The 114,526-nt window shown below is 73.5% G+C and carries 98 protein-coding genes, 1 tRNA gene and 1 pseudogene; 63 read left to right on the top strand and 37 right to left on the bottom strand.

Going from position 1 to position 114,526, the window contains the following annotated elements; all coding sequences use genetic code 11:
• Positions 1-252: 252 nt before the first annotated feature.
• The 4 genes from ACIRPH_RS24185 to ligD all read left to right on the top strand — a co-directional run bounded on the left by ACIRPH_RS24185 (position 253) and on the right by ligD (position 5,879).
• Positions 253-2,592, top strand: a complete 2,340-nt coding sequence (locus tag ACIRPH_RS24185; protein WP_402918189.1) for a protein kinase — start codon at positions 253-255, stop codon at positions 2,590-2,592.
• A gap of 408 nt (positions 2,593-3,000) precedes the next feature.
• The gene (locus ACIRPH_RS24180) at positions 3,001-3,780 is read left to right on the top strand and encodes an electron transfer flavoprotein subunit beta/FixA family protein (RefSeq protein ID WP_402918186.1); all 780 of its coding nucleotides are present in this window, start codon (positions 3,001-3,003) and stop codon (positions 3,778-3,780) included.
• A 33-nt stretch (positions 3,781-3,813) separates the two neighbouring features.
• Complete coding sequence (locus tag ACIRPH_RS24175) at positions 3,814-4,758, top strand: electron transfer flavoprotein subunit alpha/FixB family protein (protein WP_402918183.1); 945 nt, start codon at positions 3,814-3,816, stop codon at positions 4,756-4,758.
• Positions 4,759-4,985: 227 nt separating this feature from the next.
• Positions 4,986-5,879 carry a non-homologous end-joining DNA ligase gene (gene ligD, locus ACIRPH_RS24170; protein ID WP_402918180.1) on the top strand — a complete coding sequence of 298 codons (894 nt, stop codon included), beginning with the start codon at positions 4,986-4,988 and terminating at the stop codon, positions 5,877-5,879.
• A 4-nt stretch (positions 5,880-5,883) separates the two neighbouring features.
• Here ligD and ACIRPH_RS24165 read toward each other — a convergent pair whose 3' ends face one another.
• The 3 genes from ACIRPH_RS24165 to ACIRPH_RS24155 all read right to left on the bottom strand — a co-directional run bounded on the left by ACIRPH_RS24165 (position 5,884) and on the right by ACIRPH_RS24155 (position 8,426).
• The gene (locus tag ACIRPH_RS24165) at positions 5,884-6,285 is read right to left on the bottom strand and encodes a hypothetical protein (RefSeq protein WP_402918177.1); all 402 of its coding nucleotides are present in this window, start codon (positions 6,283-6,285) and stop codon (positions 5,884-5,886) included.
• A gap of 115 nt (positions 6,286-6,400) precedes the next feature.
• Positions 6,401-8,065, bottom strand: coding sequence for an alpha/beta hydrolase (locus tag ACIRPH_RS24160; protein WP_402918174.1), 1,665 nt, complete (start codon positions 8,063-8,065; stop codon positions 6,401-6,403).
• A 34-nt stretch (positions 8,066-8,099) separates the two neighbouring features.
• Positions 8,100-8,426 (bottom strand): hypothetical protein, encoded by a 327-nt coding sequence (locus ACIRPH_RS24155; protein ID WP_402918171.1) that lies wholly within the window; start codon positions 8,424-8,426, stop codon positions 8,100-8,102.
• A gap of 302 nt (positions 8,427-8,728) precedes the next feature.
• Between ACIRPH_RS24155 and ACIRPH_RS24150 the strand changes: the two genes are divergently transcribed.
• Positions 8,729-9,994, top strand: a complete 1,266-nt coding sequence (locus ACIRPH_RS24150) for a hemolysin family protein (RefSeq protein ID WP_402918169.1) — start codon at positions 8,729-8,731, stop codon at positions 9,992-9,994.
• 157 nt (positions 9,995-10,151) lie between these two features.
• Entirely contained in the window at positions 10,152-11,642 is a 1,491-nt protein-coding gene (locus ACIRPH_RS24145) for an aldehyde dehydrogenase family protein (protein WP_402918166.1), read from the top strand.
• 18 nt (positions 11,643-11,660) lie between these two features.
• Here ACIRPH_RS24145 and ACIRPH_RS24140 read toward each other — a convergent pair whose 3' ends face one another.
• Positions 11,661-12,419, bottom strand: a complete 759-nt coding sequence (locus ACIRPH_RS24140; protein WP_402918163.1) for a methyltransferase domain-containing protein — start codon at positions 12,417-12,419, stop codon at positions 11,661-11,663.
• Positions 12,416-13,210 carry a class I SAM-dependent methyltransferase gene (locus ACIRPH_RS24135; RefSeq protein WP_402918160.1) on the bottom strand — a complete coding sequence of 265 codons (795 nt, stop codon included), beginning with the start codon at positions 13,208-13,210 and terminating at the stop codon, positions 12,416-12,418. Before ACIRPH_RS24135 ends, ACIRPH_RS24140 begins: the two co-directional genes overlap by 4 nt.
• A gap of 133 nt (positions 13,211-13,343) precedes the next feature.
• Here ACIRPH_RS24135 and ACIRPH_RS24130 point away from each other — a divergent pair, with 133 nt between their 5' ends.
• Positions 13,344-15,410, top strand: coding sequence for a hypothetical protein (locus ACIRPH_RS24130; protein ID WP_402918157.1), 2,067 nt, complete (start codon positions 13,344-13,346; stop codon positions 15,408-15,410).
• A 69-nt stretch (positions 15,411-15,479) separates the two neighbouring features.
• Here the strand turns inward: ACIRPH_RS24130 and ACIRPH_RS24125 are convergent, their stop codons facing one another.
• A complete protein-coding gene (locus ACIRPH_RS24125; RefSeq protein ID WP_402918155.1) occupies positions 15,480-16,856 on the bottom strand; it encodes an acyltransferase family protein in 1,377 nt (458 codons plus the stop codon).
• A gap of 171 nt (positions 16,857-17,027) precedes the next feature.
• On the opposite strand from ACIRPH_RS24125, the gene ACIRPH_RS24120 reads away from it, so the two are divergent.
• From ACIRPH_RS24120 to ACIRPH_RS24105, 4 genes are all read left to right on the top strand, one after another.
• Entirely contained in the window at positions 17,028-17,951 is a 924-nt protein-coding gene (locus tag ACIRPH_RS24120; protein WP_402918153.1) for a DUF3068 domain-containing protein, read from the top strand.
• Between the two features lie 84 nt (positions 17,952-18,035).
• Positions 18,036-19,001, top strand: coding sequence for a decaprenyl-phosphate phosphoribosyltransferase (locus ACIRPH_RS24115; protein WP_402918150.1), 966 nt, complete (start codon positions 18,036-18,038; stop codon positions 18,999-19,001).
• Positions 18,998-20,395 (top strand): FAD-binding protein, encoded by a 1,398-nt coding sequence (locus tag ACIRPH_RS24110; RefSeq protein WP_402918147.1) that lies wholly within the window; start codon positions 18,998-19,000, stop codon positions 20,393-20,395. Before ACIRPH_RS24115 ends, ACIRPH_RS24110 begins: the two co-directional genes overlap by 4 nt.
• A 92-nt stretch (positions 20,396-20,487) precedes the next feature.
• A complete protein-coding gene (locus ACIRPH_RS24105) occupies positions 20,488-21,240 on the top strand; it encodes an SDR family NAD(P)-dependent oxidoreductase (RefSeq protein WP_402918144.1) in 753 nt (250 codons plus the stop codon).
• A gap of 48 nt (positions 21,241-21,288) precedes the next feature.
• On the opposite strand, the gene ACIRPH_RS24100 is transcribed toward ACIRPH_RS24105, so the two are convergent.
• From ACIRPH_RS24100 to ACIRPH_RS24070, 7 genes are all read right to left on the bottom strand, one after another.
• The gene (locus ACIRPH_RS24100) at positions 21,289-22,695 is read right to left on the bottom strand and encodes an MFS transporter (RefSeq protein WP_402918141.1); all 1,407 of its coding nucleotides are present in this window, start codon (positions 22,693-22,695) and stop codon (positions 21,289-21,291) included.
• Positions 22,692-23,672: an oxygenase MpaB family protein gene (locus tag ACIRPH_RS24095; RefSeq protein ID WP_402918138.1), complete on the bottom strand. Its 981-nt coding sequence runs from the start codon at positions 23,670-23,672 to the stop codon at positions 22,692-22,694. Before ACIRPH_RS24095 ends, ACIRPH_RS24100 begins: the two co-directional genes overlap by 4 nt.
• 90 nt (positions 23,673-23,762) lie before the next feature.
• On the bottom strand, positions 23,763-24,776 hold the full coding sequence (locus ACIRPH_RS24090; protein WP_402918135.1) for an oxygenase MpaB family protein: 1,014 nt from the start codon (positions 24,774-24,776) through the stop codon (positions 23,763-23,765).
• Between the two features lie 254 nt (positions 24,777-25,030).
• Entirely contained in the window at positions 25,031-25,612 is a 582-nt protein-coding gene (locus tag ACIRPH_RS24085) for a GTP-binding protein (RefSeq protein WP_402918133.1), read from the bottom strand.
• Positions 25,593-26,078, bottom strand: a complete 486-nt coding sequence (locus tag ACIRPH_RS24080) for a DUF742 domain-containing protein (RefSeq protein WP_402918130.1) — start codon at positions 26,076-26,078, stop codon at positions 25,593-25,595. The genes ACIRPH_RS24085 and ACIRPH_RS24080 overlap by 20 nt, the downstream gene beginning before the upstream one ends.
• Positions 26,079-26,088: 10 nt before the next feature.
• Positions 26,089-26,544, bottom strand: a complete 456-nt coding sequence (locus ACIRPH_RS24075) for a roadblock/LC7 domain-containing protein (RefSeq protein WP_267946403.1) — start codon at positions 26,542-26,544, stop codon at positions 26,089-26,091.
• Between the two features lie 2 nt (positions 26,545-26,546).
• Positions 26,547-29,108 (bottom strand): nitrate- and nitrite sensing domain-containing protein, encoded by a 2,562-nt coding sequence (locus ACIRPH_RS24070; protein ID WP_402918127.1) that lies wholly within the window; start codon positions 29,106-29,108, stop codon positions 26,547-26,549.
• 561 nt (positions 29,109-29,669) lie between these two features.
• Here ACIRPH_RS24070 and ACIRPH_RS24065 point away from each other — a divergent pair.
• Positions 29,670-30,830: an antibiotic resistance protein VanZ gene (locus ACIRPH_RS24065; RefSeq protein ID WP_402918124.1), complete on the top strand. Its 1,161-nt coding sequence runs from the start codon at positions 29,670-29,672 to the stop codon at positions 30,828-30,830.
• 159 nt (positions 30,831-30,989) lie between these two features.
• Here ACIRPH_RS24065 and ACIRPH_RS24060 read toward each other — a convergent pair whose 3' ends face one another.
• Genes ACIRPH_RS24060 through ACIRPH_RS24045 form a run of 4 tightly spaced genes read right to left on the bottom strand, consistent with a single transcriptional unit; the run spans position 30,990 to position 34,959 of the window.
• Positions 30,990-31,385: a DUF3592 domain-containing protein gene (locus tag ACIRPH_RS24060; RefSeq protein ID WP_402918121.1), complete on the bottom strand. Its 396-nt coding sequence runs from the start codon at positions 31,383-31,385 to the stop codon at positions 30,990-30,992.
• Positions 31,386-31,398: 13 nt separating this feature from the next.
• Positions 31,399-32,034, bottom strand: a complete 636-nt coding sequence (locus ACIRPH_RS24055; protein ID WP_402918118.1) for a TetR/AcrR family transcriptional regulator — start codon at positions 32,032-32,034, stop codon at positions 31,399-31,401.
• A 47-nt stretch (positions 32,035-32,081) separates the two neighbouring features.
• Positions 32,082-34,124, bottom strand: a complete 2,043-nt coding sequence (locus ACIRPH_RS24050; protein ID WP_402918603.1) for a YhgE/Pip family protein — start codon at positions 34,122-34,124, stop codon at positions 32,082-32,084.
• Positions 34,125-34,179: 55 nt separating this feature from the next.
• The gene (locus ACIRPH_RS24045; RefSeq protein WP_402918115.1) at positions 34,180-34,959 is read right to left on the bottom strand and encodes an ATP-binding cassette domain-containing protein; all 780 of its coding nucleotides are present in this window, start codon (positions 34,957-34,959) and stop codon (positions 34,180-34,182) included.
• A gap of 226 nt (positions 34,960-35,185) precedes the next feature.
• Between ACIRPH_RS24045 and ACIRPH_RS24040 the strand changes: the two genes are divergently transcribed.
• Complete coding sequence (locus ACIRPH_RS24040; RefSeq protein ID WP_402918112.1) at positions 35,186-35,995, top strand: M23 family metallopeptidase; 810 nt, start codon at positions 35,186-35,188, stop codon at positions 35,993-35,995.
• Positions 35,996-36,089: 94 nt separating this feature from the next.
• Complete coding sequence (locus tag ACIRPH_RS24035; RefSeq protein WP_402918110.1) at positions 36,090-36,854, top strand: endonuclease V; 765 nt, start codon at positions 36,090-36,092, stop codon at positions 36,852-36,854.
• Between the two features lie 97 nt (positions 36,855-36,951).
• Here ACIRPH_RS24035 and ACIRPH_RS24030 read toward each other — a convergent pair whose 3' ends face one another.
• A complete protein-coding gene (locus ACIRPH_RS24030; protein ID WP_402918107.1) occupies positions 36,952-38,391 on the bottom strand; it encodes a GuaB1 family IMP dehydrogenase-related protein in 1,440 nt (479 codons plus the stop codon).
• A 240-nt stretch (positions 38,392-38,631) separates the two neighbouring features.
• Between ACIRPH_RS24030 and ACIRPH_RS24025 the strand changes: the two genes are divergently transcribed.
• The gene (locus ACIRPH_RS24025) at positions 38,632-39,576 is read left to right on the top strand and encodes a CDP-alcohol phosphatidyltransferase family protein (RefSeq protein ID WP_402918104.1); all 945 of its coding nucleotides are present in this window, start codon (positions 38,632-38,634) and stop codon (positions 39,574-39,576) included.
• A 168-nt stretch (positions 39,577-39,744) separates the two neighbouring features.
• On the opposite strand, the gene ACIRPH_RS24020 is transcribed toward ACIRPH_RS24025, so the two are convergent.
• A complete protein-coding gene (locus ACIRPH_RS24020; protein ID WP_402918601.1) occupies positions 39,745-40,896 on the bottom strand; it encodes an acyltransferase family protein in 1,152 nt (383 codons plus the stop codon).
• 448 nt (positions 40,897-41,344) lie between these two features.
• Here ACIRPH_RS24020 and ACIRPH_RS24015 point away from each other — a divergent pair, with 448 nt between their 5' ends.
• Positions 41,345-43,240, top strand: a complete 1,896-nt coding sequence (locus tag ACIRPH_RS24015) for an amidohydrolase (protein ID WP_402918101.1) — start codon at positions 41,345-41,347, stop codon at positions 43,238-43,240.
• A 6-nt stretch (positions 43,241-43,246) separates the two neighbouring features.
• Positions 43,247-44,050, top strand: coding sequence for a M48 family metallopeptidase (locus ACIRPH_RS24010; RefSeq protein ID WP_402918098.1), 804 nt, complete (start codon positions 43,247-43,249; stop codon positions 44,048-44,050).
• Between the two features lie 118 nt (positions 44,051-44,168).
• Here the strand turns inward: ACIRPH_RS24010 and ACIRPH_RS24005 are convergent, their stop codons facing one another.
• A complete protein-coding gene (locus ACIRPH_RS24005; RefSeq protein ID WP_402918095.1) occupies positions 44,169-46,346 on the bottom strand; it encodes an elongation factor G-like protein EF-G2 in 2,178 nt (725 codons plus the stop codon).
• 181 nt (positions 46,347-46,527) lie between these two features.
• On the opposite strand from ACIRPH_RS24005, the gene ACIRPH_RS24000 reads away from it, so the two are divergent.
• The 3 genes from ACIRPH_RS24000 to ACIRPH_RS23990 all read left to right on the top strand — a co-directional run bounded on the left by ACIRPH_RS24000 (position 46,528) and on the right by ACIRPH_RS23990 (position 50,776).
• A complete protein-coding gene (locus tag ACIRPH_RS24000) occupies positions 46,528-48,570 on the top strand; it encodes a type II CAAX prenyl endopeptidase Rce1 family protein (RefSeq protein WP_402918093.1) in 2,043 nt (680 codons plus the stop codon).
• A 17-nt stretch (positions 48,571-48,587) separates the two neighbouring features.
• Positions 48,588-49,376, top strand: coding sequence for an alpha/beta hydrolase (locus ACIRPH_RS23995; protein ID WP_402918090.1), 789 nt, complete (start codon positions 48,588-48,590; stop codon positions 49,374-49,376).
• An 80-nt stretch (positions 49,377-49,456) separates the two neighbouring features.
• A complete protein-coding gene (locus ACIRPH_RS23990; RefSeq protein ID WP_402918087.1) occupies positions 49,457-50,776 on the top strand; it encodes an MFS transporter in 1,320 nt (439 codons plus the stop codon).
• An 82-nt stretch (positions 50,777-50,858) separates the two neighbouring features.
• Here ACIRPH_RS23990 and ACIRPH_RS23985 read toward each other — a convergent pair whose 3' ends face one another.
• The 3 genes from ACIRPH_RS23985 to ACIRPH_RS23975 all read right to left on the bottom strand — a co-directional run bounded on the left by ACIRPH_RS23985 (position 50,859) and on the right by ACIRPH_RS23975 (position 53,501).
• The gene (locus ACIRPH_RS23985; protein WP_402918084.1) at positions 50,859-51,821 is read right to left on the bottom strand and encodes a coiled-coil domain-containing protein; all 963 of its coding nucleotides are present in this window, start codon (positions 51,819-51,821) and stop codon (positions 50,859-50,861) included.
• 226 nt (positions 51,822-52,047) lie between these two features.
• A complete protein-coding gene (gene def, locus ACIRPH_RS23980; protein WP_402918081.1) occupies positions 52,048-52,611 on the bottom strand; it encodes a peptide deformylase in 564 nt (187 codons plus the stop codon).
• A 77-nt stretch (positions 52,612-52,688) separates the two neighbouring features.
• Complete coding sequence (locus ACIRPH_RS23975) at positions 52,689-53,501, bottom strand: aminoglycoside adenylyltransferase domain-containing protein (protein WP_402918078.1); 813 nt, start codon at positions 53,499-53,501, stop codon at positions 52,689-52,691.
• 801 nt (positions 53,502-54,302) lie between these two features.
• On the opposite strand from ACIRPH_RS23975, the gene ACIRPH_RS23970 reads away from it, so the two are divergent.
• Positions 54,303-54,980, top strand: a complete 678-nt coding sequence (locus tag ACIRPH_RS23970; protein ID WP_402918075.1) for a sirohydrochlorin chelatase — start codon at positions 54,303-54,305, stop codon at positions 54,978-54,980.
• A 355-nt stretch (positions 54,981-55,335) separates the two neighbouring features.
• Positions 55,336-56,265, top strand: coding sequence for an aminoglycoside phosphotransferase family protein (locus ACIRPH_RS23965; protein ID WP_402918072.1), 930 nt, complete (start codon positions 55,336-55,338; stop codon positions 56,263-56,265).
• Positions 56,266-56,286: 21 nt separating this feature from the next.
• Here ACIRPH_RS23965 and ACIRPH_RS23960 read toward each other — a convergent pair whose 3' ends face one another.
• On the bottom strand, positions 56,287-56,964 hold the full coding sequence (locus ACIRPH_RS23960) for a response regulator (protein ID WP_267946382.1): 678 nt from the start codon (positions 56,962-56,964) through the stop codon (positions 56,287-56,289).
• Positions 56,945-59,497, bottom strand: a complete 2,553-nt coding sequence (locus ACIRPH_RS23955; RefSeq protein ID WP_402918069.1) for an ATP-binding protein — start codon at positions 59,495-59,497, stop codon at positions 56,945-56,947. The genes ACIRPH_RS23960 and ACIRPH_RS23955 overlap by 20 nt, the downstream gene beginning before the upstream one ends.
• Positions 59,498-59,985: 488 nt before the next feature.
• Here ACIRPH_RS23955 and ACIRPH_RS23950 point away from each other — a divergent pair, with 488 nt between their 5' ends.
• Positions 59,986-60,612: a hypothetical protein gene (locus tag ACIRPH_RS23950; protein ID WP_402918066.1), complete on the top strand. Its 627-nt coding sequence runs from the start codon at positions 59,986-59,988 to the stop codon at positions 60,610-60,612.
• A gap of 63 nt (positions 60,613-60,675) precedes the next feature.
• On the opposite strand, the gene ACIRPH_RS23945 is transcribed toward ACIRPH_RS23950, so the two are convergent.
• Complete coding sequence (locus ACIRPH_RS23945; protein ID WP_402918599.1) at positions 60,676-62,253, bottom strand: FAD-binding oxidoreductase; 1,578 nt, start codon at positions 62,251-62,253, stop codon at positions 60,676-60,678.
• A gap of 104 nt (positions 62,254-62,357) precedes the next feature.
• On the opposite strand from ACIRPH_RS23945, the gene ACIRPH_RS23940 reads away from it, so the two are divergent.
• From ACIRPH_RS23940 to ACIRPH_RS23925, 4 genes are all read left to right on the top strand, one after another.
• The gene (locus ACIRPH_RS23940) at positions 62,358-62,945 is read left to right on the top strand and encodes a TetR/AcrR family transcriptional regulator (protein WP_402918064.1); all 588 of its coding nucleotides are present in this window, start codon (positions 62,358-62,360) and stop codon (positions 62,943-62,945) included.
• A gap of 79 nt (positions 62,946-63,024) precedes the next feature.
• Positions 63,025-64,560 (top strand): glycerol-3-phosphate dehydrogenase/oxidase, encoded by a 1,536-nt coding sequence (locus ACIRPH_RS23935; protein WP_402918061.1) that lies wholly within the window; start codon positions 63,025-63,027, stop codon positions 64,558-64,560.
• A 224-nt stretch (positions 64,561-64,784) separates the two neighbouring features.
• Positions 64,785-65,339, top strand: coding sequence for an ATP-binding protein (locus ACIRPH_RS23930; protein WP_402918058.1), 555 nt, complete (start codon positions 64,785-64,787; stop codon positions 65,337-65,339).
• A gap of 294 nt (positions 65,340-65,633) precedes the next feature.
• On the top strand, positions 65,634-66,521 hold the full coding sequence (locus ACIRPH_RS23925; RefSeq protein WP_402918055.1) for a bile acid:sodium symporter family protein: 888 nt from the start codon (positions 65,634-65,636) through the stop codon (positions 66,519-66,521).
• A 27-nt stretch (positions 66,522-66,548) separates the two neighbouring features.
• Here the strand turns inward: ACIRPH_RS23925 and ACIRPH_RS23920 are convergent, their stop codons facing one another.
• Entirely contained in the window at positions 66,549-67,193 is a 645-nt protein-coding gene (locus ACIRPH_RS23920) for a LuxR C-terminal-related transcriptional regulator (protein WP_402918052.1), read from the bottom strand.
• Positions 67,181-68,401, bottom strand: coding sequence for a sensor histidine kinase (locus ACIRPH_RS23915; protein WP_402918050.1), 1,221 nt, complete (start codon positions 68,399-68,401; stop codon positions 67,181-67,183). Before ACIRPH_RS23915 ends, ACIRPH_RS23920 begins: the two co-directional genes overlap by 13 nt.
• A gap of 240 nt (positions 68,402-68,641) precedes the next feature.
• Here ACIRPH_RS23915 and ACIRPH_RS23910 point away from each other — a divergent pair, with 240 nt between their 5' ends.
• Complete coding sequence (locus ACIRPH_RS23910) at positions 68,642-69,109, top strand: hypothetical protein (RefSeq protein WP_402918048.1); 468 nt, start codon at positions 68,642-68,644, stop codon at positions 69,107-69,109.
• Between the two features lie 57 nt (positions 69,110-69,166).
• Here the strand turns inward: ACIRPH_RS23910 and ACIRPH_RS23905 are convergent, their stop codons facing one another.
• The 5 genes from ACIRPH_RS23905 to ACIRPH_RS23885 form a co-directional block, all read right to left on the bottom strand.
• Positions 69,167-69,682 carry an LURP-one-related/scramblase family protein gene (locus ACIRPH_RS23905; protein ID WP_402918046.1) on the bottom strand — a complete coding sequence of 172 codons (516 nt, stop codon included), beginning with the start codon at positions 69,680-69,682 and terminating at the stop codon, positions 69,167-69,169.
• A gap of 167 nt (positions 69,683-69,849) precedes the next feature.
• The gene (locus tag ACIRPH_RS23900; protein ID WP_402918043.1) at positions 69,850-71,484 is read right to left on the bottom strand and encodes a glycerol-3-phosphate dehydrogenase/oxidase; all 1,635 of its coding nucleotides are present in this window, start codon (positions 71,482-71,484) and stop codon (positions 69,850-69,852) included.
• The gene (locus ACIRPH_RS23895; protein ID WP_402918041.1) at positions 71,474-72,997 is read right to left on the bottom strand and encodes an FGGY family carbohydrate kinase; all 1,524 of its coding nucleotides are present in this window, start codon (positions 72,995-72,997) and stop codon (positions 71,474-71,476) included. The genes ACIRPH_RS23900 and ACIRPH_RS23895 overlap by 11 nt, the downstream gene beginning before the upstream one ends.
• A 276-nt stretch (positions 72,998-73,273) precedes the next feature.
• Positions 73,274-74,011 (bottom strand): HAD family hydrolase, encoded by a 738-nt coding sequence (locus tag ACIRPH_RS23890; RefSeq protein WP_402918038.1) that lies wholly within the window; start codon positions 74,009-74,011, stop codon positions 73,274-73,276.
• The gene (locus ACIRPH_RS23885) at positions 74,001-74,825 is read right to left on the bottom strand and encodes a DeoR/GlpR family DNA-binding transcription regulator (protein ID WP_402918036.1); all 825 of its coding nucleotides are present in this window, start codon (positions 74,823-74,825) and stop codon (positions 74,001-74,003) included. The genes ACIRPH_RS23890 and ACIRPH_RS23885 overlap by 11 nt, the downstream gene beginning before the upstream one ends.
• A gap of 280 nt (positions 74,826-75,105) precedes the next feature.
• Here ACIRPH_RS23885 and ACIRPH_RS23880 point away from each other — a divergent pair, with 280 nt between their 5' ends.
• From ACIRPH_RS23880 to ACIRPH_RS23840, 9 genes are all read left to right on the top strand, one after another.
• Positions 75,106-76,611 carry an FGGY-family carbohydrate kinase gene (locus ACIRPH_RS23880; RefSeq protein ID WP_402918033.1) on the top strand — a complete coding sequence of 502 codons (1,506 nt, stop codon included), beginning with the start codon at positions 75,106-75,108 and terminating at the stop codon, positions 76,609-76,611.
• Entirely contained in the window at positions 76,608-77,372 is a 765-nt protein-coding gene (locus tag ACIRPH_RS23875; protein WP_402918030.1) for a histidine phosphatase family protein, read from the top strand. The genes ACIRPH_RS23880 and ACIRPH_RS23875 overlap by 4 nt, the downstream gene beginning before the upstream one ends.
• Before the next feature lie 66 nt (positions 77,373-77,438).
• The gene (locus ACIRPH_RS23870; RefSeq protein WP_402918027.1) at positions 77,439-78,923 is read left to right on the top strand and encodes an extracellular solute-binding protein; all 1,485 of its coding nucleotides are present in this window, start codon (positions 77,439-77,441) and stop codon (positions 78,921-78,923) included.
• A 13-nt stretch (positions 78,924-78,936) separates the two neighbouring features.
• Positions 78,937-79,884 (top strand): carbohydrate ABC transporter permease, encoded by a 948-nt coding sequence (locus ACIRPH_RS23865; RefSeq protein ID WP_402918024.1) that lies wholly within the window; start codon positions 78,937-78,939, stop codon positions 79,882-79,884.
• Between the two features lie 3 nt (positions 79,885-79,887).
• The gene (locus tag ACIRPH_RS23860) at positions 79,888-80,754 is read left to right on the top strand and encodes a carbohydrate ABC transporter permease (RefSeq protein ID WP_402918021.1); all 867 of its coding nucleotides are present in this window, start codon (positions 79,888-79,890) and stop codon (positions 80,752-80,754) included.
• Positions 80,751-81,887: an ABC transporter ATP-binding protein gene (locus ACIRPH_RS23855; protein ID WP_402918018.1), complete on the top strand. Its 1,137-nt coding sequence runs from the start codon at positions 80,751-80,753 to the stop codon at positions 81,885-81,887. The genes ACIRPH_RS23860 and ACIRPH_RS23855 overlap by 4 nt, the downstream gene beginning before the upstream one ends.
• Entirely contained in the window at positions 81,884-83,032 is a 1,149-nt protein-coding gene (locus ACIRPH_RS23850; RefSeq protein ID WP_402918015.1) for an ABC transporter ATP-binding protein, read from the top strand. Before ACIRPH_RS23855 ends, ACIRPH_RS23850 begins: the two co-directional genes overlap by 4 nt.
• Complete coding sequence (locus ACIRPH_RS23845) at positions 83,029-84,078, top strand: NAD(P)-dependent oxidoreductase (RefSeq protein WP_402918012.1); 1,050 nt, start codon at positions 83,029-83,031, stop codon at positions 84,076-84,078. Before ACIRPH_RS23850 ends, ACIRPH_RS23845 begins: the two co-directional genes overlap by 4 nt.
• 378 nt (positions 84,079-84,456) lie before the next feature.
• The gene (locus tag ACIRPH_RS23840) at positions 84,457-85,158 is read left to right on the top strand and encodes an exonuclease domain-containing protein (protein WP_402918009.1); all 702 of its coding nucleotides are present in this window, start codon (positions 84,457-84,459) and stop codon (positions 85,156-85,158) included.
• Positions 85,159-85,529: 371 nt separating this feature from the next.
• Here the strand turns inward: ACIRPH_RS23840 and ACIRPH_RS23835 are convergent, their stop codons facing one another.
• The 3 genes from ACIRPH_RS23835 to ACIRPH_RS23825 form a co-directional block, all read right to left on the bottom strand.
• A complete protein-coding gene (locus ACIRPH_RS23835; RefSeq protein WP_402918006.1) occupies positions 85,530-86,291 on the bottom strand; it encodes a glycosyltransferase family 2 protein in 762 nt (253 codons plus the stop codon).
• A 2-nt stretch (positions 86,292-86,293) separates the two neighbouring features.
• Entirely contained in the window at positions 86,294-87,088 is a 795-nt protein-coding gene (locus tag ACIRPH_RS23830) for a GntR family transcriptional regulator (RefSeq protein WP_402918003.1), read from the bottom strand.
• Positions 87,089-87,524: 436 nt separating this feature from the next.
• Positions 87,525-87,596: transfer RNA gene (locus ACIRPH_RS23825), tRNA-Arg, on the bottom strand.
• A gap of 131 nt (positions 87,597-87,727) precedes the next feature.
• On the opposite strand from ACIRPH_RS23825, the gene ACIRPH_RS23820 reads away from it, so the two are divergent.
• The 26 genes and pseudogenes from ACIRPH_RS23820 (at position 87,728) to ACIRPH_RS23695 (ending at position 113,398) form a co-directional block, all read left to right on the top strand.
• A complete protein-coding gene (locus ACIRPH_RS23820) occupies positions 87,728-88,120 on the top strand; it encodes a response regulator (protein ID WP_267946352.1) in 393 nt (130 codons plus the stop codon).
• A complete protein-coding gene (locus ACIRPH_RS23815) occupies positions 88,117-89,229 on the top strand; it encodes a DALR anticodon-binding domain-containing protein (protein WP_402917998.1) in 1,113 nt (370 codons plus the stop codon). Before ACIRPH_RS23820 ends, ACIRPH_RS23815 begins: the two co-directional genes overlap by 4 nt.
• 131 nt (positions 89,230-89,360) lie before the next feature.
• Positions 89,361-90,746, top strand: coding sequence for a diaminopimelate decarboxylase (gene lysA / locus ACIRPH_RS23810; RefSeq protein ID WP_402917994.1), 1,386 nt, complete (start codon positions 89,361-89,363; stop codon positions 90,744-90,746).
• A gap of 67 nt (positions 90,747-90,813) precedes the next feature.
• Positions 90,814-92,100: a homoserine dehydrogenase gene (locus tag ACIRPH_RS23805; RefSeq protein WP_402917991.1), complete on the top strand. Its 1,287-nt coding sequence runs from the start codon at positions 90,814-90,816 to the stop codon at positions 92,098-92,100.
• 258 nt (positions 92,101-92,358) lie between these two features.
• Positions 92,359-93,417, top strand: a complete 1,059-nt coding sequence (gene thrC, locus ACIRPH_RS23800; protein ID WP_402918597.1) for a threonine synthase — start codon at positions 92,359-92,361, stop codon at positions 93,415-93,417.
• 98 nt (positions 93,418-93,515) lie between these two features.
• A pseudogene (gene thrB / locus ACIRPH_RS23795) lies at positions 93,516-94,453 on the top strand (homoserine kinase).
• A 440-nt stretch (positions 94,454-94,893) separates the two neighbouring features.
• On the top strand, positions 94,894-96,933 hold the full coding sequence (rho, locus tag ACIRPH_RS23790) for a transcription termination factor Rho (RefSeq protein ID WP_402917988.1): 2,040 nt from the start codon (positions 94,894-94,896) through the stop codon (positions 96,931-96,933).
• Between the two features lie 247 nt (positions 96,934-97,180).
• A complete protein-coding gene (locus ACIRPH_RS23785) occupies positions 97,181-99,010 on the top strand; it encodes an L-lactate permease (protein ID WP_402917985.1) in 1,830 nt (609 codons plus the stop codon).
• A 198-nt stretch (positions 99,011-99,208) separates the two neighbouring features.
• Complete coding sequence (gene rpmE, locus ACIRPH_RS23780) at positions 99,209-99,418, top strand: 50S ribosomal protein L31 (protein WP_402917982.1); 210 nt, start codon at positions 99,209-99,211, stop codon at positions 99,416-99,418.
• A gap of 97 nt (positions 99,419-99,515) precedes the next feature.
• Positions 99,516-100,586 (top strand): peptide chain release factor 1, encoded by a 1,071-nt coding sequence (gene prfA / locus ACIRPH_RS23775; RefSeq protein ID WP_402918595.1) that lies wholly within the window; start codon positions 99,516-99,518, stop codon positions 100,584-100,586.
• Positions 100,583-101,446 carry a peptide chain release factor N(5)-glutamine methyltransferase gene (gene prmC / locus ACIRPH_RS23770; protein WP_402917979.1) on the top strand — a complete coding sequence of 288 codons (864 nt, stop codon included), beginning with the start codon at positions 100,583-100,585 and terminating at the stop codon, positions 101,444-101,446. Before prfA ends, prmC begins: the two co-directional genes overlap by 4 nt.
• Before the next feature lie 77 nt (positions 101,447-101,523).
• A complete protein-coding gene (locus ACIRPH_RS23765) occupies positions 101,524-102,483 on the top strand; it encodes an L-threonylcarbamoyladenylate synthase (RefSeq protein ID WP_402917976.1) in 960 nt (319 codons plus the stop codon).
• Between the two features lie 12 nt (positions 102,484-102,495).
• Positions 102,496-103,662: an MraY family glycosyltransferase gene (locus ACIRPH_RS23760; protein WP_402917973.1), complete on the top strand. Its 1,167-nt coding sequence runs from the start codon at positions 102,496-102,498 to the stop codon at positions 103,660-103,662.
• A gap of 225 nt (positions 103,663-103,887) precedes the next feature.
• Complete coding sequence (locus ACIRPH_RS23755) at positions 103,888-104,310, top strand: hypothetical protein (protein ID WP_402917970.1); 423 nt, start codon at positions 103,888-103,890, stop codon at positions 104,308-104,310.
• 105 nt (positions 104,311-104,415) lie between these two features.
• Positions 104,416-104,646: a hypothetical protein gene (locus ACIRPH_RS23750; protein WP_402917967.1), complete on the top strand. Its 231-nt coding sequence runs from the start codon at positions 104,416-104,418 to the stop codon at positions 104,644-104,646.
• Positions 104,647-104,751: 105 nt separating this feature from the next.
• Positions 104,752-105,582: a F0F1 ATP synthase subunit A gene (gene atpB / locus ACIRPH_RS23745; protein WP_402918593.1), complete on the top strand. Its 831-nt coding sequence runs from the start codon at positions 104,752-104,754 to the stop codon at positions 105,580-105,582.
• A 123-nt stretch (positions 105,583-105,705) separates the two neighbouring features.
• Positions 105,706-105,933, top strand: coding sequence for an ATP synthase F0 subunit C (gene atpE / locus ACIRPH_RS23740; protein ID WP_267946340.1), 228 nt, complete (start codon positions 105,706-105,708; stop codon positions 105,931-105,933).
• Positions 105,934-105,988: 55 nt separating this feature from the next.
• A complete protein-coding gene (locus ACIRPH_RS23735) occupies positions 105,989-106,531 on the top strand; it encodes a F0F1 ATP synthase subunit B (protein ID WP_267950496.1) in 543 nt (180 codons plus the stop codon).
• The gene (locus ACIRPH_RS23730; protein WP_402917962.1) at positions 106,531-107,355 is read left to right on the top strand and encodes a F0F1 ATP synthase subunit delta; all 825 of its coding nucleotides are present in this window, start codon (positions 106,531-106,533) and stop codon (positions 107,353-107,355) included. Before ACIRPH_RS23735 ends, ACIRPH_RS23730 begins: the two co-directional genes overlap by 1 nt.
• A 65-nt stretch (positions 107,356-107,420) precedes the next feature.
• Complete coding sequence (gene atpA / locus ACIRPH_RS23725) at positions 107,421-109,061, top strand: F0F1 ATP synthase subunit alpha (protein WP_402917959.1); 1,641 nt, start codon at positions 107,421-107,423, stop codon at positions 109,059-109,061.
• A gap of 3 nt (positions 109,062-109,064) precedes the next feature.
• The gene (locus ACIRPH_RS23720) at positions 109,065-109,985 is read left to right on the top strand and encodes a F0F1 ATP synthase subunit gamma (protein WP_402917956.1); all 921 of its coding nucleotides are present in this window, start codon (positions 109,065-109,067) and stop codon (positions 109,983-109,985) included.
• Between the two features lie 5 nt (positions 109,986-109,990).
• The gene (atpD, locus tag ACIRPH_RS23715; protein ID WP_267946336.1) at positions 109,991-111,433 is read left to right on the top strand and encodes a F0F1 ATP synthase subunit beta; all 1,443 of its coding nucleotides are present in this window, start codon (positions 109,991-109,993) and stop codon (positions 111,431-111,433) included.
• Between the two features lie 134 nt (positions 111,434-111,567).
• Entirely contained in the window at positions 111,568-111,957 is a 390-nt protein-coding gene (locus ACIRPH_RS23710; protein ID WP_267946335.1) for a F0F1 ATP synthase subunit epsilon, read from the top strand.
• A gap of 29 nt (positions 111,958-111,986) precedes the next feature.
• On the top strand, positions 111,987-112,487 hold the full coding sequence (locus ACIRPH_RS23705; protein WP_402917952.1) for a DUF2550 domain-containing protein: 501 nt from the start codon (positions 111,987-111,989) through the stop codon (positions 112,485-112,487).
• A gap of 47 nt (positions 112,488-112,534) precedes the next feature.
• Positions 112,535-112,831, top strand: a complete 297-nt coding sequence (locus ACIRPH_RS23700) for an MTH1187 family thiamine-binding protein (RefSeq protein ID WP_402917949.1) — start codon at positions 112,535-112,537, stop codon at positions 112,829-112,831.
• Positions 112,832-112,882: 51 nt separating this feature from the next.
• Entirely contained in the window at positions 112,883-113,398 is a 516-nt protein-coding gene (locus ACIRPH_RS23695) for a hypothetical protein (protein WP_402917946.1), read from the top strand.
• 16 nt (positions 113,399-113,414) lie between these two features.
• Here the strand turns inward: ACIRPH_RS23695 and ACIRPH_RS23690 are convergent, their stop codons facing one another.
• Positions 113,415-114,011: a cob(I)yrinic acid a,c-diamide adenosyltransferase gene (locus ACIRPH_RS23690; RefSeq protein WP_402917943.1), complete on the bottom strand. Its 597-nt coding sequence runs from the start codon at positions 114,009-114,011 to the stop codon at positions 113,415-113,417.
• Positions 114,012-114,526: the final 515 nt, after the last annotated feature.

The raw sequence follows: 114,526 nt of genomic DNA, 5'->3' as shown, positions 1-114,526 counted from the left end.
ATACAGGACCTGCTCCGGTCGTCCGGATCCGGCCAGTCGAGACGAGCGGGTCGGAACCGCCCACGTCAGTTTTCCGTCATACTCGGTGGTGGTCGTCCGAGGGCGGACGGGCCGCCGGACCCCCATGACCCTCCGGCGGTCCCGAACAGACCACACCGGTCCGAGACGGGCCACACAAGCCAATGTTGACCCATCCCCCGGCCGATAAGCTGGACGTGGTGGTATGCGGTCTTTTGAGGGGATGAGTTCTCGATGGCAATGTCGGCAGGTTTCCCCACGGGTGAGGAGCTGCCGGAGCGCATCGGCCACTACGTGATCCGCCGCCGTATCGGGCAGGGCGGAATGGGCGTGGTGTACCAGGCCGAGGATCCCCGGACCGACCAGTTCGTCGCGCTGAAGGTCCTCAAGCCGGAGGTCGCGGGCGACCACATCGCGCGGGCCCGGCTGGCCCGCGAGGTCGAGACCATGCGACGGGTGCAGAGCCCCAACGTGGCGGAGGTCATCGACGCCGACACCCAGGCCGAGCTCCCGTGGGTGGTCACCGAGTACATCCCCGGGCCCACGCTGGACGCGACCGTCACCGACCACGGCCCGCTCCGGGGCCGCGCGCTCACGCGCTTCATCACCGGGCTCGCCCGTGCGATCCAGGACATCCACGCGGTGGAGGTGATCCACCGCGACCTCAAGCCGGGCAACGTGATCATCTCCAACGGCGAGCCGATCGTCATCGACTTCGGCATCGCGCACGCCGTGGACGGCGCCAAGCTGACGCAGACCGGCACGTTCGTCGGCACCCCCAGCTACCTGTCCCCGGAGGTCATCGAGGGCACCGACCTCGGTCCGGCGACGGACATCCACGCCTGGGGCGGCACCGTCGCCTTCGCCTCCACGGGACGCCCGCCCTACGGCGCGGGCTCCTTCGAGGTCATCTTCTTCCGCATCCTCAACGGCGAGATCGACATGGACGGGATGCACGAGGCGCTGCGCCCGCTGGTCAACCGCGCCGTCTCCCGCGACATGCGCAACCGCCCCACGGCCGCGGAGCTGGTCGCGGAGGCGGGCCGCCTCAACCTGGACCTGCCCTGGACCGAGGACCAGGGGGTCCGGTCCACCGGGCTCACCGGCAACCACACCGTCTACAACGCCCCCGCGGGCGGGGGACCGGAGGACTCCGGGCGGGGAGCGGGCGGAGCCGCGGCTGCGGGGGCGGCCGGCGCGGTGCTCGGCGGAGCCGCCGGATACCTGGCGGGACGCGGCGCCGGCGACGAGGGCTGGGGGCCCGCGCACACGAGCAGCGGTGCGAACCCGGCCTCCGGCGCGTGGTCCGGTCCCGGAGGGTCCCCCCGCTCCACCCATGCCGCCGAGTCGGGCGGATGGCGCTCCGACGAGGAGGCCACGGACGACCTCTCCGGCGCGCGGGGCGGCCGGCGGTCCTGGGACGCCGACGAGGACCCGACGGACGACCTGTCGGGCGCCGCGGGCGCGCAGCGCGGCTGGAGCGACCCGGAGTCGACCGACGACCTGGGCGGGCTCCAGGGGACCGACCGGATCCCCCCGGGCGGCCGCGACGACCTCGACGACCCGCAGGGCACCATGCGGATCAGCCCCGTGGGGGACGACCCGGACGACGCGGGGAACACCCGGCGCATCCGCCCCGGCGAGCCCCCGCGGGACGACCCGCAGGGGACGATGATGATGGACCCCGTGGAGCCCGGCCGGGGGCACCCCCGGACGGCCGATCCGGAGGACGGGTACCAGGCGCCGCACACGCAGTTCTTCAACACGCCCCTGCACAAGGGCGATTTCGCGGACATCCTCACGCCGGTCGAGGAGGGGCGCGGCAGCCGCAACACGCAGGAGTTCGCCGAGGACGACTATGAGGAGCGCGGCGGCTGGCTGAGCCGCTTCAAGCGGGGCAGCAACGACCGGGTGGGGGACTACTTCCGCGGTGACGACGAGGGCGTCGACGCCGACGGCGACGGCTACATCGACGAGGAGTACGAGGCCGAGGCGTGGCGGATGCACCCGCTGGTGCTCATCCCCGTCATGATCGCCCTCGCCGGCGTGGCCCTGTGGTTCCCCTGGTTCGGCGCCCTCCTGGGCGTCGTGATCATCGCCGGCCTGGGCGCGCTGGACGTGGTCAAGGCGGAGCACGCGCGCCGCCTCCAGACCCGCGGGCCGCGCAACTCCGACAGCATGGTGGTGGCGCTCAGCTTCCCGTGGGCGTTCGGGCGCATGGTGGTCCGCACCGCCGGGTTCGGCCTGATCTACCTGCTGGCCGGGATCCTGGTCGGCATGGTCTACGCGACGGTCGTGGACGCGACCCCGGGCCAGGGCGCCAACTACACCGGCGCCTTCGCCATCTTCGTGATGATCCTGCTCAGCTACATCATGCCGAGCGGCCGCGAGGCGCGGCACCAGGCGGTGTGGCTGGTGGAGCGGGCGCGGTTCCGGAGCCTGTACCTCTACATCGGCGTGATCGTCGGCATCGTCCTGCTGACCATGCTGATCCTGTCGATCGGGTTGTCCTCCACCCCGGACTGGGCGCCGTTCGGCGGACCGTCCGACTGGTTCGACGGCGGATCCTCGTGACGAGCGGCCCCCTCCCGGAACGGGAGGGGGCCCTCGCGGTTCTCCGGTGGTTCCACCGGTGGTGCGACCGGTTCCCGACCGCCGCGCGCGACCTAGGGTGGTGGTGGGCGGGCCGACGGCCTCGGCCGCGCGGGCCGGACCCGGCGGGCCGCGCTCGGCGGGGCCGCCGAATCCGGTGGCAGGGCATTGGTTAGGGTTTCCTAAGTCACACTTGGGGTCGCGGGTTGGCCTTCAAGCTACTAGCCAGTAACATCTGGTGTACGGGCACATCGCGGGACCGTCCTTGACGTGAAAGGCGGCCCCGCCGTCGAATGACCGAACGGCATTCGGCATTGTTGGCAGAACGGGGCGCACCGGCGTCCGCCCGCCACACGGCGGATCAGAGTGCAGGGAGGTCGGCCACCGGCCATGAATATTGTCGTTTTGGTCAAGCAGGTCCCGGACACGGCGACCGAACGGAAGCTCAACGCCGACGACAGGACGCTCGACCGCGCAGCGTCCGACGGCGTCATCAACGAGCTCGACGAGTACGCGATCGAAGAGGCCCTGCTCCTCAAGGAGAAGCACGGCGGCGAGGTCACCGTCCTGACGATGGGACCGGACCAGGCCACCGACTCCATCCGCAAGGCCCTCTCCATGGGCGCGGACAAGGCCGTCTTCGTCAACGACGACGCGCTCCACGGATCGGACGCCCTGCAGAGCGCCTACGCGCTCGCGCAGGCCCTGGGCACCGTCGAGTTCGACCTGGTCGTCCTCGGCTCCGAGTCCACCGACGCGCGCACCGGCGTCATGGGCGCGGCGCTCGCCGAGTACCTCGGCCTGCCGCAGCTCACGCTCGCCGGCAAGGTCGACATCGACGGCGGCGCCATCAGGATCCAGCGCCAGACCGACTACGGCTACGACGTGGTCGAGGCTCAGCTCCCGGCGGTCGTCTCCGTCGTCGAGAAGATCAACGAGCCCCGCTACCCGTCCTTCAAGCTCATCATGCAGGCGAAGAAGAAGCCGGTCGACAAGAAGTCCGCGGCCGACGCGGGCATCGACACCGGCCGGGTCGGCCTGGCCAACGCCACCACCGAGACCGTCGACTTCGCCGCGGCGCCGCCGCGCGCCGCGGGCACGATCGTCAAGGACGAGGGTGACGGCGGCGTGAAGATCGCCGACTTCCTCGCCCAGAAGAAGTTCGTGTAGGCCAGGCGAGAGACTCAGGAAGGTTCAAGGATTATGGCTGAGGTCCTCGTCCTCGTCGACCACGTCGACGGACAGGTCAAGAAGGTCACGACCGAGCTGCTGACCGCGGCCCGCCGCATCGGCGAGCCCGCGGCCGTGTGGATCGGTGACGGCGCGGAGTCGGGCAAGGCCGCGCTGGCCGAGTTCGGCGCCGAGAAGGTCTACGTCGCCCCGGCCGAGCTCAACGACTACGTCGTCGCCCCCAAGGCCGAGCTGCTCGCGAAGCTGGCCCAGGACAAGGGCGCCGCCGCGATCCTCGTCTCGGCGACCGCCGAGAACAAGGAGATCGCCGGGCGCACCGCCGTCAAGCTCGGCTCCGGTGTGCTCACCGACGTCGTCGACGTCGACGCCGACGTGGTCACCGAGCACAGCATCTTCGGCGGCAGCACCGTCACCCACGCCCGCGTGCGGACCGGTGTGCCGGTCGTCGCCGTGCGCCCGAACTCCGTCCCGGCCGAGGCCGCCGCCGGCGCGGCCGTCGAGGAGGCCGTCTCGGTGGACGTCTCCGACGCCGCCAAGACCGCCAAGGTCGTGGAGCGCGTGGTCCAGGAGCAGGGCGAGCGCCCCGAGCTCACCGAGGCCGCGATCGTGGTCTCCGGCGGCCGCGGCGTCGGCTCCGACGACTTCTCCGTCGTCGAGGGCCTGGCGGACTCGCTGGGCGCCGCCGTCGGCGCCTCCCGTGCCGCCGTCGACTCCGGCTGGTACCCGAACCAGTTCCAGGTCGGCCAGACCGGTAAGACGGTCAGCCCGAACCTGTACCTGGCCCTGGGCATCTCCGGCGCGATCCAGCACCGTGCGGGCATGCAGACCGCGAAGAACATCGTCGCGGTCAACAAGGACCCCGAGGCGCCGATCTTCGAGCTCGTCGACTTCGGTGTCGTGGGCGACCTGCACTCGGTCGCTCCGCAGCTCACCGAGGAGATCAACAAGCGCAAGTAGGCGCACGCGCCGAACACGCCGAACGCCCGGCCGGGGTCACCCGGCCGGGCGTTCGCGCTGTGTCCGCAGAACCACCGGAAATCCTGTTACGGCCAGGCCGGTACTCCGTCGGGAGGCGTCCGGGCCGCTGCGGGCCGCCGGGTTTTCCGGCGGGGAGGCCCGGGTAGGCGGGGCCCACGGAGCCGACCGGGACGGGCGTCCCGGGGCGGCGGGACCTGGGAGGGGCCATGGCGGAACACGGGGGCGCGGTCCGGGTGCGCGCGGGCCGACGCGTCGTGGAGGTGCGCAAGCCGGACAAACCGCTGTTCGGTGAGGGCGGGCCGACCAAGGAGGACCTGGCCCGGTACCACGAGCGGATCGCTCCGCTGATGCTGCCGCAGCTGAAGGGCCGCCCGGTCGCCCTGGACCGCTACCCGGACGGGGTCGGGGCCGGCGGGTTCTTCGTGAAGCACCCCTCCACGCCGGAGTGGGTGCGGACCGTGCGGACCAGCGGCGGCACGATGATGGAGTGCCGGGACGCGGCGACCCTGGTGTGGTGCGCCGACCAGGCGGCGATCACCCTGCACGCCTGGCAGTCGAGGGAACCGGACCTCGGCCTCCCCGACCGGATGGTGCTCGACCTCGACCCCGCCGGGGACGGGGAGGAGGCCTTCGCCGAGTGCAGGGCCGCCGCCCGGGACGTACGCGAGGTGCTGGACGAGGTGGGGCTGGCCGCGTACGTGATGACGACCGGTTCGCGCGGGCTGCACGTGCGGTCGCCGCTGCGGCCCGAGGCCGACGACCAGGAGGTGCGGCGGCTGGCGGAGGGCGTCGCCGACCGCGTGGCGGCGCGGAGACCGGACGAGCTGACCACCGAGGTGCGCAAGCAGGCCCGGAAGGGGAGGCTGTTCGTCGACTTCCTGCGCAACGGCCGCGAGCAGCTCGCGGTCGCCCCGTACTCGGTGCGGGCCAGGCCCGGCGCCCCGGTGGCGGCCCCGGTCACCTGGGCGGAGCTGGACGGCCTGGAGTCGTCGCGGGCGTTCGGCACGGACCTGGAGCGCGAGGCGTGCCCGTTCGCGGGCATGGGCCGCCACGCCCGGTCGCCGCGCAGGGCGCTGGAGCGGTTGGAGCGGCTCGGCTGACCCCTCAGGACCCGGGGGCGCCCTCCGGCCACACACAGGGCGAGGAGGCCCCGATGGACAGGCTGCCCTGGACGCTCGACTGGACGGACATCCGGAAGGAGTCCTCCTCGTTCTCGACGAAGACCGCCAGGTCTTCGGGGCGTCCGTCGTCTGTCACCTGGTAGCCGTTGGCCGTCCAGTACTCGTGCAGGAGTTCGACGCTGGCCTCGTTGTCCTCGGCGGGAAGGCCACGCAGCCAGTAGGTGCGGCCGACAGACGCGCGGCCGCTCTCGCCTCCGTCGACTGTGTCGTCGCAGGGATTGGCGACATCGCCTCCCAGAGCTTCGAGCTCCGGGGCCTCGGGGAACACTGCCACGGCCGCGGCGATGTGCTCCTCCACCCTGGTGTAGGCCTCGTCATGGGTCATTGCTGCCTCCTCCTCCGAAGTATCCGAGTTCCCAACGGGACCGCAGGCGGTCAGGACCGTCATGACGGCGACGCCGCTGCACACGAGTCCGAGAGCGTTGGTATCCACTGTTCCCCTACTTCTGTCCGGCGATGACCTCACCCATGTACCGCAGGGACCTGGTGTCAGGATCGAAATATTCTGAGTGTGCGTCGTTGAGCGGCCACTGGCCCCCGTCGGTGCCCGGGTTCGACCTGAACCCCGTTGCTCCGAAGTCCGGATCCGTCGGGTCCATTCCGTGGGTGAAGCCGGTGAGGTACGTGATGTTGTCGTTCTCCGCTGTGGAGACGTGGACGTTTTCAGGGGCGAGTCCCAGGTCGCTCACGTGGTCGGCGTTGGCCCCGGGACTGCCCACCAGCACGATGTTGTCCGCGTTGAGCCCTCCCTCCCCCTGAGCGGTGTGACCCACCACGGTGGAACCGTAGCTGTGGCCGATCACGGTGTTGTTCGACGGGGACGGGTTCACGTGGGTGGCGCGCAACCCGTCCTGGAAGCTGCTCAGCTCGTCGACCGCGTCCTCGGCCCGGCCCGCGCCGGCTGCCTCGACCGCGTTGGGAGCGTCGTATCCGATCCAGCTGATGACGGAGTGGCTGCCCTCCTCGTCCACTCCGGTGGCCGACTGCACGAGGGCGTCGGCCCGGTTCATCTGGGAGTCGATGCTCTGCCAGGTGGTCGTCGTGCCCGGGACGAGGGTGGCCACGTTGTCGGCGGTGTCGGGGTTGCCGTTCGCCACGATCGCGCGTCCCCCGCCCTCGGCGTCGAGGGCGAGCAGGTACCTGTCCGCACCCTCGTCTTCGAGGTTGTCGCGCAGGGTGGTCAGCGTGGAGAGCTCCCCTTCGAGGTCGGTCAGGTCGGTCTGGGCGTTGTAGGCGCCCATGCCGCCGTCGGAGTCCGTCAGGGAGTCGAAGGCCTCGTCGCGTTCCTCCTGCGCGTTCTCGACCTCCTCCTCCAACCGCTCGATCTCCTCGTCCAGGTGCACCCGGTTGAGCTCGTCGCGCACGGCCGAGGGGATGCCGTCGAGTTCGCGGAGCAGGTCGGGGTGGTCCCGCACGGCCTGCGCCTGCTCCTCCTCCGTCATGGAGGTCCACCACAGGTTGACGATGGACGGGTGCTCGTCGCCGGTCAGCTCGTCCGGGACCATGCCGGGAACGGCGTCGCCCAAATACAGCAGCTGACTGCCGGACAGGAGGGCGGACTCCACCAGGCGCTCCAGGGTCTCCTGGCAGGGTCCGTCGCGCAGGTCCTTCTCCGCCTGTTCGGCCTGGTCCATCAGGGTTTCCCAGTGCCCGGAGTGCTCGGTGAGCAGTTCCTCGCGCAGCTCCTCCATGCGCTCGGCGGGCCTCCCCGTCGCCTCCTGGCCCACGCTGCCGAGGATGGAGTCGTTGCCCGCATCCCTGATCGCGGACTTCTCCTCCTCCCACCGGGTCTCCAGCTTGGCCCGCTCGGCCCGGTAGGCCTCGACGTCCAGGCCCCACCGGCGCAGGACGGCCGCCCCGTAGGTGAGGGCGGCGGCGGCCTCCTGCCAGGCGGCCAGCTCCTCCGACGAGCCGGAGACGATGTTCCAGGCGATGAGGTCGGTGAACTCGCCGGCGGACGACTGGAACTGGCTGTGGGCGCCCTCGGACTGGCCGGTCATCTTCCGGCACACGGCGTCGAGGTCGTCGGCGCCCGACTCGATGGCGCCGACGTCGGCGTCGATGTCGGCGGGCAGGCCGAGGGACATGGAGGCGACGTCGCTCACGGGTGTCTCCGGGGGGTGGGTGGCGGGCGCGGGGTCAGAAGTTGATCCGGATGTCGAGGGCCTCCAGGCCCTCCTGGTACCGCTCGGCGCTCTCATGGTCCGAGTCGGTGATCGCCAGGTCGGCGCCCTGGACGTTCTGGGCCAGGTTGATGCCGTTCTGCGCGACCCGCCGGATGTGCTCCATGGCGTCCAGCTCGTAGTCGGCCAGGCCGGGCGAGACGTGTTCGGAGACCGCTGAGACCAGCCCTTCGACGGCGGCCTCGAAATCGGTTCCGAGGAAGACCATGGCCTCGGCCAGCGCCTCGGCCTCCTCGGCCTCGGACATGGCTTCGACGGGGTTGACTCCGGTACCGCTGGACACGGGGACTCCCGGGGGGGTGGGGAAGGGGGCGGGGCAAGCCTACAGACAGTGCCGGAACGGTGGCGGATCCGGACATGCGTGCCGCATGGCGGTCCGTGCGGCCCTGAACTGGGGGTTCGCCCGGGGCGGCGGACCGGTGCGAGGTTCTGGCCGTTTGTGGACACGTGGGGCGGGTGCGGCCAGAGGGGGACCGGTGCGCCTGGTGCGACAGGTGTGGTGGAGGGGATTCCGGGAACGATGCCATCACCTCGGCCCGGTCCGGCCGCGGCACCGCTTCCGACAGAACCGCGGGGGAGACCCACATGGAGGGCTACGAGGCCCAGATCGGCCTCGTGCTGGTCCTGGTCGTCGTGAACGCCGTCTTCGCCGGCAGCGAGATCGCGCTGATCACGCTGCGGGAGGGGCAGCTCAGGAGGCTGGAGGCGAGCGGCCCCGGGGGCCGGGCGGTCGCGAGGCTGGCCCGCGACCCCAACCGGTTCCTGGCCACGATCCAGATCGGCATCACCCTGGCCGGTTTCCTCGCCTCGGCCACGGCCGCGGTGTCCCTGGCCCGCCCGCTGGTCGAGCCGCTCGGCTTCCTCGGCTCCTACGCCTCCCCGGTCTCCGTCGTCCTGGTGACCGTCGTGCTGACCTTCGTCACCCTGGTCCTGGGCGAGCTCGCGCCCAAGCGCATCGCGATGCAGCGGGCCGAGCCCTGGGCACTCCTCGTCGCCAGGCCGCTCAACGCCCTCGCCGCCCTCTCGCGGCCCGCCGTGTGGCTGCTCAGCGTCTCCACCGACCTGGTGGTGCGCCTGGGCGGGGCGGACCCCGGGGCCGACAAGGAGGAGGTCTCCGAGGAGGAGCTGCGGGAGTTGATCTCGGCCCAGGGCGACATGACCCCCGAACAGCGGACGATCCTCTCCGGCGCGTTCGAGATCACCGGCCGCACGCTACGCCAGGTCCTGGTGCCCCGGCGCGACGTGGACACCGTCCCCGCCTCCCTGCCCGCCGGCGAGGCCGCCCTGCTCCTCGCCGAGCGCGGCCGCTCGCGGGCGCCCGTGGTCACCGAGGGGGACGTGGACGACGTCGTCGGCGTCGTGCACTGGTCGGACCTGCTGCGGGGCGAGGGGGACGCGGGCTCCCTCGCACGCGAGCCGCTGCTGCTGCCGGACTCCCTGTCCGTGTCGCAGGCGCTCCGCCGGATGACCGGCGAACGGCAGCAGATGGCGGTGGTGATCGGCGAGAGCGGGGCGGTCGACGGCATCGTCAGCCTGGAGGACCTGCTCGAGGAGGTCGTCGGCGAGATCTACGACGAGACCGACGCCGACGAGCGCGTTCCCACCAGAGTCGCCGGCGGAGCCCTCCGCGTGCCCGGCGCCTACCCCGTCCACGAGCTGGACGACCTCGGCGTCGTCCTCACCTCGCCCCCGGAGGGCAGCTACGTCACCGTCGCCGGGATGGTCCTGGTCGTGCTCGGCCACATCCCGGAGGGCCCGGGGGAGAGCGTCGACCTGGGCGGGTGGACGGCCACGGTCACCGAGGCCGACGGCCGGGTCGTCGGCGAGCTGCTGCTCGTCCCCGACGACTGACCGCCGTCCGGCGACGCCCGGGCGGCGGCGCGGGCGCACGGGCCCCGAACGCCCCCGTCTCCCTGAACACTTCGCCAAGGAACGGCAAGCCCCTTTGCCGGAGGGGCGCTTCCGGGGCACGGTGGCGGAGAGTGACGCCGACACCAGGGGGAGCCCGATGCACGCCGACCAGACACCCACCCCCTACACGGGACTGGACCGGATGACCATCGGAGGCGAGTGGCGCCACGGTTCCTCCGGCGAGGTCCACCACGACGTGGACCCCTACGACGACACGGTCCTCGCGGAGGTCCACCTGGCCGACGCCGGCGACGTCGACCTCGCCTACCGGGCGGCGGAGCGGGCCTGGCCGGTCTGGGCCGCGACGCCCGCCTACGAGCGGGCCGAGGTGTTCCGCCGTGCGCTCCGCATCCTCGACGCGCGCCGCGCCGAGGTGGCCGGGTGGCTCGTCCGCGAGGCCGGGGCCGTCCGCGACCGCGCCGAGTTCGAGATCGACCTGGTCCGCAGCGGCATGGCCGAGGCCGCCTCCTACCCCACCCGGGTCGAGGGCCGCATCCTGCCCGGGATCACCCCGGGGAAGGAGAACCGCGTCTACCGCGAGCCCCTGGGCGTCGTCACCGTGATCAGCCCCTGGAACTTCCCGTTGCAGCTCTCCCACCGCTCCGTCGCGCCGGCCGTCGCCCTCGGCAACACCGTCGTCCTCAAGCCGGCCGAGAACACGCCCGTCACCGGGGGCCTCCTCCTCGCCCGCGTCTACGAGGAGGCGGGGCTGCCCCCCGGCGTCCTCAACGTGGTCCTCGGCAAGGGCGGGCAGATCGGCGACGCGCTCGCCACGCACGACTCCTCGCGGATGGTCTCCTTCACCGGCTCGACCGACGTGGGCCGCCACATCTCCCGGCTGATCCCGCTCAAGAGGCGCACGCTCGAACTCGGCGGCAACAGCCCCCTCGTCGTGCTGGACGACGCGGACCTCGACCTGGCGGCCGACGCCGCGGTGTTCGGCTCCTACTACCACCAGGGCCAGATCTGCATGGCCACGAACCGGATCATCGCCACCACCGGCGTCCACGACGAGCTGGTCGACCGGATCGCCGCGCGCGTACGCGCACTGCGGGTCGGGGACCCGGGCGACCCCGCGACCCAGATCGGCCCCGTCATCGACGACGACCAGGCCGAGGGCATCCGCGACCTGGTCGACCGGTCGGTCGAGGTCGGCGCGCAGCTGCTGCTGTCCGGCGAGCCGGGCGGACCGGCGGGAAGGGTCCTGCCGCCCTACCTGCTGCTCGCGGGCAACCACGCCCCGTGCGCCGCCGAGGAGGTGTTCGGACCGGTCGCCACGGTCATCCGGGCGACGGAGGAGGAGGACGCGCTCCGCATCGCCAACGACACCGAGTACGGGCTCTCCAGCGCCGTCCACACCCGTGACGCGGAGAAGGGGGTGCGGTTCGCCCGGCGGCTGCGGGCGGGCATGACGCACCTCAACGACTCCACCCTCAACGACGAGGCCAACACGGCGTTCGGCGGGGAGGAGCACTCCGGTCACGGGCGGTTCGGCGGCGAGTGGGCGATCGAGGCGTTCACGACCGACCACTGGGTCAGCGTCCAGCACGTCCCCCGCACCCTGCCGTTCGGCTCCGGCGGGCGCTGAGGGGGCGGAAGGGCCGCGTCAGCGCTTGCGCAGCACCAGCAGCAGGTTCCAGGTGACGACCTCGCGCAGGAAGGGCACGTGCACGACCGGCTTCGTCCACGTCGGCAGGTAGCGGGGACGGACGTCCACCGCGTCCACGTCGGTCCGCCCGCGCGCCCAGCGCAGCATCTCCCCGGCGTACGCCGCGTACATGCTGCGGCCGAAGTCGTTCTTGGGCCGGCGCCCGTTGCGCCGGGCGAACCGCTCCGCGGCGTACGGTCCCCCCAGGTAGTGCCACGGGGAGGTCTCGTGCCCGCCCCAGGGGGACAGCCACAGCGTGTACGACAGGTAGACCAGCCCGCCGGGCCTGGTCACCCGCACCATCTCGTCGGCCATCCGCACGCGGTCGGGCACGTGCTCCAGGACGTTGGAGGAGAAGCACACGTCCACCGAACCCGTGCGCAGCGGCAGGTCCAGGGCGCTGCCCTGGACGCCGTGCGCGTCGGCCTCGCGGCCGTGCAGCGTCATCTCCCCGGCGTCGGAGTCCACGCAGAGGCAGCGCGCCCCGGCGGAGCGGAGCTCGTCGGCGAAGTAGCCGGGGCCGCCCCCCACGTCCACGACGAGGCGGCCGTCCAGGGGTGTGTAGGAGCGCAGCTGGGCGACGGTGTCGCGGGCCAGAGTGCCGTAGAAGAAGGCCGGATCGGACTGCTCCCTGCGGAACGCGGAGAACAGGGCGACCGAACGGCCCAGGGTGGCGCGGAAGGGCACGGTCCCGTCGTCGCGGGCTGCGGGGGTCACGCGGATCCCCCTCCGGCCGGTGCTGCCCCGTCCAGCACGACGAAGTGGCGCAGGTGCCGCCAGTGGTCGCCTCCCCAGTACTCGTCCGAGGCCGCGATCCGGCCGCCGGGCACCAGCTCGGCGATCCGCCCGGTGCGCAGGGTGTGCATCCGCATCGGCGCCGGGTAGCGCAGCACCACCCTCTGCGCCAGCGCGACCAGGGGCCACGGCGCGTACCGGAACACCATCCCCTTGAAGGTGCGGCGCTCGGTCTCGGGCACGCCCAGCACCATCACGCCGCCGGGGCGCAGCACGCGGGCGAACTCGCGCACGTAGCCCTCGGCCAGCGCGGTCGGCAGGTGCTGGAGGACGAGGTCGGTGTACACCAGGTCGAACGAGTCGTCGCCGAACAGGGACAGGTCGGCCCGCTCGTTCAGCGTGAACGCGATCCGTCCCCCCGAGCGGTCCAGGCGGCGGGCCTCCTCCAGCATCGGCGCGGAGATGTCCACCCCCACGACCTCGTCGAAGTGCGCGGCCAGCGCGTTGGACAGCCGTCCGGCGCCGCAGCCGAAGTCCAGGACCCGGCCGCCCCCGGGGCGGATGCCCAGCTCGTCCAGGCGGGCGACCGCCGGGTCGACCTCGGCCCGTCCCGAGGCGAGGAACTCGTCGTCGTCCCACCCGCCGTCGCGTTTGTCCGGGTCCACGCACACCGCCCACAGCGGTTCGGCGGAACCCAGCCGGGTCCAGTCACGGCGGACCTGTTCGAGCCCCACCGACATCACCTCCACGGTGTCACGACCCCGCCGGAACATGGTTCTGCATCATGTTCCTGTTCTGGACTTCCAGGTCTTAGAGAGCTGCGTCCGAGGTCAAGGAAGAAAGTGGAACGTGTTGTATTCTGGCACCCATTTTCCGGGTTGGCCAACCTACGGCGGGAGACGACCGATGCCGCCTGTTCCCCCCACGGCGAGTGGACACGACGGCGCGGAGGCGCAGGAGCCCGGCGGGACGACCGGGGGGCGCCGCCCGGCCGGGGGCCCCGGCGGGGAGGGGCCCGGCCGGGGCGGCCCGGCCCCCGCCCTCCTCGCCGTCCTGGGCCGCCTCGCGCGCGACCGGCTGGTCCTGTCGGGGCTGCTGGTCGTCGCGGCGGCGGTCGGCCTCAAGCTGTACGTGCTCACGCAGTCCTACTTCGTGGAGGACGACTACCTCTTCTTCGCCTCCGCGTACGCGAGCGACCTGGGCCCGGACTACCTCCTCACCCTCCACAAGGGGCACCTGATGCCGGGAGCCCTGTTCCTCGTGTACCTCCAGACCACGTTCTGGCCGTACGAGTGGTGGGTCAGCGCGGGCAGCATGCTCGCGTTCCAGGCCGCCGCCCTGCTGGGGTTCTTCCGCCTGCTGTGGGAGCTGTTCGGCCGCCGCCGGGCCCTCCTCGTCCCCCTGACCGTGTACGCGCTGGCCCCGCTGACCGTCCCCGTCCTCGGGTGGTGGTCGGCGGCGCTCAACGCCGTGCCCTTCCAGCTCGCGCTGGTGCTCGCCGCGCTGTGGACCGTGCGCCACCTGCGCACCGGCGACGCCCGGTTCGCCTGGTGGGCGTCGGGCGCGGTCGTGTTCGGCATGCTCTTCACGGTCAAGGCGATGTTCCTGCCCCCCGTGCTGTTCGCGGTGGCCGCGGCCTTCCTGTACCCGGGCGCCCCGCTCGTCGCGGTCCGCAGGGCCTGGGTGGTGCACCGCCCCCTGTGGACGGCGATGGGCGCCCTCTTCGCCGGGTACGCGGTGTTCTACCTGACACGGATGCGTGCGAGCGGGGGCGGCGAGGGAGCGGGCGTCCCCGAGAGCGAACCCGCCCTGGCCATGCTGCGCGGGCTCCTCACGGAGGTCTTCCCGGTCGGCGCCCTGGGCGGCCCGCCGGAGTGGGGGCCGGTCACCCCCACGGGCGGGCTCGTCGACCCGTCGGGGCCCGTGGTGCTGGGGGCCTGGGCGGTGTTCGCGGTGATCGTGCTGTCGAGCCTGTGGCTGCGGCGCCGGGCGTGGCGTGCCTGGGCGCTCCTGCTCGGCTACCTGGTCGTCGTCGACATCGTCCCGACCGTCATCGCGCGCGGCAGGTTCCAGGACGTGGCCGCCGCCGACCCCCGCTACGTGGCCGACGCGGCCCCGGTGTTCGCGCTCTGCCTGGCGCTGGCCTTCCTGCCGACGCGTGAGGAGCGCGCACGGGCGCTGACGGGCGGCGCGGGGGAGCGCGCCGGCGCCGCGGTCGGCGCCTACCGCGTGCGTCCCCGGCGGGCCGCCCGGGCCGCCGCCGTGCTGGCGACGCTGGCGTACACGGCGTCGGCGGTGTGGTCCACGCACGCCTACGCGGGAACGCTCGGCGGCGACCGCCTCCAGTGGTACCTGGACACGGTCCGGGCCTCCCTGCGGGAGGTCCCCGAGGAGGGCGGCCTGTACGCGCGCCCCGTCCCGGAGGACGTCGTGCTGGAGTGGAACGGCCAGCGCCGCCTGAGCTCCTGGGTGCTGCCGCCGCTGGCCGAGCCCGACGTCGCCGGGCGGATGGTCGAGCCGGAGGAGTCCGGTGCCGCGTACGTGTTCAACGACGCGGGCTACCTGGTCCCGGCGAGGCCGTCCGACAGCAGCTACGTCTTCGGCCCCGGGGGAGGGGACCGCTGCCTGGAGCCCTGGGAGGGGCTCATGTCGTGGCCGGTGCGGGTCCACGGCGGCCCCGCCCAGATCGTCACCCTCGGCTACACGGCGGAGGAGGACGTGCCGGTGGTGGTCGCCCTGGGGGACGACTGGATCGAGGTGGAGCTGCCCGCCGCGGAGGAGAACGGGACACGGTACGTCCCGGCGGGGGCGCCCGGCGAGCAGCTGTCGGTGTTCGTGCCGGAGGACCCCGCCGACCGCGGCGGGCTGTGCCTGAGCTGGGTGTCCGTGGGAGGTATGGCCCCCGCGGTCGAGGGCAACCCCTGGGCCCCCGAGGAGGACGACCGCACCGGCGGCGGCGCGGAGGCGGACTGAGCGGTCTCCTCCGCGTCCTTCCGGGCCCGCGCGCCCGTGGGGCACGGCCGCGGACGGCGCGCCGCCGGGTCAGCGCCGGGACCGCTTCCGCCGGGCCGGGTCCCGGGTCCTCCGGGACCAGCGCCGGCTCGGCTCCTCCACCCAGTGGAAGGTCGCCGCGGCCAGAAGGACCGTCCCCGCCGTCACCGGCACCATGTCCAGCCAGAACGACCCCGTGAAGATCTCCTGTCCGGTGAAGTCGCGCCACAGGTACAGGACGACGAACTGCCACAGGAACACGCCGTAGGAGATCCGGGCGAGGAACTGGCACACCCGGTGCCGCAGCAGCGAGTCCAGCCAGCGGCCGTCCCGCCAGGCCGCGGCCCGGCGGAGGGGGACGGGCGGGGCGGTGGGGCGGGGGGCCAGGGCCGCCGGGGCCACGACGAAGAACGCGAAGCCCGCCCCGGCCAGGGACGCCGCCGCGGAGGTCCAGATGTCGCCCGAGCCGATGAAGCGCCCGCCGGTGGCCTCGGTGGCGGTCAGGGCGAGGAAGCCGCCCGCCACCAGCCAGCACACTCCGGGGGACGCGGCCACCGTGCGGCAGAAGCGGCGCACCGGCCCGTCGGCGCCGGGCTCGCGCCACGCCCACTCCGCCAGCACGGCCAGCGCCATCCCGGCGGCGAACAGGCCGAGCGCGCGCGGCAGCCAGGCGTGCATGTACTCGCGGGGTTCGGGATAGAACTGCGGCACCAGGGCGGCCAGGGCGAGCACCCCCATGGCGGCGAGCCCGGCGAGGAGTCGCCGGCCGCGGGCGTCCACGGTCCTCCCGCCCTTCGCCCACAGTGCCAGGAGCAGGGCGAACAGGGGCAGCAGCAGGTAGAAGCACACCTCGACCGACAGGCTCCACATCTGGCCGAGGCCGTAGGGGCCGGTCCCCACCCACGGCGGGTCGGTGTCGAAGGGGAAGGCCAGGGTCAGGACCTGGGCCCAGTAGGAGGGCGAGCCGAGCTCCTCCCGGGAGTAGAGGAGCAGCGCCGTCACCGCCACGACCCAGTAGGCGGGGAACACGCGCACGACCCGGCGCCACAGGTAGGGGCGGGCGCGGGGGCCCCGCGTCCCGTCCAGGGCGGCGCGCGCCCAGGGCCGGTACAGCAGCACGCCGGAGAGCGTGAAGAACAGGGGCACGGCGAGGTCGAACGCGGACACCAGCCCGCCCAGGACGCCCGGGGCGAGGGAGTCGCCGGTCTCCGTCGCGACGTGGAAGACCAGGACCATCAGGGCGGCCGCGGCGCGGATGCCGTCGAGGGTCTCGTGGCGTCCGTCGACCTGGGGCAGGAGCAGGGCGCGGCCGGGGTCCCGCGGGGAGGGCCGCGTGCCGGTGGAGGGGGAGCCGGGGAGGTCGCCTTCGGAGGGGCTGCCGGTGGGGGCGCCGGTGGGGTCCTCGGGCGCGGAGGGAGTGGGCGCCATGGGCCTTCCAGAACGGGAGAGCATTGAAACACGCTTCACTAGAACGTGTTATAAAAATTCAGACACGCCCTGGTGACGTCGTTCACTACTGGGCAGTACTCTACCCGGAACTGGACCTAGTTCCACTAGACGCAGTTTCAGAACTGGACTCTCATCCGCCCAGGAGGGCACATGCGCCGTACCGTTGCGGTCGTTCTCATCGCGTTTGGAGTCTTCTTTCTCGCCGCCGCACCCATGATGCGCACGTGGATGTCGAGCTCCCTGATGAAGACTCCCCTGGACTACTACAGCGAGACAGTCAACGTCGCCGAAGGCGCCACCTACTTCAACATCGAGGACGTGGAGCTCGTCGAGGACGCCACCCTCGAGGCCCACGCGACGATCCGCGCGGACGTGGCCTCCAGCACCGACGAGATCGTGGTGTGGGACCAGTTCACCTGGCTGAAGGACGCCGATACCGACTTCGGCATCAGCTCCACCAGCCGCCGCGCCGGACACGACCGCGTCACCGGCGAGGCAGTCGACTGCTGCGACTCCATGGTCAACGAGGAGTCCGTCGTCCAGAGCGGGCAGGCCTGGAAGTTCCCGTTCTTCACCGAGCAGCGGGACTACGACTTCTACGAGACCACCGTCCAGGAGGTCGTCCCCATGGAGTTCCAGGGGGTCGAGGCGGTCGAGGGCGTCGAGGCCTACCGGTTCGTCCAGACCGTCGAGCCGACCGTCATCGACGAGCGCACCCTGCCGCGCTCGGTCGCCGGCCTGGAGGGCGACGGGGACGTCACCGGGGACGAGGTCTTCTCCATCACCCGCACCTACTGGATCGAGCCCACCACCGGGTCGCCCCTCAAGGTCAGCGAGGACCAGAACCGCGTCGTCGTCGTGGACGGCGAGGAGGTCCTGACCCTGCTGGACGCCGAGCTCGTCTTCGACGACGAGTCGGTCCGCAACGCCGTCGCCAACTCCGAGCAGGGCCGTACCATGCTGCCGCTGCTGCACACCACCCTCCCCATCGCCTTCCTCGTCGTCGGCGTCGGCTTCGTGGGCATCGCCGTCGTCCTGTACGTCTCAGGCCGCCGCAGTGACCACCACAACTGACCCCCGCCCCCCTCTCCGCCCCCGGCCCTCACCGGCGTGCCCCCCAGGGTGCGCCGGTGCGCCCGTCCCGGAGCCGGGGCGCCGGTGACGCAGAGCGCGGAGCGGACCGGGCGCGCGGGAGGCGGCACGCCCGGAGGCCCGGGCGTCCCGGGGAGCCCGCGGGGCCTCCGGAGGACGGCCCGTGCCCTGGTCCGTGCCTGCAGGCCCCGGCAGTGGCTCAAGAACCTCCTGGTCCTGGCGGCCCCCGGCGCGGCCGGGGCCCTGGGGAGCCCCGACGCGCTGCTGACCTGCGCCGCGGTGTTCGCGCTGTTCTGCGCGGCCGCCAGCGGCACCTATCTGCTCAACGACGTCCACGACGCCGACCGCGACCGCGCGCACGCGAGCAAGCGCCACCGGCCCGTCGCCTCGGGCGCCCTCCCGGTCCCCGTCGCCGTCACGGCCGGCGCCGTCCTGGGCGCGGCGGCCCCGCTGGCCTCCCTGGCCCTGGGCGATCCGCTCCTGACGGGCCTGGTCACCGGATACGTCCTGCTCACCCTGGCCTACACCCGCCGCCTCAAGGACGTGGTGGTCTGCGACCTGGTCGTGGTCGCCGCCTGCCACGTGCTGCGCGCCGCCGCGGGCGGGGCCGCGGTCGCCGTGCCGCTGACCTCCTGGTTCGTCATCGTGGTGTCGCTGGCCGCGCTGCTCGTCGTGGTCGGCAAGCGCGAGGCCGAGCTGCGGGCGTTCCGCGACGCGGGCGCGCCGGCGGCCGCGCCGGTGCGGGAGACCCTGCGCGGGTACACGGTCACCTACCTGGCCCAGACCCGCACCATGGCGTCGGCGGCGATGATCGTCACCTACTGCCTCTGGGCCCTGGAGCGGGGCGACGCGTCGCAGCCCGTGTTCCACGCGGTGAGTATCGTTCCGTTCATCATGTTCGTCCTGCGCTACAACCTGCTCGTGGACCGGGGAGCCGGGGAGGAACCCGAGGAGATCGCCCTGCGCGACCGCCCCCTCCAGGTGACCCTCGTGTCGCTCGCCGTCCTCGTCGGACTGGGGATCCACCTGTGAGACCACCGCCGCCGGACCGTGCGCCCGCCCGCGGCGGGACGCGCCCCGCCCTCCTCACCGGCTGGGGCCGCACCGCCCCCACCGCCGCGCACGTGGTGCGGCCGCGCACCGCCGAACAGGTCGCCGAGGCGCTCGCGCGGGCCGGGGCGCGCGGAGCCCTCGCCCGGGGGCTGGGCCGCTCCTACGGCGACGCCGCGCAGGCCGCCGGCGGGCTGGTCCTGGACTGCGCCGCGCTGACCGGCCCGGTCCGGCTCGACACCGCGCGCGGCGAGGCCGCCGCCCCGGCGGGGACCACCCTCGGCGGGCTCGTGGCGCACCTCCTCCGGCGCGGGTACTTCGTCCCCGTGGTCCCGGGGACCGGCCAGGTCACGCTGGGCGGTGCGGTCGCCGCCGACGTCCACGGCAAGAACCACCACGCCGACTCCTCGATCGGCGCCCACGTGCGCGCGCTGACCCTGGTGACCCCCGACGGGAGGGCACACGAGCTGGGGCCGGAGGGCGACGGGTCCGACCTGTTCTGGGCGACTGTCGGCGGCATGGGACTGACCGGCGTGGTCACCGAGGTCACACTGGCCGTGTTCCCGGTCGAGACGGCGTACATGAGGGTGGACACCGACCGGACCGCCGGACTCGACGCCACCCTGGAGCTGATGTCGCGCCCGGGAGCCGACCGCCGCTACTCGGTCTGCTGGGTCGACCTGCTGGCCGCGGGCGGCGCGATGGGCCGGGGCGTGTTCACCCGGGCCGACCACGCGCGGATCGGCGACCTTCCCTCCCCGCTCCGGCGCGAGCCGCTGAGGCACCGGCCGGGCACGCTCCTGGCCGCGCCGCCCTGGGCGCCGCCGGGGCTGCTCAACCGGTGGACGGTGGGGGCCTTCAACGCCGCCTACCTCCGCGCCGCGCCCCGCCGCAGGCGCGGCGAGGCGCAGCCGCTCGCCGGGTTCTTCCACCCGCTCGACGCGGTGCGGGGATGGAACCGCATGTACGGTCCGCGCGGGCTGGTGCAGTACCAGTTCGTCGTCCCGTTCGGGGCGGAGGACACCCTCGCCGCCGTCATGGAACGGCTCGCCCGGGCGGGCGCCCCGTCGTTCCTGACGGTCCTCAAGCGCATGGGGGAGCCCACCCCGGGCCCGCTGTCCTTCCCCCGGCCGGGATGGACCCTCGCCGTGGACCTGCCCGCCGACCTGCCCGGCCTCGGCCGCCTGCTCGACGCCCTCGACGAGAGGCTGCTGGAGGCCGGAGGCCGCCTGTACCTGGCCAAGGACGGCAGGGCGCGCGCCGAGACCGTGCACGCGATGTACCCGGAGCTGCCCGCCTGGCGGAGAGTACGGGACCGGGCCGACCCCGGGGGCGTGCTCGTCTCCGACCTCGCCCGCCGCCTGCGGCTCGTCTGACCGCCGGCCCGGGGCCGGGCCCGGCGCGGGACCGCGCGGACCCCGGACGCCTCCCCGCACACCACGACACCCCACACGACCGGAGGGAACCCATGCGCGACTCGGTGGGACGGGTACGCACCGTGCTGCTGCTCGGCGGACGCAGCGAGATCGGCCTCGCCATCGTCGAGCGGCTGGTCCGCGACGGCGCCCGGGAGGTGGTGCTGGCCGCTCGCGGCGGGGCGGAGCCCCCGCCGGGCGCGCTCACGGAGCTCGGCGCCTCCGTGCACTCGGTGGAGTTCGACGCCGGCGACCCCGACGCCCACACGGGCACGGTCGCGGAGGCCGTCGGCCTGGTCGGCGACCTGGACGTGGTCGTGGACGCGTTCGGCGTGCTGGGGGACCAGGCGGCGTACGAGGCCGACCCTGCCTCCGCGGCCCGGGCCGCCGCCGTGAACTACACGGGGCACGTCTCCGCGGGGCTGGCCGTCGCGGCCCGCCTGCGCGAGCAGGGGCACGGCGCCCTGGTGGTCCTGTCCTCCGTCGCCGGGGTGCGGGTCCGCAGGTTCAACTACGTGTACGGGTCGGCCAAGGCCGGTCTGGACGGCTTCGCCCAGGGGCTCGCCGACTCCCTGCACGGGTCCGGCGCGCGGGTGCTGGTGGTGCGGCCGGGATACGTGCCCACCCGTATGTCCGCCCACGTGGCCCCCGCCCCGTTCCCGGCCACGCCGGGCCAGGTGGCGGAGGCGGTGGCCTCCGGGCTGCGCTCGGGGGCGACCACCGTGTGGGCGCCGCGCGTGCTCCGGCCGCTCTTCACGGGGATGCGGCTGCTGCCCCGCCCGCTGTGGCGGCGCCTGGGGCGCTGAGCCCGGGGAGGCGCGCTCCCGGCGGGGGCCGGTCGGGAGCGCCCCGGGTCAGGAGCCGGACGGGGCCGGCGCCTCGGGCCGGGCCTCGTCCCGGGCCGCACCGGCGCTGTCGGCGGTCAACCGGTAGAACGCCAGCGGGACCAGGCAGCACAGCATGACCGCGGCGGGCACCAGGGTGCTGCCGACCAGCATGCCGCGCAGCGCCTCGTCGCTCTGGCGCACCGCCTCGCCCGCGCCCGACTCCACGTAGCCGCTCAGCGCCAGGACCAGCGACAGCAGGCCCGTCCCGACCGCCTGCGCCATCGCCTCCCCGGAGGTCCACACGCCCGACAGCACGCCGCTCTGGCGCCGTCCCGAGCCGTGCGTGTCCGCCATGCAGTCGGCCAGCATCGACCACGGCAGCAGGGTCGTGCCGGACAGGCCCACGCCCACCAGCACGGAGGAGGGGACCGCGCCGGGGAGGCCCCAGACCGGGATGAGCAGCAGGCCGAGGCCGCCCAGGGCGAACACCGCCGCCGCGAGCCCCGCGGCACGGCGCTTGTCCACGCGCACGGACAGCCGCTTCCACAGCGGAGCCGACGCGATCAGCGGCACCAGGACGCACACCATCAGGACGCTCGTGTACCGCGGCTCGCCCATGACGTTGGCCGTCACGTACGGGACCCCGGCGACCATGGTGCCGCCCGCCGCCGCCATCAGCAGGTTGGCGGGGAACAGCACGCGGAAGTGCCGGTGCGCGAACGCCGCGCGCAGCTGGACCAGGAGGCCCTCGGTGCGGTGCGGGAAGACCGTCCGCGGCGCCCTCCGGGTGCCGATCACGGCGCCGAGCATCGACACCAGCACCACGGACCCCATGACCAGGCCCATGAGCCGGTACCCCGCCACCTCGTCGCCGGGGGCCGACTGGAGGACCGGAGCCAGCGCCCCGCCGAGCATCAGCGCGAGCCCCACGAACGCGGTCCGCCACGTGTTGAACGTGGACCGCTCGTGGTAGTCGGAGGTGATCTCCCCGGGCAGGGCGGCGTGCGGGACCTGGAACACGGACGACGCCAGGGCCGCGGCCACGAACACGACCGCCACGTACAGGGCGGCGGCGTTCCCCTCCAGGGGAGGGCCGGCGAACATGGCGCCGAACAGCACGGGGAGGGTCAGCGCGCCCGCCAGCATCCAGGGGCGGCGCGGCCCCCAGGAGGAGCGGGTCCTGTCCGACCGGATACCGATGTACGGGCTGACCAGGAGGTCGACCAGCTTGGGCAGGAGGACCACCAGCCCCGCCAGGGCGGGGCCCACCGCGAGCGTGTCGGTCAGGTAGATGAGCAGCAGCAGCCCCGGGACCGTGTTGAAGACGCCGGTGGCCACGGCGCCGCTGCCGTACCAGGCGTGCACCGAGCGGGGCAGGGCCCCGGTCCCCCCGGCGGGCGCGGCGCCGGGGGCGGGGCCGACGGCCGTGGTCACGCGCTTCCTTCCGCGGAGGCGGGCGCCGGGCCCTGCCCGGAGGCGGTCCCTCCGCCGTCCGCCCCGCCGCTCCCGCCGTACAGCTCGGCGTGGCCGACCGGGTCCACGTCGTGCGCCACCGGGCACCCGGCCGGGAACGTGCCGATGCGGTCGACGTCGTACCCCCCGGGGTAGCTGCGGATGTTGGGGCTCATGTCCGCCCAGAGCGGCTCCTCGCGCGGCTTCATGCGGCGCACGACCTTGGCGCGCAGCTTCAGCACCAGGTCGGCCGACCTGCGCCAGGCCCGGCTCGGCGGCTCGTACCGGAAGGTCTCGATGAGCGAGTCGTCCAGGATCGCCATCGAGAACCTGCGCGCCAGACCGGCCACGCGCGGCGGGTAGAACGTCACCATCAGGTCGAGGGTGGAGTCGGAGACGGCGCGTCCGCCCTCGGTGTAGGCGAAGTGCTCGTGCTCGTAGGAGTCGAGGAGGTCCCGGAACTCCTCGTAGGTCCCGGGGATGTCCTTGATCCCCATGTACTTGCCGAGCCTGCGGTAGTAGTGCGTGATCGCGGAGATCTCGTGGTCGGTCAGCCTGCGCCAGCCGTAGCCGCGGTCGTTGAGCCAGCGCACCGGCATCACGACGAAGGTGCTGAGCACGTACCGGTAGTCGTCGTTGCCGATGTCGTAGGAGCGGTGCATCTGGTTCATGCGGCGCAGGGAGTCGCGTCCCTTCCCGGGTCCGAACCCGTACCGCATCATGTTGCCGAGGATGAGCGCGGTGTCGTCGTACCGCTTCTGGGTGCTGCCGGTGAACTCGTTCGTCCTGCCGAGCAGCCCGCCGATGCTGGGGACGGCGTAGGTCCGGTACAGGGCGATCCCCAGGGCGCGCCCCATGTCCCACGGGAACTCGTGGGAGTTGAGGATCTGCATGATGCGCACGCAGTCGGCCTCTGCGTCCAGGCGGTGGATCTCGTCGCGGAAGTCGAAACGTTTCAAGGGAGGTTCCTTCGGGTGGGGGCGGGGGGGAGGGGGCGGTGGCCTGGGGCGCGAGGGGGCGCGCGGGCGGGCGGGGACACTCCCGGACGGCTACTGCCCGCTGGTTCCCGCGGCCTCGGCCGAGCCGGGGGCCTCCGGTCCTTCGGCGGTCCCTGTCGCGGATCCCGTCGGCGCGACCGCCTGGCCGGGTGCCGGGACCCGTGCCCCGGTGGGGGCGACCTCCTGGGTGAGCATGCCGTGCGGGACCGGGCACCCCTGGGGGAAGGTGCCGATCCGGGAGGGCTCGTAGCCCCCCGGGTAGCTGCGGATGTTCGCGCTCTCCCGGGCCCAGCGCGGCTTCTCGCGCGGCGGCATCAGCCGTACCACGCGCGCCCGCAGCTTCAGCGCGGCCGAGCTGAGCCCGCGCCACGCGGCCGACGGCTCCGGGTAGTCGAAGGCCTTGATCAGCCGGTCGTCCAGGAGGGCCTTGGTGAAGGGGCGCACCAGGGGGCGCTGCCAGGCGGGGTAGAAGTCCGCCATCAGGCCGAGCGTGGAGTCGGAGACGGCGCGTCCGCCCTCGGTGTAGGCGAAGTGCTCGTGCTCGTAGGAGTCGAGGAGGTCCCGGAACTCCTCGTAGGTCCCGGGGATGTCCTTGATCCCCATGTGCTTGCCGAGCTTGCGGTAGTAGTTGGTGCTGGCGGCGATCTCGTGGTCGGTCAGCCTGCGCCAGCCGTAGCCCCAGTCGTTGAGCCAGCGCACCGGCATCACGACGAAGGTGCTGAGCACGTACCGGTAGTCGTCGTTGCCGATGTCGTAGGAGCGGTGCATCTGGTTCATGCGCCGCAGCGCGTCCCGGCCGCGCCCCGGGCCGAACCCGTGCTCCATGATGTCGTTGAGGATGAGGGCGGTGTCGTCGTAGCGGTGCTGGGTGCGCTCCGTGAACTCGCGGGTGCGAGCGAGGAGCTCGCCGATGCTGGGGACGGCGTAGGTCCGGTACAGCGCCAGGCCCAGGGCCTGTTCGAGGTCCCACGGGAACTCGTGGGCGCCCAGGATGCGAACGATGCGCTCGCAGTCGGCCTCGGCGTCCAGGCCCTGGATCGTGTCTCGCCACTCGAACCGCTTCATGGAGTACTCCAGTCGCCTTCGTGCGGGCCCGCCCGAGACGGGTCCATGGTCTGCGGGTGCGCAGCGCCCGACGGCGCTCCACGGGGCGCACTTTACCCGGAGGGTCCGTGTGTACACCGGACCCGGAGCCCTCCGCGCCGATCCGGTTCCCGAACCGTGTCCGGACCGTTCCCCGATCAGTGCCGAGGGCGTACGACCGGTACGCGGAAGGGGCGGGGGACGACCGCCCCCCGCCCCTTCCGCGTCCGCGCGCCTCAGGCCGCCATGCGCTCGGCGACCCGGTTGACCAGCGTCAGCAGGACCTGCTTGGACGACTCCCGCTCGCGGGCGTCGCACAGCACCACCGGGATCGCGGGATCGAGGCTCAGCGCGTCGCGGACCTCGCCCGGCTCGTAGGGGTGGGAGTCGTCGAAGCAGTTCACCGCCACGATGAACGGCACGCCGCGGCGCTCGAAGAAGTCCACCGAGGCGAAGCACGTCTCCAGGCGGCGGGTGTCGGCGATGACGACGGCCCCCAGCGCGCCCTCCGACAGCTCCTCCCACATGAACCAGAAGCGCTCCTGGCCCGGGGTCCCGAAGAGGTACAGCACCAGGGCGGGGCTGATCGTGATGCGGCCGAAGTCCAGCGCCACCGTGGTGGTCGTCTTCGACTCCACCCCGGACAGGTCGTCGACCCCGTAGCTGGCCTCGGTCATCACCTCCTCGGTGCTCAGCGGCGCGATCTCGCTGACGGATCCGACCAGCGTGGTCTTGCCGGCGCCGAAACCCCCGGCGACCAGGATCTTCAGTGCGGAGGGGACGATCGTCTGCGTGTCGTCAGAGTCGCTGGATGCCATCGAGAACCGCCTGGAGTACGTCCCGGCTCACCGGGCTCTTAGCTGTGTAGGGGGCACGGGCCAACGCGAGGCCGCGGTTGAGGAGGTCGCTCAGCAGAACCTTGACCACGGCCACCGGGATGTCCAGGTGCGCGGACACCTCGGCGACCGACTGCGGTCGGCGGCACAGCTCCAGGATGCGGAGCTGCTCCGGTTCCAGGGCCATCTCGTCGACCTCGGCCCGCTTGGCCGCGATCACCACGCTGATCATGTCCAGCCGCACGGCGTCCGCGTGCTCGCGGCCCTGCGCGATCACGTACGGGCGGACGAGCGGACCGGCGTCCTGGTGGCCGGGCGCCCCGGGCCCCGCCGGGGAGGCCGCGGCGCCGGGGGTCCCGGGCGAACCCGCACCGTACCCGCCGACCGCGTCGCGTCCCGGCAGGCCCTGCGGTATCCCGCCGTGCGGGATCTCGTTGTGCGCTTGCATGGCCGCCCCCCTATCGCGTGGCTTCCCCGGAGGCGCCCTCGTGCCTGGGGGCGGCGTCCAGATACCGCCCCACCTGCTCGACCAGGACGTTCATCTCGTAGGCGATGAGCCCGACGTCGGCGCTCTCGTCGGCGAGCACCGCCAGGCACGCCCCGCGGCCCGCGCCGGTGACGAACAGGTAGGCGCTCTCCATCTCGACCACGGTCTGGAGGACCTCGCCGCCGCCGAAGTGGCGGCCGGTGCCGCGGGCCAGGCTCTGGAACGCGGAGGCCACCGCGGACAGGTGCTCGGCGTCCTCCTTGACCAGGTCGTGGGAGCGTCCGATCAGGAGGCCGTCCGCGGACAGCACGATCGCGTGCCGGGAGCCGACGGCGCGGTCGAGCAGCTCGTCGAGCAGCCAGTCGATGTCCTTCTTGGCAGCGCCGTTTCCGTTGTCGTGCGCGGCGCCTTCGGGAGTACTCGTCACGTTCAGGCGTCCTTGTCGGTGTCGTTGGTCTGCTGCTTGCCCTCGCGCCGTCCGCGGTCCGTCCCCTTCTGGAACGCGGACATGTTCCGGCGCAGGCGCGCCAGTCGCTCCCCGCCGTCGGGGGCCTCGCCGGGGGAGGCGCCGGAGGCGGGCCCGGGCCGGACGTCGGTCCCGGGGTCGGTCGCCAGCTGCGGCGCCAGGTTCTCCTGGGGGCGCCGCTTGGGCAGCGGGGGCCGCCCTCCGCCGGCCTCCACCGCGGTCTCCGGGGCATCGGCGGGTGCTGCGCCGGGGGCGGGGACCGCGCTGATGTTCTTCCTGCGGGTCGGGAGGGCGGGGCGGTCGCCGGCGGGCGGGGCGGGGAGGAGGGCGTCCCCGCCGCCGGGGCCCAGGAGGTCGTCGGGCATGCCGCCGTCCGCGGGGCCGCCGCCGTCCGGCCCGTCCCCGTGGTCCGTCGCCGTGTCCTCGCCCGTGGAGGAGACCGAGGTCAGGACCGGCTTGGCGCCCACGGGGGCGGACTCCAGCTCGCCGGGGACGCGGTCGATGATCTCCCGCACCTCCCAGATGTCCTCGCCGGAGGACTCGGAGGAGGGCAGCGGGGTGCGGTCCCCGGAGATCAGCTCGTGCGGGAGCAGGACGATCGCCTGCACGCCCCCGTACGGCGACGGGCGCAGGTGCACCTTGATGCCGTGGCGGTGGGCCAGGTGCGAGACGACGAAGAGCCCGAGGCGCATCTTCTCGTTCAGGCGCATCACGTCGAACTCGGGCGGGCTGGCCAGGAGCGCGTTCGCGGACGCGAACTCGCTCTCGGTCATGCCGAGGCCCCGGTCCTCGATCTCGATCGTCACCCCGTTGGGCACGTCGTCACTGCTCAGGCGCACCTGCGTGTGCGGCGGCGAGAACATGGCGGCGTTGTCGACCAGCTCCGCGACTAGGTGGATGACGTCGGCGACGGCCGGCCCGTTGAGGTGGACGCGGGCGATCCGGTCGCGCTTGACGCGCGTGTAGTCGCCGGACTCGGAGATGGCGCCGCGCAGCACGTCGATCAGCGGCATCGGCCGGTGCCAGGTACGGCCCGGGGCCTCGCCGCCGAGGATGAGCAGGTTCTCCGCGTTGCGGCGCGACCGCGTGGCCAGGTGGTCGAGCTTGAAGAGCTGGGCCAGCTGGTCCGGGTCCTCCTGCTCGCGCTCCATCTTGTCCAGCAGGCGGAGCTGGCGGTGGACCAGCGTCTGGCTGCGGTGCGCGATGTTGAGGAACACGCGGTTGACGCCCTGGCGCAGCTCCGTCTGCTGCACCGCCTCGTCGATGGCGGCGCGCTGGGCGGCGTTGAACGCCCTGGCGACGTCGCCGATCTCGTCGTCGGTGGTGCGGAGGTCGGCCAAGGAGCTGTCGGTGTCCACGCGCTCGCCCTCGTGCAGGCGGCGCATGAGTTCGGGGAGCCGGTTCTCGACGAGGTCGTTGGAGTCGTCGCGCAGGCGCAGCAGGCGCTCGCTGAGGACGCGCGAGGAGCGGCGGGCCAGCAGGAAGGCGCCCAGGATGACGGCGGCGACGCCGAGGCTGCCCCCGACGGCCAGGAGGACGGCCCGGTTGGCGGACTCCCGGGTGAGGGCGGCCGCATGCATGGCCTCGTCGGCGCCCAGGGCGGTCAGCTCGGCCAGGACGTGGTCGTAGTCGGCCCGCCACGCGTCCTGGTCCACGGGCATGGAGAGGTCCTCGACCTCGCCGGGCACCAGGGTGACCGGGTCCGTGACCGTCTCCGTCGAGATCCGGCGGTCGATGATCTCCTGCTGCATCTCCAGGAGCCGCGCGTACTCGGGGCCCTCCAGCACGGCCCGCAGGCGCTCCTCCTGGCCCTCGCCCTCCAGGTAGTGGCCGTTGCCCTCGAGGAGGTTCCGGTAGGCGCCGACCAGTGCGGTGAACTCGCGCTGGTCGGACGCGGTCAGCTCGTCGGAGGCGAAGGCGCGGGCGATCTGGGCGTCGGACCGCGCGAAGACGTCGACGGTCCGGAACATGTACACGGCCGTGAAGGAGGGGCTGGTCGAGTCGCCGGCCATGCCCCTGCGGGCCTGGCTGTCGAAGCTGTCGGCGCCGTGCAGGATGAGCTCGTTGTAGTAGTCGAGGACGTCGTCGCGCGAGGCGTCCCCGGCGTCGATCGCCTCGCGGAGCGCGCCGATCTCCTCGTACTGCTCGTGCAGCATGCGGATGTGGTCGCCGCCCTCGCCGGGGGCGAGGTCGGCGAAGCCGATCAGCTCCCCGATGACCACGCCCATGGTGCCGTCGGTGCGTTCGCGGGCCTCGGCGAGGTCGCCCGCCAGCTGCGTGTTCCCGGGGTTCTCGATGTAGGCGATCGACTGGGACCGCTCCTGCATCACGTCCACGAGGCCGACCGCGGCGGGGGTCACCAGGTCCTCGGTGGCCCGGGCGCGGATCAGCTGCACGACGGCGTCGCCGGTCAGGGCGAAGGTGAGGATCAGCCAGAGCGCGAAGAGCGCGGTGGTGGGGATCATGACCATTGCGCGGATACGGGCGGTGATCGTCCGTCCGCGTCGCTTCGGTACTGCCTGCACGGTTCTCCTGTCGATCCGCGTCTTCGGTCTGGGGTTGCGGTGCGGGCCCCGGGGGGCCGGGCGCCGCAGGGGACGGCGCCTCGCGGTCCGCGTGTGCGCGGCCTCCTGCCCCGCGGGCGGCGTCCGTCGGGGCTCTGGACGCGGGACGTACCGCAGGGTAACCACAAGCGCGGCTTTTCGGCGTTGGGGATCGTATCTCGCACGTGAAGCGCCGAAATATCCGGGTTGGTGAAGGCAGTCTGCCATGAAGGCCGAGAATGTCCACCCTCCGGCCGGAGGTGCTCGTGTTGCCTGCTGTGAATAAATGGTGACAATGGGACAAACGTCACATATGGCGGAGAGTGCGCGGCCACCCTGCTTCGCGTGACGTTGCCGGGCCTCCCGGGCCGGAGCGGTGGACGCGCCCCGGGAACCGGGCGGGACGGCGGACGAAGTCGGAAGTTCGGTCCCCACCCGACGACAGAGCGTACTAGCGTTGCGTCCCCGGCGCGGGAACGGCCGCGCGGACGGGGAAGCGGGGCGCCGGGACGTCGCGGCTGCCGGAGCACGGGGGGAAGCACCATGGGTCGACCGTTCGGCGGGGGACAGGCCGCCGTCGAGGTGGCGCTCGCCGTCGTACCGCTGCTGGTGGTCGTCGGCGCCGCGCTGTACCTGCGCGGGCAGCACCGGCGCTACGGGCGGCCGCACGGGCTGCCGGGCCGCCTCACGGCGGCCGCCCTGGTCACGGGGGTCGCACTCGTGGCCTACGCGGTCTGGCCCCTGCCCGCGTCCGCCGACGGGCTGTGCACCGGGAACGGCTCCGCGGGCGGCTGGTCCGCGGCGGTGGCCGGAGGGACCTCCGCGGGCGGCGGCCCGCCGCTCACGGCGTGGGACGCCGCCCTCGCCCTCGGGCTCTTCACCGTGGTCGGCCTCCTGGCCCGCCACCGCTTCCGCCGGGGGCCGGTGGCGACCCTGGTGATCGGGGCGGCGCTCGCCGCCTCCGTCGCCGCGGTGCGCGCGACCGGCGTGCTCGGCCTGTACCCGTGCGCCTACGCGCCCGCCTCGGCCCTGCTGGTCGCCCTGGGCGCCGTGGGGGCCCTGGCCGGGTGGACGGCCGCCCGCCGGCTCCTGCCCCTGTGGCCCGGCGGCCCCGCCCGGGGGTGGCCCGCCGCGGTGCCCGACCGCGTCGACCCCGCACTCGACCGGCGCATGACGGGGGCCCTGCTCGACCTCGGCCTGTGGTGGTTCGGGGCCTCGGCCGTGACCGCCCTGCTGCACGCCTACGGCGTCGTGTACCCCCTCGCCGGGGGACGGACCGGGGAGGCCGCGCTCCTGGGCCTGGCCCTCGTGTGCGCCGTCGTCCTGCCCCAGCTGCGGAGCGACCGCGTCACACCGGGACCGGCCGCCGTCGGGCTGGCCCTCGGGGACCGGGGGAGCCCCCGTCCGGCGTCCCGGTGGCGGGTCCTCCTGCGCACCCTCCTGCTCCAGGCCCCGATCGCCGTGCTCGTCGCCCTGGGCCTGCCCTGGGCCGCACTCGCCGTGGTCGCGCTGCACGCGTGCACCGCCCTGGTCCGGTCCGACCGGGCGGGCCTGGCCGACCTGCTGTGCGGGGTGCGCGTGCGCACCCGTTCCAGCCTCGACGGCGGGCTGCCCTCACGGCTGGTCCGCTACTCCGAGCCCCGGGAGGAGACCCCGTCCGGAGCCGCCGCCGACCCCGTCCGGCCCCCCCGGGAGCCGGTCTAGGGCGTGTTCCGCGGATGCCGTCCGTCGCGAGCGGCGCATCCGGTGCGTGCATCGCAAGGCCGACGAAGGAGTCAGGGTGGGGTCCTGTCGACGGAGGAGAACGCCGCGAGGGGCGTGCCGGGGCGACGCGCAGCAGGGCGAGTGCCCGCGGGAGCCGGTCTAGCGCCAGGCGAGGTAGCCCAGGAGGAGGCCGGTCAGCACCAGGATCGCGCCCAGCCCGCCGAACAGCCCCCGTACCCAGTGGCTCAGCCACGGCGCGGACACGATGCGCGCCCGGGCGGGCTCGTCCGGATCGTAGGCCACCGTCACGATCTCCCCGGCGCGGGAGGCCGTCCACCCGGTGTTCTCGTGCTCGGCGTGGACCTCCTGGCCGTCCTCGGTACGGAACTGCACGATCATGCGCGAGGCGGTCGAGGTCTCGTTGTAGCCGATCACCCGGCCCTTGGCGCGCATGCCGTGGCGGACGAGCCGCAGTTCGAGGCGTGTGTCCCGGGCGACGATCCAGAGGATCACGGCCCCGGCCAGGAGGGGGAGCAGGGGGTACAGGTCGGCCACGGGGGGCGTCCTCTCAGGCGTCGTTCTCCGGTGCGGACGACGGTGCGCCGACCAGGCCGTCGGTCATGTGGGCCAGAGTCGCGTGGATCTCCTCGACCGGCCTCTCGGGTTGGAGGGTACGCCAGTCCAGGGCCACGGTGACCACCATGCCGAACAGGGCGGATCCCGCGAGCCCCGTGTCCACCCCCCGCCGCAGGGCCCCCTCGGCGGCCAGCCGATCCAGCTGGCCGGAGATGACCCCGATCGCCTCGGTGCGGATCTGGCGGACGGTCGCGTACCAGACCTGGTTGGTCCGCCAGGCCTCGGCCATCAGGAGCCGGGCGAGCGCCTCGTGCTCGCCGATGAACACCACCCCCGCGCGCAGGACCGCGGCGAGCCCCTCGGCGGGCGGGGCGGAGGGGGGCACGGCGTCCTTCAGCGTGTCGGCGAGCCGGGACACCCCCCACTCCATCAGCGCCGTGTACAGCTCGCTCTTCCCGCCGAAGTTGTAGTAGACGGTGCCCTTGGCGACCCCCGCGCGCTCGGCGATCTCGTCCACGGTCGTGGCGCCGTAGCCCTGTTCGGATATCAGGCCGACGGCCGCCTCGAACAGGCGGTGCCGGGTCGCCTCTCGGCGACCGCTCCTCGGCCGGTCGGTGCTCGCGCTCATCCGGTCCATTCTGCCGCTGCCGGAGGCGGTCGCGCCACGGCGGGCCGTCACAGCTTCAGCGCGGGGTAGAGGGAGGACATCGTCCACACCCGCTTGCGCTCCACTGCCAGCCACGTGAGGAGCAGCGGTACCACCAGCCACAGGCCCATCACCCCGAAGGCGCTCCACACGAGGGTCGGGTCCCCGCCCCCGAGCAGGACGCGCATCGCCGTCACGCCCCAGTGCAGCGGCAGGTAGGGGCCGATGGCCTGGAAGAACGCAGGACTGGTCTCGATCGGGTACGTGCCGCCCGCCGACGTCAGCTGGAGCACCAGGAGGGCGAGGGCGACGACCCTCCCCGCGGCCCCGAACTGCACGTTGAGGTACTGCACGACGGCGGTGAACGCGACCGAGGTCAGCACCAGGAACGCGACGAGCAGAGGCCAGTCCCGGGCCTCCAGCCCCAGGAACAGGTGCAGCGCTCCCAGCGTGACCGCCACCTGGCCCACGCCGAGCAGCAGCGGGACGACCCGGCCGGCCAGGGCGACCCGCCACGACGGGGCCGAGGACGCCAGGGCCCGCGAGGACAGCGCGGGCAGCACCATGAACACCACCATCGCCCCCACCCACAGGGACAGCGGGACGAAGAACGGGGCGAAGCCCGTCCCGTAGTTCGGGGACTCGTTGGAGATCTCGCTGTCCAGCCGGATCGGCTCGCTCATCACGGCGGACGCGTCGGACCGACCCCTGTCGGAGTAGGTGGGGATCTCCCCGGCGCCCTCGTCGAGCCCCTCGGCGAGTTCGCCGGACCCCGACGCCAGCTCGCCCAGCCCCTCGTGGAGGTCGCCCGCGCCGCCGCTGAGCAGCCCCAGGCCGGAATCCAGCTCGGAGGCGCCCCCGGAGGCGTCCGCCAGCCCGTCCCGCAGGGCCGCGGAGCCCGCCGCGAGTTCGGCCAGCCCTTCGTCGAGCGCGTCGACCTCGTCGCGGGCCTCCTCCGCCCGGTCGACCATGGCGGGAAGGTCCTCCGAGAGCGCGGCGGCGCGCTCGCTGAGGGCGGCGGCCTCCTCGGCGGCCGACTCGATGTCGTCCCTGTTCCCGTCGACGTACCCGGCGACGGACAGGGCGGTGTCCATGGCCCCCTGGAGGTCGCCCAGCAGTGCGTGGAGCTCCGGGTTCTCGGTCTCCAGACCGGGGTTCTCCCGGAGGAAGGCGGCCAGCCGGGCGTCGACCTCGGAGAGCCCGTCGGTGTCGATCTCCTCGGGCAGCTCCTCCAGCGCCGTGGACAGGGCGCCGGTGACCTCGGCGGCGGTGTCGGCGCGCTCCTGGATCGCGGGGACGTCCTCCTCCAGCCGGGGAAGCCATTCGTCGGCCAGCCCGTCCAGCTTCTCCACCTGGGTGGAGACCTCCTCCGACGCGGTGCCGGCGCCCGCGGCCAGGGACTGCGACCCCGTGTACAGCTCGTCCAGGCCGCTGCTCAGCGACCCGGCCCCGGTGTGGGCGTCGTCCACGCCCGTCGACAGCTCACCGGCCCCCTCCTCGGCGCTGTCCGCGCCGCCGGACAGCTCGTCGGCGCCCTCGGCCGCCTCCTCGGTCCTGCCGTGGATCTCGTTGAACCCCACGAAGATCTCGTCGAGGTAGTCGCTGATCGCCGACGCGGCGGCGGCGTCGCGGACCTCCTTGAACGCGCTTCCCGCCAGCTGGCGCACGATGAAGCTGTTGGAGTCGTTGTAGTGCGCCTCCAGCATGGCCTGGACCGGCGCCTCCCGGTCCCGGGAGGGAGAGGACAGGTCCTCGCTGAAGTGCGAGGGGATGGTGAGGGAGACGTAGTAGTCCCCGTCGGCGACGCCGCGCGCGGCCTCCTCCGCGCCGACCGGGTGCCAGTCGAGGTCCCCGCGCTCCAGGAGCGTGTCGGTGAGCTCGCCGCCGGCGTCCATCTCCCGGCCGTCCACCTCCACGGGCTCGTCTTCGTTGACGAGCGCCACCGGCAGGTGCTGCATCCTGCCGAACGGGTCCCAGAAGGACCACAGGTACATGCCGGAGTAGAGCAGCGGGATGAGCACGAGCGCCGCCAGCGCGGCCGCGGGCAGCGGGGAGCGCAGGAAGGAGCGCATGGTGAGCAGCCCGAGCCGGGGCACGGCGAAGGGCCGTATGCGCGGTCTGCGCCTCTCATGCCTGCTCACGGCCGTCACCGTCCTTCCCGCGGTCGAGGAGGTCGTCGATGCGCGCCCGGGCGGCGTCCGCGCCGCCGCCCCCGCGCCCCGCCGGGTCGTCCGGATCGTGCGCGGGGTCCTGCCGGATCGGGACGGGGCCCCGGGTGTCCGGTCCGGCGACCGGGCCCAGCGCGTCGGCGTCGGCGCAGGTGGCGATCACGGTGGGCCCTTCCCCGGCGAGGCGTTCGAGGGTGCGCCACATGGCGGCCTGGTGCTCGCCGCTCAGGCCGCCGTCCACGTCGTCCACGGCCAGGAGCCGGGGTTCGGCGAGCAGGGCCAGGGCGACGCCCAGGCGGCGCCGTTCGAGCATGGACAGGTCCTTGACCATGGTGCGGCGGTCCAGCCCTCCGAGGTCGGCGGCCTCCATGGCCTCGTCGGCCAGCCCCCTCGCGGCGGGCCGCATCCGCAGGAGCAGCCCCTCCGAGAGGTGTTCGCGCACCCGGAGGCGGTCGTCGAGGGCGTTGACGTCCTCCATCAGCCCGAGTGAGCTGATCCGCCGGACCCGGCGGGCCCGCCGGGGCAGCTCGTGGCCGTCCACGTGCACGGTTCCCCCCGACGGCCTCATCCTGCCGGTCAGGGTCAGGAGCAGCGCGCTGCGACCGCCGCCCGAGTCGGCCTGGAAGACCGTGAGCGTGCCGGGCCGGGCGACGAAGCCGACCCCGGTGTAGACGGGACCCTCGCGTGTGGCGAGCGTGACGCCCTCGGCCTGGACGCGCGCTCCGGTGGCCCGACGCATGTCTGCGCCCCCCTCTTTTTGAACTGACCAGTCAGTGCAAAACCAGCGGCTCCACGCTACTGCGCCCGGCGCCCCCGTCCGAGCATCCGCCGCTGTGGGGTGTCGCACAGCGCGACGCGCCCGGGGGCCGTGCCGCGCGGAGGCCGGGATGGATTAGTGTGTGATTCCGTAATTACGTAAAAGATGAAAAAAGGGGCGGCCCCGTGCCGCCCGGAGGAGGGGTGCCATGCGGACGGCGGCCGGAGTGTGCTCGCTCCTGTTCCTGTGGAGCGGTGCGGTACTGCTGGGGGTGGTCCTGGCCCGGGAACTTTTCGACCTCTCCGCGTGGTGGAACCTGGCCGCCCTGACGGCGTTCGTCGTGCTCGCGGCGGTGAACCTGCTGTTCGGCCGCCTGGCGCGCGGGGGGCCGCCCCCGAGCGCCGTCGAGGTGGCGCCGCCGGTCGCCGGGGCCTGGACCGCCCTGAACAGCCCGGCGGACCGCGTCCCCAGCCACGGCACCCGCGCCTACGGCCAGGAGTACGCGATCGACGTCCTGACGGACTCCGGGGAGCGCCCGGCCTTCGGCTGGTGGCCCCCGGCCCGGGGGAACCGGGACTTCCCGGCCTTCGGGGAACCCCTGCTGGCCGTGGCGGACGCCGTGGTCGTCCGCGCCTCCGACCACCGGCGCGACCACCTGAGCCGCAACTCCTACCCGGCGCTCGCCTACCTGTTCGCCGAGGGGACGGTGCGCAGCCTCGGCGGGGCGGGCCCCGTGATCGGCAATCACGTGGTGCTCGACCTGGGGGACGGCGTCTTCGCCCTCTACGCCCACGTGCAGCGCGGTTCGCTGAGGGTGCGCGAGGGCGACCGCGTCCGGGCGGGCCGGACGCTCGCCCTGTGCGGCAACTCCGGCAACACCACCGAGCCGCACCTGCACTTCCAGCTGATGGACCGGGCCGACCCGAACCGCGCCCGGGGCGTCCCCTTCACCTGGCGGGGGATCGGCGTCCCCGCGAACGGCGAGCGCTTCGAGGCCCCTGAGCCGGCCCGGGACTGAGCCGGGGCCGCGCCGTCGCGGCACGCGCCCCCACCCCGGTGCGCGTACGGTTGGACGGGTGGACCGATCGGAACCGCGAGAACGGGGGAACACGGTGTCGGAAATCGCCGAACGGGTCGCGCGGGTGCTGGACGACCCCGAGAACTGGCCCGACGACCCCAAGGAGGCCGTCGCGCGCCAACGCGTCCTGGCGGACCGCGTGCGCGTCGAGCCGCTGGACGTGGACGCGGTGCGGCTGGTGGCCGGACTGGACGTCAGCTACGCCACGGACAACTCCGCGCTGTCGGCGGCGGCCGTGATCCTGGACGTGGAGACCCTGGAGGTCGTGGAGTCCGTCGCGATCTCCTCCGAGCCCTCGTTCCCCTACATCTCCGGGCTGTTCGGCTTCCGTGAGCTGCCGCCGGTCCTGGAGGCCCTGGGCTCGCTGCGGACGACCCCCGACGTGTACCTGTGCGACGGGTTCGGGATGGCCCATCCGCGCCGCTTCGGGGTCGCCTCCCACCTGGGGGTCCTGCTGGACCTGCCGGTGGTCGGGTCGGCCAAGTCCGTGCTGTACGGCAAGCACTCCGTGCCGGGGAACGAGCGCGGGTCGTGGACGCCCATGGTGGCGGGACGCTCCGAGGTGGTCCCCGACTCGCCCGCGCTGGCCCGGGACGGCGCGGAGGTGATCGGGCGCGTCCTGCGCACCCGCGCCGGCGTCAAGCCCGTCTACGTGTCCGTGGGACACCGCGTGGACCTGGAGGGCTCGGCCGAGCTGGTGCTGCGCCTGTCGCCGAAGTACCGCGTCCCCGAGCCGGTCAGGCACGCCGACCGGCTGTGCGGCGAGCACCGCAAGGCGGTCCTCGCGGCCAAGGGGTAGTCCGCGCCGGGGACGCCCCCGCCCGGGGACGCGGGCGGGGGCTCGCGCGGGCCGCCCCGCCCGGGGGCGCGCGTCCGCGCGCCCCCGGGCGTCCGGGCTACCAGCTGGTGGGAACCGGGCGCCCCTCGTTGTAGCCGGCGGCGCTCTGCACGCCGACCACGGCCCGCTCGCGGAACTCCGCCAGCGACGTGGCCCCCGCGTACGTCATCGAGCTGCGCACGCCCGCGATGATCTGGTCGATCAGGTCCTCCACGCCGGGCCGCTCCGGGTCCAGGTACATGCGGCCCGTGGAGATCCCCTCCTCGAACAGGGCCTTGCGGGCCCGCTCGAACGGGGAGTCGTCGGCGGTGCGCAGGCGGACCGCGCGGGCCGACGCCATGCCGAAGCTCTCCTTGTACTGCCTGCCCTCGGCGTCGCGCATCACGTCGCCCGGGGACTCGTAGGTCCCGGCGAACCAGGAGCCCACCATCACGTTGGACGCGCCCGCGGCCAGGGCGAGCGCCACGTCGCGCGGGTGGCGCACGCCGCCGTCCGCCCACACGTGCTTGCCCAGGTCGGCCGCGGCCTCGGCGCACTCCAGGACGGCGGAGAACTGGGGCCGGCCGACGGCCGTCATCATGCGGGTGGTGCACATCGCGCCCGGTCCCACGCCGACCTTGACGATGTCGGCGCCCGCCTCGATGAGGTCGCGGGTGCCCCGGGCGGTGACGATGTTGCCCGCCACGATCGGCACCTTCGGCGCGAGGGCGCGGACCTTGGCGATGGCGGAGAGCATCTTCTCCTGGTGGCCGTGCGCGGTGTCGATGACCAGGGTGTCGGCGCCGGCCGCCAGCAGGTCGGCGGCCTTGCCCGCCACGTCGCCGTTGATGCCGACGGCGGCGGCCACGCGCAGGCGGCCCCCCGCGTCCACGGCGGGCGTGTACAGGGTGGAGCGCAGCGCGCCCGTGCGCGTGAGCACGCCGACCAGGGCGCCCTCCCCGTCCACGACCGGCGCGAGCCGGTGGCGGAAGTCGTGCAGCCTCCCGAAGGCCTCCTGCGGCTCGGTGTCCGCGGGGATGGTCAGCAGCTCCGTGGACATCACGTCGCGCAGCTGCGCGAAGCGGTCCACGCCCGCGCAGTCGGCCTCGGTGACCACGCCGACGGGGCGGCGGGCCCCGTCGATCACGATCACGGCGTTGTGCGCACGCTTGGGCAGCAGGTTGAGGGCCTCGCCGACGGTGCTGGTCGGGTTGAGGGTGATGGCGGTGTCGTGCACCAGGTGCCGCTGTTTGGTCCAGGAGACGACGTCGGACACCACCTCGAGGGGGATGTCCTGCGGGATGACCGCGATGCCGCCGCGCCGGGCGACGGTCTCGGCCATACGGCGCCCGGCGACCGCCGTCATGTTCGCCACGACCAGGGGGATGGTGGTTCCGGTGCCGTCCGGGGACGACAGGTCCACGCTGAGCCGGGAGCCCACCGCGCTCCGGTTCGGAACCATGAACACGTCGCTGTAGGTCAGGTCCTGCTGCGGGACCTGGTCGTTGAGAAAACGCAATGCCTCTACCTCGGTCGAGACCGAAGGGGGTGGACCATCCGCTGCTCCCGCACACGGCCGCCTGTTGATCCCCCTCTTACCAGTCAAGTATGCCGTCACCGATTAGGTCGGACGACCCTCGATCTGGCATGATGACTCGATTCCCGCCGATACAGCCCTCTCCCCTGCCCTGGTCAGCGCTTCGTTGAACGGTGGAGCGGCCGGGGCTCCGGGGGGAGTGTGCCCTCCTGGAGAGCCCGCATGCCGCGTTTCACGTTCGCGCAAGTCAAGGAAGAGACCTACAAGGCGAAGGACGCCTGGTGGACGGTCTTCCTGGTCGATCCCCTCGCAGGGCGTCTCGTGGTCTGGACCGCGAACCGCACCGGCATCACCCCCAACCAGCTGACGATGGGCGCCGGCGTCCTGGGCCTGCTCTCCGCCCTCTGCTTCGTCGCCCCGGCGTTCGTCGAGGGGACCGGCTGGGGCTGGCTGGTGCTGGGCGGTCTGCTGTTCCACCTCAGCTTCGTGCTGGACTGCATGGACGGCAAGATCGCCCGCCTCAAGGGCAACGGCTCCGTCTTCGGCAGCTGGGTCGACTTCGTGTTCGACCGCATCCGGTTCTTCGGCTGCGTCATGGCGCTCCTCGTCACCCAGTGGGCGGTCACCGGGAACGCCGCCTACCTGATCGTCGCGCCGGTCGTGGTCTTCTTCGACCTGCTGCGCTACCTCAACGGCTCCCAGGTCGCCAAGACCCGCCGGGCCATGCACCAGACCATCGCGGAGCTCTCGGGCGAGACGGGGCCGGGGCAGCCCGCGGCGGGCCTGGGCGACGCGGACCCGGAGGACGACGAGATGGCGGACGCCCCCGCGCGCCCGGACGCCCCGGCCCCGACCGGCTTCTACCCGCGTGTGCGCGACTTCCTGCTCCGGAACAGGGTGCGGCCCCACCTGTTCAGCGGCATCGAGTTCGAGATGTTCCTGTGCGTGGTGGCCCCGATGACCGTCGTGGTCGCCCTGTTCACGCCGCTGAACAGCCTGATCCTCCCGACCGCGGTGTTCTCCGTCCTGGCGCTCGCCTTCTTCGAGGTCGTCCTGGTCCTGCGGCTGTGGAAGGACACGCGCAGGTTCGAGGCCCGCCGCCGCCAGCTGCTCGCCTCCGGCGCCGTCCCGGCGGCCCCCGCGCAGACGACCGCCGGCGGGAGCTGATCCCGGCCGGCTCCGCGCAAGGGGAAGGGGCGGTGCGCTTTCGCGCACCGCCCCTTCTTCGTATCCGATTCCCTGCGTCCCCGTCTTCCCCTCGTGTCCCACGCAGACCCGCGGGCGGCCCGGCCGCCGCGGTCCGGACGCCGTCCGGTCCGGCGGGCGGGGCCCGGGTCAGACCCCGGCGGTCTCCTTCTTCTGCGAATCGCCCGGGCCGCCGTCCTTGCCCGCGCGCTCGCGGTTCTCCGGACGGAGCGTGGAGTCCTTGCGCAGGAACCACGTCAGCTGGGGTTCGACCGCCCACTGCATGCACTTGCGCACCCACGGGGTGCACAGCAGCAGTGTCAGGGCCGCCGCCCCGGCGGCGGTGATCGCCGTGCCCGTCGGCCCGCCCACCACGTCGTACCAGGGCGAGGCCTTGAGCAGGAGCAGGACCACCGAGTGGCCGAGGTAGACGTAGAGGGTGTACGCGCCCAGAGAGGTGAACCAGGTGCGCTGCTTGGGCGTGAGCGCCAGCACCGCGACGGTCATCAGCAGGGCCAGGCCCATGAAGGCGAGCCGGATCCCGAAGCTGGGCAGGAGCGGGTCGATGTCCCGGTCGGTGAGGCTGTCCTTCCAGAAGAGCCAGTCGCGGCTCAGCCGGTCGGAGATGGGCACGGCCAGCACGGCCGTCATGCCGAGCACGAACACGGACAGGATCCGCACCCACAGCCGGTCCAGGAGGGCGAAGTGCTCGCGCCGCAGGCTCAGCCCCAGCACGAAGAAGGGGAGGAAGCTGACGACGCGGCCCATGGAGAGCGTCTCGCCCAGGCTCGCGGTGGCCCCGAACATCGAGACGACGACGGCGATGAGCACGGGCCAGCGCAGCTGCTTCCAGACCGGCACGCTCAGGCGCCAGAGGAAGAGCGCGACCAGGAACCACAGGGTCCAGGTCGGCTTGAGCACCGAGGCCGCGTCGGGAAGGCCGCCGCGCTCGAAGAAGTAGATGGTCTGGTGGATCGTCCAGAAGATGAGGTACGGGACGGCCACCGTCAGGACCAGCTTCTCCACGCGGTTCGACGAGGCGTCGAAGGACCGCGACAGGTACCCGCTGATCATGATGAACGCGGGCATGTGGAAGAAGTAGATCCAGTAGTACAGGGCACCGGTGGGCCCGTGGTCCCTCAGGGGCTCGATCGCGTGGCCGACGACGACCAGCGCGATGAGGATGAACTTGGCGTTGTCCAGCCGGGCGTCGCGCCCCGGTGCCTGGACGGTGTCGGGGGAGGGACCCCCGGTGGTCGCGCCCTGCCCGGGTTCCGGAGGGCGGGAGGCCGGACTGGTCATGGATGAGGCCACGAGTGGACTCCGTAGATCACTGTTTTCTCGGGCGGGTTCGTGGTCCGACGGACCCCGTGGAAGGGGTCTGGGCCGACCTCTGGGGCCGGGGCTCGGATGAGAGGGTGCCGCTGGCGCGCGAGGGGAGGCACCGGAAGGTCGGATGAATCAGCATGTGCTGCGTTACCTTACTGTGATGTTGCAAGGTGCGCCAGCGGTTCTCCCAAATCTGTGGAAAGTTCCCCGGGTCCTTCCGTACGCACGGTGAGGACGGGACGAACGAGACATACGTAATGTGATCGGCTCGGGCGGGGATGGCTTTCCGTGTGCAGACCCTAACCCATCTGCAGGACCGTGGCGGACGCTGGGTGAACGTGTCGGTGTGTGGCCGTGACGACCGCGCCGCTAGGCTGAGCCGTCAGGCAGTGCCCGTCCAGTCGAGATACGGAAGAAGGCGGTGGAAACCGTGCCGCACGCGGTGGACCCCGACCGTGCAGCCCAGCACGGGAGCGTGGTCATGCGACTCCTCGACGAGCTCTTCCCGCTCGTGGAGGGGTTCTACGTCGATCTGCACAAGAACCCGGAGCTCTCCCACGCCGAGCAGCGGACGGCCAGCGGTGTCGCGGAGTGGCTCACCCGGACCGGATACGAGGTCCACAAGGGGATCGGCGGCACCGGTGTCGTGGGCATCCTCCGCAACGGCCCCGGACCCACGGTGATGCTCCGCGCCGACATGGACGCGCTCCCCCTGGAGGAGAAGACCGGCCTCCCGTACGCGAGCACGACCCGCGCCCCCGACGCGGACGGCGTCGAGGTCCCCGTCATGCACGCCTGCGGACACGACGCCCACACCGCCTGCCTCGTGGGAGCGGCCGACCTCCTCTCCGAGACCCGCGACGAGTGGGCCGGCACCGTCATGATCGTCGCCCAGCCCGCCGAGGAGACCCTCGACGGCGCCCAGGCGATGCTCGCCGACGGCCTCTACGACCGCTTCGGCCGCCCCGACGTCATCCTCGGCCAGCACCTCGGCCCGCAGCCCGCCGGACTCATCTCCCACCGCGCCGGGATCATCCTGGGCGCCTCGCGCGCCTACCGGGTGCGCGTGCACGGCGAGGGCGGCCACGCCTCCCAGCCGCACACCACCGTCGACCCGGTGGTCATCGCCGCGAACATCGTCACCCGCCTCCAGGGCGTGGTCTCCCGGGAGATCAGCCCGAGCGAGATGGCGGTCCTGACCGTCGGCAGGATCCAGGCCGGGACGAAGGCCAACATCATCCCCGACGAGGCCTACCTGGAGATCAACACCCGGGCCCTCAACGACAACGTCGCGGACCAGCTGGAGTCCGCCATCGAGCGGATCGTGCGCGCCGAGGCCGCGGCGTCCGGGGCCAACCGCGAGCCCGACATCGAGATGTTCGTCTCCTGCGGCGTCACCCGCAACGACGCCGCCTGCTCGGCGGAGGTGGCCGCGGCCCACCACGCCTACTTCGGCGAGGACTACGTGATCCACCTGCCGGACCCCTCGCCCGGCACGGAGGACTTCAACTACTTCGGCCTCCCCGGCGACCCCCAGCCCATCCCGTACGTGTTCTGGTTCGTCGGCGCCACGCCCCACGACGTGTGGGAGGCGGCTCCCGGCGACACCCCGTACGAGAAGATGGGCAACGTCCCCAGCAACCACTCGCCGTTCTTCGCGCCCGCGCGCGAACCCACCCTGCGCGCGGGGCTCGCGGCGATCACCGTCGCCGCCCTGTCCTACCTGGGCGCCGACGGGGCGCGGGACCGGGCCGCCTCGGCCCCGGCCGGCGCGTCCTTCCCGGGACCGGCCCCCGACGCGGTCCACGAGCAGCGCGCGGTCGCCGACGACCCGGTCGACCCGTTCGGCGGCGCCCCCGCCCGGGGCGAGACCGCCCCGCAGCAGGCGGACCCGTTCTCCGACCCCCTGTCCGACCCGTTCGGCCCGCCGCAGGGCCGGCCCGCGCCCGGGGGCCGCCCGTCCCAGGCGGGTCCGCCCGAGCCCAACGACGCCTACGACAGCGCGTTCCTGGCCTCCTCCTGGCCCGACCCCGCGGAGGACCCGGCCAAGTCCACCCACGACGCCGACATGGACGCCGTGATGGGGGCGCAGGACGACGAGCTGCGCGACGAGTGGCGCAGCGAGAAGGCCGAGGAGTCCACCCTGTCGACGGACATGGCCTCGATCCTCGACGACGACGGCGTCCCGCAGGGCCCGCCACAGGGACCGCCCGCGGGGCCGTCCTACGGCGGTCCGCCGCCCCGGGGCAGCGCCCACCACGCTCCGCCGCCCCCCGGGCCCGACGACGACCTGCCCGACGCCGAGTACCGTCTCTGACGGCGGATGGGGCACGGCCCCTGGCGGTGGGCCGACCGCCGCCTGCGCGGGTCCCTGCGCCACCCCCGGGAGATCCCCGTCCTCGTGGCCTGTGTCGCGGTGACCGTGTTCGCCGTGGTGGGCGCGGTCAGCCGTGCCTACTCCGGCGACCCGAACGAACCGCTGCTCCTGCTCAGCCTGCCCGCGCTCGTGTACTTCGTGCGCGGGCAGCTGTACGCCAGGCAGAGGGTCAACGGGGTGCGCATCACCGAGGACCAGTTCCCCGAGGCGTACCGGATGGTCGCCGAGGCCGCCGCCGCGTTCCGTATGCCGCAGGCGCCCGAGGCCTACGTCGTGCTCGGCAACGGCGTGATCAACGCGTACGCCTCCGGGCACGGGTTCCGCCGCTACGTGGCGATCAACAGCGACCTGTTCGAGGTGGGCGGGCGCCTCGCCGACCCCGACGCCCTGCGGTTCGTGATCGGGCACGAGGTGGGGCACATCGCGGCGGGCCACACGTCGTTCTGGCGGCACTTCGGCGTCTCGGTGGCGAACGTGATCCCCGGCGTCGGCAGCTCCCTGGGACGCGCCCAGGAGTACACGGCGGACAACCACGCCTACGAGTTCTGCCCCGAGGGCATGCAGGGGCTGAGGGCCCTCGCGGTGGGCAAGTACCTGTACCCGTCGGTGGACTTCGACGACATCGCCGCGCGGGCGCGGACCGACACGGGGTTCTTCGTGCTCCTGGTCAACCTCCTGTCCAGCCACCCGGTGAACACGTTCCGGTTCGCGGCGCTCGCCGACCGCAGCCGCCCGGGGCGCGTCTTCTAGGCGCCGTGCCGCGGCCCGCCCCCGAGGGGCCTCGGCCCCGGCCGCGCCCCGCGGGGAGCCGGTCCGGTCCCGTGCGGCGGCGCGGGCGCCCGCCCGTCCCCGGGAGGGGCGCCGCGTGTCAGCCCCGGCCGGCCCGGGACAGCCTCGCCGCCGCCTGCGGCGGCAGCGGCTCGTGGCGCAGGTACTCCCGGGTGAACACCCCCGTGCCGTGCGAGACCGACCTCAGCTCCACCGCGTACCGGGTGATCTCCAGTTCCGGGACCTCCGCCCGCACCACCGCCCTGCCGCCCGCCGCCGTCCCGGTGCCGACCACCCTGCCCCGTCGGGCCGACAGGTCGCTCAGGACCGGGCCCAGGTAGGAGTCGTCCACCTCCACCGCCACGTCGGACACGGGCTCCAGCACCGCCAGCCGGCCGGCCGCGGCGGCGTCCCTGAGCGCCAGGCGCCCCGCCTTCTGGAAGGCCGCGTCCGAGGAGTCCACCGGGTGCGCCTTGCCGTCGTACAGCGTCACCCGGATGTCCACCAGCGGATGGCCGGAGTCCATGCCGTCCGCCATCTGGGCGCGGACGCCCTTCTCCACCGACGGCACGAACTGCCGGGGCACCACGCCGCCGACGGTCTCGTCCACGAACTCCAGGCCCGAGCCCGGGGCCAGCGGCTCCACCCGGATCCGGCAGACGCCGAACTCGCCGTGCCCGCCGCTCTGCTTCACGTTGCGGCCCAGTCCCCGGGCCGGGACCGCGAAGGTCTCCCGCAGGGGGACCCGCACCCCACCGGTCTCCACCCGGACCCCGTGCCGGTGCTCCAGCCGGTCGAGGGCGGCGTCGAGGTGCGCCTCGCCCAGGCTCCACAGCACCATCTGGTGGGTCTCCGGGTTCACCTCGACCCGCAGCGACGGGTCCTCCGCCACCAGCCGCGCCACCGCCTGCGAGAGCTTGTCCTCGTCGGCGGCGGACGCGGCGGCCAGCGACACCGGCAGCAGCGGCTGCGGGAACCGCCACGGCGACACCCGCAGCGGGCGGTCGGGGTCGGAGAGCGTGTCGCCGGTGCGCGCGTCCGGAAGCCTCGCCACCGTGCACAGGTCCCCGGCCACGGCCCGTCCGACGGGGCGGCTCTCCCGCCCCAGCGGGACCGCCAGGGCGCCCGCGCGCTCGTCGTGGCCGACCCGGTCCAGCTCGACCGTGCCGGTGAGCCCGCAGGGGACCCCGTGGCCGTGCAGGTGGACGGCGGAGTCGGGGGTCAGAGTCCCCGAGAACACGCGTACCAGGCTCACCCTGCCCACGTACGGGTCTCCCTCCGTGCTGAGGACCTCCGCGACGAGCGGGCCGTCCGGGTCGCAGGACAGGCCGGGCACGGGCCTCCCCTCCGGGGTCGCCACCGACGGGAACGGGCGCCGCGTGGGGTCCGGGCACGACAGCGGCAGCTCGCGCAGCAGCTCCCGCACGCCCACGCCCGTGGTGGTGCTGAGGGCCAGGACCGGGTGGAAGCCGCCCGCGGCGACCGCCTTCTGGAGGTCCGCGACGAGCAGGTCCGGGTCGAGTTCGCCGCCCTCCACGTAGCGGTCCATGAGGACCTCGTCCCCGCTCTCGGTGATCACCTCCTCGATCAGGGCCTCCCGGAGCGGTCCCGCGGCCTCCTGGACCCGGTCCGGGGCGGGGGACGGCCCCGCCCCGCCCTCGGCCCCGCTCCCCGCCGTGGAGCCCGAGCAGTCGTGGTAGCGCTCGGAGACGAGCCCCCAGAGGCCGACCACGCGGCGGTCGTCCCCGCTCCCCTCGAAGGCCGGGAGGTAGGCGGGGAGGACGCCGGGGCCGAAGGACTCCCGGCACCGGGCGACCACGTCGTCGTAGTCCGCGCGGGGGTGGTCGATCCTGGTGACGGCCACGGCCCGGGGCATGCCGATCGCGGCGCACTCCTCCCAGAGCACGCGCGTGCGGCCGTCCACGCCGTCCAGGGCGGAGACGACGAACAGGGCGGCGTCCGCGCCGCGCAGCCCCGCGCGCATCGCGCCGAGGAAGTCCGCGTACCCGGGGGTGTCCAGCAGGTTCACCTTGACCCCGTCGACCGTCACCGGGTTGAGCGTCAGGTGGACCGACCTCTTCTGGCGGACCTCGACGCCGTCGTGGTCGCTCGCCGTCGTCCCCTCCTCCACGCTGCCGGGGCGGCCGATCTCCCCCGCGGCGACGAGCAGCGCCTCGACCAGGCTCGTCTTCCCGGCGCCGGGCGGACCGACCAGCGCGATGTTGCGGATGTCCTGGGGCCTGTCGGCCCCCGGCACGTGTACGGCTCGGTCTGCCATCCCTGCTGCCCAGCCCTTCGGGGTCCGTGGGGCGGTGGTCACGACGGGCCGGACGCCACCGTCCGGAAGGTGACCAGTGACACTTCTACCGTCACCCTTCGCGGGCTCAACGGCAAGGGGGCGGCGGCTTCGGAATCCGGCATGTGCACTATCACGTGTTTCGGACCCCTACTATTGCCCCGTGCCTTGGTCGGAGACTCTTCCTCACTTCAGTTTCGCCGGGACCGTCCTCACGGTCCTGCTGCTCCTCTTTGCGGCGGTCGGCGAGCCCCTCCTCGGCAGGAAGGCCTTCACGTGGCTTTCCGGCAGGCGGGGCGGTGACGTGCGCGCGCTGACACGGGTGCACGCCGTCACCATGGCGGTCCACGTCCTCTGGGGCCTGGTCGTCCTCGTCGTCCTGCTGCTCTCGCCGGACCTGCTCCCCTCGGACCTCGGGCTGAGGCTGCCCGACGCCTGGGGGCCGGTCGTGGGCGGGGCGGTCGGGGGCCTGGTCGCCCTCGCCGCGATGTGGGTCCTGGTCAACGGGCTGCCCGTGAACCTTCCGGGGACGGCGGGACGCCCCTCGCGCAGGGGCGGGGGCAGACGGGGCGCGAGCGGCCGGCGGGGACGCGGGAACGGACGCGCGGACCTGGGCGGAGCCGGGGAGGGGACGGCCCCGGGAGACCCGGAGGGGCCCGAGGACGCGGAGCGGCCCGGGCACGGCGCTGCCGCCGAAGCCCCGGGCGAGGGCCGACGGGCCGCCGGTCACCGGGGGCGCAGGGCCGCCGCGGCGCCGATGACCCTCCCCGAGCCGGAGCGCGGGCGCGGTCTCCTCGTACCGCGTACCACTGCGGAGCGGGCGATGGCGGGCGGGGTCGCCGTCACCGGGGGCATGTTCGGCGAACTGCTGTACCGGGGCCTGTTCATCGCCCTGGTCGCGGGCCTGGGGGCGCCGCTGTGGGCGGCGGCCGTGCTGTCGGTCGTCCTCTTCTCCGTCGCGCACCTCTACCAGGGCTGGTGGGGCCTGGTCAGCGCCGGCACCTCGGGAACCCTCTTCACGGTCCTGTACCTGGGCACCGGCAGCATCTGGGTGCCGGTCGTCGTGCACGTGGCGCTCGACCTGCGCTCGCTGGTCTTCCCGCCCCCCGCCGTCCGGGAGGAGGGGGAGCGCCTCCACGAGGACTACGGCGACGACTACGAGGACGCCGGGTACGAGGACGACTACGAGGACGCCGGATACGAGGACGGGTACGACGAGTACGAGGACGGGCCCGCCCCCGGCGACACCGGGGCGATGCCCCCGGTCGGGGACGGGAACCCGGAGCCCTCGGAGCGGCACCGCCGGACCGAGCCCGGCGAGCACGGAGGCGCCCCGCCGCACGGGACCCGCGCCTTCGGGGCGCCTCCGGCTCCGGAGCCCCGGGTGGACGGCTCCGCGCAGGGCGGACCTGGCCACGGTGGTCCGCGGCCTCCCGGTGCGGTGGGAGGCGCTGGTGAGGCTGTTGTGAACAGTGGGTCGTATGGTGACGCTCTGGTCGGGTGGGAGGGCCCGGCGTTCGGTGGGTCCTCCGCGCAGGGTGCTCCGTCCTGGGGCGGTTCCGACCGGGGGAACCCGGTTCCCGGGGGCGTCCCTTCCCGGGGGGTATCCGAGTCGGACGGGTCCGGGTGGGAGGGCCCGGCGTTCGGTGGGTCCTCCGCGCAGGGCGGACCTGGCCACGGTGGTCCGCGGCCTCCCGGTGCGGTGGGAGGCGCTGGCGAGACTGTTGTGAACAGTGGGTCGTATGGTGACGTTCCGGCCGGGTGGGAGGATCCGGCGTTCGGGGGCTCCCCTGCGCAGGGCGCTCCCTCCTGGGGAGATCCGGTCCAGGACGGGCCGCGGCACGGCGGCGACCCGGCCGGACAGGGGTGGAGCGGGCCGTACGGCGGCGGGCCCGCGCACGGAACCCCCGCATGGGGCGGACCCGGTCGGCACGACACCGGGCGGAGCGGTCCGGTCCCCGGTGCGACCCCCTCGCACGGCGCCCCGTCCTGGGGCGAGGCGCCCGGGCACGGCGGACACGGTCCGTCCGCGGCCGACCCCTACGGCCGGGGCCCCGGCCCCCACGGCGGCCCGGGCGGGGCCCACGGCCGCGCCCCGGAGACCCCGGAGCGCGGCGGCCGACACCTGTACCCCGACGAGTGGATCGAGCACAGGTACGGCGACGGCGGCCCCAACCAGGGGCCGGGCGCCGGCCCCCTGACCTGATCGGGCACGATGGAGGGGTGTCCGATGCCATTGACGCCCCCGTCGACCGTCCCCGCGAGAGCCGGTTCCGGCTGACCACGGAGGACGGGGTGGGGATCGACGCCGTGCTCCTGCACGGCACCGGGTCCCGCACCGCGGCGGTGGTCCTCGCCAACGGGTTCACCGGTACCCACCGGAGCCCCTACACGCGCGCCATCGCGGAGGCGTTCCTCCCCGTCGGCGACGTGATGACCTTCGACTTCCGCGGCCACCACGGCTCCGGCGGGCGCAGCACCGTCGGCAACGAGGAGATCCACGACCTGGAGGCGGTCGTCGCCCGCCTGCGGGAGCTCGGCTACACGTCCGTCGCGGCCGTCGGGTTCTCCATGGGCGCCGCCGTCGTGGTACGCCACGCCGCCATCTACGGCGGGATCGCCGCCGCGGTCTCGGTCAGCGGCCCCAGCCGCTGGTACTACCGGGGCACGCGCAGGATGCGCCTGCTCCACCTCGGGATCGGGCGCGCCGCGGGCCGCCTCTTCCTGCGCAGCTTCCGCAAGGTGCGGGTCATCGACCGGGACTGGGACCCCAGGCCCGCCGAACCCCGCCAGCTCGCCGGGGAGATCTCCCCGACACCGCTCCTGGTCGTGCACGGCGAGGCCGACGACTACTTCCCGGTCTCCCACGCCACCGCCATCCACGACGCGGCCCGCGAGCCCCGCGAGCTGTGGATCGTCCCGGGGATGGGGCACGCCGAGCGCGCCGTCACCCCCGAGCTGGCCGTACGCCTCAGGGACTGGGTCGGCGAGCGGATCGCCCCCGGGGACTGACCCCGCGGGCCCGGCGCGGGCCGCGCCGACCGGTCGGCGACGGCATCGACAGGCGTCTGCCCGTGCACTACAAAGGACGGATGATCCGATCTGGTTCGTCCTCCTCCGGGAACGGGTCGACATCCGCGGAGTTCACCACCGCCGACCTGCCCGGCCTCCGGGGCAGGGGTTTCGCGCTGCTCATCGCGGCCACGGCCTTCGCCCTCTGCGGGTTCGCGGCGGTCCTCCCCCTCGTGCCCCTGTGGGCCACGCGCGGTGGAGCGGGCGAGTTCGGGGCCGGGAGCACCACCGGCGCCTTCATGCTGACGACGGTGCTCACCCAGCTCGCCATGCCCTGGTTGCTGGAGCGGGGCGGCTACCGCTGGGCGTTCCCCGTGGGGGCCCTGGTCATGGGCCTGCCGACCCCGCTGTTCGCGCTGACCGCGGACCTGGGCCCGCTCATCGCCGTCTCGGCGGTGCGCGGCGTCGGCTTCGGCATGGTCAGCGTCGCGGGCACCGCGCTCGCCGCTCGGCTGGTCCCGCACAGCCAGGTCGGGCGGGCCACCGGCTACTACGGGCTCGCGGTCGGCCTGCCGCAGGTGCTCATCCTGCCGGGCGGTGTGGCCCTCGCCCTCAACGCGGGCTTCGCCACCGCGTTCTGGATCACCGGCCTGTGCTCGGTGGCGGGGGCGCTGCTGGCCTGGGGCGTCTGGTTCGCCGACGGCGGCCGGAACCGGGCGGCGCTGCGGAGCCCCGCGCGGGCCGCCTCGGCCACGGCGGACGCGCCCTCGGGGCTGCCGCTCCTGCTGGCGCTCGCCGCCCCGCTGGTCCTGATGCTGCTGACCGCCTCCGCGGCCAGCGCGGTGATCACCTTCCTGGCGATCCCGTTCGAGCAGGCCGCGTGGCTGGTCGGCGGGGCCCTGGCCGCCTACGCCCTGGCGGTCGTCGCGGGCCGGTGGACCGCCGGGATGCTGCACGACCTCCACCGGCGCACCCTCCTGCTGCTGCCGGGCACCGCGGGCGCGGCCCTCGGCATGGCCCTGGTCACCGCGGCGCTGTGGTCGCACGGCGACGGAGGGGCGGGGCTGGGCGCCGGGACGGTGCTGCTGGTGCTCGTGGGGGCCATGGTGTTCGGGCTCGGCTTCGGCGCCGTCCAGAACGAGACCGTCACCCTCATGCTGAACCGCGCCGGCCCGTCCGGCTACGGTCGGGCCAGCGCGGTGTGGAACATCGGCTACGACGCGGGAGCGGGAGCGGGGGCGATGCTCCTGGGGCTGCTGATCCAGCTGTTGGGCTACGTCCCCGCGTTCGCGCTGACGGCGGTGGCGCTCCTGGCGGCCGTCCCGTTCGCGTTCACGCGCCGCGGTTCGCCCACCGCCGCCCGACGGGACGCGCCGGGTCCGAGGGGCTCGGCGCCGTAGCCGTCGGCGGGCGGGCGCCGCCCTGGCCGGAACCGCTGGGTTCCGGGTTCGGACCGTGCCCCGCCGGGAGGCCGGTCCGCCGCTAGTACGACGAGATGTGCACGTGGTCGTAGTGGTTCTGGGTGTTGTCGCCCCGGTCGCTCATCCAGGTCCACGAACCTGCCTGCCAGATCTGCTGCTCCCAGATGATGTACTTGACGCCCAGCCTGTCGGCGTTGTCGATCGCGTACTGGGAGATCTGGGCGCCCAGAGCCTGGTTCTCCGCCGAGGGGATCGCGCCCCCGGCGCTCATCATGAAGTCGCAGGCCTGGCCCACGCCGTGGTCGTCCGCGCTGGAGCGCAGGCAGCCCACCGGGTAGGGGGCGCCGAACCGCATGACGATCTCGTCGCGGATGGCGGCCATGCGCGGGGTCGCCCCGCTCCAGCCCCAGCCCATCGCGCTGTCGGGGATGCTGCCGGTGCCCGGGGTCTCGGGGACCTGCTCCTCCTCGTACTCGGCGATGCGCTGCTCGACGTCCTCGCGCTGCGCCTCCAGGTCCTCGATGAGCTCCTCGGCGTCCGCCATCTCCGTCCGGAGGCCCTCGGCGACCTCCGCCGCCTCGTCGCGGGTGTCGATCAGCTCGGAGATCTGCTCCGACTGGCTCTGACCCAGGTAGGACAGGGTCGCGGCGTCGTTGAACATCTCCTCCGGGTCGCTGGAGAACATGGCGTGGAGGGCGGGGTCGAGGCCGGTCTCGTTCTTGTACTGGGCGGAGGCGATGGTCGACACACCCGCCCGCGACGCGTCCAGGCGGGACTCGACCTCCTCCAGGTCCTCCTCGGCCTGCTCGACGCGCCCCTTGATCTCGGTGAACTGGATCAGTTCGCCGTCGTAGCTCTCCTCCAGCTCCTCGGCCCGCTGGGTCAGCTCGTCGATGTCCACCTCGTCGTCGCCGGGCTCGGCCTGCGCGGTGCCGGGCAGGCCGATGAGGAGCGCCGTCGTGACGGCGGCGAGGGACATGGCGGCACGGGTGCCGCGCGGATTGCGGGGAGGAGTGGTCGTCATGTGTGCTCCGAGGGCGGTCCGGGTGCGTCCGGCGGGCCGACGGCGCGGTGCGGGGGCGCCGTGGGGTGCGGGATGCTCAGCAGACCTTACGAGATCGTGGCGTGACGTGCCTAGTGCGTTGACTCACGTGACTGCGGGGGGTAGGGGGATGTGTCCGAAGATACCCGGCGCGGGGGACCGGACCGGCACCCCCGGCCGGTCCGGACCGCACGGCGGGGCGGCGGCCTCAGCCCACTCCGCCGAAGGCGCTGGGGAGCCGGGGGCCGACGGGCGCCGGGGGGCCGTCCGGGGAGGCGGGCATGAACCAGTCGGAGCGGCGGATGTCACGCATCGCGCGCTTGCGGGTCTCGGGGTCGAGGCGCTCGACGTAGACCATGCCGTCGAGGTGGTCGGTCTCGTGCTGGAGGCAGCGGGCCATCAGCCCGGAGCCCTCCACGGTGACCGGCTCGTTGCGCAGGTCCACCCCGGTCACGACGGCGCGCTCGGCCCGCCTGGTCGGGTACCAGAGCCGGGGGACGGACAGGCAGCCCTCCTCGCCGTCCTGGACCTCCTCCGAGAGCTCCGCGATCTCGGGGTTGATCACGTAGCCGATCCGGCCCTCCACGTTGTAGCTGAAGACGCGGAGCCCCACCCCGATCTGGGTGGCGGCCAGGCCGGCCCGGCCGGGGGCCTCGACCGTTTCGAGGAGGTCCCGGACCAGCGCCTCGGTGTGCTGGTCGAACCGGGTGACGGGGGTGGTCGGAGTGACGAGGACGGGGTCGCCGAAGCGGACGATGGGGCGCATGGTCATGAATCCCAGATTAGTCGGGCGAGCCGGAAACGGGCCCACCGTCCCCCGGGACCGGGGCGCGAGGGGGAGGGGAGGGCTCAGGCGGCCAGGCCGGGGCGCAGGGAGTCGTCCAGGACCATCTCGATGTAGTCCAGGGCGGCCCGTCGGCGGGCGAGCGCGCTCTCGTACAGTGAGGGCGCGCCGGCGTTGCGGCGCACGCGCAGGCACTCGTTGACGATGTGCTGCCACTTCTCCGGGAAGGCGTGCAGGGCGTAGGCGCCCGCGCCCGACTTGGAGGTGATCTCCCCCGTCTTCAGGGTGAAGTGCAGGCGGCTGACGCTCAGCACGCTCCAGGAGGGCGCCAGGGAACCGAGGACGGCCAGGCCGCGCGGGGTGACCAGGCGGCCGGCCTTCTCGCGCCAGCGGCGCCACTGCTCGTCCAGGGACCCCAGGGACCAGGCGCGCATGCTCTCGGGCTCGTCCCACACGTCCAGTTCGACGGGGTGGGGGCCGCGCACGGTCACGCCGTGCTCGGCGAGGACGTGCCAGTTCACGGGGTTGACGTCGGCGCTCGCGCGCGAGCGGAAGCGGCCGCCGATGACGGAGGGGACCGCTCCGCAGGCGGCGGGGTCGCGGGTCAGGTCGTCCCAGGTGACGTGGATGCCGTTGAACTGGGGGCGGGGGACGGCCGCGCGCGTGCGCGCGTGCGCACCGCGCAGCAGCTCCAGCTCGCGGCCGTCCGGCGCGCTCCCCGTGACGATGACGAAGTCGACGTCGCTCGCGTGCGGGCGGAAGTCGCCGAGGGCGACCGAACCGGTCAGGTAGAGGCCTTCGACCAGGCCGGGGGCCTCCTGGTCCGCGTGGGCGAGGAAGGTCTGGGCCAGCGTCTGCACCCGAGGGTGGACGGCCATGCTCACTCCAGTCTGCACGGTGCGGTGTGGGTCGCGGGCCCGCCGCCGGCGGTGGACCCGGCGGGCGGTGGCCCGTGAGCGGTCCCGGGGCGCGTGGGCCTGCGGGGATATGGTCCGCTCGGTACCAAGTGTGGGTGGGCCCGTGGCCCATGGCAAGTGATCGCACCGGACCGGCGTCCTGTCCCCCCACGTCAGGTGGTGCGCGGCTATGACGCGGTAGGGGAGTGCGCACCCTTGACACACAAGGGTCGCGTGTGGCAGGAGTCGTGGTTCTCGCGATTCCCGGGGGCCGGAACGGCGGCGCCGCGGAAACGACGGCGAAAACGGTTCCGCGTCCGGCGGCGCCTCCGGGGGCACATTCCGCGGCACGTGCATCCGCACCGGGCGAATGCATGGGAAAGTTTTTGCCGGGTATATCTCTACAGAACTTCGGAGTGAAATCGGTTTTCATCCGGAGTGGCAATGGGGGTGTGGTGTCGGACATGTCCGACAGGTCGGAGGGTTTCGGTCCTGTCGTGGCTCTCCGGCCGTCGGTCCTGGTGGGGGATGTCTTACCCGCGGTTCCGCCCGCCGACCCCTCCGTCGGGTGGCCGCGCTGAGGCGCACGCCACTCTCCGGAAAAGTGGACACGTCCCAGCTTTTCCGAGATTGTTATGGTTCACCAAGACTTGTTCAGGCGATAACCATCATAGCCATTGTCTGCTGTTCTCCTCCCTGTAACACGAGAGCACTCACCTGAAACGGTGCCCCTTTACTCTCGGCGGACAACGGTAGATCTCACCGCGATTCAAGGAGCCTTTCATGGTCCCGACGATGGTCCTCGTGGCCGACGACTCACGTGACGCCCACCGGCGTGAGGCCCTGTGCGGCCTGGCCGCGGCGGTGGCCGGGCGGGGAGAGGCGCCGGTCGCCCCCGCCTTCGGCAGTCCGGCCGAGGTCACCGCCGCCATCCGCGCCGTCAGGGGCCCCAAGGTGGTGGTCCCCGCGTTCGTCGCGGGAGGTGACGTCGCCAGCGCCCACCTGCTCTCCAGGCTCGACCTCGGCCGCCTGGGGAACGCCTGCCACACGCCGCCCCTCGGCGCCGTCCCGTCCATCGTCGCCGACCTCGCGGGCCGCCTCGTCGACTCGGGCCACAGGCCCGGCGACGGCGTGGTGCTGGCGGCCGACGGCACGACCGGGACGGAGGAGCGCCAGGTCGTCATGGACGTGGCCCGCATGCTCAGCCGCCGTCTCGGCTCCCCGGTCCAGGTCGGCTACCTGCGCACCTGGGCGCCCTCGGTGTTCGACGCCGTCGACCGGCTGCGCCGGGACGGCCGCGACAACGTCGCCGTCGCGGCGTGGAGGCTCGTCGACGGGCCCGACTTCGAGCTGCTGCGCGGGCTCGACGTCACGGCGCTCACCACCCCGCTGTGGCCCTCGGAACTGGTCGTGGACACGCTCCTGGCCCAGCACCGGGCGGCCAAGGGGCGGCTGGTCTGACCCGGGCGGGGGTCTGCCGGAGGCCGGGAAGCGCACTCACGGGAGGTGACATGGCGACACCGTTCGGTAACGAAGGGGGATCGGAGCGCGGCCGCTCCGTTACCGGGTACGCCGGGACGGGTAGGGACCGGGTGGGCGGGAACTCCCCGCACCCACAACGCGGTACCCGTACCCGTCCGCGGCGGAGCGGAACGGCCCGGGCCCTCAGGAGCCGCGCCCTCCCGCTCGCCATGCGGCCTCCCGCGACCGGCCCGGTCCCGACCGGCGCCCGCGCGGTGCGGGGCGGACGGACCGCCGAGCCGCGACGGGGCTCGACCCCGACAGGCATCGTCGTGAGCGAACCTAAGGTGGATGTATGAACCACGTCACAGCGCAGTTCGTCGACGGACGGCAGCGTCGGCGTCTGGAACGGCGCTTCGGCAGCCACGTGGGCGAGTGGCTGGCAGAGCTTCCCGCGATCGTCGAGAAGCTCGCCGCCGAGTGGCGGCTGACGGTCGAGGGCCCCGCCCCGCGCGGCCGCACGTCCGTGGTGATCCACGTGCGCGACGCCGACGGGTCCGCGGGGGTGCTCAAGCTGTCCCCGGACAGCGGGCTCGCCGTCTCCGAGGCCCGGCTGCTGCGGATGTGGGGGGACTCCGGCCGCGTGCCCCTCGTGTGGGACCTCGACGCGGAGCGGGGGGCCGTCCTGATGGAGCGGGTCGACGGCGTCACGGTCGCCGACAGCGGGACGGTGCCGCGGATGGAGACCGTGGGCGCGCTCATCGCCCAGCTCCACGCCACGGCCGTTCCCCGCGGGGAGATCGACGAGCTCCGTCCGCTGACGTCGCGGGTGCAGTTCGTGTTCGACCTCTGGAACCGCGAGCGCGCCGACGGCCCCGCCGCCGAGGTGGTGCCCGTCTCCGCCATGCACCAGGGCTTCTGCCGGGCGCGGGACCTGGCCAACGGGAACGTCGACGTGGTGCCGGTGCACGGCGACCTGCACCCGGGCAACGTCATCGACGGGGGAGGGCGGGGCCTCGTCGCCGTCGACCCGCGCGCCTGCCTCGGCGACGGCGCGGTCGACGCCGTCGACTGGGCGCTGTGGAGGGCCACCGGCGTGGCCGAGGTGGAGCGCCGTGTGGGCGTGCTCTCCGAGGCCATGGGAGTGGACGCCGACCGGCTGTTCGAGTGGGTGCGCGCCTTCGCCCCCTGCCGGGCGGTCGCCGAGGCCAACCGGGGACATGTCGGCACCGACGAGTTCGACGCGCTCATGGAGCTGGCCGAGGGCGCCGCCGTCACCCGCTGACCCGGCGGGCGGACGGCGGGGTCAGCCCGCCCCCTCGAAGCGGTAGCCCCGGCCCGCCTCCGTGATCAGGAACCGGGGACGGGCGGGGTCCGGCTCCAGCTTGCGGCGCAGCTGCGCCATGTACACCCGCAGGTAGTTCGTCTCGCTCTGGTAGGCGGGCCCCCACACGTCGTGGAGCAGCTGGCGCTGGCTCACCAGCTGGCCGGCGTGGCGCGCGAGGATCTCCAGGATGTGCCACTCCGTCGGGGTCAGCCGCACCTCCCCGCCGTCGCGCAGGACGCGTTTGGCGCCCAGGTCCACGGTGAAGCACTGCGTGCGCACGACCGGCGCCTCCTCGGCGCGGACCGACCGGCGCTCGGCGGCCCGCATCCGGGCGAGCAGCTCGTCCATGCCGAACGGCTTGGTGACGTAGTCGTCGGCGCCCGAGTCCAGGCAGCGCACCTTCTCACCGGCCGAGTGCCGTGCGGACAGCACGATGATCGGCACCTGGGACCAGCCGCGCAGCCGCCGTATGACCTCCAGGCCCTCCATGTCGGGCAGCCCCAGGTCGAGGAGGACCACGTCCGGGTGGTTCTCGGCCGCCAGCCGCAGGGCCGTGGCCCCGTCGGCGGCCGTGTCCACGTCGTGTCCGCGCGCGCGGAGGTTGATCCGCATGGCCCGGATGATCTGCATGTCGTCGTCAACGACCAGGACCCGCATGGGACCCCCTCTCGCCATCGATGTCTGCCTTGTCGGGTTCTGTCGCCCGCAGGGTGAAGACCATGGTCAGTCCGCCACCAGGGGTGTCCTCGGGGTCGAGTGTGCCGTGCATCGCCTCAACGAAACCACGGGCGACGGCGAGCCCGAGCCCCACCCCCGTGCCCTGGGGGGCGTCGCCCAGGCGCTGGAAGGCCTCGAACATGCGCTGCTTGCCCTCGTCCGAGACGCCCGGCCCCCGGTCCGCCACGCGCAGCTGCACGCTGTCGCCGTGCGCGCTCGCGGAGACCAGCACGGGCAGGCGCGGATCGGGGTTGTACCGCACCGCGTTGGCGACGACGTTCGCCACCGCCCGCTCCAGGAGCCCGGCGTCGGCCAGGACCCGGGGCAGGCCGTCGGGGACGTCCACGGTGACGGCCTCGTGGGGCAGGCCGAGAAGGGTGATCGGGACGACCTCCTCCAGGCCCACCGCGCGGAGCTTGGGGCGCACGTTGTCGGTGTGCACGCGGCTCATGTCCAACAGGTTGTCGATCAGGCGGTTGAGCCGGTCCGTGGACTCCTCGGCGGTCTCCAGCAGGTCCTCCCGGTCCTCCGGGGTGAGCGTGATGTCGGTGGCGCGCAGGCTGGCCAGGCTCGCCTTGATCGACGTCAGCGGCGTGCGCAGGTCGTGCGACACCGCGGCCAGCAGGGCGGTGCGGATGCGGTTGCCGGCCGCCTGGCTCCTCGCCTCGGCCGCGTCCCACTCCAGCCTCTGGTGCTCCAGGGCGATGCCGATGTGCGCCGCGAACGCGCGCAGCACGCCCCGGTCGGCGGCGGGCAGCACCCGGCCGCGCAGGGCCAGCGCCAGGTTGTCGGAGACCGACACCAGCACGTCCGACTCGTCGGGGGAGTCGCAGGCCGGTGCGCCGACGCTGTGGGCGGGCCGCCACCGGCCGTCGTCCAACCGCTCCAGGAGGGTCGCCGACCGCTGCCCGAACGTCTCCCTGATGCGCCGGAGCAGTGCCTGGAGGGGTTCCTTGCCCGACAGGATGCTGCCCGCCAGCAGGGTCACCGCGTCGGCCTCGGCGCGGGCCCGCGCGGCCTGCGCCGAGCGCCGGGCCGCCATCTCCACCACGATCGCGACCAGCGTCCCCACCAGGGTGAACGCGGTCAGCGCCACCACGTTGTCCAGCGACACCGACGGCCGTCCGTGCAGCGGCGACACCAGGACGGTGAGCAGGATCGCGCTCCACAGCGCCGACACCAGGGCGGGGCGCAGCCCGCCCACGGCCGCGGTGGCGACGGTGATCAGCAGGAGGAGCATGGTGTCCGAGGCCGGGCCCACGTCCGAGAACAGCGGCAGGGCCAGGAACAGCGAGACGAGGGTGGGCGCCAGCAGCGCCAGGGTCCACCCGGCCGCCCGGCGGTGCTCGCCCAGCCCCCGGCCCGGGGGCGGCAGGGGCCACCGGCCGCTGCCCACCCTCTCGTGGGTGACGATGTGCACGTCGATGTCGCCGGAGTCGCGGGCCACGATCGCGCCGACCCCGGGACCGAACACGTACTGCCAGGTCCGGCGGCGCGACGAGCCCAGCACGATCTGGGTGGCGTGCACGCCCCGGGCGAACTCCAGCAGGCCCGTCGGGACGTCGTTGCCGACCACCTGGTGGTAGGTCCCGCCCAGCTCGGCGAGGAGGCGCCGCTGCCGCAGGAGGTCCTCCGGCGGCGTCTGCGAGATCCCCTGCGGCGGCACGACGTGCACGGCCAGGAGGTGGCTCGGCTGGGGGTGGCCGCCCCGCGACCGGGCGGCGACGCGGGCGGCCCGGCGGATGAGCGTCTCGCCCTCGGGGCCCCCGGTGAGCGCCACGACGACCCGCTCGCGGGCCTCCCAGGTGCGGTGGATCTCGTGCTCGCCCCGGTAGCGGGACAGGCCCTCCTCCACGCGGTCGGCGGTCCACAGCAGCGCCAGCTCGCGCAGCGCCGCCAGGTTGCCCTCCCTGTAGTAGTCGGCCAGGGCGGCGTCGACCCGCTCGGCGGGGTGGATGTCGCCGTGCGCCATGCGGCGGCGCAGCTCCTGCGGGGTGATGTCGACGAGTTCGACCTCGGCCGCGCGGCGCACCACGTGGTCGGGGACCGTCTGCTGGGGGCGCACCCCGGTGATCTGGTGGACGACGTCGTTGAGCGACTCCAGGTGGTGGATGCCCACGGTCGACAGGACGTCGATCCCCGCCTCCAGCAGTTCCTCCACGTCCTGCCAGCGGGTCGGGTTGGGCGCCCCCGGCGGGTTGGAGCGGGCGAGGTCGTCGACCAGGGCCGTGCCGGGCGCCCGGGAGATCACCGCCGCGGTGTCCACCGAGCCGGACGGGTGCGGCGGCACGCGCTCCAACCCCTCCAGGAGGGCGGACGTGCGCTCCCTCCGGTGCGTGTGGACGGCGGCGACCACCACGTCGGCGCCGTGCGAGGCCCGCCGGCGGGCCTCGACCAGCACGTTGTGCGTGGTGCCGACCCCGGGGGCCGATCCCAGGTAGATGCGGAGCTTTCCTCGTGCCACGGCATCCATTGTCGGGGCACGCGGGGGCGCCCGGGGCGGTTTCGCGCCGTGGGAAGGGTCGCGTCCGGTTCCGGCCCTGGGTATGGCGCGGAGGCCGTGGTTGGCGATACTTGGTGTGGCGTCCCGGCGCACGCCCGGTGCGCGTACGCCGGCCCGGGCCGTTCCGTGCGACACGAGACCACCTGTGAGGAGGCGCGGCGACCACCCGCCCCCCGGGAGCGGGTGCGCCCCCAGCCGCGAGACCGATGACCCATCCCCCCGACGACGCGTCGTTCCCCGGTCCCCCCGGAGGCCGGCCGTTCCCCGGCGCGCCCCACCGGGGGCGGCCGCCCCGCCCCCCCGGCCGGCGGCCCCCGCCCGGGCCCCACGGACCGCCCGGAGCGCCCCACGGCGGGTATCCGGGGCAGCAGTACGTCCCGCCCGGCCGGCCGGGCCACGGCGCTCCGGGGGGAGTCCCGCCGGGGCGGCCCGGAGGCCCGGCACGGCGCGGACCGGCCGTGCTGGTCTGGGCGGCCGTCGCCTCCCTGGCGGTGGTCGCCTCCCTCGGCGTCGTGGTGTGGGAGGCGGCGGGCGGCCGTCCCTACGCCGACCTTCCCGGCTGCCGTCAGCTGCTGCCCGAGGAGGTGGTCGCCGGCATCCCCGGGGCCGACAGCCCGATGGCCGCGGGCGACTACTACTCGGCGGAGGAGGCGGGTTACGCGGAGGACGGCCAGATCGGCTACCTCGCCTGCTCCGTCCACGACTCCTACGTCTTCCTCCTCGACGTCTTCGCGTCCCTGTACGAGTTCGAGGACGGCGGTGAGACCCTCGCCGACCTGCGAGAGGACATGGCGCAGGCCCGGGAGGACCTGGAGGGGGACAGGGCGCCCGAGGGCATGCAGGGGGAGATTCTCGACTGGCGGCCCGTGCGGGCCGGGGACGGCGGCTTCGCGGTCCTGTACCGCGACGGGGAGTACTCCGACGCGGTCGTCGCGACGGCCTCCTTCACCAGCGTGAACGTGGCGGTCGTGATCAGCCTGCCGCTGGAGGACGGCGGCATCGGGGAGGGCGAGGCCCTGGCCTTCCTCCAGGACATGGCGGGGCAGGTCGAGCGCCGCCTCTCCCGCGAGGCGGAGAGGGCGTGAGGACGGGCCCGCCCGGGCCCGCCGCGCCGCCGGAGCCGACCCGGCGGCGCAGCGGGCGGTCCGCTAGCCCGCCTCGGGGATGAGCTTGCCCGGGTTGAGCACGCCCTCGGGGTCCAGCGCGCCCTTGACCGCGCGCAGCACGTCACCGCCCAGGGGACCGATCTCCGCCGCCATCCACGGCCGGTGGTCCGACCCGACCGCGTGGTGGTGGGTGATCGTCCCGCCGTTGGCGACGATCGCGTCCGACGCCGCGCGCTTGGCCCGGCCCCAGCGCGCCACCGGGTCGGGCCCGGCCGCCGTCGCCACCGTGAAGTACAGGGAGGCGCCGGTCGGGTAGGTGTGCGACACGTGGCACATCACCACGGCGCCGCCCTCGTCGCCCTCCAGCGCCCCCGTGAGCGCCTCGGACACGGCCGCGTACAGCGGCAGCAGGTCGGTCCACGACGCGGCGGTCTCCAGCGTCTCGGCGAGGATCCCCGCCGACAGCAGGGTGTCGCGCAGGTAGGGGGAGGAGAACCGGTTCTCGCGCCAGTGGGCCACCGGCTCCGGGCCGAGCGGGGTGCCGCCGGCCCCGGCCATGGCCTCCCGCACCGCGGCGGCGCGGGACTCCACCTCCGCCGGGGCCCCCTCGAAGCCCAGCACGGCCTGGCACCCGGGGACGGCCTCGCGCCCGCCCATGGCCGCCCCCACGAACGTCTCGGACTCGTCGAGCACGCGCGCCATGGTCGGCCGGGCGTCCGACTGCGCCAGGACGCGCAGCGCGTCCGCTCCCGAGGCGAAGTCGGGGAACGACCACGCCTCGTCCAGCACGCGCTCGGGCAGCCGCCGCACGCGCACGCCCACCTCGGTGATGACGCCCAGCGTGCCCTCCGAGCCCAGCACCAGGCGCAGCAGGTCCGGGCCGGCGGCCGACGCGGGCGGGCCGCCCGCCTCCAGGGTGCCGCGCGGGGTCGCCACCCGCAGCGACACGACCATGTCCTCGAACCGGCCGTACCCGGAGGAGGCCTGCCCGCTGGAACGGGTGGCCGCGTAACCGCCGATCGTCGCGTACTCGTGGCTCTGCGGGAGGTGTCCCAGGGTGAGCCCGTGCTCCGCCAGCATCGCCTCCGCGTGCGGACCGCGCACGCCCGCGCCCAGGACGGCCGTCGACGAGAGGGCGTCCACGGACACCAGGCGGTCCAGGCGGCGCAGGTCCAGGGAGACCACGGCGTGGAAGCCCCCGCGGAGCGGGGTGACGCCGCCGACCACGCTGGTGCCCCCGCCGAAGGGCACGACGGCGACCCGCTCCTCCGAGCACACCGCGAGCAGCCGCTCCACCTCACCGTGGTCGGCCGGGTAGAGGACGGCGTCCGGCGCCGGGTCCGCCCGGCCCGCGCGGCGCAGCAGCAGGTCGGGCGTGCTCTTGCCGCCGCAGTGGCGCAGGCGGACGGGGTCCTCCGTGTTCACGTGCCCGGGGCCGACCACCTCGGAGAACAGCTCGCGCAGCCGGGGTCCGAGCCTGCTGGGCGGCAGTTCCACCAGCTCCTCCGGGACCGGGGGGACGTCCTGGAGGCGGGCCCGGAGCACCTGGGCGACGAGGTCGCGCAGACCGGGGTCCAGCTCCTGCGCCCTGGCGGGGTCGCCCCAGGCGAACCAGCTCATGTCGGGTGCGGTGTCCGTGCCGGGGGCGGAGCCTGCGCCCGCGCCGGGGCCGTTCCCGTCGCCGGGCGGTGTCTTCTCGTGAGCCATGCCCTACAGTTTTACATATGGCGTCAAAACGTAACGTAGAGGATCGGATCCTGGACGCGGCCCGCGCCTGCGTCGAGGCCTTCGGGGTGCGCCGCACCACGCTGACCGACGTCGCGCGCCGCGCCGGGGTCAGCAGGCCCACCGTCTACCGCCGCTGGCCCGACGCGACCGCGCTCGTCGCGGACCTCCTCACCCGCGAGCTGCGGCAGATCCTCGCCGAGGCCGGCGCGGACTCCGCCGACGATCCGCCGGGGGAGGGGGTGCGCCCGCGGCTGGTCCGCCACGCCGCCCGGGTCGCCCGCGCGATGCTGGCCCACCCGCTGTTCACCCGGATCGTGGACACCGAGCCCGAACTCCTGGCGACCTACACCTTCCACCGGCTGGGGACCAGCCACCGGGCCGCCCTCGACCTGGTGGAGCCCGTCGTCGCCGAGGGGCAGCGCGACGGCTCCGTGCGCGCGGGCGACCCCGAGGCCCTGGCCCGCCTCGTCCTGGTGACCGTGCAGGGCACGGTCACCTCGCGCCGCCTGTTCGCCGACGTCCTCGACGAGGACCGGCTCGTGGGGGAGCTCGCCGTCCTCCTCGACGGCTACCTCGCACCCTGAAGCGCCGCGCCCCCGACGGGCCGGGTCGCGCCGCGCACCGGCCCGTCCGCCGCACCGTCCCCCCGAAAGGACCGCCCGCATGAGCACTGCCAGTCCCGCGTCCCCCTCGCTGAACGCCGCCCGGAGAGCCGCCGACCTGGCCTGGCTGGAGGCCCGGCCCGAGGTGGACGTCCTGGTCGTCGGAGGCGGGGTGACGGGAGCCGGAGCCGCGCTCGACGCTGCTTCGCGCGGACTCTCCACCGTGCTGGTCGAACGCCACGACCTGGCCTTCGGCACCAGCCGGTGGAGCTCCAAGCTCGTCCACGGGGGCCTGCGCTACCTGGCCAGGGGACAGTTCGGCATCGCCTACGAGAGCGCCCGCGAACGCGACGTCCTCATGCGGGTGACCGCACCCCACCTGGTCAGACCCATGCCGATGGTCGTGCCCGTGTACAGGGGGAGCGGCCTGGCCGGGGCGCTGGCCGTGCGCGCGGGCATGGGCATGGGCGACCTCCTGCGCGTGATGGCGGGGACCCCGGGGAGCGTGCTGTCCCGCCCGCGGCTGCTCAACGGCCGCCAGACCCTGCGCCTGCTGCCCGGCGCCGCCAGACGGGACCTCCTCGGCGGCATCCTGTCCTTCGACGGTCAGCTCGTGGACGACGCCCGGCTCGTCGTCGCGCTGGCACGCACCGCCGCGCGCGAGGGGGCGAGGGTCCTCACCCGCTGCTCGGCCGAGAGCGTGACCGCCGACGGCGCGGTGCTGAGGGACGCGGCCACCGGCCGGATCATCCCCGTGCGCCCGCGCGCCGTCGTCAACGCCACCGGTGTGCACGCGGGACTCCTGGACCCCCGCGTGCGGCTCCGGCCCAGCAGGGGGAGCCACCTCGTGCTCGACGGCGCGGCCCTGGGCCGCCCCCGGGCCGCGCTCACCGTGCCCGTCGGCGGGAGCGTCAGCCGGTTCGTCTTCGCCCTGCCCCAGCCGGACGGGCGCGTGTTCGCCGGGCTCACCGACGAACCCGTGGACGGGCCCGCGCCGCACGTCCCCGACGTGCCCGAGGGCGACGTGGACTTTCTGCTCGACCGGTTCAACGGGGCGCTGGAGAACCGGATCGGGCGCGATGACGTCATCGGCGCGTTCGCCGGGCTGCGCCCGCTGCTGGAGGGCGTCGGCGCCAGCGCCGACCTGTCGCGCGAGCACTCCGTCTCCGTCGCGCCCAACGGGACGGTCACCGTGGTCGGCGGGAAGCTCACCACCTACCGGGCGATGGCGGAGGAGGCGGTGGACGCCGCCGTGCGCGCCCGCCGGCTGCCCGCGGGGCCGTGCCGGACGCGCTCCCTGGCCCTGGTGGGCGCCGCCTCCCGCGAGGAGCTGGACGCGGTGGAGGCTCCGCGCCGCCTGGTCGAGCGGTACGGGACCGAGGCCGTCGACGTCCTGGCCGGGGCCGGCGGCGACCCCGCGCTGCTGGAACCGGTCGTGCGCGGTGTCACGGGCGCCGAGTTCCGGTTCGGCGTGCGCCACGAGGGGGCCATGGACGCGGACGACCTGCTGGACCGCCGGACCAGGATCGGACTGGTCCCGGCGGAGCGGGCCGAGGCGCTGGCCGCGGCGGAGGACGCGATCGACGCGGCGGGGTGAGGCACGGAAGGGGAGGCGGTTTCGGGGCGGGGGCGGGGAGGGGGCGAGCGGGACGGGCATCCGGGTGCTCGCCACACCCGCATCCCCTGTCCCGCAGGGGTCTGATCGCGTAAGGTCGTAGCCGTTCCGCGCCGGACCTCCCCCGAACGGCCGCCGGACGCTCCCGCAGCCGCCCCCTCACGCGGTTCGCCCGTTCACGGACCGCCCCGCCGAAGGAGTCACCCATGCCCACGCTCGTTTCCGTGCCCGCCCTGGCCAAGGAGGAGGACTCCTTCCTCGCGGGTGTCCCGGACGAGTACCGGCACTACTTCAACGGCCGGTCCCCGGTCCCCTTCGCCAAGCGCCACTGGGAGTTCGCCGGGGAGCCCGCCAGCATCCCCCTGGCCCGCGCCTTCCTGGACACCTGCGCGGCGACCAGGGACTCCGAGTTCCGGTACGTGTTCGCGCTGCTGGGGACCGAGCTGGCGACCAACGCCATCCGGCACAGCCGCTCGGGGGAGGACGGCCAGACGTTCGTGCTCAAGGTGACCCGGGGACCCAACGGCCTGACCCTGGCCTGCCGCGACAACGGCAGGCCGACCAGCGCCCCCTCGGGGGAGGGCGGCCCGCTCAGCGCCGGACCGCTGGCGGGCGACCGTCTCACGGCCGAGAACGGCCGCGGGCTGGCCCTGGTCGACAGCTTCGCCAGCGCGTGGGGCGACAACGGGCACCCGAGCATCCGCAAGGTGTGGTTCCACCTGGCCTACGACCTCACCGGCAGCTCCTGGCCCGCGGCCTGACCGCGGCCCGGGGGCGGGGCGCGCCGGGACCCGCCCCCGGGGCCCGTGACCGGGCAGGGGCCTTGCCAGGGCCGTCCCGGGCGTGCCAACATACCGACGAGTAGCGATGGTGGCGCAGATCACGGGACGGCGCGATCCCGTTCCGCCCGGGCCGCCCCGCCCGGAACACCCCAGGCGAGCTCACGTCGGCACCGACACCGAACGCGGTCCGCGACGGCCGGCGCCCCGCGCCGGTCAGTGCCCCCCGACCGCCGAGCCGCCTCCCCCTGCGCGGCCCGATCCCGAGGTGTCCCCATGGATTCCGCCATCGCCACGATCGCGCTCCCGGCCGCGCTCGCCGTCATCATGCTGGGCCTCGGCCTGAGCCTGACCGTCGGAGACTTCGTCCGTCTCGCCGCACTGCCCGGCACGGTCGCGCTCGTCCTGGGCTGCCAGGTCCTCCTCCTGCCCCTGTTCGCCTTCGGCCTGGTCCTGCTCTTCCAGCCGCCCCCGGCCCTGGCGGTCGGCATGATGCTGTTGGCGGCCTCCCCCGGAGGCACCACCGCCAGCCTGTACAGCTACCTGTTCCGCGGCAACGTCGCGCTCAACATCTCCCTCACGGCGCTCAACTCCGTCACGGCGATGGTGAGCCTCCCGCTGATCACCAACCTGTCGATCGCCCACTTCATGGGCGACGGGGACACGCTCGGGCTCCAGGCCGACAAGGTTCTCCAGGTCTTCGCGATCATCCTGGTCCCGGTCGCCGCGGGCATGCTCGTCCGGGCCCGGGCCGCGTCCTTCGCCCGGCGCATGGAGCGGCCGGTCAAGGCGGCGTCGGTCCTGGTGCTGTTCGGCGTCATCGCCGTCGCGGTCTTCCAGGAGCGCGCCGACCTCGTCGACTACCTCGTCGCCGTGGGCCCGATGGTGCTGCTGTTCAACGTCGCGAGCCTCGTCATCGGCTACTGGGCGCCGCGCGCCGTCGGCACGGGCCGCCCCGAGGCGATCGCCTCGTGCATGGAGATCGGCCTGCACAACACCACGCTCTCCCTGGCCATCGCGCTCAGCCCCGCGCTGCTCGACAGCACGGAGATCGCGATCCCCTCGGCCGTGTACGGCGTGCTCATGTTCTTCACCGCCGCCGCCACCGGCATGCTGCTCAACCGGCGCGGCGCCCGCGAGGACGCGCGGACCGCCGGCGGCTGAGGCGCCGAACCGCCGCGCGCGCGGCCCTCACCTGCCGTCGAGGTAGGCGAGCACCGCGCGCACCCGGCGGTGCCCGCTGTCGGACGGCGACAGCCCCAGCTTCGCGAAGATGTTGCCGACGTGCTTGTGCACCGCGTTCTCGGTCACGACGATCCGCTCGGCGATCTCCCCGTTGCCCAACCCCTCCGCCATCAGCCCCAGCACCTCGCTCTCACGCCGGGTGAGGCTCTCCAGGGGATCCCGGGACCGCCGTGCCAGGAGCTGCCGGACCACGGCCGGATCCATCACCGTGCCCCCCTCCGCGACCCTGTGCAGGGCGTCCACGAACTCGCTCACCCGGCCCACCCGGTCCTTGAGCAGGTAGCCCACCCCGCCCCGGCCGTCGGCCAGCAGTTCACCGGCGTAGTCGCGCTCCACGTACTGCGACAGCACCAGCACCGGCAGCGCCTCGTGGCGCCGCCGGGCCGCGATCGCCGCGTGGATGCCCTCGTCCCGGAAGTTCGGCGGCAGCCGCACGTCGACGATCGCCAGGTCGGGCCGGTGCCGCTCCACGGCGTCGGCGAAGGCCGGCGCGTCCACGGCGACCTCCGCCACCTCGAACCCGCGCGTGGACAGCAGCAGCTCCAGGCCCGCGGACAGCAGAACGTTGTCCTCGGCGATCACGATCCGCACGGCAGCTCCACCTCGACCTCTGTCGGCCCGCCCGCCGGGCTCTCCACGCGCACGGTACCGTCCAGCGCGGCCACCCGGCGCCGGATGCCCGTCACCCCGCTGCCGCGGGACTCGTCCACCCCGCCCGCGCCGTCGTCGCGCACCGACACGCGCAGGACGCCGCCGACACGGTCCAGGCGCACGCGGATCTCCCCGGCGGCGGCGTGCCGCACCGCGTTGGTGACCGCCTCGGTGACCACGAAGTACGCGGCCGTCTCCGCCGCCACCGGCAGCGTGCCCAGGTCTCCCACGTCCAGCCGGGTGGTGACCGTGGTGCGGGCGACCAGCGCGCTCAGCGCCCCGGCCAGCCCCCGGTCGGCGAGGATGGGCGGATAGATGCCGCGGATCACCTCGCGCAGCTCCGTCATCGCCTCCTCGGTGCCCTCGTGGGCGTCCTTCAGCAGCGCGGCGAGCTTCGGGTCCTCGGCGAGGGCCTCGCGGGCCACGCCCAGCTGCATCGCGATCGAGACGAGCCGCGCCTGGGTGCCGTCGTGCAGGTCGCGCTCGATCCTGCGCAGCTCCGCACCGTGGGCGTCCACCACCTCGGCGCGGGTCCGGCTCAGCTCGTCCACCCGGGCGGCCAGCAGCTCGGCCTCGGTGGGGGCGAGCAGCCGCAGGTTGAGGCGGGCGTGCGCCTTGGCCACCGGGACCACGGCCCACCGGAGCAGGACGACCCCGAGCACCAGCTGCGCGGCCATGAGGAGCAGGGCCGAACCCCAGCCGTCGGCCGGGATCCCGACGAACTGGAACTCCATGCCTTCCGGGAGCGCCCACCAGAACGGGAACTGCACCGAGGTGACGGGCAGGGAGACCGCGGCCACGCCCAGGATCCCGGCGAGCATGCTCGCCGCCGTGAACACGGGCATCCACAGCAGCACCCTGCGGGTGGACGGTTCGCGCCACAGCGCGAGGAAACCGGGGGTGTCGGCGCCCGGGAGATCCGGCACCGGCACCCGGAGCAGGTCCGAGGCCCGCCTCTGGTGCCACGCGGCGAACCTCCCGACGGCGCCCAGCCAGCGCGGCAGCAGCACGAACCCGAGGCCGCCGACCGGCACGGTGAGCACCACGGCCAGGGTCAGGGGCAGCGCCACCAGCACGGCCAGGCCGGAGGCGAAGGCCACCAGGAGGTAGCCGCTCGCCCGCAACGCCCGAGCCCAGACCTCGTTCATCCTCGTTACTCCCCGTTCACGTCGGAACCCCTCGGCAACGATCAGTCTGGGGCATCCCGGAGGAGTCCGGCACTACAGCCAGCCACCCTGTTCCCCCTCCACACGCCGGTGGGCGGGCAGGGCGCGGCCGGCGCCCGCGCGGCCCGGCCCGGACAACCGATCGACAACGCATGGGCATCTTCGGGGCGAACACCGGGAAGGACTACGGAACCGTCGCACACACGGAGGAAGGAGAGGCCGGTGCCCTTCCCGAACCGCACGTCGCTGTCCCGTCCCGTCCACGGGATCTACGTCCGCAACGTCCTCCAGAGCTGCGGCGGCCACTTCGCCGCGGCGTGGGCCGAGGCCGAACCCCTGCCCGACGGGCACCCCGACGGCTTCGAGTTCGTCAACGCGGTCGCGCCCGTCGGGCCCCGGGGGGAGCGCCTCCCCGACGAGCTGGCGGCGGCCTTCGCCCAGGGCCTGCGGCTGGCATGGCAGGCCGGTGACGGCGCCCGACCGGGTATCGTCGCCCTGGTGCGCCTGGTCGACGCCCGCTGGCACCGGGAGGACTCCACGCCCCGGGCCTTCCGGATGACGGGGGAGCTCGCGGCCCTGGAGATCTCCCGCTGCGTGTCCGAGGAGCGGGATCCGCGCCCGGTGCTGCGCAGCAGCAGACAGCCCTACCTCCCCTGGGAGCGGAGCATGCTCGGCGTCCTCAGCGACTGAGGCCCCCACGGCCGGCCCGGCCCGGGGGCAGGGGGCGGACGCCGCGGGACGCGGTGGTCAGTCCTGCTCCTCGCCCTCCTCGTCGTCCCGGGTGAGGGAGTCCACGGCGACCGCGACGCTGATCACGAGGGCGGCGTCGCCTCCGATGTCGCTCCGGTGGGTGTTGACGTCCACCGCATAGGTGTCCCTGACGCGGAACCACTTGCGGGACACGTGCGCGACGGTGCCGTGCTCGTCGGCGATGACGTACTCCTTGCCGAGGAAGTCGCCGGTGACCTCCCAGTCCGGCGCGCCCTCCATGTCCACCACGAGCTTGTCGCGCAGGGGGTTGACCAGGCGTTTGCGCACGGTGGCGACGGTGTCGCCGTCGCGCTCGACGCGCATCTGGTCACGGACCTTGAACAGCTTCTTGCGGATGACGGTGAGGACGTTGCCGTCGGTGTCCTTGAGCTCGAAGGTCGTGCGGATCCGCAGGGCCTTGCCGTCGACGAGGAAGACCTTCCGGTCGTCCTCGTCGGTCACCCAGTAGTCGTCACCGATGTCGAAAACGCGTTCGCGTACCAGGAATTTCATGCCTCGAAGCTAGGGCACGGGGATCCCGCGCACCACCCCGGGCCACGGCCTGTGGACGACCCGGGGGACCGCGGCGCCGGAGGGGAGCGCGGGAGCGGGGCCGTGTGCGGCGCGCACGACCGCCGTCCCGGGGCTCCGGGACGGGGGCGCGGCGCGTCCCGGTCCCGTCATCCCAGTGCGGCGCGGTCGCGGGCGACGGCGGCCCGGTACGCGGCCACCTCCCGTTCCACGTCCGCCTCGTCCCACCCCAGCAGCGGCGCCACCAGCGCCGCCGCCCGGGGCGCCAGGGCCGCGCCGCCGTCGGGCGCTTCGAGCGCCACCCGGGTGCGCCGGGCGAGCACGTCCTCCAGGGTCCGGGCCCCCTCGTGGGTCACCGCGTGCCGGAGTTCCGCCGCCAGGTAGCCCGCCACGGTCGCCCCCAGGGCCGGGTCGCGCCGCACCGACTCCAGCACCCGCGGCGTCTCGTCGCCGTACCGCAGGAGCATGCGCCGTACGTGGTGCTCCGCGACCCCGTGCCCGGCGGCCGGTGAGGCGGCGCGCCCGGCGGCGCCCTGCCGGTCGCGGGCGCCGACCAGCGGGATCCGCGCGGTCGGGGTCGGCGGCAGCCTCCGGCCCAGCACCCGGCCGACCGCGTCCACCGCGTCCCGCGCCATCAGGCGGTAGGTGGTGTACTTGCCGCCCACGACCGTCACCACGCCGTGGCCGCTCAGCACCGCGTGGTCGCGCGAGAGCGCCGACGTGGCCGCGGCGTTCCCGGACGCGAGCAGCGGCCTCAGCCCCGCGTGGGCGCCCAGCACGTCCGCCCTGGTCAGCGGGCGGGCGAGGTAGCGGTTGACGTTGCGCAGCAGGTAGTCCACGTCCTCGGGGTCCACGCCCGGGGCGGACCGGTCCCCCTCGTACGCGGTGTCGGTGGTGCCGAGCAGCCACCGCCCGTACCAGCGCCGCAGGATGATCACCGAGTCCTCCGCCCGCGCGATGAGCCCCGTCCGCGAGTCGAAGGCCCCGCCCTCCACCAGCAGGTGCACTCCCTTGGCCGGGCGCACGGCGAGGGCCGGCTCGCCCGCCATGGCCTGGACGTCCGCGGCCCACACTCCCGCGGCGTTGACCACCGAGCCCGCCGACACCTCGAGTTCGCCCCCCTCGGCCGTGCGGACGGCCACCGCGCGCACCCGGCCCCCCTCCACGCGCATCCCCGTGACCCTGGCGTGGCTGAGGACGAGCGCGCCGTGGCCGGCCGCGGTCCTCGCCACGGCCAGGGTGTGCCGGGCGTCGTCCATGCGCCCGTCGTGGTACCGGATGCCGCCGGTGACCGCGGAGGCGTCCAGCCCCGGTGCGAGCGCGAGCGCGCCGCGCCGGGACAGGTGCCGGTGCGCGGGGACCCCGGCTCCCCGCCGCCGGGACAGTGCCAGGGCGTCGTAGGCGAGCACCCCCGCACCGAAGTACGTCCGCTCCCACCAGCGGGTGGTCGGGAGCAGGAAGGGCTCGGCGGCCACCAGGTGCGGCGCGGTCACGCCGATCATGAGGTCCCGTTCGCGCAGGGCCTCCGCGACCAGGGAGAAGTTGAGCTGTTCGAGGTAGCGCAGCCCGCCGTGCGCCGTCTTGCCCGAGCGCGACGACGTCCCGCCCGCCAGGTCGCCGGCCTCGACCAGCAGGACCGACAGGCCCCTGGCCGCTGCGTCGAGCGCGCACCCCGACCCGGTGATGCCGCCGCCGACCACGACCACGTCGAAGTGCCCGCCCCCGGCCCGCGACAGCACCCGGTCCCGGTCGGCGGGGGAGAGCCGGTGCGGTTCAGAGCCCACGGGGGACCTCCGCGTCGTCACAGGCGGGGGAGGGCCGCGGGACCCGCCCGGACGCGGGGCCCGCCGCGAGGGGCCGCCACAGCGGGCGGGCCGCCTCCAGGTGGGCGAGGTAGCGCCCGTAGCCGTCGTCGTAGTGGGCGCGCAGGGCCGGATCCGGCTCGACGGTCGCGGACGGGGCGGTCCACCCGGCCCGGTCCACCGAGTCGCCCACCGCCGAGAGGACGGCGCCGCGGGCGCCGACCTCGGGGGCTCGCGCCGTCTCCAGCGGTATCCCGAGCACGTCGGCGAAGACCTGGAGCCACGGCAGGGACCGGGAGCCCCCGCCGCAGACCAGCAGGCGGTCCGGGGACCCCGCCGTGTCGAAGCAGTGCCGGGCCGCGTAGGCCAGCCCCTCGCACACCGCGCGCACGAGGTCGCCCCGCGAGGTCGTCAGCCTGACCCCCGTGAACTGGCCCGCCGCGCGCGGGTCGACGAACGGGGCGCGCTCGCCCGACGGGGCCAGGTACGGCAGCACCTCCACCCCTCCCGCGCCCGGGGCGCTCTCGGCGAGGGACCGGCCGACGCCCTCCACGTCCATCCCGAGTACGGACAGCAGCCAGTCCACGGACGCCGTGCCCACCATCGCCGGCATCGCCCGCAGCCACCGTCCCCGCCCACCCGTGGAGACGTGGAACCCCGCCGGGGTCCCCGCGGTCTCCAGGCGGTCGACGAGCACCATGCACCCGAGGGTGGTGCCGACGATCATCAGGGCGTCGCCCGGGTCGCGCACGCCCGCCCCCACCGCGCAGGCGGGGAAGTCGAACGGCCCCGAGCGGACCGGGGTCCCCTCCGGCAGCCCCAGCAGGCGCGCGCCGTCGGCGTGCAGCCCGGCGCCGGGGGCGGCCGAGACGGGCGCCAGGAGGCCGCGCCGGCCGGTGAGCCCCGTCAGCTCCAGCACGGCGTCGCTGTAACCCTTCCCGGAGCCGTCGCCGAACGGCATCGAGCTGTCGCTCGCGTCGGTGGCCCGTGTGCCGGTCAGCCGGGCGAACACCGCGTCCTTGCAGTACCCGGCCGTCGCCGCCCGGTCCAGGGACCCCGGTTCGTGCTCGTCGAGCCAGGCCAGCAGGGGCGCGGCGGTGCCGGGGAACATGGTCGTGCCGTTCTCGCGGTAGACCCGCTCGGTCACCCCCGTGCGGTTCCACCGCCGGAGGATCTCCGAGGCGCGCCCGTCCAGCCACGACATGGCGGGGCGCACCTGCCTGTGGTCGGCGTCGGTGAGCCAGCACCCGTCGCCCTGCCCGGTCACCGCGACCAGGTCCGGTGGGGAGCCCGCCTCGGCGGCCACGGCGCGGACCACCTCCGACACCCCCGCCAGGACGTGCTCCAGGTCCTGTTCGACCGCGCCCCCCGGCCCGTGGGAGACCGCGAGGCCGCGTCCGCGCACGGCCAGCGCCGCGCCCGTCTCGTCGAACACGACGGCCTTGACCACGGACGTGCCCGCGTCCACGCCGAGGAGGGTCCGCCCGCCGCTCACGGAGCGCCCTCTCCCGGGGAGCCCGGCACCCCGGGGGAGGGCGGGGGACCGGCGGCCACCGGGGGGCGCGCGTCCGCGCGTCCGGGGGGCCGTCGGCGCACCCGGGCCGGACAGGTGGTCGATCCCTCACGGAACGTGGTGGCTTCGTCGAGCGGTCGGGACATGGGACGGGTCTCCTCACGCCGTCGGGGCTGCGGGAAGTGCCGGTGCTCCGGCGGTTGCGGGAAACTGCGGGTCGGTGGCCGCGGGGCGCGTGTCCGGCGGGCCCCGGCGGCGTCAGGGCGCGGCCTCCAGGGCCGAGCGGAGGTAGGCGCGGGCGTCGTCGTGGTCGGCCGCGACGTGCTCGGCGAGGGCGAGCGCGTCCGCGCCGGGCGGGTAGTCGCGGTTGGGGAGGGCGACGACGCGCATGCGCGCCGCGCTGGCCGCGCGGATGCCGTTGGCCGAGTCCTCCACGGCCAGCGGCACGGCGGCGGCCGGGGGGACGCCGAGCCGCCGCAGGGCCTCGGTGTAGACGTCGGGCGAGGGCTTGCCGCGCGCCACCTCCTCGCTGGAGACCGTGGCGGCGAACAGGCGGGCCAGCCCCTCGCGCTCCAGGACGGTGTCGATGACGGGCCGGGCCGCGGAGGAGGCCAGGCCGATCACGGTCGCCGCGGCGGTGTCGGCGAGGAGGTCGCGGGCGCCGGGGAGGAGGGGGCCGCGACCGGCCAGGAGGGCGTCGCGCATGTGCGCGACGCAGGACTCGTACACGTGCTCCGGGTCGACCCGGGCGCCGGTGCTGCGGTGGATCCGCCCGGCCACGTCCCGCGACCACTCGGGGCTGCTCATGCCCTGCACCCGGAGCGTGTCGTCGCGGGACCAGGGCGCGCCGTGGCGTCGGCAGTACGCCTCCCAGGACTCCTCCCACAGGTGCTCGGTCCACACGACGACCCCGTCGAGGTCGAAGACGACCACGGGGCGGCCCGCCGGGGGCCCGGTCCGGCCGGAGGGGCCCCGCCGGGCGGGATCAGACGTCATCGCCCGCCACCTCCACCGGCACGTCGTGTTCGCGGAGCCGGGCGAGGTGTTCGGCGGGGGTCGCGGAGTCGACGACCACGGACGTGAACCCCTCCAGCGGCAGCAGGCGGTGGAGCGCGCTGCGGGTGAGCTTGGAGTGGTCGATGAGCAGGTGGCACCTCTCGGCGGCGGCGACCATCTCGCGTTTGACCGCCACGATCCTGTCCTCCTGATGGAAGGCGTGGCCCGCCGTCACCGCGGAGGTGCTGACGAAGGCGACGTCGAAGCGCATCGAGCGGATGGCCTCCACGCAGGTCGTTCCGAGGAACGAGTCGTGCTGCACGTCGTAGGTGCCGCCGAGCGCGACGACCTGCACGTCCCGCAGCCGGGACAGCTCCGTGAGGGCGTGCAGGTAGTTGGTGGCCACGGTGAGCGGGGCCAGCTCCGCCAGGTGGGGGACGAGGTGGGCGGCGGTGGTGGAGTCGTCGAGGAGCACCGACATGCCGGGCTCGACCAGTCCGGCCGCCCGCGCCGCGATGGCGCGCTTGGCGTCGGCGTTGACCCGTCTGCGGTACTCGACGTTGGACTCGAAGGTGCCGCTGGGCTGGGCGGTGGCCACCCCTCTCGCCTTGCGGAGCACCCCCTGGCGCTGGAGCTCGTCCAGGTCGCGGTGGATGGTCATGACCGAGACCCCGAAGCGCTCGGCCAGCTCCTGGGCGGACACCGACCCGCTGTCCAGGACGAGGCCCGTGATCAGAGACTGCCGGTCCCCCGGCCCCGGGGGGCGTTCGTCCTCGACCCGGTCGTGCTCGCTCGGGTCCGCCTTGGCCGCCACGGTGCGTGTCCCCCGTCGTTCGTCGTCCTGTTGCCGAACATCTCAACCGGGCGGCCGTCGTGTGTCAACCCCCGGTGTGAAGTTCACCCGTTGAGACGGGGCGGGTGCGGAGGGCCGTGCCCCGTTGACCTGGGGAGCCGCCCCGGGACCGTGAAGATCACCGGGAAACATGTGACGAACACACCTTGACATGAGAAGAGCGCGGTCCTACGTTGGCCGACACCACGTCCGAAGGTGAAGCGGGTCACATCCCTGTACGCCTCCGAGCAGAGGATCCGCGGTGCGCGCTGCCGGTTCACCACGTGAAGCTCCCCCCGACCCCGCCGACCGGCGCGACGCCCTCTGGCTCGGCGTCGACCTGGGCACCCAGGGCGTCCGCGCCGTCCTCGTCGACGACCACGGCGCCGTCGTCGGCTCCGGGGAGGCCGCCCTGTTCCGCGACCACCGCGACGGGCCCCGCCACGAACAGGACCCCGAGGAGTGGTGGAGCGCCACCTGCCGGGCCACCGGCGCCGCCCTCGCCGCGCGGGACCCCGGGGACGGGCGCCCGGTCGGCGCCGTCAGCGTCGACGGCACCTCCGGCACCCTCCTGCTCCAGACCGCCGACGCCCTGCCCGTCGGACCGGCCCAGATGTACGACGACGCCAGGGCGGCCTCCCGGACCGCGGCGATCCACACCCTGGGCGCCGACCACGTCCAGCCCACCTGGGCCCTCCCCCGCCTGGTCGGGCTCGCCCGCGAGGGCCGCCTCGCCCCGGGGCTGCTCGTCGCCCACCAGGGCGACCACGTCTCCGGGCGCCTCGCCGGAGCGGCCGTGCCCACCGACACCAGCCAGGCCCTCAAGACCGGCTACGACCCGCGGACCCTGAGCTGGCCGCACACCCTCGTGGACCGCCTCGGGATCGATCCGGCGGTCCTGCCCCCCGTGGTCGCCCCCGGCGCGACGGTCGGCCACGTCACCGCGGCCGCCTCCCGGGCCTCCGGCATCCCCGAGGGCACCCCCGTCCGGGCCGGCATGACCGACGGCTGCGCGGCCCAGGTCGCCACCGCCGCCCTCGCACCGGGGCTCTGGTGCTCGTCCCTCGGCACCACGCTCGTCCTCAAGGGCGCCAGCCCCCACCCGCTCCGCGACCCCTCCGGGGTGGTCTACAACCACCGCAACCCGGACGGCGGCTGGCTGCCCGGGGGCGCGTCCAGCACCGGTACCGGACGGCTCGACACCGACCTCGGCGGCCACGACCTCGACCTGCTCACCGCGCGGGCGCTCCGCCTCGGCGTCCCCGGCGGGGCCACGTACCCGCTCGCGGGCGCCGGTGAGCGGTTCCCCTTCGCGGCCCCCGGCGCACGGGGGTTCGACCTCGGCCCCGGGAGCGGTCCGACGGACCCCGCCGCGCGCCTCAACCGGATCGCCCACGGGCTGGCCTACGTCGAACGCCTCTCCCTGGACGCCCTCGCCGCGCTGGGCGCCGACACCGCGGGCCCGGTCACCGCCGTCGGCGGCGCGGTCCGCAACCACTGGCTCACCGCCCTGCGGGCCGACGTCCTCGGCCGCACCGTGCTGGTCCCCGCGCACACCGGCTCGGCGTTCGGCTCCGCGGTGATCGCCCGCGCCCCGGCGGGCCGCCTGGCCGAGACCGCGCGCGCCATGGTCCGCGTCGCCCACCGCTACGAACCCGATCCGTCCCGCGCGGACGAACTCGCACACGGGTACCGGCGCCTCGTCGAGGCCCTCCGCGACCGCGGGTGGCTCGGCGGGCCCCGGACCCCGAGGGGGGCCACGGCATGACCCCGGCGTACACGGAGCTGTCCCTGGTCCGCCACGGCCGCACCGTCTGGCACGCGGAGAACCGGTACGCGGGCAGTTCCGACGTCTCCCTCGACCGCACCGGCCGCGACCAGGCCCGCGACCTCGCCCTCTGGGTCGGCGAACACCCCCACGACGCGGTCGCCTGCTCCCCGCTCGGCCGCGCCAGGGCCACGGCCCTCCCCTCCGCCGCGGCGCTCGGCGTGGAGCCCGTCGTCCTGCGGGACCTCGCCGAGGCCGACTTCGGGCTGGCGGAGGGGCTGACCCTCGCCGAGACCGACGAGCGCCACCCCGGGACGGCGCACGCCTTCCGCGCCGACCCCGCGGCCCACCCGCTCCCCGGCGCCGAGGACCCCGCCGCGGTCGCGGACCGCGTGCGCGCGGCCCTGCGGAGCCTCGCCGACGAGCACCCCGGACGGCGCGTCCTCGTCGTCGCCCACAACACGGCGCTGCGCCTGGCCCTGTGCTCCTGGCTCGGCATCCCCCTGGCCTGCTACCGGCGCGTGCTCCCCCGGCTGGACAACGGCGCGGTCACCCGGCTGCGCGTCCCCGCCGACCCCGCCGAGCCGCCCGCCCTGCTGGCGCTCAACCTCCCGACGCGCCGGGAACCCCGCACGGCCCCGGGGACGCACGACTCCACGCCGGGCCCCCGGCGCCCCTCCGACCCGGCGCGTCAGCGGTCCTCCGCGCCCCCGGCGCGCCCCGATCCGGACACGCGGCGGGACCCCGGCCCCTCCGACTGAACCCCGGCGCGGCCGACCGGCGGTCCCGCCGGACGGCGCCACCCCCACCACCGACTGGAGAGCACCGTGAACCCCAGAAGGCACCGCCGCCCCCCGCGCACCCCCGGAACCCCCCTCGTCCCCGGTTCGCCCGGAGCGGCGGACCTGTCCCGGCGCCGTGCCATGGGCCTCCTGGGAGCGGGCGGCGCGGCCGCGGCGGGAGCGGTCCTGCTGCCCGGGTGCGGACTGGGCACCGGCAGCACCGCCGGCGGCGAGAACGGGGCCGGCGAGGTCACCGGGGCGTTCGACTGGCGCAAGGCCGAGGGCGCCGAGATCTCCGTGCTCCAGACCCCGCACCCCTACCAGGTGGCGTTCCAGCCCCTCCTCGCGCAGTTCACGGAGCTGACCGGCATCACCGTCAACGCCGACCTCGTCGCGGAGGCCGACTACTACACGCGCCTCAACACCGAGCTGGCCGGCGGCGCGGGCAACTACGACGCGTTCATGACCGGCGCCTACTTCATCTGGACCTACGGCCCGCCCGGCTGGATGGAGGACCTGCGCCCCTGGATCGACAACGAGTCCGCCACGAGCGACGAGTACGACTTCGACGACATCTACGAGGGCCTGCGCACCTCCACGTCCTGGGACTTCACCGTCGGGAGCCCCCTGGGCACCGGGGGGCAGTGGGCCGTCCCGTGGGGCTTCGAGACCAACGTGATCTGCTACAACAAGGCCGAGTTCGACCGGCGCGGCATCCGGCCGGCGGAGACCTTCGACGAACTCCGCGAACTCGCGGTCGACCTCACGGACCGCTCGGAGAACACCTACGGCCTCGCCTTCCGGGGATCGCGCTCCTGGGCGACCGTCCACCCCGGGTTCATGACCCAGTTCACCAGGGAGGGCTGCGTCGACTACACGCTGGAGGGAGACCGGCTCGTGGCCGCCATGAACTCGGAGGCCGCCGTCGACTTCACCCGGAAGTGGGTCGACCTCGCGCGCGACGCCGGACCCACCTCCTGGACCACCTACGACTACCCCGACTGCACCGCCGACCTCGGGTCGGGCACGGCCATGATGGTCTACGACGCGGACTCGGCCACCTACCCCCAGAACATCGCGGGCAACAGCGCCGAGGCGGGCAACCTCGCCTGGCACCCGGGACCGGCCGGACCCGACGGCAACTACGACACCAACCTGTGGACGTGGTCGCTGGCCATGAGCTCCGCGTCCCGCAACAAGCTCGCCGCCTGGCTGTTCATCCAGTGGGCCACGGGCAGGGACGCCCAGAGCCAGGCCGTCCAGACCGGGGAACTGGGGTTCGCCGACCCCACCCGCGAGTCCGTGTTCGAGGACGCGTTCAAGGCGGGCCTCGGCGAGTTCTCCGGCTACCAGGAGACCTTCGAGAGGGTCATCGACTCCACGAGGATCCACTTCACACCGCAGACGCAGTTCTTCGAGAACACCGAGAACTGGGCGGTGGCGCTCCAGGACATCTACGCGGGCGACGACGCCGGGGAACGGCTCGACGCGCTGGCGCGGGCGAGCACCGACGCGCTGGACACCGAGTGAGGGGGGCGAGCACGTGAGCACGACCACCGCGCCCCCGGAGGCGGAGGGGGACGGGTCCGGGAGCGGCGCCCCCGCCCGCCGGGTACCCGCCTGGCGGCGCGGGCTCCGGCCCTACCTGCTGTCCGTCCCCGCCGTCCTCGTCATCGCGGGCATCCTGTACCCGTTCGCCCTGGGCGCCTACTACGCCTTCCTCGACTACGCGGCCGTCGTCCCCGAGCCCGTGTTCGTCGGACTCCGGAACATCACCGGGACCCTCGGCGACCCGGTGTTCTGGTCCAGCGTGCGCGTGACCGCCACCTACGCCGTCGCCGCCACGGCCGTCGAGACGGTCCTCGGCGTCGGCGTCGCGCTGCTGCTCTTCCGCTCCGGGCTCGTGGGCAGGCTCCTGGAACGCCTGCTGATCCTGCCCCTGATGATCGCCCCGGTGATCGCCGGCGTCATCTGGGGACTGATGTTCAACCCCCAGTTCGGCGTGCTCAACCACGTGCTCGGACTCGGCTCCACCTTCGACTGGCTGAGCGAGGACCGGGCCCTGTGGTCGGTGATGCTGGTCGACGTCTGGATCTTCACCCCCTTCGTCGCGGTCCTCGTCCTGGCGGGCCTCCGCTCGCTGCCCCGGGAGCCCTTCGAGGCGTCCGACGTGGACGGCGCGGGCCGGCTCTACATGTTCCGGCGCCTCATGCTGCCGATGATGTGGCCCTACGTCCTCGTCGCCGTGATCTTCCGGTTCATGGACTCGCTGAAGGTCTTCGACCACGTGTACGTGCTCACCGCCGGAGGACCGGGAGGGGCCACCCGCACCCTCCAGATCGGCGCCTTCCAGAACTCGATCACCAACCTGAACTTCTCCCTCGGCAGCACCTACATGCTGCTGCTGTGGGTGATCGTGTTCGTCACCGCCCGCTACCTGGTCTCCGTCCTGGGCCGGGCCCAGCGCCGCGCGGCCGGATCGGAGGACTGAGACGTGACCGCCACCCGCCGCCCGGGACGGCGCCGGTCCTCCCCGGCCTCCGCCGGGGCCGACCTCCTGCTGGTCCTGTGGTTCGCCTTCTCGCTGTTCCCGATCCTGTGGATGGTCCTGCTGTCCCTCAAGTCCAGGGCGGACCAGACCTCCACCTACTTCGTGTTCACCCCGACCCTGGACAACTTCGCCACCGTGCTGAGCGAGGAGGGCGCCCGCCTCACCAGCGTCGACTTCACCGGGGCGCTGCTCACCAGCCTCATCACCTCGCTGGGCGCGGTCCTGCTGTCCCTCGCCATCGGCGTCCCGGCGGCCTACGCGGCCGGACGCTGGGCCTACCGGGGGTCCGGGGACATCATGTTCACCATCCTGTCGTTCCGGTTCGCGCCGGAACTGATGGTGATCGTGCCGCTGTTCGTCATCTACAACCAGCTCGGGCTGTTCGACTCCGGCGCCGGCACGATCTGGGTGCTCCAGCTGGTCACCCTGCCGCTGATCGTGTGGATCCTGCGGTCCTACTTCCAGGACATGCCGGAGGAGCTCGAACAGGCGGCCCTCCTGGACGGCTACACCCGCACCCGCGCCTTCCTCACGGTGGCGCTCCCGCTGGTGCGGCCCGGCATCGCGGCGTCGGCGCTGCTGGCGTTCGTCTTCGCGTGGAACAACTACGTGTTCCCGCTCATCCTCACCGGCAGCCAGAACCCCACGGTGACCGTGGCCGTGACCCGTTTCCTCGGCGGCGGCGGGCAGGCGTTCTACAACCTCACCGCCGCCGCCGCGCTCATCGCGGCCCTGCCACCGCTCCTGGTGGCCCTGTCCATCCAGCGCTATCTCGTGCGCGGCCTGTCGTTCGGGGCGGTGAAGTCGTGAGTTCCCTGGAACTGCGCGGGCTCGGCGCCCGCTACGGAAGGAAGACCGCCCTGCGCGGCCTGGACGCGGAGATCGCCGACGGCGAGTTCTTCGTCGTCCTGGGCCCCTCGGGGGCGGGCAAGACCACCACCCTCAAGTGCGTCGCCGGACTCGTGGAGGGGGCCACCGGCGCCGTCCTCATCGGGGGCCGCGACATGACCGGGGTGGAGCCCTACGAGCGCAACGTGGCGATGGCCTTCGAGAGCTACGCCCTCTACCCCCAGAAGACCGTGGCGGAGAACCTCGCCTCGCCCCTGCGCTCCGGGCGCCTGGGGACCTGGACGCCCGAGCAGCGCACTGCGCGCGTCGGCGAGGTCACCCGGACCCTGGGCATCGACCACCTGCTCGGCCGCTACCCGCGCGAACTGTCCAACGGCCAGCGCCAGCGCACGGCCCTGGGCCGGGTGCTGGTCAGGCCGGCCGACGTCTACCTGCTGGACGAACCCCTCTCCCACCTGGACGCCAAACTGCGCGCCGCCATGCGGGCGGAGCTCAAGCAGCTCAGCGGGGCGGCGCGCACCACGACCGTCTACGTCACCCACGACTACCAGGAGGCCCTGGCCCTGGGGGACCGCATCGGGGTGCTGCGCGAGGGGCGGTTCGTCCAGGTCGGCACCCCCGCCCAGGTGTGGGAGACCCCGGCGGACGCCTTCGTGGCCCGCTCCCTGGGACAGCCCGAGACGAACCTGCTGGAGGCCCGCGTGCACCGAGGACTGGCCACCACCCACGGTGGGGGAGCCACCGTCGCCCTCCCGGAGGAGGCGCACGGCGCCGACGCCGTCCTGCTCGGGCTGCGCCCCCGGGACCTGCGGATCGCCGGACCGTCCGCGCCGCCGGACGGCGCGGGGCGGGAGCTCGCCATGCGCGGCCGGGTCGTCCTGGTCGAACGCCTCGGCCGCTCCCGCGAGCTGAGCGTGGACGTGGCCGGCCGGACCGTGATCACGGTCACCGACGACCCGCGCGTCCGCGAGGGGGACGAGGTCACCCTCGCGGTGGAGTGGGGCCGCGTCCACGTCTTCGCGGGTCGGGCGGGCGACGGGTCCCCGTACCCGCCCCGGGCGGGCAGCGCCCTGCCGGCCGGGGGGACGCGATGACGGCCGCGCCGGACACCGCGCCCCGGGCCGCCCGGAGCCTCACCCTGCGGAACCTGCACAAGACCTACGCCGCGCGCGGGCGCGAGCCGTTCGCGGCCGTGCGCGGCATCGACCTCGCCGTCGAACCCGGGGAGACGGTCGCCCTCCTCGGCCCCTCCGGCTGCGGCAAGACCACCACCCTGCGCATGATCGCCGGCCTGGAGACCGCGACCTCCGGGGAGGTCCTCATCGGCGACCGCACGGTCACCGACCTGCCCCCGGGCAGGCGCGACGTCGGCGTCGTCTTCGAGAACTACGCCCTCTACCCGCCCCTGTCGGTGCGGGAGAACCTGGCCTACGGGCTGCGCGCGCGAAGGACCCGCGACGTCGGTCCGCGCGTGGCCGCGATCGCGGAGCGCATGGAGGTCACCGACCTGCTGGACCTGCGCCCCGCCGGCCTCTCCAGCGGTCAGAAGCAGCGCGTGGCCCTGGCACGGGCCCTGGTCCGCAACCCGCCGGTCCTCCTGCTGGACGAGCCCCTGTCCCACCTGGACGCCGGGCAGCGCCAGCGGGTGCGGCGCGAACTGAAGGTGCTCCGGCGCGAGTTCGGCTGCACGACCGTCGTGGTCACCCACGACCAGCTGGAGGCGCTCAGCCTCGCGGACCGGATGGCGGTCATGGACGGCGGCGTGATCCGGCAGTTCGGCACCCCCGACGAGGTCTTCGACGACCCCGCCGACCGGTTCGTCGCCGACTTCGTGGGCGAACCCCCGATCAACCTGGTCGCGGGCACGGTCGCGGACGGCGGTGGGGCCGTGCGCGTCGGCGGGGCCGGGACCCTGCCCACGGCCTCCCGCGCCCGTGCGGGCACCCGGGTCCAGGTGGGCCTGCGCCCGCAGGACTGCGAGGTCGTCGAGCGGGGGTCGGCGCGTCCCGCGCTGAGCGCGACCGTCGCCGTGTTCGAGTACCTCATGGAGTTCGGACTGGCCACGGTCGGCCTCGCCGGGGAGCAGGACCCGCCGGAGGCGGGAGGAGGGGGCCCGCGCCGGTTCGTCGTCCAGACACCCGGCGGGGCGTCCCTCGCCCCGGGCGCAGCCGTCCTGATCGGGGCACGGCCCGAACACGTCCACCTCTTCGACCCCGGGACGGGGGAGCGACTGCGATGACCGACACCCTTCGCCTGGTCTGCGCCGGGGACGGCTTCATCTCCGCCGACCTGCTCGCCGCGGCTCTGGAGGCCGAACTGGCGGGCGGCGACGGGCGGCCCGGCCTTCCCGCCACGATCGAGCGCGTCGACTCCGACTGGCCCACCGCGCCCTTCGCCGACGTGGACGGGGTCAGGGAGGCCTCCGGGGACCCCGCCGCTCTGGCCGCCCTGACCCGGGGCGCGCACGCCCTGGTCACCCACCTGGCGCCGGTCACGCGCGAGGTGGTCGAGGCGGGGCGCGGCACCCTGCGGGTCATCGGCGTGACACGGGGCGGCCCCGTCAACGTGGACGTCGCGGCGGCGGCCGAGGCGTCGGTGCCCGTGGTCCGCCTGCCCGGGCGCAACCTGGGCGCGGTCGCCGAGTACTGCGTCGGAACGATGATCTGCGCCATGCGGGGCCTGCCCGGCGCGGCGGCCGGGCTGGCGCGCGGCCGGTGGGACGCGGAGGGGTTCCGGTACGAGCGGACCGGCCCGGAACTGCGGGCGGCCACGGTGGGACTGGTCGGGCTGGGGGCGGTGGGGGCGCGGGTGGCCGAGCTCCTGGCCGCCTTCGGGGCGACGGTGCTCGCCCACGACCCCTACGCCGACGCCGGGACGGCGCGCCGCGCGGGCGCCCGCCTGGTGGGGCTGGACGAGCTGCTGGCCGGGTCGGACGTGGTGAGCCTGCACGCCCGCCTGACGGAGGAGACCCGTCACATCGTGGACGCGGCGGCGCTCGCGGCGATGCGGCCGGGATCACTGCTGGTCAACACCGCGCGCGGTGAACTGGTGGACGCGGCCGCGCTGGACCGGGCCCTGGAGTCGGGGCACCTGCGCGGAGCGGTGCTGGACGTGTTCGACCCCGAGCCCCCGGCGGCGGGGGACCCGCTGCTGCGGCGCCCGGGGGTCTTCGCCACCCCGCACCTGGCGGGCGCCTCCACCCAGGTCGCGGAGGAGTCCGCGGTCCGGATCGCGCGCGAGGTCGTGGCGGTGCTCACGGGGGGAGGAGCCGGCCGGGACGCGTGAGCGCGCCGACACCGGTCGTCCCCAGGTCGGCTCCGGCTCTGGCGCCCCGGTGCCCGCCCTAGTTGACTGGAACACGGGGGGTCCCCAGGGGCCCGCCCGCTCCGGCCTGCCCTCGCACGGCCGGCCCCGCCCGCGCCCCGCCCCAGGCGGCCCCGCGGTCCAGGGGCAGACGGCCCCGCGCCGGCGGCGCGCGGCGGCGAGTCCTCCCGCAGGCCCCTCCCGGCACGGGCCACCGTCCCGGGCCGCTGACCGCGGGCGGGCCCTCCCGGAGGGCTCCGCCCGTCCGGGGGACCGGCCGCGGCGGCCCCGGAACCTCCGCGTCCCCGGTGTGGGACGCCAGGTGCGGGAAGGTAGGAACCAGCCGACCCGAAGGACGTCATGACCTGGCACATGCAACCGATGGCCGCCCTGGACTTCGAGTCCACCGGGCTGGACCTGGCCGCCGACCGGATCGTCACCGCCGCACTGTGGCGGATCGACCCCGGCGCCCGCACCAAGGACGCCACCACCTGGCTGGCCGACCCCGGCATCGAGATCCCCGAGGAGGCCGCGGCCATCCACGGGATCACCACCGAGCACGCCCGCGAGCACGGCCGCCCGGCGGCGGAGGTGGTGGCCGAGATCGGCGCCGCCCTGGAGCGGACCGTCGTGGAGGGGCTGCCCGTGGTGATCTACAACGCCCCCTACGACCTCGGCCTGCTCTCCGCCGAACTGGAACGGCACGGCTCGGGGGTGAGCCTCTTCGGGCAGTTGCGCGTCGTGGACCCCCTGGTGCTGGACAAGCAGATGGACCCCTACCGCAGAGGCGGACGCAAGCTGGTGGACGTGTGCGCGCACCACGGCGTGCCGCTGGACGAGCAGCAGGCCCACGGGGCCTCCGCCGACGCGCTCGCCGCGGCCCGTCTGGCTTGGAAGCTCGCCGCCGCCCACCCCGAGCTGGCCGAGATGGGCGTGGACGACCTGCACGCCGCCCAGGTCGGCTGGAAGGCCGACCAGGCGGCGTCCTTCCAGGCCTACCTGCGGCGGGGGCGGGACCCCGAGGCGGTCGTCGACGGTTCGTGGCCGATCGCCAAGGTCTGAACCCGGCCGGTGCGCCCGCGGGGGAGGGCCGGCCCGCGCGGGAGGCCGGACCGCCCCTCCCCGCCGGCGCCCCGGCCCGGTACGACGGCCCCGGCCGCCCGCCGACCGGCCGGCGGGGGCGAGTGTCCGCGGGCGCTCCCGGTCGGCCCGGCGCCTGCGCCGACCACCGCGAGCGGCCCCGGGGCCGTCTCCCGCGACACGGGCGGCGAAGGCCGGCCGTCCGAGCGCGGTCGGCGCCGCGAGCGGCGCATCCGGTGCGTTCACCGCAAGGCCGGAGAAGGGGCCGGGGCGGGGTCCTGTCGGCGGAGGAGAACGCCGCGAGGGGCGTGCCGGGGCGACGCGCGGCGGGACGGGTGTCCGCGGACCGCGCCCTAGCCCCGGGGCGGGACGAAGCCCCAGCCCGTCCGCGCCAGGGCCAGTGCGCGCGCCTCCACCACGGCCATGCGCGCCGCGCGTTCCTCGCGGTCGGTGTGCGCCGCCGCGGCGGTCACCTGGCCGGGCCACTTCCGGTACAGCAGGCCGTGTTCCGCCGTGAACCACCCGCGGCTCACGGCGTCCAGCGCCAGCAGCAGTCCGGTGTCCTCCGACGCCGGGAGCGCCATCCACCCGCCCAGGGCCAGGAGCAGGTCGCGGCGCACACAGAGCGTCGCCGGGTGCACCGGCGAGAGGAAGTCGTGCGCCCTCCAGCTGGACAGGACCGACCCGCGTTCGACGGGCCCCTCGGCGGGGTCCCCCGGAAAACCCTCGGTGGAGCCGTCGGGCAGCAGGTCCAGGACCGCCGACGCCGCCCACGCGGCACCCGAGCCGCCCGTCAGCGCGGCGAGGTCCCGGGCCAGGGCCCCGGGCGTCAGCTGGTCGTCGGCGTCCAGGACCTTGACGAACTCGCCCTCCGACCGGGACAGCGCCAGCGTCCGGGCCATGCCCGCCCGGCCGGGCCGCCCCTGCGCGAAGCTCACCCGGGGGTCGTCGGGCAGGAGGGGGCGGATCGCGTCGGTCTCACCGTCCTCCTGGACGACCCACCGCCAGTCCCACCCCCCGGGCATCCGCTGCTCCGCGAGGGAGCGGTACGCCTCGGGCAGGAACCGGGCGCCCGGCGCGTGGACCGCCGTGACGACGGAGACGATTCCGGGCACGGCTACCACCGCTCCAACCGCGTCGTGAAGACCGCCTCGGCGCGGTCGCCCGGGAGCACGACCTCGGACCAGTCCACGACCCTGCCCCGCGTGTCGGTGGAGACCTTCCTGAGCACCATCACGGCGACGCCCTCGCCGAGCCCGAGCTCCTCCGCCTCGTCGGGGGTGGGCGGTCTCGCCGTCACCCTCTCCTCCACGCGGTCCACCTCGACGCCGACGGTGCGCAGCTGGCTCTGCGTGCCCCCCGGCCACGGCTCCGCGGACTCGTCGAGCAGGTCGGGCTCGGTCTCCAGCAGGTCGATCGGGATGTAGGACGAGGTGAGGCCGAACGGCGCGTCCTCGTCGCGGTGGCGGGTCCGGTAGACGCGCTCCAGCAGCGCGGTGCCCTCCGGCACCCCCAGCGCCTCCGCCAGGTCGGCGTCGGCCTCCACGCGCGTGTAGCGGGCGCCGAACACCAGGTCGTCCACCACGGACCCCGTGTCGTTCTCGGTCGCGCCGGTGGAGCGCCGCTCCCGCAGGTCCGTACGCGCCCGGTCCTTCTCCCACTGGTGGCGCTCGTCGCTCCGCACGACCGCGCGGCGGGGGGCGAGCACCACGGACCCCCCACCGGGGCGGTCCCCGACCAGGCCCTCGGCCCGGAGGATCACCAGTGCCCCGCGCACGGCCGCCGGGTCGGCGCCGTGGCGCCCGGCCAGCTCGGCCCCGGAGGGCAGCGGTTCCCCGGGCGCGGGGTCCCCGGCCCGGATCCGCCGCCGGAGCTCGCCCGCGAGCCGCTCGTTCGCCCTGTGCCCGACCATGTGTCGCTCACCGCCCCCACCGGCCCCGTGAGGACCGTCACCAGGATTCGGGGACCCCGTCCCCCTGCCAGGCGGGTCCGTTCCCACCGGGGGCCGTCGCCTCCGTGCGCGGCCCGGCCCTGCGGACGGAGGCGCACCGGGTCGGACGAGCTCCCGGAAAAGAAGAAGACCAGCTGGGAACAGTGTTCCCGCTGGTCGTCCCCACCACGGCGCTGACGCGCCCGCGTGCCCCCGCGGGATGCGAACCCGCGCACCCGGCTTCGGGTGCCGCCGCGCCGACCTGCGAGGACATCGCTCCGAGCGGGACGCCTGTCCACAGCTCGACCACAGAAGGTCGGGAGAGCCGGGTTCAGATGACCGGAAATGAAGAAGGACAGCAGGCGTGAACGCCGCTGTCCTTGCCGGTCAGCGGTCGAAACCGCTGATCGGTGTGAAGTGCCCCCTGCAGGATTCGAACCTGCGCACCCGGCTCCGGAGGCCGATGCTCTATCCCCTGAGCTAAGGGGGCTGGCTTGCGTGAACAACTGTAGCAGGGGACCGGGGCCCTTCGTCCACCGCTCCGGGGCGCGGCCGGGAGGGGCGCGCCGATAGGCGGATTCCGGTGGTGCCGTGTCGCCGCGCGGGGGTAGTGTCACGCCCGTGAACGCCCTACCCACACGGGTTCTCGTCGTCGAGGACGACGACGTGATCCGGGAACTGATCCGCCTCAACCTCGAACTGGAGGGGTTCGAGGTGTTCACCGCCGTGGACGGACGCGACTGCCTCGACCGGGCCGCCCACATCGCCCCCCACGTCATCACGATGGACGTGATGATGCCCCGCATGGACGGCTGGACCGCCGCCGAGCGGCTGCGCGCCGACGCGCGCACCCGGCACTGCCCCATCATCCTGGTCACGGCCCGCACCCAGGCCGACGACCAGCGGCGCGGCGAGCGGATCGGCGTCGACGCCTACGTCACCAAGCCGTTCGACCCCGACGCGCTGATCGACGTCATCCGCGGCCTCGTCGACGGGGCCGGGGGCCCCGAGTGACCCCCGGACGCCTGGAGGCCGTGCTCCGCGAGGCCGCCGCCCGCGCGTTCGGCCTCCCGCCGGACGAGGTGCCGTTCGTGTGGCCGCGCCACGACCAGGCGGACGGGGGCGCCGACGCCGCCACCGCCCTGGCGCCGCGCCTGGTCGGGAAGGTCGCCGCACGGCTCCCCCCGGGCGGGGGGCGCGGCCGGCGCCACCACGTGCTGGTCTCCGGCCGTGTGGCCGCGCAGCTGGAGAGCATGCGCGAGGAGGGCCTGGCCGACTTCGCCCGCGTTCTCGGTGACGGGCGCGGCTTCCTCAACATCACGTTCACCGGCGAGCAGCGGGACGCCCTGGTCGCCGAGGCCGCCGACGGCCCCCGCTTCCTCACCGGCCGCGACTGGGTCGGCGAGGGGGAGTGGCCGCGGACCGCCCTGCACGAGGCGGGGCCGGTGGCCCAGGCCCGCAGGCTCGCACGGGCCGACGCACGGGGGCGCATCGCCCTGGCCACCGGGCCGCGCACCCCGCCGCCGGGCCCCGGCGCCGCCGAGGTGTCCTGGCGCGACCCCTACCTGGACGGCGACCGCGGCGAACTCCTCACCCCCGCGGCGCGCGTCCTGGGCGCCGTCGGGGAGGACAGCGCGCGCGTCGCCTTCTGCCGGTCGGTCCCCGAACGTCCCCGCGACACCGAGACCACCGGCCGCGACCTGCCCGTCCTGCCCTCGGCCGAGTACCCGGGGGCCTGGGTGCGCCTCACCGACGCCAACCCCGCCTTCCGGCTGCGCCACGCCCACGCCCACGCCGTCACCCGCGGGCGCTGGACGGCGGAGGGGGCGCCGCCCCCCGCCGCGTGCCCCGAGCACGCGGCGGCCGTGCGCGGACTGCTCTTCGACGGGCCCGGCGTCCTGGACACGGCCGCGCGCCGAGAGGAACCCCATATCCTGGTGAGATACCTGGAAGCGCTGGCCAGTGCCTACGATGAGTGGCGGGCGTGTCCCCACGCGGCCGCCGGACCGGCGGAGCGGGGCGCCCCGGACCCGGACACGGGCACGGCACTGCCCGCCGCCGTCGCCGGGGTCCTCCGCACCGGGCTCTTCCTGCTCGGGGTGTCAGCGCCCACAAGGCTGTAGACGCCCCGCCGTCCCTCCTGGGGCAGACCCGTCCCCACCGTTCCGACCGGTTCGGTGGACAATGGGCCCGGGCCCCGCCGCCGGGGGCCCGCAGACCCGCACAGACGTACAGTTCCAGCCGAAAGCCCATCATGAGCCGCTACGCCCACCCCGCCGGATCCCGCCACGCGGAGATCCTGCCGGAGGACAACCCGCCCCTGCCGCCGGAGAACCTCAACGACCTCGACCCCCGGGTCTGGCCGGCGACCGCCCGCCGCTCCGGCGGGGAGGTCGCGGTCGGCGGCGTCGGCGTCCGCGAACTCGCCGCCACGTACGGCACCCCCCTCTTCGTCATGGACGAGGAGGACTTCCGAGGCCGTGCGCGCGACTACCGCACGGCGTTCTCCGACGCCGACGTCTACTACGCGGGCAAGGCGCTGCTCAACAAGGCCGTCGCCCGCTGGGTCGTCGAGGAGGGGCTCAAGCTGGACGTGTGCTCGGGCGGCGAGCTCGCCGTGGCCCTGGCCGCGGGCGTCCCCGCCGAGCGCATCGGGATGCACGGCAACAACAAGTCCGTCCACGAGCTGCGCCGCGCCGCCGAGGCCGGCGTGGGACGGATCATCGTCGACTCCTTCGACGAGATCGAGCGGCTGGAGTCCGTCGCCGCCGGTCTCGGGGTCCGCCCGAAGGTGCTCATCCGCGTGACCACGGGCGTCGAGGCGCACACCCACGAGTTCGTGGCCACCGCGCACGACGACCAGAAGTTCGGCTTCGCGCTGAGCACCGGGGCCGCGGGCGAGGCCGTCCGCCGCGTCCTGGACGCGTCCCACCTCGAGCTCGTGGGCCTGCACTCCCACATCGGCTCGCAGATCTTCGACACCTCCGGGTTCGAGGTGGCCGCACGCCGGGTCGCGCGCTTCCTCACCGGTGTCCACGAGGACCTGGGCGTCACCCTCGCCGAGCTCGACCTGGGCGGCGGCCTGGGCATCGCCTACACCTCCGGCGACGACCCCCTCGACCCGGCGGCCATCGCCGAGGGCCTGACCGCCATCGTGCGCAGGGAGTGCGAGGACGCGGGCCTGCCGATGCCGCGCATCGCCGTCGAGCCGGGGCGCGCACTGGCGGGCCCGGCCGGGATCACCGTCTACGAGGTCGGTACCGTCAAGGACGTCGAGGGGATCCGCACCTACGTGAGCGTCGACGGGGGCATGAGCGACAACATCCGCACCGCCCTGTACGGCTCGGAGTACACCAGCCAGCTGGTGTCCCGGGAGAGCGACGCCGAGCCCATGCTGTCCCGCCTGGTCGGCAAGCACTGCGAGAGCGGCGACATCATCGTGCACGACCTCTACCTCCCGGCGGACCTGCGGCCGGGGGACCTGGTGGCGGTGGCCGCGACGGGCGCCTACTGCTACTCCATGGCGAGCAACTACAACCATCTGCCCAGGCCGGCCATGGTGGCGGTCAGGGACGGGAGCGCACGCGTCATCGTGCGCAGGGAGAGCGAGGAGGACCTGCTCCGCCTCGACGTCGGCTGAACAGTCCACTCCGGGGCGGCGCCGCCGCCCGAGGCAGGGACACGAGAGAAGTGGGAGTCACGCCCAAATGGCGATGAAGGTGGCGCTGCTCGGATGCGGCGTTGTGGGTTCGGAAGTCGTCCGCCTGGTCAACGAGCAGTCCGAGGAGCTGGCCGCGCGGGTGGGCACGCCGATCGAGATCGGCGGGATCGCGGTGCGTCGCATCGACCGCGACCGCGGGGTCGACCCGGCGCTGCTGACCACCGACGCCACGGCCCTGGTGACGCGTCCCGACATCGACCTCGTGGTCGAGGTGATCGGCGGGATCGAACCGGCCCGCTCCCTGATCCTCGCCGCGGTCAAGTCGGGCAAGTCCGTGGTGACGGCCAACAAGGCCCTGCTCGCCGAGGACGGCCAGACCCTGCACAGGGCCGCCCGGGAGGCCGGGGTCGACCTGTACTACGAGGCGTCCGTGGCGGGGGCGATCCCGCTGCTGCGCCCGCTGCGGGACTCGCTCGCCGGCGACCGGGTCCACCGTGTGCTGGGCATCGTCAACGGCACCACCAACTACATCCTCGACCGGATGGACTCCCTCGGCGCGGGCTTCACGGAGTCCCTGGAGGAGGCCCAGTCCCTCGGTTACGCGGAGGCCGACCCCACCGCCGACGTGGAGGGCTTCGACGCCGCGGCCAAGGCCGCGATCCTGGCGCGGCTGGCCTTCCACACCCAGCAGGTGACCGCCGCCGACGTGCACCGCGAGGGCATCACGGGCGTGTCCGCCGGCGACATCGCCAGCGCGAGGGCGATGGGCTGCGTGGTCAAGCTCCTGGCGATCTGCCAGCGCTCGGAGGACGGGGGGTCGGTGGGCGTGCGCGTCCACCCGGTGATGCTGCCGGTCGAGCACCCGCTGGCCAGCGTCAAGGAGGCCTACAACGCGGTCTTCGTCGAGGCCGAGTCGGCGGGCCGCCTCATGTTCTACGGGGCGGGCGCGGGCGGCACCCCCACCGCGAGCGCGGTCCTGGGCGACCTGGTCGCGGTGGCGCGCAACCGGCTCGCGCGCACCTCGGTGGCCGAGGGGGCGCACGACACGGGGCTGCCGGTGCACGACATGGGCCACACCATCACCAGCTACCACGTGGCGCTGGACGTGGCCGACCGTCCCGGCGTGCTGTCCAAGGTCGCGGAGGTCTTCGCCGACCACGGGGTGTCCATCAAGAACGTCCGGCAGGAGGGGACGGGGGACGACGCGCAGCTGGTGCTCGTCAGCCACCCCGCGCCCGACGCCGCGCTCAGCTCCACCGTCGAGGTGCTGCGCGAGCACGAGATGGTCCGCGAGGTGGCCAGCGTGATGCGTGTGGAGACCTTCTCGGACTGACCCCCGGCCCGGGGCCGCGACCGCGCGGGCCCGGGCGCGGCACCAGGCCGCGCGGAGCGTCCGCGCGGCCTCCCGGCCGCGCCCGCAGATTTCACATGATGAGACGCCAACGACCGCGATTCGAGATAGTATGTGGGGGGTCGTAGACTCGTAGCTGGTCGGGGCCCCGGGGTTCCACAGCGTCCCCGTGGCGACCCCGCCGCATCCACCGCGCGTCAAGCGAAGCCGCATCCACCCGAAAGGGACTCAGTCGTGAGCATGGCACGGGCGTGGCGAGGCATCGTCGAGGAGTACCGCGACCGCCTCCCCGTCAACGAGAACACCCCCGTCGTCACCCTCCAGGAGGGCGGCACGCCCCTGCTGCCGGCCACGCGCGTCTCCGAGCTCACGGGCTGCGAGGTCTTCCTCAAGGTCGAGGGGCTCAACCCCACGGGCTCCTTCAAGGACCGCGGCATGACGATGGCCATCACCAAGGCCGCCGAGGACGGCGCCAAGGCCGTCATCTGCGCCTCCACCGGCAACACGAGCGCGAGTGCCGCGGCCTACGCCATCCGCGCGGGCATGACCTGCGCCGTGCTGGTGCCCCAGGGAAAGATCGCCATGGGCAAGCTCGCCCAGGCGCTCGTCCACGGGGCGCGCCTGCTCCAGGTCGACGGCAACTTCGACGACTGCCTCGAACTGGCCCGCAAGCTCAGCGTCGACTACCCCGTCGCCCTCGTGAACTCGGTCAACCCGTACCGGCTCCAGGGCCAGAAGACCGCCGCGTTCGAGATCGTGGACGCCCTCGGCGACGCCCCCGACGTCCACTGCATCCCGGTGGGCAACGCGGGCAACATCAGCGCCTACTGGATGGGCTACACGGAGTACGCCCGCGACGGGATCTCGTCGCGCAACCCGCGCATGCTCGGGTTCCAGGCCAGCGGCTCCGCGCCCATCGTCAACGGCGCCCCCGTCACCAGCCCGAGCACCATCGCCACGGCGATCCGCATCGGCAACCCGGCCTCCTGGAAGCTCGCCGAGCAGGCGCGCGACGAGTCCGGCGGCCTGATCGACAAGGTCACCGACCGCCAGATCATGGCCGCCTACAAGCTCCTCGCCGCGGAGGAGGGCGTGTTCGTCGAGCTGGCGTCCGCCGCCAGCGTCGCCGGGCTCCTCCAGGCGGTCGAGGCCGGTCTGGTCGCGCGCGGCAGCCGCGTGGTCTGCACCGTCACCGGCAACGGCCTCAAGGACCCCGACTGGGCGCTGGCCGGGGCCTCCTCCGCCACCACCGTCCCCGTCGACGCACTCGCCGCGGCCCAGGCGCTCGACCTCGCCTGAGACCGTCCGCCGTCCACGGCCCCGAGCGCGGCGGGCCGGAACCCGCCGCGCGTCCTGTCAGGAGAAAGACCGCAGTGACCCCACCACGCCCCACCGCGGTGTCCGTCCGCGCGCCCGCCACGAGCGCCAACCTCGGCCCGGGCTTCGACGCCCTCGGCCTGGCCGTGCGCCTGTACAACGAGTTCGAGGCGGCCCTCAGGGACGACGGGGAGCTCCGCGTCCGCGTCAGCGGGGAGGGGGCCGGGGAGGTCCCGCTCGACGAGCGGCACCTCGTCGTCCGGGCCATGCGCGAGACCTACGAGCGCGCGGGGGAGAAGCTGCCCGGGATCGACCTGACGTGCGTCAACAACGTGCCGCACGCCCGGGGGCTCGGCTCCTCCTCGTCGGCGATCGTCGGCGGCGTCGCCGCCGCGAGCGCCCTGCTGGGACGGACCGGCCCCGACGGCGGGCCCGACCGGGACGCGATCTACCAGATCGCCGCCGACATCGAGGGCCACCCCGACAACGTGGCCCCCTGCGTCTACGGCGGGTACACGGTCGCCTACCGTGACGGCGACCGGTGGGGCGCGGTGCGCCTCTCCCCGGACGAGCGGATCCTGCCGGTGCTGTGCGTCCCGAACGAGCGGCTGTCCACCGAGCGGGCGCGCGGCCTCCTGCCGGAGACGGTGCCGCACGCCGACGCCGCCTTCAACGCCGGGCGCTCCGCGCTGATGACGGCGGCCGTTTGTGGCCACCCCGAAACCCTGTACGCGGCGACCGAGGATCGGCTACACGAGGCCTACCGGGCCCCGGCGATGCCGCGCACCCTCGCCCTCGTCCGTGACCTGCGCCAACACGAGGGGCTGCCCGCGGTGGTCTCCGGCGCGGGGCCCACGGTGCTGGTGCTGTGCTCGGTCGGGGCGGGCGCCGCCGCGGCTGATTCGCCGGAAATCGTCCGACAGGTTGATTCGATCCGTCGGAGGGCGGGTAATGATTGGGACATACGCCCCCTACACGTTGAGCCGGAGGGGTGCGGTCCCCATCTCCCCATCCGTAGCACCTGTGTCGAGGAATAGCCGTGGCCTCTGGTGATGTTAGGCTAGGTGAAGCACCGGATGCCCCGTTGCGGGGCGAGTGCTCATCCGCCACAGCGGCTTCCGCATCCCATACTCCGATGGTCCGATCTCACGACCACTCGGAAGCGGCGGCCAACGTGTCGAGTCAGCGGTTCTCCCGCGACTGTGCCAACGTCATCGAAGTCCACTCCTCCTCGGATGAGTGTGTCACCACGGTTGACGGGCATCACCACCGAGCCATCCGCCCCGACGTCTGGCTGTACCCAGAGCCCGCCGCGATTGGGTAGGGGACCGTCTTCACACCGGTTTCCGACATCCACGTGGGGCAAGCCCTACCCGGCCCCTGCCGGTTCGCACCACCGGGCCGGCCGATCAAGCAATCCGCTGACGGCCGAAGCCCGCTCCTTGGGAAGGACCCTTAGTGAGCGACACCACCGAACTCCACACGGACGCGGCGGTCGACAGCAAAGCCTCCACCGGCGCCTCCGCAGCGGAGGCTGGCGATGGCGCGCCCACAGGTGCGTCGTCCAGGTCCCGCACGGCGTCGCGCGGTACCGGGCTCGCGGCTCTGAAGCTCCCCGAGCTCCAGAAGCTCGCCTCCAGCCTGGGCATCACCGGTACGGGGCGCATGCGCAAGAGCGACGTCATCGCCGCGATCGAGACCAAGCAGGGCGGCCCCGTGGGCGGCCCGACGAAGGTCAAAACCGCAAAGAAAGCCGACACGGCTCCCAAGGCCGGTAAGGTCGAGGCAACCGACGGCTCGATCGAGGCCCAGGCCCCCGACACGGCGAGCACGGACGAAGCCCCGCGTCAGCGCGCGGCCGACCGGCCGTCGGACCAGGCCGTGACCGACCCCCAGGGTGGACGGGGCGACAAGTCGTCCCGCAACCGGCGTTCGTCCCGCAGGCGCGGAGACGAGACCGGCGACCAGGCCAGGTCGGTGGACGGCGCCGACTCCTCTACCTCCGCGAGCAGCGTGACCAAGACATCCAGTACCCCCCAGAAGAACGGCCCCGACTCCGCCGAGGACCGTGACAACAGGTCCGGGCAGGGTCGCGAGCGCCAGCGCAACCGCCGCAACCGCAACCGCGGTGGCGACGACCAGAACGCCAACGGCAGTGCCCCGCAGCAGGGCGGAGGCGGTCAGAACCAGGGCCAGAGCCAGGGGCGTGACCGGGACCGCGACAGGGACCGCGACCGCGACCGTGGTGGCCCCGGAGGCGACGACGACGACTTCGGCGGACGCCGCCGGGGACGCCGCAGGGACCGCCGGGACCGCCGAGGACGGGGCGCGGGCCAGGAGCCGGAGCCGGTGATCGGCGAGGACGACGTCCTGCTGCCCGTCGCGGGCATCCTGGACATCCTGGACAACTACGCCTTCGTGCGCACCACCGGCTACCTGCCCGGCCAGAGCGACGTGTACGTCTCCCTGGCCCAGGTGCGCAAGCACGGCCTGCGCAAGGGCGACCACATCATCGGCGCCGTCCGCCAGCCCAAGGACGGGGAGCGCAGGGAGAAGTTCAACGCCCTGGTGCGCCTGGACTCGGTCAACGGCATGTCGCCGGACCAGGCCCGGGGCCGCCAGGAGTTCTCCAAGCTCGTTCCGCTGTACCCCCAGGAGCGCCTGCGCCTGGAGACCGAGCCGCACATCCTCACCACGCGGATCATCGACCTCGTGGCGCCCATCGGCAAGGGCCAGCGCGGGCTCATCGTCTCCCCGCCCAAGGCGGGCAAGACGATGGTGGTCCAGGCGATCGCCAACGCGATCACCGAGAACAACCCCGAGTGCTACCTGATGGTGATCCTGGTCGACGAGCGGCCCGAGGAAGTCACCGACATGCAGCGCACGGTCAAGGGCGAGGTCATCCACTCGACCTTCGACCGTCCCGCGGAGGACCACACGGTCGTCGCCGACCTGGCCATCGAGCGGGCCAAGCGGCTCGTCGAGATGGGCATGGACGTCGTCGTCCTGCTGGACTCCATCACCCGCCTGGGCCGCGCCTACAACCTGGCCGCCCCGGCGAGCGGGCGCATCATGTCCGGTGGTGTGGACTCCACCGCCCTCTACCCGCCCAAGCGCTTCTTCGGCGCGGCCCGCAACATCGAGGGCGGCGGCTCGCTGACCATCCTGGCGACCGCGCTGGTCGAGACCGGCTCGCGCGCCGACGAGGTGATCTTCGAGGAGTTCAAGGGCACCGGCAACATGGAGCTCAAGCTCAACCGGAGCCTCGCGGACAAGCGGATCTTCCCGGCCGTGGACGTCGACGCCTCCAGCACCCGCAAGGAGGAGATCCTGATGTCCTCGGAGGAGCTGGGCGTCGTCTGGAAGCTCCGCCGGGTGCTGCACGCGCTCGACACCACCCAGGCGATCGAGCTGCTCCTGGACAAGATGAGGGAGTCCAAGAGCAACGCGGAGTTCCTGCTCCAGATCCAGAAGACCACCGTGGGCCCGGAGCGCTGACCCCGGCCCGCCCGTGACGCCGACGGCCCCCTCCCGCCAGGGAGGGGGCCGTCGTGTGTGCCGGGGGTGCTCCGGGGAGGACGGGGCCTGAGAGGCCCACGTGTTCCGCATGGCGGGATCCCGGGGCCGAGGAACGAAAAAGATCACTGGTGTGTCTCGGATCACAGAGGGGGGATGGTCCGACCGCCGACACCGGCCTATCGTCGCGGGGTCGAGTGCACCACCCCCGTTCCAGGGAGCAGTCCGCATGGACAACCTCGCCCTGCTCAGCCTTCTGGCGCTCACCCCCGTCCTGCTGGTCGGAGTCCTCCTCGTCGGATTCCGCGTCCCCGCCATGTACGCGATGCCCGCCGGGTACGCCGTCGTCGTGGCCGTCGCCGTCCTCGCCTGGCAGACGGACTGGCGGGCGATCGCCGCGTCCACGATCCAGGGGCTCATCCTCGCCGCCGGCCTCCTCTACATCATCTTCGGCGCGCTCCTCCTGCTCAGCACCCTCACCAAGAGCGGCGCCATCGCCACCATCCGCTCCACGTTCACCGACATCACCCCCGACCGCCGGGTCCAGGCGATCATCATCGGCTGGCTGTTCGGCAGCTTCATCGAAGGGGCCTCCGGGTTCGGCACACCCGCCGCCGTCGTGGCGCCCCTCATGCTGGCCCTGGGCTTCCCCGCCATGGCCGCCGTCATGGTCGGCCTGGTCATCCAGAGCACGCCCGTCAGCTTCGGCGCCGTCGGCACCCCCATCCTGGTCGGCGTCGCCGGGGGTCTGGAGGGATCGCCCGAGGTCGCCGAGCGGGCCTCCGCGCTCGGCCTGGCCGTCCCGGAGTTCATCGGCCACATCGGGTTCCAGACCGTCCTCCTGCACGCCGTCGCTGGCACCCTCGTGCCCCTGATCATCTGCTGCATGCTCTGCGGGTTCTACGGCGGTGGACGGCGCTTCTCCGACGGCCTCGGGGTGTGGAGGTTCGCGCTCTTCTCCGCCTTCGCCATGACCGTCCCCTCCGTCCTGTACAACCACTTCCTCGGTGTGGAGTTCACGAGCCTCCTCGGCGGGCTGACCGGCCTGGTCGTCGTCGTGCTCGCCGCGCGCAAGGGCTTCCTCATGCCGGAGCGGGTCTGGGACTTCCCGCCGCGCGAGGACTGGCTGGCCCGCTGGAGCGGCGGCATCGCCCCCGGCGAGGGCGACACCGTCCTCTCCGACGACCGGCGCATCGGCCTCCTGCGCGCCTGGACCCCCTACCTCCTCGTCGCCGCGCTGCTGGTGACCACCCGCACCGTCGAACCCCTCAAGGCGTGGCTGTCCGGCGTCACCGTCGGCGCGACCGACATCCTCGGCACCCCCGTCGCCCAGGCGGTCGAACCCCTCTACTCGCCCGGGGCGACCTTCATCCTCGTCTGCCTGGTGACCTGCGTCCTGCACCGCATGAGCGCGCGCCAGGTGGCCGACTCCTGGAAGGCGGCCGGATCGCAGCTCGCCGGCGCCGCCGTCGCGCTGCTCTTCGCCGTCCCCCTCGTCCGCGTGTTCATCAACACCGGCGCCGAGTTCGGCGGGACCGCCTTGGAGAGCATGCCCCTGACCCTGGCCGCCGGCGCGGCCGAGCTGGGCGGCGCCACGTGGCCGCTCTACGCGCCGTGGATCGGCGCCCTGGGCGCGTTCGTGGCGGGCTCCAACACCGTCTCGAACCTGATGTTCTCCCTGTTCCAGTTCTCGACGGGGGAGCGCGTCGGCATCCCTCCGGAGACCGTCGTCGCCACCCAGGCCGTCGGAGGGGCCGCGGGCAACATGATCACCGTCCACAACGTGGTCGCCGCCTCCGCGGTGGTCGGCCTGGCCGGCAGGGAGGGCGACCTCATCCGGCAGACGATCCTGCCGATGGCCTACTACGTGCTCCTGGCCGGGTCGGTCAGCTACGTGTTCGTCTACGGGTTCGGCGCCAACGCCGGAACCGCGGTGCTCGCCCTCCTCCTCGCGACCCTGGCCGCGCTGGTGCTCCTGATGCGCCGGGCGGACTCCGCGGGGGCGTCCCGGACCCCGCGGGACACCGCTCCGGGGCAAGGGGGGAGGGGGACGGAATAGACACTGGTCCCGGCATCGTTATCGGTCTGGCAAACTGGTACCGGGGTGACGGCCCGCCTTCTTCCGGCAGGGCCCGCCGCCCCTGACTACCTGGATCGCCGCGACACCGGTTCGCGCATGACCCACCACGCCGACCACCCGCCGGGTGGTGCGGCTTGGCATGCGTCCGGCGGTCGCGCCCCTGATGAGGAGAACACCATGAAGGCCGACATCCACCCCGAGTACGTCACCACCGAGGTGACCTGCACCTGCGGTGCCCACTTCGTCACCCGCAGCACCGTGGGCGAGGGCAAGATCCGTGCCGAGGTGTGCTCCGAGTGCCACCCGTTCTACACCGGCAAGCAGAAGATCCTCGACACCGGTGGCCGCGTCGCCCGCTTCGAGAAGCGCTTCGGCAAGCGCAAGTAGCGCCGCCCGCTGTCCCGTGGCGCCGCCGACGCGGCGCCGCGGGGCCAGGTTGGCCCCCGAGGGGGAGACGGACACACAAGACGGGGACGTGGCAGAAGTGAAGCTGGATGACCTGCTGGGGGAGTACTACGAGCTGGAACAGCAGCTCGCCGACCCCGAGGTGCACGCCGACCAGACCAGGGCGCGCACGCTGGGCAAACGCTACTCACAGCTCACCCCGATCATCGAGACCTACCGCGCGCTCAAGGAGGTCGAGAACGACATCGACGCCGCGCGCGAGCTCGCCGCCGAGGACGCCTCCTTCGCCGAGGAGGCCGACCGCCTGACGGAGGAGGCCGAGCGGCTCACCGAGCGTCTGCGCGTCCTCCTCGTCCCGCGCGACCCCTCCGACGACAAGAACCTCATCATGGAGGTCAAGGCCGGAGAGGGCGGCGAGGAGTCGGCCCTGTTCGCCGGCGACCTGGTCCGCATGTACCTGCGCTACGCCGAACGCCAGGGCTGGAAGACCGAGGTCATCGACGCCACCCACTCCGACCTGGGCGGCTACAAGGACATCACGATCGCCTTCAAGAACAAGGGCGTCCCCGAGCCGGGGGCCGGCGTCTGGCCGATGCTCAAGTTCGAGGGCGGCGTGCACCGCGTCCAGCGCGTCCCGGTCACCGAGTCCCAGGGCCGCATCCACACCTCCGCCGCCGGTGTGCTGGTCGTCCCCGAGGCCGAGGAGGTGGAGGTCGAGATCCACGCCAAGGACCTGCGCATCGACGTCTACCGCTCCTCCGGGCCCGGCGGCCAGAGCGTCAACACCACCGACTCCGCGGTCCGCATCACCCACCTGCCGACCGGCATCGTCGCCTCCTGCCAGAACGAGAAGAGCCAGCTCCAGAACAAGGAGCAGGCCATGCGCATCCTGCGCGCCCGCATCTACGCCGAGGCCCAGGCCAGCGCGGACGCCGAGGCCTCCGCCGAGCGCAAGAGCCAGGTCCGCACCGTGGACCGCTCCGAGCGCGTGCGCACCTACAATTTCCCCGAGAACCGCATCTCCGACCACCGCGTCGGCTTCAAGGCCTACAACCTCGACCAGGTCCTCGACGGGGAGCTGGACGGGGTCGTCAAGGCCCTCGTGGACGCGGACACCAAGGAGAGGCTCGAAGCCGCCCAGTCATCATGAACCTGCTACTCGACGAGGTCGCCCGCGCCACGCTCCGGCTGGCCGAAGCGGGCGTCGCCTCACCCCGCACCGACGCCGAGGAACTCGCGGCGTTCGTGCACGGTGTGCGTCGAGGTGAGCTGCACATGGTGGCCGACGCCGACTTCGACGCCCGCTACTGGGAGTGCGTGTCCCGCAGGGAGGCGCGCGAACCCCTCCAGCACATCACCGGCCACGCCTACTTCCGCTACCTGGACCTCCAGGTCGGCCCCGGCGTGTTCGTGCCCCGGCCCGAGACCGAGATCATGGTCGACTGGGCGATCGAGACGCTGCGGGCCATGGACGTCGCCGACCCCCTGGTCGTCGACCTCGGCACGGGGTCGGGAGCCATCGCGATCTCCATCGCCCAGGAGGTGCCCCGCTCGCGGGTGCACACCGTGGAGATCGACCCCGTCGCCCTGGGGTGGGCCCGCCGCAACATCGACTCCAGCGGGCACGCCGACCGCGTCACCTCCCACCACGGCGACATGCGCACGGCGCTGCCCGAGCTGAACGGCCGCGTCGACCTCCTCATCAGCAACCCCCCCTACGTCCCCACGCGCGGCTCCGGCGCCATCCCGCCCGAGGTGCGCGACTACGACCCCGCCCCGGCCCTGTGGTCCGGTGAGGACGGCCTCGACATGATCCGCGAGCTGGAGGCGGTCGGCCGCAGGCTGCTCCGTCCCGGCGGGGCGATGGCCGTCGAGCACCACGACGGCCAGGGCATCGACATCCCCTGGCTGTTCCCCGAGGACGACGGCTGGCGCGACGTCCTCAACCGCAAGGACATGGCCCGTCGCGACCGCTTCGTGGTCATGCGCCGTGCCGACGAGGACGGCTGACAGGCCGTGCCCCGCCCCCGTATCCCCGTCGGACCGCTCAAGCCGGTCGACCCCGTTCGAGAATGAGGTGAACGCAGGTGAGCCGCATCTACGACTGCGCGGACGAGACCGCCCGCAAGGACGGCATCGCCGACGCCGCGTCCGCGGTACGCCGAGGCGAACTGGTGGTGCTGCCCACGGACACCGTGTACGGCATCGGCACCGACGCCTTCAGTCCCTCCGCGGTGGCGAACCTGCTCGCCACCAAGGGGCGCGGCCGCGACATGCCGCCGCCGGTCCTGGTCGGTTCGATGCGTGCGGCGACCGCCCTCGTCGAGGACCTCGGCAACCATGGCCGCGACCTCATGGAGGAGTTCTGGCCCGGCCCGCTGACCCTCGTGTGCACCGCCACCCCCAGCCTGTCCTGGGACCTCGGCGACACCAAGGGCACGGTGGCCGTCCGGATGCCGATGGACCCCGTCGCCCTCGAACTCCTCAAGGAGGTCGGGCCCATGGCGGTGAGCAGTGCCAACAAGTCGGGCCTGCCCGCCGCCACGCGGATGGAGGAGGCGCTGGAGCAGCTCGGTGACGAGGACGTCGCCGTGTACCTGGACGGGGGCGAGACCGACTCCCCGGTCGCCTCGACCATCGTCGACCTGACCTACGCCGTGCCGCGGGTGCTGCGGTCCGGCGCCATCTCCATCGAGCAGCTGCGCGCGGTGTGCGGCACCGTCATCGGCGAGCTGCGCCAGGGCCGCATGAAGCCGGTCAAGGAGGAGGACGTCGCCAAGGCCGGCGAGGCCGCCAAGGCGAGTCGCAGGGCCGCGTCCCGGCCCGAGGCGCCCGCCGCCGGAGGGACCGGGGGAGCGGACCCGGCCCCGGCCCCCGGGAGCGGGGCCGCCGAGGGCACGGCCTCCGAGAGCGGAGCCGCGGCGGCCGGGGCGGACACGGAAGCCGCCCCGGGCGAGGACCGGGCGACCGGCGGCGCCGCCGCCGGGAAGGACGGCGGGACCCCCGGGACGGGGCGGCTCCCCGACGGCGACCGTTCCGAGAACTAGAGGGGCCAGGCCGTGCGAGAGTACGCGCTCACCTTCGTCATCGCCGCGGCGGTGACGTACCTGCTCGTGCCCCTGGTGCGCAAGTTCGCCATCAGGATCGGGGCCACCCCGCCGGTGCGCGACCGCGACGTGCACACCGAGCCCATCCCGCGCCTGGGCGGGCTCGCCATCTACGGGGGGTTCGCGGCGGCCCTGCTGATCTCCGCACAGCTTCCGCACCTGCAGAACGTCTTCGTCGCCGACACCTGGCTGGGGCTCCTCCTCGCGGGCGGCCTCATCACGGTCATCGGGATCATCGACGACCGCTGGGGCATGGACGCGCTCAGCAAGCTGGCCGGCCAGGTCGTGGCCGCCGGCATCCTCGTCGCCAACGGCGTGCAGCTGCTGTGGCTGCCCCTGCCCGGCACCCAGCTGTCCCTGGGGCCGTGGCTGGGCGCGATGGTCTCGATCCTGCTCATCGTGGTGACCATCAACGCGGTCAACTTCGCCGACGGCCTGGACGGGCTGGCCGCGGGCATCGTCGGGATCTCCTCCCTGGCGTTCTTCGCGTACTACTACGTGGTCGCCGTCGAGCAGGGCTTCGTCCGCCAGTCGTATCCGGCGATGATCGCGATCATCCTCGCGGGCACGTGCGCGGGCTTCCTCTTCCACAACTTCCACCCGGCCCGGGTGTTCATGGGCGATACCGGCTCGATGCTGCTGGGGCTGCTGCTCACCTCGATCACCATCACGGTGACCGGCCAGTTCGACGCCAACACCGCACGTGAGGAGTTCAACTCCGGCGGGCTCGTGGTGTTCCTGCCGATCGCCCTGCCGCTCCTGGTGATCGCGCTGCCGCTGGCCGACCTGGTGCTCGCCGTGCTGCGCAGGACCCTCGCGGGCAAGTCCCCCTTCGCCCCGGACCGCGGCCACCTCCACCACCGCCTGCTGGACATGGGCCACAGCCACATGCGGGCCGTCCTCCTCATGTACCTGTGGGCGGGGATCGTGGCGTTCGCCGCGGTGTCCCTGTCGGTGTTCGACTCCCCGGTGATCGTCCTGACCGTCACCGCGCTGGTCGCCACGTGTGCTGTCGGCCTCATCGCCCTGCCCCGCCTGCGCCGCCGCGGCCTCCTGCCGTGGGACCGCAAGGAGGGCGTTAAGACGGGGTCAGGTCACGATTCGCCATCTGATGCCTGAGGGGGCCCGGGTATTCGGGACCAAGGTCTCGGAAGGCGGTGGCGGTGACCTGCGGAGGCACAGGTCGGACGGGTGTGGTGAAGGTGACACGGGCCCCGGAGAAGGCCCGGAACGGGCGTTTTGCGGGGCGTTAAGGTCGCGTTAAGGAACCCCCGGATTCAGCACCGAGAACCTTGTGATAGCTTTCACGAGCAGGTACCCACTGAACCCCTACGGAGCTTTGTGATGCAGGAACACGACGCCCGGATCCTCCGTGGCGCCGCGCTTCCCAGCGCTGCGTGCGGGCTCCTGGCCATTGCGGTCTCCGCGCTCCTCGCCGGCGTCGCGGGAGCCCTCAGCTCCCTGTTCGCCGTGGTGATCGTGCTCGGCTGCTTCGGGCTGGGACAGTGGGCCGTCCTCATGATCACGCGCCGCAACAAGGACCTCTTCCTGGCGGCGAACCTGCTCGGCTTCGTCGTCAAGATGGCGGTGCTGGGCGTCATCCTCGTCACCCTCGGCCGCAGTCCCCTCGTCGAGGACCTCAGCAGTGCAGCCTTCGTCTACAGCGCCCTGGCGGTCGTGCTCGCCTGGCTGGGCGGCCAGACGTGGGCGATCTCGAAGGCCAAGATCCTTCACGTGACCCCGAACGAGGGTTCGGAGAACGCGTGATGGGGTGCCCCGTTGCAGCCCGTCGGGAAGGGCGTATTACCCTGAACCTCGGCAGGCGGACGGCCCCGTTCCCGCCAAGGCCCACATGCTATATTCCGGAGCGAGATGAGCAGCGAACCAGCCAGAAAATCGGAGAAGCGCACGCCCCCGGCACCGCGCGAGTCCGACGGCTGGGCACTCTTCTCCACTCTGCTCTCGGGCGTGCTCGTCTGGAGCGCGATCGGCTGGGCCGCGGACAAGCTCCTGGGGTTCCAGGCGCTCTTCCTGCCCATCGGGGCGGTTCTGGGCATGGTCGGCGCGATCTACGTGATCGTCGCCAAGACCCGCCAGGTCTGAACCCTCCCGCCAGTCCGGCGTCGACGATCGTGCGACGACGCTCTGTAACAACCATCAACGAGGCTTTCTTGCGTCACGACGAAAGGATTCGCCGTGAGTGCTGACGTGCGCATTCTCGCGGCCGAACCGAATTGCCACCTGTTCGGTGACAACGGTTGCGGGTTCACGCCGCCCACTATCGGGATGTTCTTCCCGGAACCGTGGTTCGCCAACATCCCCGGCAGCGCGGGCATCGACCTGTACTTGGTCCTGCTTCTCGTCGCCGTCGGTGCTGTCCTGCTTCTGTGGTCGTGGTTCAGCAAGAAGCTGAGCCTCGTCCCTGGTCGCAGGCAGAGCGTCGGCGAGATGCTGGTCCTGTTCATCCGGGACCAGATCACCCGCCCGACGATGGGCGCCAAGGGCGACCGGTTCATCCCGTTCATGACCGGCGTCTTCACGCTCATCCTGGCCATGAACTTCACGGGGCTGATCCCGGGCATGCTCCCGGTCAACAGCAACCTGGCCTTCACCGCGATGTTCGCCGGGGTCATCTACGTGATGACCATCGTGATCGGCATCCGCAACCAGGGCGGCTGGGGCTACTTCCGGAACCAGATCTTCCCGCCCGGGATGCCCAAGCCGATCTACATCCTGGTCACCCCGATCGAGATCCTCTCGGTCTTCCTGATCCGCCCGGTCACGCACGCCCTGCGTCTGTTCGCGACCATGTTCGCGGGCAGCCTGCTGCTCGCCGTGTTCGCCTACGGCGGCTGGTACATGCTCAACCTGACGGCCGAGCCCCTGCTGATCGGTGTCTCGGTCCTCTTCTCGGGCGCGGCGCTGTTCGGCTACCTCGCCTTCTTCGTCTTCGAGATCGTGATCATGCTCGTCCAGGCGTTCATCTTCACGCTCCTGGCGAGCCTGTACATCAACCAGTCGCTCGAAGCGGCCCACTAGACCCCCTTCCCCCTCTGCGCGGCCGACCGGCCGTACCAGGGGCGAGAAGAACTGACCCGTCCACACCGGCGAACTGACCAATTGCGACGAGCAACGCCGGACGTCGAGTAAAGGGAAACATCAATGGACATCGCTGCGATCACCGGCAACATCAACACCATCGGCTACGGCATCAGCGTCATCGGCGCCGGTATTGGTGTCGGTATCGTGTTCGGTCTCGGCATGCAGGCCATCGCCCGCCAGCCCGAGGCCCGCGGCCCGCTGCAGACTAACATCTACCTCGGCTTCGCCCTCATCGAGGCCCTGGCGATCCTTGGCTTCGTCCTCGCCTTCGCCGCTCCCCAGGGCTAGTCGAACTTGCCAACCGTTTTCTGATGGCAACTGACGCGAAGGAGGGCTGACCATGTTGGTGGAGTTGGCAGCCGATTACAACATTCTGCGGATCGACTGGGTGAAGTTCACCTTCGGTGCGATCGCGCTCGCCGTGGTCTACTTCTTTGTGGCCCGCAAGGCGGTTCCGAAGGTGATGGCGGTCCTCGACGAGCGTCATGACGCCATCGAGGGTGGCATCGAGCGGGCCAAGCGCGCCGAGGCCGAGGCCGAGGAGATCCGCCAGCAGTACCGCGAGAAGCTCGAGGAGGCGCACCGCGAGTCCGCCCAGGAGCTCGAGCGGGCCAAGGAGCAGCGGGCGGCGATCATCGCCGAGGCGCGCGAGGAGGCCCAGGCCGAGGCGCGCCGCATCGTCGAGGCGGCCCACGCCCAGATCGAGGCCGACCGCCAGCAGGCCATGGTGCAGCTGCGCGGTGAGATCGGCGGCCTGTCCGCCGACCTGGCCGGTCGCATCGTGGGTGAGACCCTCAGCGACAGCGCCGTCCAGAACCGCGTCATCGACCGGTTCCTGGACGAGCTGGAGCAGAGCCAGAGCACGCAGCAAGCAGAGGTGCGCTGATGCGTGGTATCAGCCGCACGTCGCTGGTCGAGGTGACCCGGCGCCTGGACGAGAACGTCCTGGCGTCGGCCGGCACCGCGCAGAGTGGTGTCTCCCTGGGCAGCGAGCTCTTCGAGGTCGTCGCCCTTCTCGGGAGCCAGCACTCGCTCCGCCGGTGGCTCGCCGACCAGGCGAACCCGGCAGAGCGCAAGACCGAGCTGATCGGCGAGCTGCTGGAGGCCAAGGTCTCCCCGTCCACGGTCATCGTGGCCGGCGACGTGGTCTCGGCGAAGTGGTCCGGTCCGCGCGACCTCGTGGACGCGATGGAGCGGATGGCGGTCTACGCGACCGTCGCCGCGCTCCAGAGCGCCTCGGCGCTCGACGAGCTGGAGGACGAGCTGTTCCGCTTCCAGCGGATCGTCGCCGCCCAGCCCGAGCTGCGCGAGGCCCTCACCCGTGAGGCGGTCGCCCCCGAGCAGCGCCTCTCCCTCCTGGAGAGCCTGCTCTCGGGCAAGGTGAACGCCGCGACGCTGACGCTGGTCGGCGAGGCGGTGACCCGACCCCGGCGACGTACGCTGGAACAGGCGCTGGACCACTTCGGGGGACTCGTCGCGGAGCGCGCCAAGCGCTACGTGGCCGTCGTCCGCAGCGCCGTCGCCCTGAGCGAGAGCCAGCAGTCCCGGCTCGGGGCCGCGCTCTCGCGCGCCTACGGCCGCGACATCCACCTCAACACCGAGGTCGCCCCCGAGATCGTGGGGGGCCTGTCCATCCAGGTGGGTGACGAGGTCATCGACGGGACCATCGCCGGGCGTATCGCCGAGGTCCAGCGCCGCCTGGCCGGCTGACAGTACGCAAGGCAAGCACGCACGGCGCCAGCCCGGCGCCATTTGAGAGCAAGGACAACGTAGAGATGGCGGAGCTGACGATCCGGCCGGACGAGATCCGGGACGCGCTACAGCGCTTCGTCCAGTCGTACGAGCCTGAAGCCACCCGCGCGGAAGAGGTCGGTACCGTCACCTACTCCGGTGACGGCATCGCCCGCGTCGGTGGCCTTCCCTCGGCGATGGCGAACGAGCTGCTGAAGTTCGAGGACGGCACCCTCGGTCTGGCCCAGAACCTTGAGGTCGGCGAGATCGGTGTCGTCGTGCTGGGCGACTTCACCAGCATCGAGGAGGGGCAGAAGGTGCGTCGCACCGGCCAGCTCCTCTCGGTGCCGGTGGGCGACAACTTCCTCGGCCGCGTGGTGGACCCCCTGGGCGCCCCCATCGACGGCAAGGGCGAGATCGAGTCGACCGAGCGGCGTGAGCTGGAGCTCCAGGCCGCCTCGGTGATGGAGCGCAAGCCGGTCCACGAGCCGCTCCAGACCGGCATCAAGGCGATCGACTCGATGACCCCGATCGGCCGCGGCCAGCGCCAGCTGGTCATCGGCGACCGTCAGACCGGCAAGACCGCGGTCTGCATCGACGCGATCATCAACCAGAAGGCCAACTGGGAGTCGGGCGACCCCGACAAGCAGGTGCACTGCATCTACGTCGCGATCGGTCAGAAGGGCTCGACCATCGCGGGTGTGCGCGGCGCCCTCGAAGAGGCCGGCGCGATGGAGTACACCACGATCGTCGCCTCCCCGGCGTCGGACGCGGCCGGCTTCAAGTACCTGGCCCCCTACACCGGTTCGGCCCTGGGCCAGCACTGGATGTACGAGGGCAAGCACGTCCTCATCGTCTTCGACGACCTCACCAAGCAGGCCGAGGCCTACCGTGCGGTGTCGCTGCTGCTGCGCCGCCCGCCGGGCCGTGAGGCCTACCCCGGTGACGTCTTCTACCTGCACTCCCGTCTCCTGGAGCGCTGCGCGAAGCTCTCCGACGAGATGGGCCGCGGCTCGATGACGGCGCTGCCGATCATCGAGACCAAGGCGGGCGACGTCTCGGCGTACATCCCCACCAACGTCATCTCCATCACCGACGGCCAGGTCTTCCTGGAGTCCGACCTGTTCAACCAGGGACAGCGTCCGGCCATCAACGTCGGTGTGTCGGTCTCCCGTGTCGGTGGCGCGGCGCAGACCAAGGCGATGAAGAAGGTCTCCGGCACCCTCCGTCTGGGCCTGGCCCAGTACCGCGAGCTCGAGGCCTTCTCCGCCTTCGGCTCGGACCTGGACTCCGTCTCCAAGCAGCAGCTGGAGCGCGGCGCCCGCCTGATGGAGCTCCTCAAGCAGGGCCAGTACTCGCCCTACTCCATGGAGCAGCAGGTCGTGTCGATCTGGGCCGGTACCACCGGCCGCGTCGACGACGTCCCGGTCGAGGACGTCCGCCGCTTCGAGGACGACTTCCTGGAGCACCTCGGCCGCGACCACGCCGGCCTCCTGGAGACGATCCGGGACACCGGCAAGTTCGAGCCCGAGACCGAGAAGTCCCTCGACCTGGCCCTGGAGAAGTTCAAGCAGGGCTTCCAGACCTCCGCGGGAACCCTCCTGGGCACCGAGGCCGAGGCCGAGGCGCTCTCCGAGGAGAAGGTCGGCCAGGAGACCATCAAGGTCGCCAAGGGCGGGAAGTAACCCATGGGTGCACAGCTTCGCGTCTATCGCCGGAGGATCCGCTCGACGAAGTCGATGGCGAAGATCACCCGCGCGATGGAGCTCATCGCCACGACGCGCATCACCAAGGCGCAGCGTGCGGCTGAGGCTGCTGGGCCCTACGCGCGGGAGATCACCCGGGCGGTCTCGGCCCTGGCCAGCCGGGTGTCGGACCACCCGCTGCTGACCGAGTCCGAGAACCCGACCCGCGCTGCCGTCCTGGTCATCACCAGTGACAAGGGCCTGGCCGGCGCCTTCTCCGCCAACGTGCTGAAGGAGGCGGAATCCCTCACCCAGCTCCTCCGGGAGCAGGGCAAGGAGGTTCTCACCTACATGGTGGGCCGCAAGGGCGTGGCCTTCTACAAGTTCCGCGATCGTCCGATCGAGGCGCAGTGGGAGGGCTTCACCGAGCGTCCGACCTACGCGCACGCCCAGGAGATCGGCTCCGCCCTCATTGAGAAGTTCCTGGCGGACGCGTCCGACGGCGGCGTCGACGAGATCCACGTGGTCTCCACGGAGTTCGTCTCGATGCTGACCCAGCGGGCCGGCACCGTCCGCGCGCTGCCGCTGGAGGTCGAGGAGAGTGACGAGAGCGAGCTCGAGGCCGCCCACGGAAGTGAGCCGCTGCCGCTGTACGAGTTCGAGCCGTCCGCGGAGGAGGCGTTGGACGCCCTGCTCCCGCAGTACGTGACCAACAGGATCTACTTCGCGCTCCTCGACGCCTCCGCCTCCCAGCAGGCGTCCCGCCGTGCGGCCATGAAGGCCGCCACGGACAACGCCGAGGAACTCGTCAAGAACCTGGGACGCCTGGCCAACCAGGCGCGCCAGGCCGAGATCACCAACGAACTCAGTGAGATTGTCGGCGGTGCCGACGCCCTCTCCGCTGCCAGCGCAGGAAGTGAGTAGCAAAAGTGACTGCGACAGTTGAAGAGACGGCTGGGGCTGGCACCGCCACCGGCCGTATCGCCCGGGTGACCGGGCCGGTCGTCGACGTGGAGTTCCCCGTCGGCTCCCTGCCCGCCATCTACAACGCCCTGCACACCGACGTGACCGTCGGCGGCAAGGCCAAGACCATCACCATGGAGGTCGCCCAGCACCTGGGTGACAACCTGGTGCGGACCATCTCCCTGGCCCCGCAGGACGGCCTCGTCCGCGGCGCCGAGGTGCGCGACACCGGTGCGCCCATCAGCGTGCCCGTCGGCGACCTCGTCAAGGGCCACGTGTTCAACACCCTGGGCGAGCCCCTGGACGTGTCGGCGGAGGAGCTCGGCGTCACCGAGCGCTGGCCGATCCACCGCAAGGCCCCGTCCTTCGACCAGCTCGAGTCCAAGACCGAGATGATGGTCACGGGCATCAAGGTGATCGACCTCCTCACCCCGTACGTGCGCGGTGGCAAGATCGGCCTGTTCGGTGGCGCCGGTGTCGGCAAGACCGTGCTGATCCAGGAGATGATCACCCGTATCGCCCGCAACTTCGGCGGTGTGTCCGTGTTCGCCGGCGTCGGCGAGCGCACCCGTGAGGGTACGGACCTGTTCCTGGAGATGGACGAGATGGAGGTCCTCCAGGACACCGCTCTCGTCTTCGGCCAGATGGACGAGCCCCCGGGCACCCGTCTGCGGGTCGCCCTGTCCGCTCTGACGATGGCGGAGTACTTCCGCGACGTCCAGAACCAGGACGTGCTTCTCTTCATCGACAACATCTTCCGTTTCACCCAGGCGGGCTCCGAGGTCTCCACGCTGCTGGGCCGCATGCCCTCGGCCGTGGGCTACCAGCCCAACCTGGCGGACGAGATGGGTCAGCTCCAGGAGCGGATCACCTCGACCCGCGGTCACTCGATCACCTCGATGCAGGCGATCTACGTGCCCGCGGACGACTACACCGACCCGGCGCCGGCGACCACCTTCGCCCACCTGGACGCGACGACCGAGCTCTCCCGCCCGATCTCGCAGAAGGGCATCTACCCGGCGGTGGACCCGCTGACGTCCACCTCCCGCATCCTCGACCCGCAGTACGTGGGCGAGGAGCACTACCAGGTGGCGCAGCGCGTCAAGGAGATCCTCCAGCGGAGCAACGACCTCCAGGACCAGATCGCCATCCTCGGTATGGACGAGCTGTCCGAAGAGGACAAGATCGTCGTGAACCGCGCCCGCCGCATCGAGCGCTTCCTGTCGCAGAACATGTTCGTGGCCGAGAAGTTCACCGGCACCCCGGGCGTGTTCGTCCCCCTGGAGGAGACCATCGCCTCCTTCAAGGGCCTGTGCGACGGTGAGTACGACCACCTGCCCGAGCAGGCCTTCCTCGACGTCGGCAACATCGACATGGCGGTCGAGAAGGCCAAGCAGCTTCAGGGCTAGAACCGCGCGAAGCGTCCGTTCAGGGTGGTGGCGGGCGACGGGCGGGACAGTTTCTCCGGCCGGGCCGGTCCCGAACGACAACACGTCGGGGCCGGCCCGGCCGAACCCACCCGCTAGCCGAGGAGTTTGTGGCAGTGTCGAAGAAGCTTTTCGTCGAGATCGTCTCGCCCGAACGTGAGATTTGGGCCGGCGAGGGCGACATGGTCATCGCGAAGACCGTCGAGGGCGAGATCGGTGTCCAGCCCGGGCACATCCCGGTGCTCTCGCTGCTGGCCCACGACGCCGTCGTTCGCGTACTGGGTGCGCGGGAGACCGGAGAGGTCCGGGCCGCCGCGCACAGCGGGTTCGTCTCGGTCTCGGGTGAGGGTCGTGTCTCCATCCTCGCCGAGACCGCCGAGCTCGCCGAGGACATCGATGTGGACCGTGCGCGCACGGCGCTGAAGAACGCGACCGAGGCCGGCGACACCGTCGCCCTGGGCCGCGCTCGGAGCCGCCTGCGCGCTGCTGGCGAGGACGTCGCCTAGCGAACCGGGACGGCGGAACGGCAGTGGGCATGGAACGACCGCTTCCCGCTCAGGCGGGACCGGGCTCCTGGCTGGGGTCCGCGCAGTGGGTGTTCTTCGCCCTGCTCTTCGTCTTCCTCGCCGTGGTGCTCGCCGTCACCGTGCGCCGCTGGGTACTCGTCCAGCGGGGCGGCGCGGTCGAGTGCTACCTGCGCACACCGGGCGGGAGGGGCCGCCGGGGCTCCTGGCGTATCGGCTTCGGCCGGTACGGGACGGAGAACCTCGGCTGGTTCCCGATCTTCTCCCTGAGGCCGCGGCCGACAGTCTTCCTGTCGCGCCGCGGCCTCGTCGTCGTGGGGAGGCGCGTCCCGAGCGGTGAGGACACCGAGCACCTGCCCGCGGACGTGACCGTCGTCCGGATCGGCTGGGCCGCCGAGGACGGCAGCGAGCCCCGGGACGCGGTGTACGAGATCGCCATGAGCGAGAGCGCTCTGACCGGGTTCCTGTCCTGGCTGGAGTCGATGCCCCCGGGGACGCAGTGGGAGGCGTGACCCCGCGAGGGTTCACAACCGCCCCGTGCTGTGCCTAGCATGGCGGCATGATCGTCGCATTCTCTGTTTCTCCGCTCGGGACCGGTGAGTCCGTCGCCCCCGCCGTCGCGCGGGCCGTGAAGGTCGTACGCGAGAGCGGGCTGCCCAACGAGACCACAGCCATGTTCACCAGCGTCGAGGGCGAGTGGGACGAGGTGATGGACGTCGTCAAGCGGGCCGTCGCCGCCGCGGGCGAGGGGTCCGCGCGCGTGTCCCTCACCCTCAAGGCCGACATCCGCGAGGGCGTCTCGGACGGCCTGCACAGCAAGGTCGAGTCCGTCGAACGGGAACTCGGCGACTCCTGAGGTCCTCGGGTCCTTCCGCGGAACCGGCCGGACACGGCAGGATGCGGTTCCATGGCCACTTCCCGATTCCGCGTCCTGTTCGCGCCGCTACTCCTGGCGCCCCTGCTCGCCGGCTGCTACCCGTCCGGCGGCCACGTCGGTGCCGTGGCCACGGGCCACTTCACCGCCCAGCACCGGTTCCCGGTCGTGATCGTCACCTGGTGCGGTGACGACCCGCCCCGCCAGATCGACCTGGCGGGGGACTCCCGGACCCTGCACCTCGTCGCCACCCGCGAGTTCGGCGGGAGCGAGCTGGAGGTCGACCTGGCCGCGCCGGGGGAGGACTGGGAGATCCTCGACGAGGACGGCAGGGCCGTCTACAGGATGGGCCCGGAGTCCCCGGACGAGGAGTACGCCCTCGGGGTGGGGTCGGCCGAGGCCGAGCCCGGGGAGTCCGCCGAGCACGACATCGGGACGCTCACCTTCACCACCGGGGCGCTGGCCGCCGAGCAGGGGGTGTACACGGAGGCCGAGGGCGCCTCCGCCGCCGGGGCCGTTCCGCAGGAGGAGTTCCCGCCCGAGTGCTGAGCCGCCGGGACATGCCCTAGCGTTCGCCCCCGGGCTTCCAGAGCACCTCGTCGCCCTCGCCGGCCACGTACCGGCCGAGGATGAACAGAAGGTCGGAGAGCCGGTTGAGGTACTGCGCGGTGAGCGGGTTGACCGTGTCGCCGTGCTCCTCGACGGCGGCCCACACGCTGCGCTCCGCACGGCGCACCACGATCCGCGCCGTGTGCATCAGCGCCACGGTGGGGGAGCCTCCGGGGAGGATGAAGCTGCGCAGGGTGGGGAGGTCGGCGTTGTAGTGGTCGCAGGCCTCCTCCAACCGGGTGACGTACTCGGGGAGGACCCGCAGCGGCGGGTACTCCGGGTCCGGCACGATCGGGGTGGAGAGGTCGGCGCCCAGGTCGAACAGCTCGTTCTGCACCCGGCCGAGCAGGACGCGCACGTCCCCGGGGACCTCCCCCAGGGCGAGCGCGACGCCGATGGCCGCGTTGGCCTCCTCCGTGTCGGCGTACCCGACGAGGCGTGTGTCGTTCTTGCCGGTCCTGCTCATGTCGCCGAGGGCCGTCGTGCCGGCGTCGCCGGTACGCGTGTAGATCTTCGACAGAACGACCGGCTTGTCCTTGTCCCGTGTGGTCATGCCCCCACCCTAGTGCGGCGGCCCCGGGGGTCCCGGGCGCCGCCCGCGGTCCCCCTGCCCGCGGCCCGTCCGGGCGGCGCCGTGGCCGGGGCCGTGCCGCTCGGGCGCGGCTTCCGCGGGACCGCCGGGAGCGCGGGCCCCGGGCTGCGGACGGTACCCGCTCCCCTCGTTGTCACGGAGGATAACTGTTCAGTATCAGGGGGTGAAGGTGATGCACCTCACTGATACATTGGGGCACGAGGAAGCTACTCAACGTAGTTTCCGGTGGTGTTCTACGCGTCAAGTCCCGGATGGGAAGAGGGGGCCACCCGGGGCCACCGCGCAGGGGGAGGCACCGCGAGGGGCGGGCGGCGTGAAACCGGGGGGTTCACACCGCCCGCCCCCATGTGCGCGCCCCGGCGGGGCGCCGGGGGGGGGGGGGGGGGGCGCGGCGGGGGCCCCGCCCCCCCCCCCCGCCCCCGGCCCCCCCCCCCCCCGCCCCCCCCCCCCCGCCGCGCCCCCCCCCCACCAACCGA

Source organism: Nocardiopsis sp. NPDC101807 (assembly GCF_044766605.1).
Taxonomy (GTDB): Bacteria; Actinomycetota; Actinomycetes; order Streptosporangiales; family Streptosporangiaceae; genus Nocardiopsis; species Nocardiopsis tropica.
The sequence above is the reverse complement of the archived record's forward strand: the minus strand, read 5'-3'. Positions and strand labels throughout refer to the sequence as shown.

Excerpts from the sequence above, each read along its gene's own strand:
- ACIRPH_RS24185 (WP_402918189.1), top strand. The coding sequence starts at position 253 with ATGGCAATGTCGGCAGGTTTCCCCACGGGTGAGGAGCTGCCGGAGCGC.
- ACIRPH_RS24180 (WP_402918186.1), top strand. The coding sequence starts at position 3,001 with ATGAATATTGTCGTTTTGGTCAAGCAGGTCCCGGACACGGCGACCGAA.
- ACIRPH_RS24175 (WP_402918183.1), top strand. The coding sequence starts at position 3,814 with ATGGCTGAGGTCCTCGTCCTCGTCGACCACGTCGACGGACAGGTCAAG.
- ligD (WP_402918180.1), top strand. The coding sequence starts at position 4,986 with ATGGCGGAACACGGGGGCGCGGTCCGGGTGCGCGCGGGCCGACGCGTC.
- ACIRPH_RS24165 (WP_402918177.1), bottom strand. The coding sequence starts at position 6,285 with ATGACCCATGACGAGGCCTACACCAGGGTGGAGGAGCACATCGCCGCG.
- ACIRPH_RS24150 (WP_402918169.1), top strand. The coding sequence starts at position 8,729 with ATGGAGGGCTACGAGGCCCAGATCGGCCTCGTGCTGGTCCTGGTCGTC.
- ACIRPH_RS24145 (WP_402918166.1), top strand. The coding sequence starts at position 10,152 with ATGCACGCCGACCAGACACCCACCCCCTACACGGGACTGGACCGGATG.
- ACIRPH_RS24135 (WP_402918160.1), bottom strand. The coding sequence starts at position 13,210 with ATGTTCCGGCGGGGTCGTGACACCGTGGAGGTGATGTCGGTGGGGCTC.
- ACIRPH_RS24130 (WP_402918157.1), top strand. The coding sequence starts at position 13,344 with ATGCCGCCTGTTCCCCCCACGGCGAGTGGACACGACGGCGCGGAGGCG.
- ACIRPH_RS24125 (WP_402918155.1), bottom strand. The coding sequence starts at position 16,856 with ATGGCGCCCACTCCCTCCGCGCCCGAGGACCCCACCGGCGCCCCCACC.
- ACIRPH_RS24120 (WP_402918153.1), top strand. The coding sequence starts at position 17,028 with ATGCGCCGTACCGTTGCGGTCGTTCTCATCGCGTTTGGAGTCTTCTTT.
- ACIRPH_RS24105 (WP_402918144.1), top strand. The coding sequence starts at position 20,488 with ATGCGCGACTCGGTGGGACGGGTACGCACCGTGCTGCTGCTCGGCGGA.
- ACIRPH_RS24090 (WP_402918135.1), bottom strand. The coding sequence starts at position 24,776 with ATGAAGCGGTTCGAGTGGCGAGACACGATCCAGGGCCTGGACGCCGAG.
- ACIRPH_RS24085 (WP_402918133.1), bottom strand. The coding sequence starts at position 25,612 with ATGGCATCCAGCGACTCTGACGACACGCAGACGATCGTCCCCTCCGCA.
- ACIRPH_RS24080 (WP_402918130.1), bottom strand. The coding sequence starts at position 26,078 with ATGCAAGCGCACAACGAGATCCCGCACGGCGGGATACCGCAGGGCCTG.
- ACIRPH_RS24065 (WP_402918124.1), top strand. The coding sequence starts at position 29,670 with ATGGGTCGACCGTTCGGCGGGGGACAGGCCGCCGTCGAGGTGGCGCTC.
- ACIRPH_RS24055 (WP_402918118.1), bottom strand. The coding sequence starts at position 32,034 with ATGAGCGCGAGCACCGACCGGCCGAGGAGCGGTCGCCGAGAGGCGACC.
- ACIRPH_RS24050 (WP_402918603.1), bottom strand. The coding sequence starts at position 34,124 with ATGCGCTCCTTCCTGCGCTCCCCGCTGCCCGCGGCCGCGCTGGCGGCG.
- ACIRPH_RS24045 (WP_402918115.1), bottom strand. The coding sequence starts at position 34,959 with ATGCGTCGGGCCACCGGAGCGCGCGTCCAGGCCGAGGGCGTCACGCTC.
- ACIRPH_RS24040 (WP_402918112.1), top strand. The coding sequence starts at position 35,186 with ATGCGGACGGCGGCCGGAGTGTGCTCGCTCCTGTTCCTGTGGAGCGGT.
- ACIRPH_RS24025 (WP_402918104.1), top strand. The coding sequence starts at position 38,632 with ATGCCGCGTTTCACGTTCGCGCAAGTCAAGGAAGAGACCTACAAGGCG.
- ACIRPH_RS24020 (WP_402918601.1), bottom strand. The coding sequence starts at position 40,896 with ATGACCAGTCCGGCCTCCCGCCCTCCGGAACCCGGGCAGGGCGCGACC.
- ACIRPH_RS24010 (WP_402918098.1), top strand. The coding sequence starts at position 43,247 with ATGGGGCACGGCCCCTGGCGGTGGGCCGACCGCCGCCTGCGCGGGTCC.
- ACIRPH_RS24005 (WP_402918095.1), bottom strand. The coding sequence starts at position 46,346 with ATGGCAGACCGAGCCGTACACGTGCCGGGGGCCGACAGGCCCCAGGAC.
- ACIRPH_RS23990 (WP_402918087.1), top strand. The coding sequence starts at position 49,457 with ATGATCCGATCTGGTTCGTCCTCCTCCGGGAACGGGTCGACATCCGCG.
- ACIRPH_RS23985 (WP_402918084.1), bottom strand. The coding sequence starts at position 51,821 with ATGACGACCACTCCTCCCCGCAATCCGCGCGGCACCCGTGCCGCCATG.
- def (WP_402918081.1), bottom strand. The coding sequence starts at position 52,611 with ATGACCATGCGCCCCATCGTCCGCTTCGGCGACCCCGTCCTCGTCACT.
- ACIRPH_RS23975 (WP_402918078.1), bottom strand. The coding sequence starts at position 53,501 with ATGGCCGTCCACCCTCGGGTGCAGACGCTGGCCCAGACCTTCCTCGCC.
- ACIRPH_RS23970 (WP_402918075.1), top strand. The coding sequence starts at position 54,303 with ATGGTCCCGACGATGGTCCTCGTGGCCGACGACTCACGTGACGCCCAC.
- ACIRPH_RS23965 (WP_402918072.1), top strand. The coding sequence starts at position 55,336 with ATGAACCACGTCACAGCGCAGTTCGTCGACGGACGGCAGCGTCGGCGT.
- ACIRPH_RS23960 (WP_267946382.1), bottom strand. The coding sequence starts at position 56,964 with ATGCGGGTCCTGGTCGTTGACGACGACATGCAGATCATCCGGGCCATG.
- ACIRPH_RS23955 (WP_402918069.1), bottom strand. The coding sequence starts at position 59,497 with ATGGATGCCGTGGCACGAGGAAAGCTCCGCATCTACCTGGGATCGGCC.
- ACIRPH_RS23945 (WP_402918599.1), bottom strand. The coding sequence starts at position 62,253 with ATGAGCTGGTTCGCCTGGGGCGACCCCGCCAGGGCGCAGGAGCTGGAC.
- ACIRPH_RS23940 (WP_402918064.1), top strand. The coding sequence starts at position 62,358 with ATGGCGTCAAAACGTAACGTAGAGGATCGGATCCTGGACGCGGCCCGC.
- ACIRPH_RS23935 (WP_402918061.1), top strand. The coding sequence starts at position 63,025 with ATGAGCACTGCCAGTCCCGCGTCCCCCTCGCTGAACGCCGCCCGGAGA.
- ACIRPH_RS23930 (WP_402918058.1), top strand. The coding sequence starts at position 64,785 with ATGCCCACGCTCGTTTCCGTGCCCGCCCTGGCCAAGGAGGAGGACTCC.
- ACIRPH_RS23925 (WP_402918055.1), top strand. The coding sequence starts at position 65,634 with ATGGATTCCGCCATCGCCACGATCGCGCTCCCGGCCGCGCTCGCCGTC.
- ACIRPH_RS23915 (WP_402918050.1), bottom strand. The coding sequence starts at position 68,401 with ATGAACGAGGTCTGGGCTCGGGCGTTGCGGGCGAGCGGCTACCTCCTG.
- ACIRPH_RS23905 (WP_402918046.1), bottom strand. The coding sequence starts at position 69,682 with ATGAAATTCCTGGTACGCGAACGCGTTTTCGACATCGGTGACGACTAC.
- ACIRPH_RS23890 (WP_402918038.1), bottom strand. The coding sequence starts at position 74,011 with ATGACGTCTGATCCCGCCCGGCGGGGCCCCTCCGGCCGGACCGGGCCC.
- ACIRPH_RS23875 (WP_402918030.1), top strand. The coding sequence starts at position 76,608 with ATGACCCCGGCGTACACGGAGCTGTCCCTGGTCCGCCACGGCCGCACC.
- ACIRPH_RS23850 (WP_402918015.1), top strand. The coding sequence starts at position 81,884 with ATGACGGCCGCGCCGGACACCGCGCCCCGGGCCGCCCGGAGCCTCACC.
- ACIRPH_RS23845 (WP_402918012.1), top strand. The coding sequence starts at position 83,029 with ATGACCGACACCCTTCGCCTGGTCTGCGCCGGGGACGGCTTCATCTCC.
- ACIRPH_RS23840 (WP_402918009.1), top strand. The coding sequence starts at position 84,457 with ATGACCTGGCACATGCAACCGATGGCCGCCCTGGACTTCGAGTCCACC.
- ACIRPH_RS23830 (WP_402918003.1), bottom strand. The coding sequence starts at position 87,088 with ATGGTCGGGCACAGGGCGAACGAGCGGCTCGCGGGCGAGCTCCGGCGG.
- lysA (WP_402917994.1), top strand. The coding sequence starts at position 89,361 with ATGAGCCGCTACGCCCACCCCGCCGGATCCCGCCACGCGGAGATCCTG.
- ACIRPH_RS23805 (WP_402917991.1), top strand. The coding sequence starts at position 90,814 with ATGGCGATGAAGGTGGCGCTGCTCGGATGCGGCGTTGTGGGTTCGGAA.
- thrC (WP_402918597.1), top strand. The coding sequence starts at position 92,359 with ATGGCACGGGCGTGGCGAGGCATCGTCGAGGAGTACCGCGACCGCCTC.
- ACIRPH_RS23785 (WP_402917985.1), top strand. The coding sequence starts at position 97,181 with ATGGACAACCTCGCCCTGCTCAGCCTTCTGGCGCTCACCCCCGTCCTG.
- rpmE (WP_402917982.1), top strand. The coding sequence starts at position 99,209 with ATGAAGGCCGACATCCACCCCGAGTACGTCACCACCGAGGTGACCTGC.
- prmC (WP_402917979.1), top strand. The coding sequence starts at position 100,583 with ATGAACCTGCTACTCGACGAGGTCGCCCGCGCCACGCTCCGGCTGGCC.
- ACIRPH_RS23755 (WP_402917970.1), top strand. The coding sequence starts at position 103,888 with ATGCAGGAACACGACGCCCGGATCCTCCGTGGCGCCGCGCTTCCCAGC.
- ACIRPH_RS23750 (WP_402917967.1), top strand. The coding sequence starts at position 104,416 with ATGAGCAGCGAACCAGCCAGAAAATCGGAGAAGCGCACGCCCCCGGCA.
- atpE (WP_267946340.1), top strand. The coding sequence starts at position 105,706 with ATGGACATCGCTGCGATCACCGGCAACATCAACACCATCGGCTACGGC.
- ACIRPH_RS23730 (WP_402917962.1), top strand. The coding sequence starts at position 106,531 with ATGCGTGGTATCAGCCGCACGTCGCTGGTCGAGGTGACCCGGCGCCTG.
- atpA (WP_402917959.1), top strand. The coding sequence starts at position 107,421 with ATGGCGGAGCTGACGATCCGGCCGGACGAGATCCGGGACGCGCTACAG.
- ACIRPH_RS23720 (WP_402917956.1), top strand. The coding sequence starts at position 109,065 with ATGGGTGCACAGCTTCGCGTCTATCGCCGGAGGATCCGCTCGACGAAG.
- ACIRPH_RS23705 (WP_402917952.1), top strand. The coding sequence starts at position 111,987 with ATGGAACGACCGCTTCCCGCTCAGGCGGGACCGGGCTCCTGGCTGGGG.
- ACIRPH_RS23700 (WP_402917949.1), top strand. The coding sequence starts at position 112,535 with ATGATCGTCGCATTCTCTGTTTCTCCGCTCGGGACCGGTGAGTCCGTC.
- ACIRPH_RS23695 (WP_402917946.1), top strand. The coding sequence starts at position 112,883 with ATGGCCACTTCCCGATTCCGCGTCCTGTTCGCGCCGCTACTCCTGGCG.
- ACIRPH_RS23690 (WP_402917943.1), bottom strand. The coding sequence starts at position 114,011 with ATGACCACACGGGACAAGGACAAGCCGGTCGTTCTGTCGAAGATCTAC.